At 44.4% G+C, this 103,945-nt stretch carries 99 protein-coding genes, 1 tRNA gene, 1 other RNA gene, 2 pseudogenes and 1 riboswitch (1 of these 104 only partly in view); of the genes and pseudogenes, 30 read left to right on the top strand and 73 right to left on the bottom strand.

Going from position 1 to position 103,945, the window contains the following annotated elements:
* Nucleotides 1–199 precede the first annotated feature (199 nt).
* The 29 genes and pseudogenes from dusB to pth all read right to left on the bottom strand — a co-directional run bounded on the left by dusB (nucleotide 200) and on the right by pth (nucleotide 27,930).
* Nucleotides 200–1,177 (bottom strand): tRNA dihydrouridine synthase DusB, encoded by a 978-nt coding sequence (dusB, locus tag A7D23_RS13315; protein WP_025204995.1) that lies wholly within the window; start codon nucleotides 1,175–1,177, stop codon nucleotides 200–202.
* A gap of 20 nt (nucleotides 1,178–1,197) precedes the next feature.
* Complete coding sequence (locus tag A7D23_RS13310) at nucleotides 1,198–1,965, bottom strand: type III pantothenate kinase (RefSeq protein ID WP_019224803.1); 768 nt, start codon at nucleotides 1,963–1,965, stop codon at nucleotides 1,198–1,200.
* Nucleotides 1,966–2,002: 37 nt separating this feature from the next.
* Nucleotides 2,003–2,881 carry a carboxylating nicotinate-nucleotide diphosphorylase gene (gene nadC / locus A7D23_RS13305; RefSeq protein ID WP_019224804.1) on the bottom strand — a complete coding sequence of 293 codons (879 nt, stop codon included), beginning with the start codon at nucleotides 2,879–2,881 and terminating at the stop codon, nucleotides 2,003–2,005.
* Nucleotides 2,859–4,472: an L-aspartate oxidase gene (gene nadB, locus A7D23_RS13300; protein WP_019224805.1), complete on the bottom strand. Its 1,614-nt coding sequence runs from the start codon at nucleotides 4,470–4,472 to the stop codon at nucleotides 2,859–2,861. The genes nadC and nadB overlap by 23 nt, the downstream gene beginning before the upstream one ends.
* A 32-nt stretch (nucleotides 4,473–4,504) precedes the next feature.
* Nucleotides 4,505–5,443, bottom strand: a pseudogene (gene nadA / locus A7D23_RS13295) (quinolinate synthase NadA); the annotation flags it as partial.
* Nucleotides 5,444–5,486: 43 nt separating this feature from the next.
* A complete protein-coding gene (gene panD / locus A7D23_RS13290) occupies nucleotides 5,487–5,870 on the bottom strand; it encodes an aspartate 1-decarboxylase (RefSeq protein WP_015042360.1) in 384 nt (127 codons plus the stop codon).
* A 6-nt stretch (nucleotides 5,871–5,876) separates the two neighbouring features.
* A complete protein-coding gene (panC, locus tag A7D23_RS13285) occupies nucleotides 5,877–6,740 on the bottom strand; it encodes a pantoate--beta-alanine ligase (RefSeq protein WP_025204992.1) in 864 nt (287 codons plus the stop codon).
* Nucleotides 6,737–7,642 (bottom strand): DUF2520 domain-containing protein, encoded by a 906-nt coding sequence (locus A7D23_RS13280; RefSeq protein ID WP_019224808.1) that lies wholly within the window; start codon nucleotides 7,640–7,642, stop codon nucleotides 6,737–6,739. Before A7D23_RS13280 ends, panC begins: the two co-directional genes overlap by 4 nt.
* A gap of 281 nt (nucleotides 7,643–7,923) precedes the next feature.
* Nucleotides 7,924–8,397 (bottom strand): 2-amino-4-hydroxy-6-hydroxymethyldihydropteridine diphosphokinase, encoded by a 474-nt coding sequence (gene folK, locus A7D23_RS13275; protein WP_019224809.1) that lies wholly within the window; start codon nucleotides 8,395–8,397, stop codon nucleotides 7,924–7,926.
* On the bottom strand, nucleotides 8,366–8,761 hold the full coding sequence (folB, locus tag A7D23_RS13270; RefSeq protein WP_025204988.1) for a dihydroneopterin aldolase: 396 nt from the start codon (nucleotides 8,759–8,761) through the stop codon (nucleotides 8,366–8,368). The genes folK and folB overlap by 32 nt, the downstream gene beginning before the upstream one ends.
* Nucleotides 8,748–9,971, bottom strand: coding sequence for a dihydropteroate synthase (gene folP, locus A7D23_RS13265; RefSeq protein ID WP_083221926.1), 1,224 nt, complete (start codon nucleotides 9,969–9,971; stop codon nucleotides 8,748–8,750). The genes folB and folP overlap by 14 nt, the downstream gene beginning before the upstream one ends.
* A 62-nt stretch (nucleotides 9,972–10,033) precedes the next feature.
* Complete coding sequence (locus A7D23_RS13260; protein WP_019224812.1) at nucleotides 10,034–10,738, bottom strand: DUF881 domain-containing protein; 705 nt, start codon at nucleotides 10,736–10,738, stop codon at nucleotides 10,034–10,036.
* Between the two features lie 2 nt (nucleotides 10,739–10,740).
* On the bottom strand, nucleotides 10,741–11,454 hold the full coding sequence (locus A7D23_RS13255) for a DUF881 domain-containing protein (RefSeq protein WP_019224813.1): 714 nt from the start codon (nucleotides 11,452–11,454) through the stop codon (nucleotides 10,741–10,743).
* Nucleotides 11,455–11,563: 109 nt separating this feature from the next.
* Complete coding sequence (gene ndk / locus A7D23_RS13250; protein ID WP_019224814.1) at nucleotides 11,564–12,013, bottom strand: nucleoside-diphosphate kinase; 450 nt, start codon at nucleotides 12,011–12,013, stop codon at nucleotides 11,564–11,566.
* Between the two features lie 66 nt (nucleotides 12,014–12,079).
* On the bottom strand, nucleotides 12,080–13,972 hold the full coding sequence (ftsH, locus tag A7D23_RS13245; RefSeq protein ID WP_025204982.1) for an ATP-dependent zinc metalloprotease FtsH: 1,893 nt from the start codon (nucleotides 13,970–13,972) through the stop codon (nucleotides 12,080–12,082).
* Nucleotides 13,973–14,107: 135 nt separating this feature from the next.
* Complete coding sequence (gene tilS / locus A7D23_RS13240; RefSeq protein WP_025204979.1) at nucleotides 14,108–15,517, bottom strand: tRNA lysidine(34) synthetase TilS; 1,410 nt, start codon at nucleotides 15,515–15,517, stop codon at nucleotides 14,108–14,110.
* 135 nt (nucleotides 15,518–15,652) lie between these two features.
* Nucleotides 15,653–17,776, bottom strand: coding sequence for a SpoIIE family protein phosphatase (locus A7D23_RS13235; RefSeq protein ID WP_025204978.1), 2,124 nt, complete (start codon nucleotides 17,774–17,776; stop codon nucleotides 15,653–15,655).
* Between the two features lie 245 nt (nucleotides 17,777–18,021).
* A complete protein-coding gene (locus tag A7D23_RS13230; protein ID WP_019224818.1) occupies nucleotides 18,022–18,333 on the bottom strand; it encodes a septum formation initiator family protein in 312 nt (103 codons plus the stop codon).
* Nucleotides 18,323–18,562: a sigma factor-like helix-turn-helix DNA-binding protein gene (locus A7D23_RS13225; protein WP_025204977.1), complete on the bottom strand. Its 240-nt coding sequence runs from the start codon at nucleotides 18,560–18,562 to the stop codon at nucleotides 18,323–18,325. The genes A7D23_RS13230 and A7D23_RS13225 overlap by 11 nt, the downstream gene beginning before the upstream one ends.
* Nucleotides 18,563–18,699: 137 nt before the next feature.
* On the bottom strand, nucleotides 18,700–19,152 hold the full coding sequence (yabQ, locus tag A7D23_RS16600) for a spore cortex biosynthesis protein YabQ (protein ID WP_019224820.1): 453 nt from the start codon (nucleotides 19,150–19,152) through the stop codon (nucleotides 18,700–18,702).
* Nucleotides 19,153–19,194: 42 nt separating this feature from the next.
* Nucleotides 19,195–19,473, bottom strand: coding sequence for a sporulation protein YabP (yabP, locus tag A7D23_RS13215; protein WP_025204976.1), 279 nt, complete (start codon nucleotides 19,471–19,473; stop codon nucleotides 19,195–19,197).
* A 65-nt stretch (nucleotides 19,474–19,538) separates the two neighbouring features.
* Nucleotides 19,539–19,793, bottom strand: coding sequence for an RNA-binding S4 domain-containing protein (locus A7D23_RS13210; protein ID WP_015045101.1), 255 nt, complete (start codon nucleotides 19,791–19,793; stop codon nucleotides 19,539–19,541).
* Nucleotides 19,794–19,892: 99 nt separating this feature from the next.
* Nucleotides 19,893–20,165 (bottom strand): HU family DNA-binding protein, encoded by a 273-nt coding sequence (locus tag A7D23_RS13205; protein ID WP_015042343.1) that lies wholly within the window; start codon nucleotides 20,163–20,165, stop codon nucleotides 19,893–19,895.
* Nucleotides 20,166–20,252: 87 nt separating this feature from the next.
* Nucleotides 20,253–21,422, bottom strand: a complete 1,170-nt coding sequence (gene mazG / locus A7D23_RS13200) for a nucleoside triphosphate pyrophosphohydrolase (RefSeq protein ID WP_025204973.1) — start codon at nucleotides 21,420–21,422, stop codon at nucleotides 20,253–20,255.
* Nucleotides 21,423–21,654: 232 nt separating this feature from the next.
* Nucleotides 21,655–22,203, bottom strand: a complete 549-nt coding sequence (gene spoVT, locus A7D23_RS13195; protein WP_015042341.1) for a stage V sporulation protein T — start codon at nucleotides 22,201–22,203, stop codon at nucleotides 21,655–21,657.
* Nucleotides 22,204–22,440: 237 nt separating this feature from the next.
* A complete protein-coding gene (locus A7D23_RS13190) occupies nucleotides 22,441–23,385 on the bottom strand; it encodes a peptidylprolyl isomerase (protein ID WP_025204972.1) in 945 nt (314 codons plus the stop codon).
* A gap of 61 nt (nucleotides 23,386–23,446) precedes the next feature.
* Nucleotides 23,447–27,016, bottom strand: coding sequence for a transcription-repair coupling factor (gene mfd, locus A7D23_RS13185; RefSeq protein WP_025204971.1), 3,570 nt, complete (start codon nucleotides 27,014–27,016; stop codon nucleotides 23,447–23,449).
* Nucleotides 27,017–27,114: 98 nt separating this feature from the next.
* Nucleotides 27,115–27,291, bottom strand: a complete 177-nt coding sequence (locus A7D23_RS16165) for a hypothetical protein (protein WP_167539421.1) — start codon at nucleotides 27,289–27,291, stop codon at nucleotides 27,115–27,117.
* 66 nt (nucleotides 27,292–27,357) lie between these two features.
* A complete protein-coding gene (gene pth / locus A7D23_RS13180) occupies nucleotides 27,358–27,930 on the bottom strand; it encodes an aminoacyl-tRNA hydrolase (RefSeq protein ID WP_025204970.1) in 573 nt (190 codons plus the stop codon).
* Nucleotides 27,931–28,132: 202 nt separating this feature from the next.
* On the opposite strand from pth, the gene A7D23_RS13175 reads away from it, so the two are divergent.
* On the top strand, nucleotides 28,133–28,894 hold the full coding sequence (locus A7D23_RS13175; RefSeq protein WP_025204968.1) for a PRC-barrel domain-containing protein: 762 nt from the start codon (nucleotides 28,133–28,135) through the stop codon (nucleotides 28,892–28,894).
* A gap of 13 nt (nucleotides 28,895–28,907) precedes the next feature.
* On the opposite strand, the gene A7D23_RS13170 is transcribed toward A7D23_RS13175, so the two are convergent.
* The 13 genes from A7D23_RS13170 to A7D23_RS13110 all read right to left on the bottom strand — a co-directional run bounded on the left by A7D23_RS13170 (nucleotide 28,908) and on the right by A7D23_RS13110 (nucleotide 42,290).
* Nucleotides 28,908–29,849, bottom strand: a complete 942-nt coding sequence (locus A7D23_RS13170) for a ribose-phosphate pyrophosphokinase (RefSeq protein WP_019224828.1) — start codon at nucleotides 29,847–29,849, stop codon at nucleotides 28,908–28,910.
* A 10-nt stretch (nucleotides 29,850–29,859) separates the two neighbouring features.
* The gene (gene glmU / locus A7D23_RS13165) at nucleotides 29,860–31,221 is read right to left on the bottom strand and encodes a bifunctional UDP-N-acetylglucosamine diphosphorylase/glucosamine-1-phosphate N-acetyltransferase GlmU (RefSeq protein ID WP_025204967.1); all 1,362 of its coding nucleotides are present in this window, start codon (nucleotides 31,219–31,221) and stop codon (nucleotides 29,860–29,862) included.
* A gap of 230 nt (nucleotides 31,222–31,451) precedes the next feature.
* Nucleotides 31,452–31,709 carry a septation regulator SpoVG gene (gene spoVG / locus A7D23_RS13160; RefSeq protein ID WP_015042333.1) on the bottom strand — a complete coding sequence of 86 codons (258 nt, stop codon included), beginning with the start codon at nucleotides 31,707–31,709 and terminating at the stop codon, nucleotides 31,452–31,454.
* A 112-nt stretch (nucleotides 31,710–31,821) separates the two neighbouring features.
* On the bottom strand, nucleotides 31,822–32,634 hold the full coding sequence (gene purR / locus A7D23_RS13155) for a pur operon repressor (RefSeq protein ID WP_019224831.1): 813 nt from the start codon (nucleotides 32,632–32,634) through the stop codon (nucleotides 31,822–31,824).
* Between the two features lie 47 nt (nucleotides 32,635–32,681).
* Nucleotides 32,682–33,368 (bottom strand): GntR family transcriptional regulator, encoded by a 687-nt coding sequence (locus tag A7D23_RS13150; RefSeq protein WP_015042331.1) that lies wholly within the window; start codon nucleotides 33,366–33,368, stop codon nucleotides 32,682–32,684.
* A gap of 6 nt (nucleotides 33,369–33,374) precedes the next feature.
* Nucleotides 33,375–34,274, bottom strand: coding sequence for a 4-(cytidine 5'-diphospho)-2-C-methyl-D-erythritol kinase (ispE, locus tag A7D23_RS13145; protein WP_025204964.1), 900 nt, complete (start codon nucleotides 34,272–34,274; stop codon nucleotides 33,375–33,377).
* A gap of 88 nt (nucleotides 34,275–34,362) precedes the next feature.
* Nucleotides 34,363–36,993, bottom strand: a complete 2,631-nt coding sequence (cphA, locus tag A7D23_RS13140) for a cyanophycin synthetase (protein WP_025204963.1) — start codon at nucleotides 36,991–36,993, stop codon at nucleotides 34,363–34,365.
* Entirely contained in the window at nucleotides 36,990–37,865 is an 876-nt protein-coding gene (locus tag A7D23_RS13135) for a cyanophycinase (protein ID WP_025204962.1), read from the bottom strand. The genes cphA and A7D23_RS13135 overlap by 4 nt, the downstream gene beginning before the upstream one ends.
* Before the next feature lie 69 nt (nucleotides 37,866–37,934).
* On the bottom strand, nucleotides 37,935–38,762 hold the full coding sequence (gene yabG / locus A7D23_RS13130) for a sporulation peptidase YabG (protein ID WP_019224834.1): 828 nt from the start codon (nucleotides 38,760–38,762) through the stop codon (nucleotides 37,935–37,937).
* A gap of 115 nt (nucleotides 38,763–38,877) precedes the next feature.
* A complete protein-coding gene (gene rsmA / locus A7D23_RS13125; RefSeq protein ID WP_025204961.1) occupies nucleotides 38,878–39,732 on the bottom strand; it encodes a 16S rRNA (adenine(1518)-N(6)/adenine(1519)-N(6))-dimethyltransferase RsmA in 855 nt (284 codons plus the stop codon).
* Nucleotides 39,733–40,356: a DUF4093 domain-containing protein gene (locus tag A7D23_RS13120; RefSeq protein ID WP_025204960.1), complete on the bottom strand. Its 624-nt coding sequence runs from the start codon at nucleotides 40,354–40,356 to the stop codon at nucleotides 39,733–39,735.
* Between the two features lies 1 nt (nucleotide 40,357).
* A complete protein-coding gene (locus A7D23_RS13115) occupies nucleotides 40,358–41,029 on the bottom strand; it encodes an ATP-binding protein (RefSeq protein WP_025204959.1) in 672 nt (223 codons plus the stop codon).
* A 139-nt stretch (nucleotides 41,030–41,168) separates the two neighbouring features.
* Nucleotides 41,169–42,290, bottom strand: coding sequence for a PRK06851 family protein (locus A7D23_RS13110; protein ID WP_025204958.1), 1,122 nt, complete (start codon nucleotides 42,288–42,290; stop codon nucleotides 41,169–41,171).
* Nucleotides 42,291–42,597: 307 nt separating this feature from the next.
* Here A7D23_RS13110 and A7D23_RS13105 point away from each other — a divergent pair, with 307 nt between their 5' ends.
* The 3 genes from A7D23_RS13105 (at nucleotide 42,598) to A7D23_RS13095 (ending at nucleotide 45,506) form a co-directional block, all read left to right on the top strand.
* The gene (locus A7D23_RS13105) at nucleotides 42,598–42,948 is read left to right on the top strand and encodes a type II toxin-antitoxin system Phd/YefM family antitoxin (RefSeq protein WP_019224840.1); all 351 of its coding nucleotides are present in this window, start codon (nucleotides 42,598–42,600) and stop codon (nucleotides 42,946–42,948) included.
* A 217-nt stretch (nucleotides 42,949–43,165) separates the two neighbouring features.
* A complete protein-coding gene (iorA, locus tag A7D23_RS13100; protein ID WP_025204957.1) occupies nucleotides 43,166–44,929 on the top strand; it encodes an indolepyruvate ferredoxin oxidoreductase subunit alpha in 1,764 nt (587 codons plus the stop codon).
* Nucleotides 44,922–45,506, top strand: coding sequence for an indolepyruvate oxidoreductase subunit beta (locus tag A7D23_RS13095; RefSeq protein ID WP_025204956.1), 585 nt, complete (start codon nucleotides 44,922–44,924; stop codon nucleotides 45,504–45,506). The genes iorA and A7D23_RS13095 overlap by 8 nt, the downstream gene beginning before the upstream one ends.
* Before the next feature lie 153 nt (nucleotides 45,507–45,659).
* Here A7D23_RS13095 and A7D23_RS13090 read toward each other — a convergent pair whose 3' ends face one another.
* Nucleotides 45,660–46,475: a transposase gene (locus A7D23_RS13090; protein WP_025204955.1), complete on the bottom strand. Its 816-nt coding sequence runs from the start codon at nucleotides 46,473–46,475 to the stop codon at nucleotides 45,660–45,662.
* Between the two features lie 632 nt (nucleotides 46,476–47,107).
* Between A7D23_RS13090 and A7D23_RS15730 the strand changes: the two genes are divergently transcribed.
* The 3 genes from A7D23_RS15730 (at nucleotide 47,108) to A7D23_RS16595 (ending at nucleotide 48,819) form a co-directional block, all read left to right on the top strand.
* On the top strand, nucleotides 47,108–47,701 hold the full coding sequence (locus A7D23_RS15730) for a matrixin family metalloprotease (RefSeq protein ID WP_176714426.1): 594 nt from the start codon (nucleotides 47,108–47,110) through the stop codon (nucleotides 47,699–47,701).
* 20 nt (nucleotides 47,702–47,721) lie between these two features.
* Nucleotides 47,722–48,486 carry a hypothetical protein gene (locus tag A7D23_RS13080; RefSeq protein ID WP_025204954.1) on the top strand — a complete coding sequence of 255 codons (765 nt, stop codon included), beginning with the start codon at nucleotides 47,722–47,724 and terminating at the stop codon, nucleotides 48,484–48,486.
* 204 nt (nucleotides 48,487–48,690) lie between these two features.
* A complete protein-coding gene (locus A7D23_RS16595; RefSeq protein ID WP_282432022.1) occupies nucleotides 48,691–48,819 on the top strand; it encodes a hypothetical protein in 129 nt (42 codons plus the stop codon).
* Between the two features lie 64 nt (nucleotides 48,820–48,883).
* On the opposite strand, the gene A7D23_RS13075 is transcribed toward A7D23_RS16595, so the two are convergent.
* Together A7D23_RS13075 and A7D23_RS13070 are read right to left on the bottom strand one after the other, a co-directional pair.
* Complete coding sequence (locus tag A7D23_RS13075; RefSeq protein ID WP_025204953.1) at nucleotides 48,884–49,117, bottom strand: DUF2922 domain-containing protein; 234 nt, start codon at nucleotides 49,115–49,117, stop codon at nucleotides 48,884–48,886.
* A 37-nt stretch (nucleotides 49,118–49,154) separates the two neighbouring features.
* A complete protein-coding gene (locus tag A7D23_RS13070) occupies nucleotides 49,155–49,385 on the bottom strand; it encodes a DUF1659 domain-containing protein (RefSeq protein ID WP_025204952.1) in 231 nt (76 codons plus the stop codon).
* A 125-nt stretch (nucleotides 49,386–49,510) separates the two neighbouring features.
* Between A7D23_RS13070 and A7D23_RS13065 the strand changes: the two genes are divergently transcribed.
* The gene (locus tag A7D23_RS13065; protein WP_051408081.1) at nucleotides 49,511–50,335 is read left to right on the top strand and encodes a DUF3102 domain-containing protein; all 825 of its coding nucleotides are present in this window, start codon (nucleotides 49,511–49,513) and stop codon (nucleotides 50,333–50,335) included.
* Nucleotides 50,336–50,636: 301 nt separating this feature from the next.
* Here A7D23_RS13065 and thiE read toward each other — a convergent pair whose 3' ends face one another.
* From thiE to thiD, 4 genes are read right to left on the bottom strand one after another with little or no spacing between them, the layout of a single operon-like run.
* The gene (thiE, locus tag A7D23_RS13060; RefSeq protein WP_025204950.1) at nucleotides 50,637–51,305 is read right to left on the bottom strand and encodes a thiamine phosphate synthase; all 669 of its coding nucleotides are present in this window, start codon (nucleotides 51,303–51,305) and stop codon (nucleotides 50,637–50,639) included.
* Nucleotides 51,298–52,113, bottom strand: a complete 816-nt coding sequence (thiM, locus tag A7D23_RS13055; protein WP_025204949.1) for a hydroxyethylthiazole kinase — start codon at nucleotides 52,111–52,113, stop codon at nucleotides 51,298–51,300. The genes thiE and thiM overlap by 8 nt, the downstream gene beginning before the upstream one ends.
* Nucleotides 52,089–53,321 carry a putative hydroxymethylpyrimidine transporter CytX gene (gene cytX / locus A7D23_RS13050; protein WP_025204948.1) on the bottom strand — a complete coding sequence of 411 codons (1,233 nt, stop codon included), beginning with the start codon at nucleotides 53,319–53,321 and terminating at the stop codon, nucleotides 52,089–52,091. Before cytX ends, thiM begins: the two co-directional genes overlap by 25 nt.
* Nucleotides 53,314–54,120 carry a bifunctional hydroxymethylpyrimidine kinase/phosphomethylpyrimidine kinase gene (thiD, locus tag A7D23_RS13045; RefSeq protein ID WP_025204947.1) on the bottom strand — a complete coding sequence of 269 codons (807 nt, stop codon included), beginning with the start codon at nucleotides 54,118–54,120 and terminating at the stop codon, nucleotides 53,314–53,316. The genes cytX and thiD overlap by 8 nt, the downstream gene beginning before the upstream one ends.
* A 118-nt stretch (nucleotides 54,121–54,238) precedes the next feature.
* Nucleotides 54,239–54,354, bottom strand: a riboswitch (TPP riboswitch).
* Between the two features lie 193 nt (nucleotides 54,355–54,547).
* Here thiD and A7D23_RS13040 point away from each other — a divergent pair.
* Nucleotides 54,548–55,780: a putative DNA modification/repair radical SAM protein gene (locus A7D23_RS13040; protein WP_051408078.1), complete on the top strand. Its 1,233-nt coding sequence runs from the start codon at nucleotides 54,548–54,550 to the stop codon at nucleotides 55,778–55,780.
* A 79-nt stretch (nucleotides 55,781–55,859) separates the two neighbouring features.
* Nucleotides 55,860–56,603, top strand: coding sequence for a TIGR03915 family putative DNA repair protein (locus A7D23_RS13035; RefSeq protein ID WP_242836999.1), 744 nt, complete (start codon nucleotides 55,860–55,862; stop codon nucleotides 56,601–56,603).
* Between the two features lie 2 nt (nucleotides 56,604–56,605).
* On the opposite strand, the gene A7D23_RS13030 is transcribed toward A7D23_RS13035, so the two are convergent.
* On the bottom strand, nucleotides 56,606–57,334 hold the full coding sequence (locus tag A7D23_RS13030) for a SprT family zinc-dependent metalloprotease (RefSeq protein ID WP_242836998.1): 729 nt from the start codon (nucleotides 57,332–57,334) through the stop codon (nucleotides 56,606–56,608).
* Nucleotides 57,335–57,490: 156 nt separating this feature from the next.
* Nucleotides 57,491–58,984: a glycerol kinase GlpK gene (gene glpK, locus A7D23_RS13025; RefSeq protein WP_025204943.1), complete on the bottom strand. Its 1,494-nt coding sequence runs from the start codon at nucleotides 58,982–58,984 to the stop codon at nucleotides 57,491–57,493.
* 174 nt (nucleotides 58,985–59,158) lie between these two features.
* Here glpK and A7D23_RS16470 point away from each other — a divergent pair, with 174 nt between their 5' ends.
* Complete coding sequence (locus tag A7D23_RS16470) at nucleotides 59,159–59,326, top strand: hypothetical protein (RefSeq protein ID WP_242871532.1); 168 nt, start codon at nucleotides 59,159–59,161, stop codon at nucleotides 59,324–59,326.
* Nucleotides 59,323–59,658: a hypothetical protein gene (locus tag A7D23_RS16465; RefSeq protein ID WP_345787669.1), complete on the top strand. Its 336-nt coding sequence runs from the start codon at nucleotides 59,323–59,325 to the stop codon at nucleotides 59,656–59,658. The genes A7D23_RS16470 and A7D23_RS16465 overlap by 4 nt, the downstream gene beginning before the upstream one ends.
* On the opposite strand, the gene queF is transcribed toward A7D23_RS16465, so the two are convergent.
* The 4 genes from queF to A7D23_RS13000 form a co-directional block, all read right to left on the bottom strand.
* Entirely contained in the window at nucleotides 59,642–60,106 is a 465-nt protein-coding gene (gene queF / locus A7D23_RS13015) for a preQ(1) synthase (protein ID WP_015042314.1), read from the bottom strand. The genes A7D23_RS16465 and queF overlap by 17 nt on opposite strands.
* Nucleotides 60,087–60,635, bottom strand: coding sequence for a VUT family protein (locus A7D23_RS13010; protein ID WP_019224848.1), 549 nt, complete (start codon nucleotides 60,633–60,635; stop codon nucleotides 60,087–60,089). The genes queF and A7D23_RS13010 overlap by 20 nt, the downstream gene beginning before the upstream one ends.
* 169 nt (nucleotides 60,636–60,804) lie before the next feature.
* Entirely contained in the window at nucleotides 60,805–61,518 is a 714-nt protein-coding gene (locus tag A7D23_RS13005; protein ID WP_019224849.1) for a GntR family transcriptional regulator, read from the bottom strand.
* 101 nt (nucleotides 61,519–61,619) lie between these two features.
* Nucleotides 61,620–63,413, bottom strand: a complete 1,794-nt coding sequence (locus tag A7D23_RS13000) for an ASKHA domain-containing protein (RefSeq protein WP_026071824.1) — start codon at nucleotides 63,411–63,413, stop codon at nucleotides 61,620–61,622.
* A 344-nt stretch (nucleotides 63,414–63,757) separates the two neighbouring features.
* Here A7D23_RS13000 and A7D23_RS12995 point away from each other — a divergent pair.
* The 17 genes and pseudogenes from A7D23_RS12995 (at nucleotide 63,758) to A7D23_RS12915 (ending at nucleotide 84,234) form a co-directional block, all read left to right on the top strand.
* Nucleotides 63,758–65,289, top strand: a pseudogene (locus tag A7D23_RS12995) (methylenetetrahydrofolate reductase C-terminal domain-containing protein).
* Between the two features lie 100 nt (nucleotides 65,290–65,389).
* Entirely contained in the window at nucleotides 65,390–66,295 is a 906-nt protein-coding gene (locus A7D23_RS12990) for a formate/nitrite transporter family protein (protein WP_019224852.1), read from the top strand.
* Between the two features lie 46 nt (nucleotides 66,296–66,341).
* A complete protein-coding gene (locus A7D23_RS12985; RefSeq protein ID WP_019224853.1) occupies nucleotides 66,342–68,018 on the top strand; it encodes a formate--tetrahydrofolate ligase in 1,677 nt (558 codons plus the stop codon).
* Nucleotides 68,019–68,289: 271 nt separating this feature from the next.
* The gene (locus tag A7D23_RS12980) at nucleotides 68,290–68,922 is read left to right on the top strand and encodes a cyclodeaminase/cyclohydrolase family protein (RefSeq protein ID WP_019224854.1); all 633 of its coding nucleotides are present in this window, start codon (nucleotides 68,290–68,292) and stop codon (nucleotides 68,920–68,922) included.
* Between the two features lie 5 nt (nucleotides 68,923–68,927).
* Nucleotides 68,928–69,779, top strand: coding sequence for a bifunctional 5,10-methylenetetrahydrofolate dehydrogenase/5,10-methenyltetrahydrofolate cyclohydrolase (locus tag A7D23_RS12975; RefSeq protein WP_019224855.1), 852 nt, complete (start codon nucleotides 68,928–68,930; stop codon nucleotides 69,777–69,779).
* 192 nt (nucleotides 69,780–69,971) lie between these two features.
* Nucleotides 69,972–70,775, top strand: coding sequence for a methyltetrahydrofolate cobalamin methyltransferase (locus A7D23_RS12970; protein ID WP_019224856.1), 804 nt, complete (start codon nucleotides 69,972–69,974; stop codon nucleotides 70,773–70,775).
* Nucleotides 70,776–70,865: 90 nt separating this feature from the next.
* Nucleotides 70,866–71,831 carry an amidohydrolase family protein gene (locus tag A7D23_RS12965; protein ID WP_019224857.1) on the top strand — a complete coding sequence of 322 codons (966 nt, stop codon included), beginning with the start codon at nucleotides 70,866–70,868 and terminating at the stop codon, nucleotides 71,829–71,831.
* A 545-nt stretch (nucleotides 71,832–72,376) separates the two neighbouring features.
* On the top strand, nucleotides 72,377–74,341 hold the full coding sequence (gene cooS, locus A7D23_RS12960; RefSeq protein ID WP_038603024.1) for an anaerobic carbon-monoxide dehydrogenase catalytic subunit: 1,965 nt from the start codon (nucleotides 72,377–72,379) through the stop codon (nucleotides 74,339–74,341).
* Between the two features lie 87 nt (nucleotides 74,342–74,428).
* Nucleotides 74,429–75,202 (top strand): carbon monoxide dehydrogenase accessory protein CooC, encoded by a 774-nt coding sequence (locus A7D23_RS12955; RefSeq protein ID WP_025204939.1) that lies wholly within the window; start codon nucleotides 74,429–74,431, stop codon nucleotides 75,200–75,202.
* A 5-nt stretch (nucleotides 75,203–75,207) separates the two neighbouring features.
* On the top strand, nucleotides 75,208–75,975 hold the full coding sequence (locus A7D23_RS12950) for an AAA family ATPase (protein ID WP_038603022.1): 768 nt from the start codon (nucleotides 75,208–75,210) through the stop codon (nucleotides 75,973–75,975).
* A gap of 19 nt (nucleotides 75,976–75,994) precedes the next feature.
* The gene (acsD, locus tag A7D23_RS12945) at nucleotides 75,995–76,939 is read left to right on the top strand and encodes an acetyl-CoA decarbonylase/synthase complex subunit delta (protein WP_025204938.1); all 945 of its coding nucleotides are present in this window, start codon (nucleotides 75,995–75,997) and stop codon (nucleotides 76,937–76,939) included.
* A 50-nt stretch (nucleotides 76,940–76,989) separates the two neighbouring features.
* On the top strand, nucleotides 76,990–78,345 hold the full coding sequence (gene acsC, locus A7D23_RS12940) for an acetyl-CoA decarbonylase/synthase complex subunit gamma (protein WP_025204937.1): 1,356 nt from the start codon (nucleotides 76,990–76,992) through the stop codon (nucleotides 78,343–78,345).
* Between the two features lie 81 nt (nucleotides 78,346–78,426).
* Complete coding sequence (gene acsE / locus A7D23_RS12935; protein WP_025204936.1) at nucleotides 78,427–79,212, top strand: carbon monoxide dehydrogenase/acetyl-CoA synthase methytransferase subunit; 786 nt, start codon at nucleotides 78,427–78,429, stop codon at nucleotides 79,210–79,212.
* A gap of 55 nt (nucleotides 79,213–79,267) precedes the next feature.
* Entirely contained in the window at nucleotides 79,268–81,394 is a 2,127-nt protein-coding gene (acsB, locus tag A7D23_RS12930; protein WP_025204935.1) for an acetyl-CoA decarbonylase/synthase complex subunit alpha/beta, read from the top strand.
* A gap of 51 nt (nucleotides 81,395–81,445) precedes the next feature.
* On the top strand, nucleotides 81,446–83,380 hold the full coding sequence (gene acsV / locus A7D23_RS12925) for a corrinoid activation/regeneration protein AcsV (RefSeq protein ID WP_019224860.1): 1,935 nt from the start codon (nucleotides 81,446–81,448) through the stop codon (nucleotides 83,378–83,380).
* 44 nt (nucleotides 83,381–83,424) lie between these two features.
* The gene (locus A7D23_RS12920) at nucleotides 83,425–83,616 is read left to right on the top strand and encodes a CooT family nickel-binding protein (RefSeq protein ID WP_019224861.1); all 192 of its coding nucleotides are present in this window, start codon (nucleotides 83,425–83,427) and stop codon (nucleotides 83,614–83,616) included.
* Nucleotides 83,617–83,628: 12 nt separating this feature from the next.
* The gene (locus A7D23_RS12915) at nucleotides 83,629–84,234 is read left to right on the top strand and encodes a DUF3786 domain-containing protein (RefSeq protein WP_019224862.1); all 606 of its coding nucleotides are present in this window, start codon (nucleotides 83,629–83,631) and stop codon (nucleotides 84,232–84,234) included.
* Between the two features lie 188 nt (nucleotides 84,235–84,422).
* Here the strand turns inward: A7D23_RS12915 and A7D23_RS12910 are convergent, their stop codons facing one another.
* The 3 genes from A7D23_RS12910 to metG form a co-directional block, all read right to left on the bottom strand.
* A complete protein-coding gene (locus tag A7D23_RS12910; RefSeq protein ID WP_019224863.1) occupies nucleotides 84,423–85,061 on the bottom strand; it encodes a cobalamin-dependent protein in 639 nt (212 codons plus the stop codon).
* A gap of 409 nt (nucleotides 85,062–85,470) precedes the next feature.
* Entirely contained in the window at nucleotides 85,471–86,268 is a 798-nt protein-coding gene (locus tag A7D23_RS12905) for a TatD family hydrolase (RefSeq protein WP_019224864.1), read from the bottom strand.
* The gene (metG, locus tag A7D23_RS12900) at nucleotides 86,265–88,262 is read right to left on the bottom strand and encodes a methionine--tRNA ligase (RefSeq protein WP_019224865.1); all 1,998 of its coding nucleotides are present in this window, start codon (nucleotides 88,260–88,262) and stop codon (nucleotides 86,265–86,267) included. The genes A7D23_RS12905 and metG overlap by 4 nt, the downstream gene beginning before the upstream one ends.
* Nucleotides 88,263–88,556: 294 nt before the next feature.
* Here metG and A7D23_RS12895 point away from each other — a divergent pair, with 294 nt between their 5' ends.
* Complete coding sequence (locus A7D23_RS12895) at nucleotides 88,557–88,823, top strand: AbrB/MazE/SpoVT family DNA-binding domain-containing protein (protein ID WP_015042289.1); 267 nt, start codon at nucleotides 88,557–88,559, stop codon at nucleotides 88,821–88,823.
* A 59-nt stretch (nucleotides 88,824–88,882) separates the two neighbouring features.
* On the opposite strand, the gene rsmI is transcribed toward A7D23_RS12895, so the two are convergent.
* The 15 genes from rsmI to A7D23_RS12820 all read right to left on the bottom strand — a co-directional run.
* Nucleotides 88,883–89,716 carry a 16S rRNA (cytidine(1402)-2'-O)-methyltransferase gene (rsmI, locus tag A7D23_RS12890; protein WP_019224866.1) on the bottom strand — a complete coding sequence of 278 codons (834 nt, stop codon included), beginning with the start codon at nucleotides 89,714–89,716 and terminating at the stop codon, nucleotides 88,883–88,885.
* Nucleotides 89,717–89,731: 15 nt separating this feature from the next.
* Complete coding sequence (locus tag A7D23_RS12885) at nucleotides 89,732–90,040, bottom strand: initiation control protein YabA (protein ID WP_015042287.1); 309 nt, start codon at nucleotides 90,038–90,040, stop codon at nucleotides 89,732–89,734.
* Nucleotides 90,041–90,042: 2 nt separating this feature from the next.
* The gene (locus A7D23_RS12880) at nucleotides 90,043–90,795 is read right to left on the bottom strand and encodes a stage 0 sporulation family protein (RefSeq protein WP_019224867.1); all 753 of its coding nucleotides are present in this window, start codon (nucleotides 90,793–90,795) and stop codon (nucleotides 90,043–90,045) included.
* Nucleotides 90,788–91,633 (bottom strand): DNA polymerase III subunit delta', encoded by an 846-nt coding sequence (locus tag A7D23_RS12875; RefSeq protein ID WP_019224868.1) that lies wholly within the window; start codon nucleotides 91,631–91,633, stop codon nucleotides 90,788–90,790. The genes A7D23_RS12880 and A7D23_RS12875 overlap by 8 nt, the downstream gene beginning before the upstream one ends.
* A 13-nt stretch (nucleotides 91,634–91,646) precedes the next feature.
* Entirely contained in the window at nucleotides 91,647–93,092 is a 1,446-nt protein-coding gene (locus A7D23_RS12870; protein ID WP_019224869.1) for an arginine/lysine/ornithine decarboxylase, read from the bottom strand.
* A 464-nt stretch (nucleotides 93,093–93,556) separates the two neighbouring features.
* Nucleotides 93,557–97,093: a pyruvate:ferredoxin (flavodoxin) oxidoreductase gene (gene nifJ / locus A7D23_RS12865; RefSeq protein ID WP_019224870.1), complete on the bottom strand. Its 3,537-nt coding sequence runs from the start codon at nucleotides 97,091–97,093 to the stop codon at nucleotides 93,557–93,559.
* Between the two features lie 294 nt (nucleotides 97,094–97,387).
* Nucleotides 97,388–97,642, bottom strand: a complete 255-nt coding sequence (locus A7D23_RS12860; RefSeq protein ID WP_019224871.1) for a pro-sigmaK processing inhibitor BofA family protein — start codon at nucleotides 97,640–97,642, stop codon at nucleotides 97,388–97,390.
* A gap of 145 nt (nucleotides 97,643–97,787) precedes the next feature.
* Nucleotides 97,788–98,384, bottom strand: coding sequence for a recombination mediator RecR (recR, locus tag A7D23_RS12855; protein ID WP_015042279.1), 597 nt, complete (start codon nucleotides 98,382–98,384; stop codon nucleotides 97,788–97,790).
* 81 nt (nucleotides 98,385–98,465) lie between these two features.
* Nucleotides 98,466–98,804, bottom strand: coding sequence for a YbaB/EbfC family nucleoid-associated protein (locus tag A7D23_RS12850; protein WP_015042278.1), 339 nt, complete (start codon nucleotides 98,802–98,804; stop codon nucleotides 98,466–98,468).
* 108 nt (nucleotides 98,805–98,912) lie between these two features.
* Nucleotides 98,913–100,589, bottom strand: a complete 1,677-nt coding sequence (dnaX, locus tag A7D23_RS12845) for a DNA polymerase III subunit gamma/tau (protein WP_019224872.1) — start codon at nucleotides 100,587–100,589, stop codon at nucleotides 98,913–98,915.
* Nucleotides 100,590–100,773: 184 nt separating this feature from the next.
* An RNA gene (gene ffs / locus A7D23_RS12840) (signal recognition particle sRNA large type) lies at nucleotides 100,774–101,040 on the bottom strand.
* A 77-nt stretch (nucleotides 101,041–101,117) separates the two neighbouring features.
* Nucleotides 101,118–101,211 (bottom strand) — tRNA-Ser (locus tag A7D23_RS12835).
* A 127-nt stretch (nucleotides 101,212–101,338) separates the two neighbouring features.
* Nucleotides 101,339–101,965 carry a TetR/AcrR family transcriptional regulator gene (locus tag A7D23_RS12830; protein WP_019224873.1) on the bottom strand — a complete coding sequence of 209 codons (627 nt, stop codon included), beginning with the start codon at nucleotides 101,963–101,965 and terminating at the stop codon, nucleotides 101,339–101,341.
* A 17-nt stretch (nucleotides 101,966–101,982) separates the two neighbouring features.
* Nucleotides 101,983–103,098, bottom strand: coding sequence for an ABC transporter permease (locus tag A7D23_RS12825; protein ID WP_019224874.1), 1,116 nt, complete (start codon nucleotides 103,096–103,098; stop codon nucleotides 101,983–101,985).
* Nucleotides 103,099–103,113: 15 nt separating this feature from the next.
* A protein-coding gene (locus tag A7D23_RS12820) for an ABC transporter ATP-binding protein (RefSeq protein WP_019224875.1) crosses the window boundary here: on the bottom strand, nucleotides 103,114–103,945 show its 3' portion. 92 nt of this gene lie beyond the right edge of the window; the window shows 832 of its 924 coding nt (coding positions 93–924); the start codon falls outside the window, past its right edge; its stop codon occupies nucleotides 103,114–103,116.

Raw genomic sequence — 103,945 nt, 5'->3', positions numbered from 1 at the left:
GTACCAGTCAGATGAAAAAAATTCTCAAAAGTACAAAGTCATAAAAACATTACTCACTTTTTTAAAAATGTAAAAGCCCGGATTTCCCTTGTTTGCAAGGGGTTCCAGGCTTTTTTGCTCTTTAAAGTGTCAAAGATGAGATTATAAGGAACCTCCATTTTATTGTCAAGCAAATTTACTTAATATTTTGATAGCCGGATTAATGGTCCGGGCATTCCATCGAGTAAATGCCTGAAAACAACGTCTTCATTTCTTGGTAACTTTTGATTTTCATGATCTGGTTCCGGTACTCTGCTGCTTTCCTCATACCCTTGATATACCAGGAAGCGTGTTTGCGGATCTCCTGTACACCGGTTCTTTCGCCTTTATATTCAATAATCTTTTCAAAATGCTGAATAAGTATTCTAAGTTTTTCTCTATTGTCAGGTTCCTGTGGAAGTGTTTCCGTATCGAGATAATATTGGGATCTGCCAATCAGCCACGGATTTCCTAAAGCTCCCCTCGCTATCATGACTCCATCGCATCCGGTAAGCTGAACCATTTTCAGCGCATCTTCCGGAGATAGAATATCCCCATTCCCAATCACAGGTATGCCAATTCTTGCTTTAATTTTACTGATCCATTCCCAGTCAGCCTTGCCGGAATAATATTGTTCTCTGGTCCGGGCATGAACTGTCAGCATGCTGACTCCTGCCTGCTCTAACATTGGCGCCAGTTCAAGCGCAACGATAGTGGAACTATCCCATCCCAGGCGGATTTTAACGGTAACAGGAACCCTCACAGCCTTTACCACTTCGGAGACAATTTCTATCGCTAACGGAATGTTTCGAAGAAGGGATGCTCCTTCACCATTTTTCACAATCTTTGGTGTCGGACATCCCATATTAATGTCTATGATATCAGCTCCATATGTTTCAGCTATTTCAGCTGCTCTGGCCATTGGGACAGGTTCAGATCCAAAAAGCTGAACAATTCGGGGTTCTTCTTCTCCTTTAAGATCAAGCATTTTAAATGTCTTGGCGTTATGATGCAGCAGGGCTTTATCGCTGATCATTTCCGTTATGACGTATTTGCCGCCTGTAAGCCGGATGATTTCCCGAAAGGCCTTATCCGTTATCCCTGCCATCGGGGCCATAAAAACAGGCTTTTCTGACAAATGATACTTCCCTAATTTCATTTTTACCTCAACATATACAATTACCGCAGATTTCTTTCATAAATATACAAAAGTCCTTCCAACGTTAAAAAAGGATCAATAATATCGATCATTTTGGAATCCCCGACAATCAGTTCAGCCAGACCCCCGGTTGCAATGACTTTAGTTTTTCCGCCAAGTTCTTTTTTCATCAGCTCGACAATACGGTCAATCTGTCCGCAAAATCCATGATATATTCCCGCTTGCATACCGCTGACTGTATTTTTGCCGATAACGTTTTTGGTCTTAACAATCTCTACTTTAGGCAATTTCGAGGCTTTCTGGTAGAGTGCCTCAGTAGAAATCCCGATTCCAGGCGCAATCGCTCCCCCTAAGTACTCTCCCTTTTCACTGACAGCGCAAAAAGTTGTTGCCGTGCCAAAATCAACAATAATTATTAACCCGCCGTATTTGGCATAGGCAGCTACAGCGTTTACAATCCTATCAGCCCCAAGTTCCCTTGGATTATCAATATTAATGGAAATACCGGTCTTAACGCCTGGACCAACAATAATCGGGGTTACGCTGAAATACTTTTTGATCATCCGTTCCAGCGCAGGCGTCACAGGTGGTACAACCGAAGAAATAATAGCCCCGGATATATTGCTGAAAGACAAATCGTGAAAACTGAATAAATTCTTAATTGTCGACGCATATTCATCCGATGTATTGTTTTTTTCCGTGGAAATTCTCCAGTAATGAATAAGCTCACGGTCTTGGTAAACACCAAGTACAATATTCGTATTCCCGATATCGATGACCAAAATCATTGTACCCGCCTCCCTTTAGAACCGGATAAGTGCCAGATTATATTTTTTCAGCAGAATGAAGGTGCTTCTGAATAGATGGTTTGAAATCATCAACGACCATTGAAAAATCAATCGCTTCGACCGAATGCGTAAGCCTGCCTACTGAAATAATGTCCACTCCCGTCTCAGCAATTTGACGCACTGTGTCTTCCCTAACTCCTCCGGACGCCTCTACGACAACCCGGTGGTTAATATACTGAACCGCTGTTTTCATATCCTGCAGGGACATATTATCGAGCATAATCACGTCAACGCCGCTCAGAACGGCTTCCCGTACCTGTTCCAGCGTTTCACATTCAACCTCTATTTTAACCATATGGCCAACTTTTGTTTTGATTTTTTGAACAGCCTCAGCCAGATTTCCGATTGCGTCCAGATGATTATCCTTAAGCATAACGGCATCATACAAACCAAAACGGTGGTTCGTTCCTCCGCCGACCCTGACAGCGTATTTCTGCAGGTTTCTCATACCCGGCATCGTTTTGCGCGTATCTGTGACCTTAACGCCTAAATCAGATACAAGTTCGACAAATCTTTTGGTAATACTAGATATTCCTGAAAGATGCTGAATGAAATTAAGTACAGTTCTTTCAGCTTGAAGGATTCCTGCCAGTGAACCATTAATTTTCATGATCAGGGTCCCTGGTCCGATACTGTCTCCGTCTTCAACCTGCATCTGAACGTCTATGTACGGATCTATCTTCTTAAAGGTCATCTCAGCAATAAAAAGGCCGCAGATAATCCCATGTGCTTTGGCATAGATTCTGGCTTCACTCTGGTAATCTTTAGGAATGATCAGCGTACTGAGATCTCCGGTACCAATATCTTCTTTTAAAGCACGTTCAATCAATTCTTCATATTGAAACGTAGCGAACATGATAATCCCCCCTCATATAGACAGAATGCTTTTGCCAGTGTTCCTCCGCATTCGGGAAATCCCGTCGGAAATGGCCCCCTCTGCTTTCTTCACGTGCCAAAGCAGCCTTGATAATCACCATTCCAATCGCAAGCATATTGCCAAGCTCGAGTTCCGATACTTCAGAATGGGGGTTAAACCGTTCCATCAATTGATTTAATTCCGCCTGGGCCTGCCGCAAATGTTCTTCATCCCGAATGATTCCGACTTTATCCCATAAAATATTCTGCAGTTCTTCTTTCAGATTAGCCGGGTCTGCAGCGGAATCCCGGACATCACATTCATCGGGGCAGCCTTCATACGGCAAAACATCTTCCGGGTTGGGCATTTCGCCAATCTTCTGATTGATTGTATCAGAAATGGTTGAAGCAAATACTAATCCGTCCAACAAGGAGTTGCTGGCGAGCCTGTTGGCACCATGAACGCCATTACAGGCACATTCACCACAAGCAAAAAGATTTGGCAAATTCGTTTCACCAAATTCATTGATGCGGACTCCGCCCATTAAGTAATGCGCAGCAGGGCCAACCGGTACCGGATCTGTAGAAATATCAACGCCATAATTCAGACAGGTTTTATGGATTCCTGGAAACCTTTGTTCGACTTTGGAGTGTCCCATCGGGCTGAAATCGAGATAGACCTGTCCTGTCTGCATCTGCTTCCATATCTCCCTTGATACAACATCCCTCGGAGCAAGCTCTTTACCGGGAACACCCTCCATAAAACGTTCTCCGCGTGAGTTTACCAGTACAGCTCCCTCTCCTCTGGCTGCCTCCGAAATTAAAAAATTGGGCGCTCCCGGCAGCAGCAGGGCCGTAGGATGGAATTGAATAAATTCCATATCCATAAGTTCGGCTCCTGCCCGATAAGCAGCAGCTATTCCATCTCCTGTCGCAACCGCAGGATTGGTCGTATGCTTATACATCTGACCTGCACCGCCCGTGGCCAGGATAATGGCTTTAGCCAGCCATATTTCCATTGCCAAGGTAATATTGTTAAGCACCAGAGCTCCGCAAACCTCTGCTTTACTGTTCTTAACAAAATCAATTAAATAATAGTTTTCTTTAACGGTAATCGGGCTGGAATGCACAACTTCTACCAGGGCACGTTCTATTTCTCCGCCGGTGGCATCACCGTGAGCATGCAGTACCCTGCTTTTACTGTGGGCACCTTCCCGCGTAAAATCCAGTTTATTATTGCTTTCATCAAATTTGGTGCCAAAATCAATCAGCTTACTGACACACTCCGGTCCTTTCTCAGCCAGGATCTTGACTGCTTTCAGGTTGCATAGCCCTGCTCCGGCTTTAATGGTATCGCCATAGTGAAATTCAGGAGAGTCATCCTCATTAAGAGCAACGGCAATACCTCCCTGAGCATGCTCAGTGTTGCTTGCCATCACATCTTTCTTGGTCAGAACGGTTACTTCATATTTGGGACAAAGTTTGATTGCTGCAAACAATCCCGCAATTCCGCTTCCGAGAATAAGCACTTCTGTCTGGAAGATCTCAAGCTTATCCTTGTCCCAGGGAATCAGATAGTCATTCTCATTCATATCTCTTACTCATCCTCAATATCATATGTTCATTATTGGACGGCCAGCATTCTTTCCAGCGCGCAGACCGCCTTCTCTCTGATTTCTTTTGACACAGTAACGACCGGTGCCATGTTTGAAAGGGTATCCTTGACCTTTTGCAAGCTGATCTTTTTCATATTCGGGCAGATCATATGCGCTGAAGCCATATAAAATTGTTTTCCAGGACAGCGTTTAGTAAGTTCATGCAAAATGCCGCATTCCGTTCCAATAATAAATTCGGTGTCCGTTGAATTTTCTGCATACTTAATAATTCCGGCAGTAGAGCCAACATAATCGGCTTCCCGCCAGACTTCCTCGCGGCATTCAGGATGAACCAGAACTTTTGCTCCCTGATGTTCCTCCCGCGCCTTTAAGATATCTTCCCTGGCGAGTCTGTGATGGGTCGGACAAAATCCCGGCCACAGGTTAATCTTTCTGTTCGTTTTGGCTGCAATATATCCGCCGAGGTTGCCGTCAGGCACAAACAGGATCTCCTCTTTTCCAAGAGATTGAACAATTTTCTCTGCATTGGATGATGTACAACAAATATCGCTTACGGCTTTCACCTCTGCGGATGAATTAACATAACAGACCACCTTTGCACCGGGCAATTTGGTCTTCGCTTCTTTGAGCCGGTTTGCTTCGACCATGTCAGCCATTGGGCAGCCGGCCGAAGGTTCTGGAAGCAGGACAGTCTTTTCCGGGGATAGGATTGCAGCACTTTCTGCCATAAAATGGACCCCGCAGAATACGATGACATCCGCATCTGTCCGGGCAGCCTGCTGGGCGAGCTGAAGTGAATCTCCGACAAAATCCGCAATATCCTGAATGTCCCTCGGCTGGTAATAATGGGCAAGAATTACCGCTTTTCTTTGCTTGCGCAGAGCATTTATATCATTGATCAGCTGATCTTTGCGTTCGTCATTATCCATTATCAGCCGCTCCTTTCGCTCGTAGACCTTTTTCTAATTCTATTCTTCGACATAAAATGTGTCAAGCCTGTACGCCGTGCACTTCAACATCATCGATTCTGACCGGCTGGTTCTTTTCGTCGACAAAAACAATTTTCGGTGTATATCCTTTGCTTTCTTCATCGGAAAACAGCCCATAGGAAATAATAATCACCTGATCCCCGACCTGAACCAGCCTGGCTGCTGCTCCATTTAGACAGATCATTCCGGAATTCTCCTCTCCTGGAATAACATACGTTTCCAGCCTTGCTCCATTATTCAGGTTAACGACCTGAACTTTCTCATTTTCCAGAATATCGGCCTGCTCCATCAGGCTGCGGTCTATCGTTATGCTTCCCACATAATTCAGGTTGGCTTCAGTAACCCTAGCTTTATGGATCTTTGATTTCATCATATTTCTGAACATTTTTTCTCACACCTCCACGACAATATTATCAATCAAGCGCGTTGTGCCAAAACGTACGGCAAGAGCAATCACAACAGGGCAGTCAATACTGTCGACAGCTGCAAGATTGTCCGCTTTTCTTATTTCTACATAATCAATTTTCCCGTTTGATTCACTGCTTATTCTCTGTCTGATCTCTTCTCTGACAACTTCAGTGCAGGTCTCACCTTCAATAATTCGTGCCTCCGCTTCCTGCAATGAACGGAATAACACCGGGGCTTGCCGCCGGTCTTCACTGCTCAAATAAGCGTTTCTAGAACTCTTGGCTAGTCCGTCGCTTTCTCGAACCGTCGGGAAGGCCACGATTTTAACAGGGCTATTTAAATCTTTTGTCATTTGTTTGATGACAGCAACCTGCTGGTAATCTTTTAAGCCAAAATAGGCTTCATCAGGTTGAATAATATTAAAAAGTTTCGTCACAACAGTTGCTACTCCCTGAAAGTGTCCCTGACGGCTGGCTCCGCAGAGGACCTCGGTGATCTGGGATACCTGAACTGCCGTAAGGCTTTTTCCGTCCGGATACATTTCCGCGACCGAAGGAGCAAATAACAAGTCTACTCCTGCCTGTTCGGCGAGTCCCGAATCCCTGGCAAGATCACGCGGATATTTCTCATAATCCTCATTCGGACCAAACTGTAAGGGATTCACAAATATACTCATCACAATATAGATTTTTTTGTGATTCGGATCTTGATTTCTGGCTATTTTGACCATGGACTGATGGCCTTCATGCAAGAAGCCCATCGTGGGTATAAGGACAACAGCTTTTCCCAGCTGTTTGGCTGATGCTATTTTTTCTCTTGTTTCAGTTATTTTTTTGGCAATGATCATTGCTTTGTTTCCTTTCCTAAGTCATTCAAAAGTTCTTCCAGGTCGTTTAAATCTTCTGGGCGATAGGATGCCCTATCCCATAGTTTTTTTTCTAATCCCAATTCCAAGGCCAGCTTTCCAAGCTCTCTATAGACTGTTCTTATCTCTTCAGGCATGCTTTGTAAATGTCTTGCGACGACTTCGGCATCTCCCCTGGCAATTGGCCCTGTAAGCGCCCCAGGAAGCCCCAGTTTGCCAATATTCCGACAGGATCCGGCTAACAGCGGAAGTAAGGCAGCCAGAGCGTCTTTACGCTCTATTCCGGCCTGTTCAAATAGTTTGACTGCCAGCAGGACCAGCGAAACAAGATAATTTGAGACGACAACCGCTCCAGCATGATAAAGGCTTTTTTTAGCCGGATTAATTTTAAGTGGAATTCCGCCTAATAACATAACCAGTTCCTCCCCTTGGCGCTCAACCTCCGGACTGCTGCCTTCTATGCCAAAATAGGTTCCCTTCATGACGGAAACCGCGACATCAATATTTGCAAAGGCCTGCAGTGGATGCAGAGACAGGTAGCCGACAGGCAGTACAGGATCCTGACACATGACTCCCGAAGGCAAAGACCCTGAGCAGTGAATCCAGATTTGACCTGGTTTAATATCCTTCTCCTGAGAAAGTCTGGCCGCTGCGTCTTCAATGTTGCAATCCTGAGTCGTAATAAAAATCAGATCTGACTCCATCACAAGCTGCTTCAATCCAAGCTGCTCTTTTGGCAAGTATCTGCGAAAATGATCATATGACCTTTTGCCGCGGGTATGGACTCCGATACACTCCAGCCCTGCTTTCTCCAACAGAATCGCCAGAGATGTCCCGACCACGCCAGTTCCGATGATTCCAAATTTTATTGTATTTTCTGACAAAAAAATACACCTCACATGGTGAAGGTGTATTGTTATAAACGAATTCAACATATACCCTGCCTTCACCGTCCCAGTAGTAATAATCCAAGCGGTTGATGCACGATCCGATCAGTCATAAAAAATAGTAGAACTGCTACGGTACAACTCTATACAGATATCGTCTGCAGCTTACTCTTTAGTATATGATAAAGAAGAGAAATAATAAAGAAAAATCTTAAAGAACCATCCATATTTTATGATTTTTTATAATTTTACTTAAAACGTATTGATCTTATTTATACCTATATTTTAGTAATTTTTTTAATAAGTCCTTCGCCTTGAACAGTTCCGATTACTCTTCCTGACTGCAGAATATAATCCGGTGATATTTCTCTTAGCGGAGCCAGTACGAACTCTCTTTGTTCCATAAAGGGATGCGGAATTGTCAGTTTTTCAGTCTGAATTACGTAATCCTGATAGGAAAGAATATCGATATCAATGGTGCGCGGCCCCCAATGAGTCAGTCGTTTTCTTCCTAGAGACGTTTCAATTTGCTGGCAGACCTCAAGCAGTTCGTAAGGATCCAGCTCCGTTTCAATGCCAATGGCCATATTCAGGAAAGGTGACTGGTCAACATTGCCCCAGGGTTCAGTCTCATAGAGGCTGGAAATACGCTGAATCATGATCCCTGAAGTATCCATCAGCATATTGAGTGCCCGATCCAAATATTCCTTGCGGTCTCCTTCATTGCTCCCCAAACTTAAAAATGCTCTCATCTTTTTTCTCCCGTATGATTTCTACGGATATATCCTTAAGAATTCCGGAAACCGGGGCATTCGGCTTATGTACCTCTACCCGGACGCCTGAACAGCGAAATCCGGTTGTAATTTCCAAGGCTATTTTTTCGGCAAGCGTTTCGATCAGCTGATAACGCTGATCAAGGACACAATTTTTGATTACTTGATAGACTTCAGCATAATTGACAGTTTCCGCTAGATTGTCCTGCATACTGACCGGTTTTTTCAGGAAGATGTCCACGTCAATCAGAAATCTTTGGCCAAGAACCTGCTCCTCCTCCATCACCCCATGGTAAGCATAAAACTCCATACCACGCAGGTGAATGACATCACTTTCCTTCATAATCTTCTCCTCTTTTTCGACGTATCACCAGGTCAGTGATAAGCGCAGCCTTTTTGTTTTCGGGAACATCATGCACACGCAGAATATCTGCTCCGGCGACAATTCCGAGCGTCCCCAGGGCAATCGTCGGTTCCAGCCTTTGATCAACCGGAAGGTTCAAGGTCCGTCCAATCACGGATTTGCGGGATACTCCCAGAAGAAGAGGACACCCTAGCGATTTAAATTCTTCCATCCGGCTTAAGACTTCCATATTCTGTTCCGGTGTTTTTCCAAACCCGATTCCGGGATCGACAATAATTTGATTCTGCGTCAATCCGCAGTCTAGAGCCATTTCAATGCTACGCTCCAGGAATGACAATATTTCACCCATCATATTCTTATATTCTGTATGATCCTGATTATGCATTATCACGACCGGAGCTTGATATTCTGCAATAACGCCGGCCATTTCAGGATCTTTCTGCAAACCCCAGATATCATTAATGATATGGGCCCCCAACCGCAAAGACTTGGCTGCAACAGCTGCTTTTTGGGTATCAATCGATATTGGAACCGAACAGACCGGGATAAGTGCTTTAAGTACCGGTTCAAGTCTGGACCACTCTTCTTCGGCACTGACGCCGCCATATCCCGGGCGGGTGGACTCCCCGCCAATATCAAGCATATCAGCACCGTCGGCAACCATTTTTTCCGCCTGCTTTAAAGCATTCTCGATGTTGTCAAATTTTCCGCCGTCGGAAAAGGAATCCGGCGTTACGTTTAATATTCCCATGATCAAAGTCTTTTGACCCCAAATGAGACTCTTTCCCCTGCAATCAATGATTCCGGCCGGAGGTTCCTCCAAATAGGTCATCAGCTCGCATAAGGACTGAGCGAGGGATTGGAACTCCGCGGACATCGTCGCCAGTCTGTCCGCAAGTTTGGTTAACTGCTTATAGGTACCTATAAGCAACACATCGCTTTCCGGTGCTCCGTTGTCGAGCAAATCTTTATGGACAGCTGCATCTCCACCGGAGGAGAGCATTTCCTGTTTCAGAACCAAGGCTACCGGAGCCGGTACATTCTCCAGCTTGATCGGTTTGGTCAAAGCCTTGCCGTTCATATATGGAAGACCACCAGGGTCAACGCCAACCTGGCTTAGGGCTCTTTCAGCCTGCAGCAGGCTGTCTATTTTTAGCCATCGCATATTGTACGCCTTCAAATCCTTCACTCCTTTTCCGCCTTAATCAATGAATTCATTTTCTCCAATTCAGGCGCTCACCTGTTATCAGGTTATCCTTTCTTTACCTCCGAAGCGTACTCGAAGGTATAGCTTCCTTTAAAGGATGGAATTGTCACCGTTTCGCGGGTTATTTCAACTTTTCTGCCAAATTGTTTCAAGTCAATCGCGATCATATTCGTCAAATAGTCGAGTAGATCATCCTGTTTGCCAATAGCCAGGATTTCATACGTGGTTCCGCCAATCCTGCTGATCGGGACTGAATTCACCAGGATTGTCGCTGTCCCGCTGATAACAATGGAAGTCGAAGCAACAATCCGCTGACCATTGATGCTGATCGCTTCTGCTCCTGCCAATCGCAGGACATTCACGATCTCGCGCAGCTCATCCGTACTCAGCGGGATAACTGCATCAGTATCCGGACCGCTGTCTTTGACAATCATCTTAACCCCAGGTCCGGTAACAGCGATGGTTCCGTCAGCGATTTTAAGCTGATCCAGTCTTGCCCTAAGATAGGGATTCTCACTGTTTTGGTTCCTGTATCTTTCCAATTCTGCAGATATTCGATTATATTCTTCCTGCAAAGAATTGTTTTCATCCTGCAAGGTTTTCATCACCGTATCGGTCTGCTCAACTCTTTGCTGCTGAATTTTTTCTGCACTGTCCACTTCTCTTTGCGCCTGAAATTGAAGGGAAATCAAAAAGCCAATCGCTACGGCGGCAATCGTCGCAACCGTTATGACATGTTTGTTTATCAAGTCTAACCCTCCTTGACAGGCTGTGCATACTTATAACTGTACTGATTGGCGGCAGGTACTGTGACAGATTCCTTAGGTATTTCCAGTTTACGGGTTATGCCGTATTGTTGCTGATATTCCCCGAGCATGTCCCATACGTAAAACTGAAGAGCCGATTTTAAGTTATCCTGATTGCCAATCGCCACGATGTTATACGGTGGCATCTGTCTTGTGTTGTTGATCTTAATATAAGAACCGCTGCAGAATATTTCTGTATTAGAAGTAATCCGCTGGTCATTAATCGAAATGGCCTCAGCTCCGCCATTCCACAGTGCATTGACGATTGCCCTCAAGTATTCCTCATGGATATAATAATTCCCAATGTTCCCATTACTTGTGCTTCGCTTCTGATCAGAATCATCCAGAACGATCACAATGCCCGGGCCACTGAGGGACACAAGCCCTGCACTGATCTTCGCCTGCTCCAACTGCTCGGAAGCCAGGGCCGCAGCGCTTTCCCCCGCCTGATACTTCGTCAATTCTTCCAGCAGTTTGTCATTTTCTCCAGCCAATTGTTCATTCTCCATCTCCAGCTGAAGAAGGCTCGGGAGATTTTTCTCCTGCGAAGAAGCATTTTGATCAGCCATATAGGATTTAATAATAATTACAAGAAAAACACCGATCAGCAGCATACCCACACTGATCATCATCCATGCCATTTTCTTTTTATCCTGCATCTGATTCACCCCGGCTTATTCTGACATATAAAACAAAACTTGGTTCAGAAAGTACTTTGAGTTTTTCTGACAGACTGTAAAAAGGACACCCGAATGGGTGTCCTTGTATTTACTCGCTAAGCCACTCTTCACCGGCTTTTGCATAATGAAGAATCTCCGCCGGTTTGAAGTACAAGGAAATTTCCCTCTCGGCACTTTCCACAGAATCTGAGCCATGGATGACGTTTCTGCTGATGTCCATCGCATAGGCGCCTCTGATAGAACCAGGGTTGGCATTGGCAGGATTGGTCGCCCCCATCATTTCTCTAGCTATAGCGACTACATTCTTGCCTTCCCAGACCATCGCCACAACCGGCGAGGACATAATATACTGAACGGTAGGTTCAAAAAAACCTTTACCCTTATGTTCCTTATAGTGTTCTTCCGCCAAGGCTCTGTCTACCTGGATCAACTTTAAGCCAACAAGCTTAAATCCTTTCTTTTCAAATCTGCCAATCACTTCACCAACCAGACCTCTTTGAATGGCGTCCGGCTTAAGCATAAGAAAAGTTCTTTCCACGGGAATCCTCCTTAAATGTCTATTATAAGATATTTTGAGCTCATCTGAGCAAGTATCTTGTCAACCTTAAGCATTTTCACTTTCTTCTTTTGGTTCATTATCTTCCGTACTGTTGCCGTTTGTGGACAGAGGCGTGTCATAAGGATCACCTATGCGTGACTCGTCATATTTGGCAATAATATCCTGGAAAGAGTCTGCCTCCAGCGTTTCATTGACCATCAGTGCCTGGGCAATCGCATGCAGAATCTCAATTTTCTCTGAAATGATATCCTGCGCCTTTTGATAAGATTCATCAATGATACGGCGCACCTCATGATCAATCGCCTGGGCTACAGATTCACTGTAATTACGGTCACGCGCAATATCACGTCCCAGGAAAACCTGTTCTTCTTTATGGCCGAAAGTTACCGGTCCGAGCTCTTCCGACATCCCGAGTTCGGTAATCATTTTTCTTACGATGCCTGTCGCACGTTCCAGGTCGTTGGAAGCGCCGGTACTGATCTCATGCAAAACCAGAGCTTCAGCTACTCTGCCGCCCAAAAGCATGGTGACCTGGTCAAGCAGCTGGGACTTCGTCATATAGTTGCGGTCCTCTTTCGGCAGCAGCAGCGTATAGCCTCCTGCCCGGCCTCTTGGTATAATCGAAACCTTATGCAGGGGATCCGTATGCGGAAGGTATTCTCCCAGAAGCGCATGGCCGGCTTCATGGTAAGAAACCAGTTTCTTTTCAAAATCACTGATCACCCGGCTTTTCTTTTCCGGACCGGCAATGACTCTTTCAATCGAATCTTCCAGCGCCTTCATATCGACTTTTTTCTCATTACGCCGGGCTGAAAGCAAAGCAGCTTCATTGACCAGATTGGCAAGATCAGCCCCTGTAAAGCCGGGGGTTCTGCGCGCTAAAACTTCAAGGTTAACATCTGAAGCTAACGGTTTACCCTTGACATGGACCATCAGAATTTCCTCTCTTCCTTTGATATCCGGGAGAGTGACAACAATCTGTCTGTCAAAACGCCCAGGACGGAGAAGAGCCGGATCCAGGATATCCGAACGGTTGGTCGCAGCAATGACGATGACACCTTCGTTACCGTTAAATCCGTCCATTTCGACCAGAAGCTGATTCAGGGTCTGCTCGCGCTCATCATGGCCGCCGCCCAAGCCGGCACCGCGCTGACGTCCCACAGCATCAATTTCATCGATAAAAACGATACAGGGGGAATTCTTTTTAGCCTGTTCAAAAAGATCCCTCACCCTTGAGGCTCCAACACCAACAAACATTTCCACAAAATCCGAACCGCTGATGCTGAAGAACGGAACTCCGGCTTCTCCGGAAACGGCTTTCGCCAGCAAAGTTTTTCCGGTTCCGGGAGGGCCAAAAAGGAGTACCCCTTTCGGAATCTTAGCTCCAATCTCATTGAATTTTTTCGGTGATTTCAGAAATTCTACGATTTCTTCCAATTCTTCCTTAACTTCATCTGCACCTGCAACATCTTTAAACGTATATTTGTGTTCATCTGATACCAACCGTGCCCTGCTTTTGCCAAATTGCATTACCTTGCTTCCGCCGCCTTGGGTTTGCTGCATCATGTAGAAGAACAACCCAAAAATAAACAGGAACATCAGGAGAGTTGGCAGGACAGAAACCCACCACGGTACAGTGGCCGGAGGCTCAAATGTAAGGTTGATATTCTGTTTTTCCATCTCATCCAGAAGGGTTTGATCTCCCGAGGGACCGGCGACTTCGTAGATCTTGCTGTCTTTCATGGTAACGGTATAGACGTAGTATTTATCATTGACCTGAACGGAAACATCACTGACGCCGCCCGAAGCAATAGCCTGCTTAAAAGCATTATATTTTAGACTGGTATCCTTTGCTTCAGGAGGATTTACCCATTTGATAAGCAAAACTGCAAGAAGAATAATCAACAAATAGATCGCGACATTTTTTAGTATTTTCAATCCGGAGATCCTCCTCTCATTGATGGAAACATATTGTCAATACTTAAAGTACATTTATTCGAACGTTTGAAAAACTATGAGATATTATATCATGTGGTTTCCTATTTTACAATCAATCCAAAATAGTAGAAAACCTTATATTTCAGCCGCAACCAAATACAGTCTGGAAGATTGCGGACCAGCCGGCAAAAGGCTATCTCCCCTGCATACACCTGGGATCCAGACGACGAGATCGCCAAAAGCAAAAAACAGAATCTTATCACGTTCCCCAGCAGAAATATCTTTGTCCTGAAAAACCTTTTTAATTGCTTTATGCCCTAAATTCTTAAAATAAATACGGTCTCCGGCCTGTCTCGTCCTACATACCAAAGGCTCAGTCTGAACAGACATTTGGACCGGATCAAGTTCGGTACTCCACAAAACATGCTGTTCTTCCGGATAGAAATCAAAAATTCCCACCTGTACTTTTAACTCCGTAATTTTATTCCAAACGTTCAAAGCAAGAGGTAACTTGACAAAAAGCCGGAACTCTTCAATTCTATCTTTCCCGGAAATATACTCTTTTGATTCTCGCTCTACGTTAAAAAAGAAAAGGCCTTGCTTGACAACTTCTACCTTAAAACCTTGAAGATCCTGACGCCATCCGGTCTGTTTCCCCTTTTGCATCCAAAGCTTAACAAATTTAAACGCTGGCCCTCTTGTTTCTCCCGATACCTGCGAAGCCGCTTTCCGGAGCAGGCGGGAAAGGATTGCCTCCGGTTCTTTCCAGGCTTCGTGCGAAAGCAGGACTCTGGTATGATCTGCCCGGAGACAGTACCTGGGCCACAAAGCTTCCGTCTGGGCACAAATATATTCTTCGTCCCAGCGCAGCAGTTCCGCTGTTCGTCCCAAAGCATCCGTAATCCTCTGATTATATTTGCTTTCCAGTCCAGGAATTAGCTCGAGTCTGATCTTATTCCTGTAATAGTCCGTTTCCAGATTGCTCTTGTCAATTGAATAGGGAAGACTTTGAACTTTGCAGTATTCCAGGATTTCTTCTTTTGTTACCGAAAGGAGCGGACGGATGATTTTGTCTTTAACAGGATAAATGCCTGCAAGTCCTGTTGTTCCGCTCCCTCTTAAGAGACGGTAGAGAACAGTTTCCGCCTGATCTCCCAAATGGTGGGCAGTGGCCAGTAAATCACAGCCCCACGCTTCCATGTCTTCCTTCCAGCGGGCATAGCGCCATTCCCTTGATGCTTCCTGAAAACTTTGGCGGCAAGCTGAAGCGTTACGTTTCGCATCAAATTCATGCAAAATAAATCCTGCTTTCCATTCCCCAGCAAGATTCTTAACAAGCTCCGCTTCCTTGTCGGCTTCTCTCCTGACCTTATGATTGACATGCGTAATAACAAAAGAAATATTCTTATCTTGATTTTCGCACGAATAGCGGTAAATGACATGAGCCAGGGCCACCGAGTCCGGTCCTCCCGAAACAGCTACAAGCACCTTGGACTGAGACGGAATTTGTTGCGGCAATACCTCCGAGCTCAAGCTTTCATACATTATTTTCTCCGCAGCCTTCCTAAAATCGTATTAATACTATTCTCTCCAGATTTTGCCGATTTGTCAAAGCATTTAAAACAAATATTTTTATTTTTAATATAAAGGTTAAATCTTAACAACAGCTTAAAACTGGGTTTAATTTCTGGCATCGTTTCCAGCCAAGTCCTTCCTCTTGACAACCAGGACAACCCCGTCATCCTCCAGGCAGGCCCCGGACAGTCTTCGTGCTTCTTTGACAATACTGTCGGCCAGATCCTGCGAAGACAAACTTCTGTTGTTCTTCAGATATTCTTTGAGCCAATCGTCCTTTCTTTTAGCCACATCCAAGATTCCGTCTGTTACGATGACAAGCGTCTCGTCTTTAAAAGGAATATCAATCGCCGGGATATCAATATCGTTCAGTATACCAGCCGGCAGACTTGATGTTTTTACTGCATCTACTTTGTTTCTGCTGATGATATAGGTCGGTGCTGCTCCAATTTTAATCAGCCTGGCTTGATCTGCCTCGATATTCAACACGGCCATATCGACGGTGACAAAGCTCTCTTCCGGAGAACGTAAAACCAGGATTGAATTAAGCGCTTTGATGGCACTCTCCGGTTCAAATCCAGTACTCAGAAGCTGTTCCAGTATTGTAAGTGCCGCTGAGCTCATCCTGGCCGCCTCTTCCCCTGCGCCCATACCGTCACAGATAATCAGCGCGTTTTTGGATGAAGATAACGAAACCGAACTAAAGTTATCGCCGCTTATGCCATTACCGGTTTTAATAAAAGAGCCGATACCCAGATCTAAAACCAGTTTATGCTTGCGGGACCAGACCAGTGGTTTTCCGTCTTCGTGATTATGCTGAGAATGAAGCTCCTGGGCGAGGTGCCCGATCACCTGAGATACACTTCTGTACTGGCCGGCTAAGGCTTCTCTGTTTATGGCCAGACGTTTTTGCCAAACCTCTTTGTCTTTTTCCTGCTCCAGAATAAATTGAGCCGCCAGCATGACTTCTTCAAGTTTACTGCATTTTCCCCATTCGACAGGCACTTTCTCCTGATTGATTTGGTCTGAAGCTTCACCGGTTTGGTTTCTTTGAATTCTTTTCTCTTCATAGGCAAACAAGTCATACATAAAATGATAGGTTTGGTGAAAATCCTGCTGCCAGCAATAATTCGAATCCGGGCAATGCCGACATATCTTATCGACCAGGGTATTCATCATTTCCGGTACTTCCGGCTGCAGCCTGGATTCAAGTCCTGCCGCCTGGAAACCATAAGCAAGCTGATCAAATAGGTCACCAACAGTTTTGACTTTGCTTACTGTTGTTTCGATTTCTGGCATTACTTTATTCTTCAGAAAAAATTTTTCATGTTTTCCGGGTAATAAGAAAAACATAAGAAGCGCAAGCGCGGACGAATAAAGATGAGAAGTCAAAAATGTCTCATTGACAAAAAAAGAGGCCATCAAAATAGAAGCGCTGTAGGCAGCCGCAACTCCCATCTTGCCAAAACGGGTAAACCCTCCGCACATAAACCCGAGTAAGCTGTAGAGTCCCGCATCAATCAGGTTATCGATTCCAAGATTCCATTTTAACAAAAAGCCTAAAATTGCTCCGACACCTGCAGCTGAACCAGCTCCGTATTTATAGGCCACAAAAAGCAGAAAGAACCCCAGAAATGTGATCTGTAAATTGATTTTCCCAAAAGCGAGCCCTTGTAAGCCGCTTAAGCAGACTGCCAGAACTAAAATCCATACCATACCTTGTTCGCCCTTGAAATTGCCCTTCATAAGGCTTTCCTTATGAAGAAACGCAAAGAAAAAAATAATTGAAAAGCCTGCCGCAATAATGCTTTGGACCATTACCAGCAAGATAGACTCCACTCCGAAGCCATTGGTAAACCATGATACGCCTAATCCGGGCAGTAAGGTTCCAAGTGCCGTAAGCCCAGCGAGAAGAAGTATTTTTCCCTTGCTCTCTTTGATCATCTGAACTGCCAGAACACCTAGAACCGCGCTCGGCATAACTTCCAGAAACACTGAAAAATCCTGGACAGATACCAGACCGACCGTAATTCCGGTAAGACCCGGCAGAATCCATTTTTTCATATTCATGCCGAGAACTGCAAGATAGGCAATAGCAAATGGATAAATACCCAATAGGTTTGCCCGGGCTGTTAAAAAACCTCCGATAACAATCAGACATTGTATTCCCAGCGAGTCAGAAAATCGGTTAATGATTTTTTCCGCTTTGAGTGTTGCCCATTCAGCCATAATGCCACCTCTTCCACTTAATGGAATTATTATAGCTGATGGCTGCCGCGAAGCTTGTCTAATTCGGGAATCTCCGTCGGCAATCATTTTTCTTGCTTCAGCAAAAAAACTATTGGCATTGTATCATATACGAATATCACCGCCCAATTGACATGATATTACCTGATCAAAAAGCGCTGCCGTTAACAAATTAAAAATAATTCGTTGTGCGGCAGCGCTTATCAAATACACTTATCATTTATAGATTAATTTTCCGACTCTTTGGGAGCTATTAAAATTTCTCCTTTACGAACCAGTCCAAGTTTTTCTCTGGCTAATTGTTCCACATAACTCGGGGTATTTAATTTCTCTATTTCCTCATGCAATTGACCATTTTGAGCAATAATCTGAAGCTTTTTACTCTCGAGCTCTGCTTTTTGCTGCTCAATGGAACGATCCAACTGAAGCAGCTGATAGGACCAGCTTCCGCCTAACATCAAAGCAATCCCCAAAACAATTACGAATATTGGGTTTATCTTTTTTATTCTCTTTTTTGTATGCTTTTTGCTATTTCTCATTTTCCTCATCATCCTCCAGTGGATAATTCAGCCCTAATTCATGATCCTGGATGATTCCGATGATCTGATATCCTTTGGTCTTGGCCCTTGCGAGCATGGTTGAAACAGAACTGCCGCTTATCCCCAAAACCTTGGCGATATCCTCGCTGGAACGCCCGCTTTCTTTAAGCATGACAGCTTGTCTCTCCCGGAAACTTAGTTTTTCCAACCCTCGTATTTCCCAGTGCAAAATCTTCTTTTCCTTATTGTCAATTTACCAACAAAGACAAAAATCCGTCTACATACCAGCTACATATTCCGTACAAATCAACTACAAAAATATTATAAGTATAGTTATTATATAATTAAAGCTAGTCAAAATCAATACTATTTGCTTTTTTTGATCAAAGTATTCCGGCTTATCGCTTCACCGATCCGATACAGAAGCATCCCCAGCCAGCGCAGAATGCCATAGGGAATCCGCATCATTCCGGCAATTCCGATGTAAACGCCCCGCAAAAACGCCTGGATAAGCTTTCTGATGAATTGGCTAACGTAACGGATCAAGCGAAATAATACATCAAAAATTTTTTTAACATATCGGCTAAAAATCGCAATATAGAGCAAAAGACCTAACAAACTTCCCAAAAAAAGATAAAAACGAAATTCAAGGTAATTTGCTTTTTGCGCTAAGCAAAAAATAATTCCAAGCGCAGCAATAGAGAAAAGTAAATCCCCCAAAAACGTCTGTATCTTTGTCAGGCCCAAATGCCAGCGTAACATTCGGTAAAAATCAAAACATATCCCAACAAGTAATCCACTTAGGACAATGCTAATCAAAACAGCAAACTCGCTAATCCCGATTTCGCCCCCTTCAAAAAGCTATTTGAAAATTTTTTCCCATACTCCTTTGGAGGTTTCTCCAGATCCACTCGCAGCATAAGTCAGCATGTCAATTTGGCCTTCAATCTCCAGCTCTGATTGTTCGAGGTTGAGATTGTTTACACCCAGGTCCCGCCCCTTAATCGTCACCCTACCTTTTGTGGTATCCAGCGTAATCTCTTTGGGGTCGAACGATTTTACCTTTTTTACCCCTGAAACCGTAAGTAGTCTTCTGTCTTTGATAACAATCTTATGCTCAATTTCCTGTTGGCCTGTCATTTCCATCCCCCCCAAAGCCCTTTCTGAATAAATACTTATTCAGAAAGTCGGGGGTTTAGACATCATTATTTTTTTTCATCTTTAATCAACTGATAGAGTGTCTCAGCTTCTTCCGCCTTGGCACTTGGTGGCGTCGACAGCACCTTGACCTCAAGGATATGATTCCGCATATCAATGCAAATAATGTCTCCAGGCTTTACTTCTGCCGAAGGTTTGGCAACTCTGCCATTTACACTGACTTTTTCGCCTCCACAGACATCCTTGGCCACAGTTCTCCTTTTGATAAGCCTTGATACCTTAAGATATTTGTCCAGTCTCAAACAAAACAACTCCTTATTTTGAAATGCATCTTAAAAAACCAGGCTCAAAAAGAACCTGGTTTTTCGCAATCAAGCTATGAACTTAAAAAATTCAAGAACTTACTGTACTGACTCTTTTAAAGCTTTTCCTGCCTTAAAGCCAGGTACTTTGCATGCGGGAATGACAATTTCCTCTTTGGTCTGAGGATTTCTACCAACACGCTCTTCTCTTTTCTTAACCTCAAATGTACCAAAACCAACTAATTGGACTTTCTCACCACTTGCCATTGCTTGACTGATTGTGTCAAAGACTGCGGCTACCGCTTTTTCGGCATCCTTCTTGGTGAATTCGGTCTTTTCTGCTACTGCAGCAACGAGTTCCGCTTTATTCAAAAGTCTCCCTCCCAATAATAATAAACTAATAGCCTCTATATTCGCTATGAAACTGCATTCTCCTTCTTGGAAATGCTAAAATAAACCTCAAACCCCAGTTTTTTCTTCACTTTTTACCACTTCCCAGAAAAAATTCATGTTTTCCATGCTCATTCCTCCTCTGTTAGGTCCTTCCAAATCTATTTTGTGCACCATTTTATAAAATCTTTGTTGAAATTTCTTCGTCCCCTGCCGCAGGGCTTCTTCAGCGTTTATTCCGAGAAAACGCGACAGATTAACAATAGAAAAGAGCAAATCGCCTAGTTCTTCTTCTATTCTTGGACTTTTTCCCACTTCCTTTTCAAGCTCAGCGAGCTCTTCATAGATTTTAGAAAGGGGGCCCCGGTGATCCTCCCAGTCAAAACCGGCTTTGGAAGCCTTTTTTTGAGTCTTTTCAGCGAATTGCAGCGCTGGAAGCCCTCCTGGAATATCAAAGAAATTCCTTTCCGTTTCTTTTTCCGGACTTTGGGATGTCAGCTTTTCCATTTTTTTAATTTCATCCCAGTTTACCAGAACCTCCTGGCTTGATGCTACTTCAACTGACCCAAAAACATGAGGATGCCGGCGTATCAGTTTATCCGAAATGCCCTTTATGACATCGTTCAGGCTGAATCGCCCGGATTCCTCTGCAATGCGGGAATGGAACACGACTTGTAATAATAAGTCTCCCAATTCCTCACATAAATTATTCATATTTTTGGAATCAATTGCATCCAACACTTCATAGGTCTCTTCAATCAGATATTTCTTCAGCGACTCATGGTCCTGCTCCTTATCCCAAGGACACCCCCGAGCAGAACGCAATTCGGCCATAATTGCAGTGAGCCTTTCCAGCGGGTCACTATTTTCCCTGATCATTGTCGCCTTCAGAGTAAAAGAGGTTCCAAGCCTTCGGTAAAGTCCGGCTGTGATCCTGCCTTCCGCGATTGGGAAACCCGGCAAAGCGAGCGTTATTTGCTTCTTACCGGACACCGTCATAACCTTTTCTGCAATCAAATCGAGTCCTGTGTCTAGGTCTAAAAGAATATTTTCCGTTTTTTCCGCTGCTGCGAATATTTCCTGGCACGGAAAACCCTCCCGAATCAGATCTGAAGCTGCCGGATGTTCGGCATTCCACAGGAATATCAGATCTGAACCTTTCAATAATTTATAGGCGGCAAGAGACAAAGAATCAAGTCCTTGGTCTCCGAGGCCCAGAATATTTAATATCGGGTTCACTTGCTTTCCTCCTGTTTGATATTAAGGTTGATAAGGCACTCGTTGCTTGTCCAATAATACTATAAATGGTAGGAAGATCTTTGGCAAGCATCTCGGGACGCCTTGGTACTTACCCCAACTGGACTTTCACCAATTAGGTAATACGCGCTTATCTGAGCACGCACCATTAAGAAAAGGACTGTCAACATGCTGTTAACAGTCCTTTTTGATTTTTATTCTTTGCATTTAAACATTACTGTTCCATTTGTTTGGCTAAAAAGCCCGCTGCAGTTTCAGCAAGTTTGATTTCCAAATCTCCCATCTTGATGTTCGGTTCTTTGGACATGAGTACGACTACCCCAATGGGATCGCCTTCAGCAATAATCGGTGCAATGACCTGATTTGTTGCTTTGACTTTCTCCTCTCCTTCTGTTTCTTTCAAAACAGAAGATTCTCCCGTATTGTAAATGGTCCTCCTTTCTTCCATGGCCTGCTCGGCTACAGCGCCAAGAGATTTGTTTAGGTAGTCTTTCTTGGAAGCCCCTGACACCGCGATGATGACATCTCTATCTCCGATACAGGCAATATGTCCTGTTGATTCAAATAAAGAATCCGCATATTCTTTGGCGAAGTCTCCCAACTCACCAATGGGCGAATACTTCTTTAGTATCACTTCCCCTTCTCTGTCCACAAAAATCTCCAGTGGATCTCCTTCTCTTATCCGTAAAGTCCGCCGGATTTCCTTGGGAATAACTACTCGGCCAAGATCATCTATTCTTCTGACAATTCCGGTTGCTTTCATTAAGTTCTCCCTCCTTTTTCCAAAGCGACTAATTCAATCTTAGTATATATCTTGAACTGCTTTATTATTCATATTTTTCCATACACGCAAAAAAGAATAATCCAAGATGACCGATCTGTCTTGTACCAAAATATTCTTGGTCTATTGCAGACTCACGAATAAATAAATAGAGGAGTAACAAAAACTGAAGTTTTGTTACTCCTCTTATGGTTTGATCAGATTAAACAATCCTATTGCTTATTTAGCAGTTGTATCTGCCGGTTTTAATTCTTCGGCGTATTCGACTTCAGCTGCTTGTCTGAGTTCCGAATAATAGCTTGATACTTTCAGATTTTTGGCATTTGCCAAAGCAGCTTCCTGAACGCTTGTTTTAACCTTTTCAAAGTCAGGCACAACAGCCTCTTTATGGTCTTCAACCAAAATGACATGGTAGCCATATTCCGTCTTCACCGGTTTTTCCGAGATGGTTCCTACCTTCTGGCTGAAAGCAGCCTCTTCAAATTCAGTCACCATTTCTCCGTGGGAAAAATAATCGAGATTCCCGCCTGAATCCTTACTGCCGGTGTCTGTAGAATATTCCTTGGCCAGTTCGGAAAAATCTTTACCAGCCTTATACTCCTGGATTACTTTATTGGCTTCCGCTTCAGTTGCAACCAAAACGTGGCTGGCCTTGACCTGTTCATCCTGTCCGCCAAAATCCGAGTAATGCGATTCAAAATACTGCTGGACTTCCTGATCCGAAACTGTCACATCTTTACCAACGTAATACGAAAAAGCATAAAAATTGGCCACTTCTTCTTCGGTCATCGCCTGTTCTTTCAGAAAACTTGCATAATCCTGATTGGTCAGCGTACTTTTGAGCTCATCTATTTTCTTTGTAACATCTGGATTGGTTGTATCCCATTTATTCTTCTCAACTTCCTGTCGAATTAATTCTGTCATAATAATATTTTCGAGGACGGAACTCTTGATGCTTTCCAGACTGGCCTTGCCCTCATCCGTGCTAAAGTCCATACCCTGCTTCTCATAATAGGTTTTGCTGGCATTTAACTTTTCTTCATAAGTCGTCATGGGGATACTTTGCTTATTCACTTTAACTGCAAATTCCTGTTTGGCGCAGCCATTGAGCATAAGCAGCGAAGCAAGCAGCATGATGATCATTGTTATTGTTATTTTTTTCATTAATCCTATCTCCCTTTCGCTGGATGAAGTCATTATACCAAGTTACGATTTATTAAGCAATTTAAACTGTACCGGATACGGTCCTGGCAGCTGCTGCCGGATGCATCACATATTCCTCTAAAATATCAAATAATTTGAATATGGCTTTAAAGATATCTTCTATACTCGAAACCCTAAGCCGCAGATTCAATTCAAGATTACCTTGTTCCCCAGCTGCAAATGACAACGGGTAAGGAAATTTTGCGGCAATACTCATCAGCTGTTCTCCGGATATTCCGGGATCAGCGGCAAACCGCAGGGAGATATTCTGTTTATGCTGAGCAACCTGTTCGAGACCCAGTTGTTTGGCTTTCATTCTTATCCTGATAATTTTAGCCAGGTTTTCAACTTCATCGGGCGGGTTTCCAAATCTGTCCACCAGTTCATCCAGAAAGTCACTTAAGTGTTCTTCACTAGAAATGCCGAGCATTCTCTGGTAAAGCGTAGCCTTAATCTGCTTATCCACGATATATTCATCAGGAAGGAGCGCCTTGACCTGAATATCTATGACTGGCTCAGCGACTTCTTCCACTGTTTCACCACGTAATTGCTGAACTGCCTCTTTCAGCATCTTGACATAAAGGCTGAAGCCAATGCTTGCAAGATGCCCATGCTGCTCCCCCCCGATAAAATTACCTGCTCCTCTTATTTCCAAATCACGCATGGCAATCTTGAAACCGGAACCAAATTCAGTGAATTCCCTGATTGTAGTCAGCCTCTTTTCTGCCTCTTCTGTCAGAATTTTTTGCGGTTGGTATAAAAAGTAGGCATACGCTTTCCGGTTTGACCTGCCCACCCTGCCCCTGAGCTGATAAAGCTGGCTCAGGCCAAATTTATCCGCTCCATCGACAATAAGTGTATTGACGTTCGGCATATCCAAACCTGTTTCGATGATGGTAGTGCAAATTAGAATATCTTTCTCTTTTTCCAAAAAGGAAATCATTTCTTTCTCAAGCTGGCTTTCGCTCATCTGCCCATGTACAACCCCACAACGGGCTTCCGGGATAATCAAATTCAGCAGTCTGACCACTCTATCCAGTGTCTCGACCCGGTTATGGACAAAAAACACCTGGCCCCCTCTGTATAATTCCCTGCGTATTGCATCTCTTACTAGATCCGCATTAAATTCGGCAACAAATGTCTGAACAGGGAACCTATCTTCCGGAGGCGTCATGATAACGCTCATATCTCTTAAGCCAACTAGAGACATATGCAGGGTTCTGGGAATCGGCGTAGCTGAAAGGGTTAAAACATCGACATTGGTCTTCAGGGTTTTGAGCTTCTCTTTGTGAGCAACACCAAAACGCTGCTCTTCATCGACAACAAGCAGACCCAGGTCCTTGAAGCTAACACCTTCCGATAGGAGACGGTGGGTACCGACCACGATATCAAGCGACCCGTCCTTCAGACTCTGAATGATCTGCTTCTGTTCCTTGGCTGTGCGAAAACGGCTTAGCATTTCGATTTTTACAGGATAATCCATAAAGCGTTCTCTAAACGTATTATAATGCTGCTGGGCGAGGATGGTCGTCGGTACCATGACTGCAACCTGCTTGCCGCTGATTATCGCCTTAAATGCGGCTCTCAGGGCAACTTCAGTTTTACCGTACCCCACATCCCCACAAAGAAGCCGGTCCATCGGCCGGGACTTCATCATATCTTTCTTGACTTCCATAATACTCTGCAACTGGTCTGGTGTTTCTTCATATGGGAAGCGGTCTTCAAACTCTTTCTGCCAATGGCTGTCTTCCGGATAAGCAAATCCCACAGCCCCTTCCCTTTTCGCATAAAGCTCAAGTAAATTGATGGCCATCTCTTTAACAGCACTCTGTGCCCTGGCTTTCGCCTTGTTCCATTCATTGCCGTTCAGTTTGTTCAGCTTGGGCGTGCTTGATTCTTCTGTCCCGAGGTATTTCTGCAGCAGCTGCAGCTGATCAAGCGGCACATACAGCTTATCTTCACCGGCATAACGAATCGCAAAATAATCCTTTTCAATACCATCGACCTCAATGGTTTCAATTCCGGTAAACTTGCCGATTCCATGGTAAAAGTGCACAACGTAATCACCTGGTTTAAGGTCGCTGAAAGAAAGAATATCTGTTTCTTTTGGGCCTTTTTTGGGCTTTGCCTGGTGTTTTCGTTCTCTTCGGTATATTTCCGATTCTGAAAAAATAACCATTTTGCTTACAGGCAGTTCAAAGCCTTGGTTGATCGAAAGCGGATAAATATAAACGCCGCCCTGTATGATTGGATCTTCCATCCTGACCAGACTGGCATTAATGCTTCTGTCCTTTAACCCTTGCCCAAGTCGCTGAGATTGTTCCTCGTTCCCTGCAAAAAGTGCAATCACGTATCCGATGGACTTCCACCGCTGAATCTCTTCCACCAGGATTGAAGTCTTACCATACCCGGCTAAAGGGCGGGCAATCATGTTCGTCACTCTTTTAGGGTCAAACCCGGGTATTTCCCGCAATAAATTCGACAGGCCCAGCAAAGGACGCTTTCCGCTAGCGAGCAAATCTTCAAAGCTGATAAATAAATGATCGGGATTAACAAACTCTTCTCCCTTTTCTAGGTTGTCCGTAAATTCAGTAAGACGCTGATTGGACTGAAAATCCAGCTGCTCCTTAAGCCGGAGCGGTTCATCGAGAAATACAAGACAATCCTGATCGAGCCATTCAAAGAAAGGAACATACTCTTCGGACAGCAGACTAAGGTAAGGATAAATGCTTTCATCAAGAATTCCCGTGTTCAGCCGGTTTTCAAGATATTCTACTTTTTTATGAAGTCTCTTAACCGCTTCTACCCGATCCAGCCGCTGTAAACGACCGACGGCTTTGCGGGCCCTGGCTTTGATTTCCCCTTTCAGATCCTGCTGCCTTTTGGTATCAATAACATACTCCTGAACAGGAACAATAAGGACCTCAGAAATACTTTCCAGTGATTTTTGGGTCTCCAAATCAAATATCCGGATAGAATCTACTTCCTCATCAAAAAATTCTATCCTGACAGGATCTCTGTCATGTGGTGCAATATCGAGAATCCCACCGCGCAAAGCAAACTGTCCTCTGCCCTCAATGGTTTCTTCACGTTCATAACCGGCCTCTACCAATAAGCGCATAAGGTCAGAAACTGCATACTGTTCCCCGACCTTAAAAAGGATACAATGTATCAGCCACTTTTCCGGGCGAATTAGTTTCTTCATGATCGCCTGGACGGGCGCAACGACAATTGTTTCGCTGTCTGTTTCCCGGTTGAATGGGAGCAGGCTGCTCAGGACCCGGATTCTCTCTGCCGTAATTTCGTGACTTCTGCTGAAAACTTCAAACGGAAGCCACTCTGTTGTCGGGAAAAGCATAATATTTTTTCCGGGAAGCCATGCCTCCAGATCTCTTGCCCATTTTTGGGCTTGTTCATCTGTATAGGTGATGATCAGAGCCTGCTGCTTCAGCAAGGAGACCTGGGCTGCAAACGCAGCTTTTTCGCTGCCGGTCATTTGGTAAATCATTTGTGGGGACTCTTTTCTGCTTAAGGCAGCGCTTATTTCCCCAATATCCAAACCTTTGTACAAAAAATCATTAATCGTAGGCATGTGCTGCCCTCCTGCAAAAAGTGGCTCATTCCTTATCATATCTCTGGTCAGGATAGAAAATACCTGTTCTCCGAGTATTCGGGTTGAGCAAACCATATTTACTGATAGTACGTCACTCGGCTGATATCCAGTTCCCTCATGCATTTTGAGCAAAGTGTATAGGCAACATTACCTTTAATTTCAACAGAAAAATCCATCCTGAGTGGCCTGGCGTCATCCATCTCCAGTTCACCAACGATGGTATCACAGCAACGGCATATTTTAAGCATATACATAGGATAAAACACCTCCTAAGTAATATGCTTGCCTATCCAATCTAAGGTTATACGCTTCAGCTTCATTTAAAGTGACTGTTTTTCCTGGTTAAATAGATTCATGGCCTCGTCCCCACGGCCCTCTATCCACAATCCTACAGCGCGCTGTGCCCTGTCCAGAGTACCATCCAACACTGCTTTTTCCTCTTTGGGAAACGTTGAGAGTACATGATTAACCACATCAAATTCTGTCTTTGGTCTTCCAACGCCGATTTTAAGACGCCAGAAATCCTGTGACCCCAATTCCGAAATTATGGATTTCAGTCCGTTATGTCCCCCGGCACTCCCTTTGGCCCTCAATCGTATCCTGCCGAGGGGGAGATCCATATCATCATGGACCACCAATATATTCTGCGTATTTATTTTATAATAGCTTATCAGTTCCCCAACGGCTAAACCGCTTAGATTCATATAAGTAATTGGCTTCAGAAAGAATATCCGCTCATCTTTGTTTCTCATTTCAACCACTTTACCGCGAAAATCATTACGAAAAGACAATCCTTCCTGAGCCGCAATTCTGTCCAGTAGCATGAATCCTGCATTATGTTTTGTCTCGCTATATTTAACTCCCGGATTCCCGAGACCGATTACAGCCCTCATAAATTCTCCTTATCGGCATATCGTTTAAGTCCTAAGCATAAATTGAATAGACAGAACAGCATTAATCAAGGATTAATTTTATAAAGATTATTTTTTAGAAAACTTGGCTGGCGCCAAGCTTTGGCGGTAGCCTTAGTTGCACTTTGATCTGTCGGAAAGCTGTTAGCGTTTTCTTGATAGACTTAAAAAAGGAGGGAATCCTATGCTGCCCAGTAAAAAAATTTTATCCCTGCCGATTATTTCTCTAAAAGAAGGCCAACAAATCGGGCTTGTGCGCAATATCGTCATTGACCCGAAAGCCAAAGCTGTTGCCGCATTGATGGTCGACCCCAAGGGGTTCTTCAAAGAACAGCGTATTATTCCTTATAACAGGGTTGTCAGCATTGGTGAAAACGTCATCACCGTCAGCACTGAGAATCAGGCGGAAAAAGCGACAAATTTACCTGATATTTTAGAACTTCTCAAAGAAAAAACGGCGATCATTGGAACAAAAGTCATTACTGCCAGCGGCAAAACCCTCGGTATCATTGAAGAGTTCTATATCGATACCGAAAATGGCATGATATCAAGTCTTGATATCTCCGGAGGTAAAATAGAGGGGCTTTTCAAGGGAAAAGCCAGCCTGAAAGCCGACGATATTCTTACCATCGGTTCCGATGTCGTCGTTGTGGTTAAAGACTGTGAAGAGAGACTTGAACTTTTTACGAAAGGCATCAATGATAATGTCAAATCCATGATCCAGGTTGCTTCCCAAAAGGCAAGCCGAAAAAGTCAGGATCTGAACAGATTCTGGAAAAAGAACAAGGACGCTGAAACAAGCGAAGATTTCCCGGATGATACAGACAAACCAATCCAGCCTGTCTCAGCAGAAATCAGCACGTCTGTTACGGATAATTTCTGCGAGGGGCAAGATGAAGAAGCCACCACCAATGCAGACAAAGGTCCCAAAGACGGCCTTATCTAAGTGCTCCGAAGAACTAACTGAATAATTTACTGACGGATAAATCCTCATGGATTCTAACGATAGCTTCGCCCAATAAAGGAGCAACAGAAAGCACTTTAATCTTATCAATCTTCTTTTCCGGGGTTAAAGGAATGGTATTTGTTACGACAAATTCTTTAATAACGGATTTTTCGAGAATGCCGATAGCAGGGCCAGATAATACCGGGTGCGTACAACAGGCATAGACCTCTTTGGCTCCTTTTTCCATCAGTACAGCTGCAGCCTGGGTAATCGTACCACCGGTATCTGTGATATCGTCAATAAGTACTGCTATTTTTCCCTGCAGGTCACCGATGACATGCATTATTTTTGATACATTCGGTTCAGGCCGACGTTTATCCACAATTGCGAGCGATGCCCCGATTCGTTCCGCAAAATTCCTGGCCCTGCCGACTCCTCCGATATCAGGTGATACAACGCAAATATCTTCGAGTTTCTTCTCCATAAAATATTCCGCGAGGATCGGTACTCCGGGGAGATGATCAACTGGAATGTCGAAAAATCCCTGAATTGCAGGTGCATGAAGATCCATGGCCACCAGACGATCCGCTCCAGCAGTCGTTATGAGATTGGCCATGAGTTTCGCCGTAATCGGTTCTCTGGCCTTTGTCTTCCTTTCCTGTCTGGCATAGCCGTAATAGGGAACCACTGCCGTAATCCGATAGGCTGACGCTCTCCGCAAGGCATCAATAAGGATTAACAGCTCCATAATACTATCGTTGGTTGGCGCGCAGGTCGGCTGAACAACAAACACATCGGCACCCCTTACGCTTTCATCAATTCCGATGTTGATTTCGCCGTCCATAAATGTTTTGACATTGGCAACCCCCATGGAAATGCCAAGATAATCGGCAATCTCCTGCGCGAGTTCCCTATTTGCGTTTCCGCAAAAAATTTTAAGTTCTTTCGTAGCCATAATTTTCCCCCTACTTTTTCTTGGACAAGTGCCAATTTTCAATAATTCGCTGTTGTGATCTTTCGATCGCCAGAGCCTGATCAGGAACATCTTTCGTAATTGTTGACCCGGCGCCGATGACTGCTTCTTTGCCGATAGATACCGGAGCAACAAAGTTTGTATTGCTGCCGACAAAAACACGGTCTTCAATAATGGTCTGATGCTTATTCTCGCCATCATAGTTGCAGGTAATCGTTCCTGCACCTATGTTCACATTTTTGCCCAACCTGGAATCGCCAATATAGCTCAGGTGAGGGACTTTGGTTCCCTCTTCAATGATGCTGTTTTTAATTTCTACGAAATCACCAACTTTAACCTCTTTACCCAAAACCGTTCCGGGTCTCAGGTAAGCATACGGTCCCACAAGGCAATTCTCTCCGATCACCGCGTCTCGCGCAACAGAGTGTTCGATCTGACATCCCTTCTGACAAACACAGTTGATCAGTGTTGTCGAGGGGCCAATGTTTGCGCCTTCTTCAATCCTGGTATTTCCTTTAATCATTGTAAAAGGATTAAGGATGACGTCCTTCCCAAGAACAACTTCCGCATCTATAAAAACCGATGGAGGATTGATGATCGTTACTCCCTCCATCATCCAGTATTTTCTGATTCGATCATACAAGATATCCTCAGCTTCAGCCAGCTGAACCCGATTATTAATGCCTAAAGCTTCTGACGGGTCGTCCGTACAAAAGATCTCAATTTTTTGACCGTACGAAAGTAGGATATCAAAGACATCAGTGAGATAATACTCGCCCTGGGCATTTTTAGGTGTAATCTTCTGAAGCGCAAATTTTAAGGCTGCTCCGTTGAAACAATAGGTGCCTGTATTGATCTCCTTAATCCCTTTTTGCAAAACATCTGCATCTTTTTCTTCGATAATGCCTTGAAAAACATTGTCCTCTTTCAATATCCTTCCATAACCAGAAGGATTCTCCATGACCGCCGTGAGTACTGTAGCTGAAGAGCCCGTCTTTTGGTGAATCTCCATTAATGACTGAAGCGTATGCCCGGCTAAAAGCGGCTGATCCCCGCTTAAGACCAGAATGCTACTGTCTTCATCGATCAATGGCAATACCTGCATCACGGCGTGACCTGTGCCCAATTGTTCTTCTTGAACAACCACCCTGGTTCGTTCCCCAAGGTGTTCCCACAACATTTCGCGGCCATGACCGACAATCGTAATAACATCATTAATTCCCGGTTTTGCAACCTTCTCCAGAACGTGGTCGATCAGCGGACGGCCAGCCAACGTGTGCATCACTTTTGGTAATTCCGATTTCATACGGGTACCTTTTCCCGCAGCCAAAATGACTGCTGTAAAATGAGACATTTCCTTATTTACCCTCCAAAGTGATCAAGTACCTTATCAACCTTAAAATATCCTATGATTGATGAGCAGATACTCGCATAGTTGTACTTCATTATTATAACGAATTATTGCCAAGAATAAAAAGAAATTACAGATATTTTTTTGTATTCCGCCTATATTATTGCAGATTTATTTAATATGATAAAAAAGAGACCTCTCAAATGATGGTCTCTCCTCAGCTGAATCAAATATTATTCAATGCCCTTTCCGTATTCTTCCAGTACCTTAGTCTGGATTTTTTCTCTTGCCGCAGATGAAATCGGGTGGGCAATATCGCGAAAATCGCCTTCCGGGGTCTTTCGACTGGGCATCGCCACAAATAAACCATTCGTCCCTTCAACCACTTTTACATCGTGAACAACAAATTCGTTGTCAAATGTAACCGATACGACTGCTTTCATCTTGCCTTCGGCATTTACCTTTCGGACTCTGACGTCAGTAATCTCCATGCTGAGAATCACCACCCTTCTCTTTCGCCTCCAGAAAAATCTTCTTTTTTTATTCTCTATTTGGCAAAAAACTCCTTCTTTTTAACAAAAAAAATTTCCAATTCAAAATATTCTACATCATTTTTGGGTCATTTGCCTTGACAAACGTCCTGCCTTTTGAAGAATCGATTTCCAGCTGCAGAAGAGCAAGGTAGTCTTCGACTAGCCTTGAGTTATTCCAGAGTGTGTCTTCCATCAAAATGCCAAGGCCTACGACTTTGGCATCAAATTCCTGCATAAGGTCGATCAGCCCTTTGGCTGTGCCCCCGGCTTTAATGAAATCATCAATGATCAGTACTTTTTTCCCGGTACCCAAAGCCTTGCGGGTTAAAGACATGGTCTGAATTCTTTTGGAGGAACCGGATATGTAATTGATACTAACCGAAGAACCTTCCGTCACTTTATTGCCATGCTGCACCACAACAGCAGGTACACCCAGCGCATCAGCAGTCATCAGGGCCAGCGGAATCCCTTTTGTTTCAATCGTTATCACGGCTTCAGGACTTCTTTTCCGAAAAACGCTCGCAAAAATAAGCCCTAATTTCCTGGCAATGATAGGATTATAGAGAATATCAGACATATAAAGAAATCCGCCAGGAAGCGTTCTGTCGCCCGCATTTAAGTTTCCGGCAAGAGATGTCAGGAAGTCTTTTGCTTCTTCTCTGCCGATTCCGGGCAAATACTTGACACCTCCGGCCGCTCCTGAGATTGTATCCAAATTTCCCTTGTCCGTGAGCGTTAAACTTTCTTTAATCGCGACCAGGTCTTCACTGATGGTCGATCTCGCAGTATCAAAACGGTCGGCAAAAAAACCTAAAGTCAAAAGCTCATTCGGGTGGGAAATCAGGATTTCTGTTAACGCAATCATTCTTTCAATTCTTTTCATGCAATCATCTCTTTTATTTTATCTCATAAAACACTATGCAGGAACTGTTATTCGCTTTTACGGCTCGATGACATGCCCCTTAAAGCTTCAAACATGACATTCCCGGCATTTTCAATATGCGCCGCTGCAAGCTTTTGCGCTTCTTCCACATCATGCCTTGCCACAGCATCAATGATCGCCCGGTGTTCCTGAATCGTATTTTTAACCCTTCCCGGAACTGCCAAAGATGTTGTCCGGAACCGCTGTGTCTGCTCTTTCAGGTTTGCAAGAATTTGAATCAGCCTTTCATTCCGGCTTGCCTTATACAAAAGAGCGTGGAAGTCTATATCGGACTGGACAATAACATCCAGAGAATCAGGCATTTTTTCATAATATAAAATCCGCTCCATCTCGTCAATTTCTTCTTCTGTAATCTTCTCGGCGGCGAGTCCTGCTGCCAGTCCTTCCAGGGCTGCGCGGATTTCAAATACGTCTTTAACATCCTTATGAGAGACTCCTGCCACATAAGCGCCCCTTCGCGGAACCATGACCACAAAGCCCTCCAGTTCAAGTTTACGGATCGCTTCTCTTACAGGTGTACGGCTTACGCCCATTTCTTCCGCCAGCTGGATTTCCATCAAGCGTTCTCCCGGCTCCAGGACTCCACTGACGATAGCCTCCCGTAGAGCCTCAAGCACAATTTCCCTCAGAGGTTTATAACTGTCAAGTTTTACCGGTACTAAACGTCTTTCCACCAAAAATCACTCCTTTTCTCCAGATTTAATATTTCGAGAACCGATCGTTTTTACTAACCAGGTTTGATGATAACCCTTCTCAGCCAGAACCTTGCGCATCTTTTCTCCCTGACCATGATCCTTTACGACTCCGAACAGTGTAGACCCGCTTCCGGACATCAGAGCTCCAAGGCAGCCTCCTTCCAGCAGCCACCGTTTTAAGACAGAAATCTCAGGGACAAGATCAAAAACAACATTCTCCAGATCATTGGAAAGCATTCTGCCAATCATATCAATCCTGGCAGCACTTAGAACACTCACCCATTTTTTTTGATTGAGCTTCGAAAATTCAGCGCGTTTATCAAACAATCGATATGCATCTGCAGTGCTTACTCCCTGTTCCGGTTTAACCAGGATGATATCCATCTCGGGCGCCCGGGGAAGTTCTTTGAGTTCAGAACCGGTCCCTTCCCCCCATGCTGTTCCTCCAAGCAGACAAAATGCCGTATCCGAACCACACTGTTTAGCCAGTCCCACTAAATGTTCATAAGAGAAAGGATTTGACAGTAGCCTGTTCAGTCCTATAAGAACAGCTGCGGCATCACTGCTTCCCCCGGCAAGCCCCGCCTGCAACGGAATATGCTTTTCGATATTAATCTCAGCTCCGGGAGTTACACCTGATGTCCTGGCCTTATATTCATCCAGAAAAAGCCCGGCAGCCTGATAAGCGAGATTTTTTTCGCCGCTTAATTCGCCGCAAAGGCAAGATATCCCGTCACCTTGAAGTGTGATTTCAACCCGGTCAAATAGAGACACAGATTGGAAGACCGTTTCAAGACTATGATATCCGTCAGTCCTGATATCATTGACAGCCAGCGCGAGGTTTATCTTGGCCGGTGCCAAAACAACCACAGAATTTTCTTTCATATTTACCAAGTTCTTTTACCTTTGATACGATAGAATTATTTTCCTAATATTATAGCGTATTACACCCTCATCCTGCCAGAAAAATATTCTAATCCGCCAAATTTCTTATTTCCGGCAGGATTAAATTGAGGTGGTCATTAATGATTTTTCTTAACGGCTCTGCTTTTTCATAAAAGATCACAACAATATCTCCTTCTCTGGCTTTTGCCAGAGCTTCGCGCAGTGCTTCCTCTTCCTTAAGAATGATCTTCATTGAACTTGCCTTTTTCCCTTCACTTAAAGCCTCTTCATAGATCATATGCGCAATTTCTCCTGATTTTCTGCCTCGCAGATCTGCATCTTCCTTAATATACAGCAGATCAAATCCTGCGGCAGCTTCCCTGGCAAATTGTTTTACTGTGGCGTCGCTTCTGTCACCGGGCAAGCCGATACACCCCACAATCCTCTTGTGCCCAATCATCTGAAGTGTTTGGACAACCTCTTTAATACCGGCAGGGTTATGACCGTAATCCAGAACTACCTTAAAGCCATCCATTTCATAATATTCGAGCCTTCCCTGATTATCTTCAGGATTTTGCCCGAAGCCGCTTACCGCCCTCCTGATTTGCTGAGCATTATATCCCAACGCATAGCAAGCTGCAACAGCTGCCAGGACATTTTGAACATTATGCCTCGCTTTTCCTCCCCAGGTAATCGGGATTTTGTTCAGGTTACAAACAGTTGAGCCGCAGGTCCCCTGATAAATCCATATCTTCTTCTGATCTGCGACCACGGCAACCCCTCCAAACGCCAGGTGTTTACAGATTCTTCTGTTCTGGATTTCGGTACTAAAATAAATAACATGTCCACTGGTTTTTTGGTCCAGGTTCACAACCTGAGGATCATCCGCATTCAGAATGGCAAAACCATGCTTTTGTACTCTTTCAGCAACCAGACTCTTCACCTTGCTCAAATCCTCAATATTGTCAATACCGTATTGACCGAGATGATCCTCAGAAATATTTGTGATAATCGCAACATCCGCATAATCATAACCGAGACCTGCCCGTAAAATCCCCCCTCTGGCTGTTTCCAGGACTGCAACTTGGACATCGGGGTGTCTCAGAACAGTCCGGGCGCTGGCAGGTCCGCTGTGATCACCCTTGCTGAGCAGCCTGTCATTAATATAGATTCCTTCCGTGGATGTCATCCCTACCGTTAACTGCTGTTTCCGGAGCATCTTACTTAAAAGACGGACGACAGTTGTCTTGCCATTGGTTCCTGTCACCGAGACAATAGGGATTCTGCCGTTTCCATGCGGAAGGAGCATATTGACAATATCCCTGCCGATATTCCTGCTTTGGCCGGCACTGGGCAGCAAATGCATTCTTAAACCCGGAGCTGCATTGACCTCAATAATTCTGCCATCCTGCTCCCGGTAAGAATGCCTGATATCTCCCAGAATAAAGTCTATCCCGGCAATATCAAGTCCCAGTACGCTTGCTGCGTAAACAGCCAGCTCAGCATTATCCCTGTGCACCAAACCCGTCACGTCCACTGCCGTTGATCCGGTACTGAGGTTCGCACTTTGCCGGAGTACGACTTTTTCTCCAAGATGTGGAACAGATTTCAGCGAAAATCCCTGCCGGCTGAGATCCAAAATAAGAATGGGATCAACCGCAATTTTTGATAAATACTTTTCATGCCCCGTTCCCCTTAGAGGATTGTTATTTTCCTGTTCGATCAGTTCTTCAATGCTCGATTTGCCGTTTCCGGCAACCATCGGCGGTCTTCTCCTGGCCGCCGCCACCAATTTGCCCCCAACAACAAGAAGCCGGTAGTTGTTTCCTTTGATGTATTCTTCGATAATCACCTTTGTGCTGTAGACCTGCGCCAGGCGGCAGGCTTTAACAATCTCACTTTCCTTCGTTAAATTGAGAGATACACCTTTCCCTTGATTTCCCAGACATGGCTTTATAACCACACTGCTGGCAAATTGTCGGAACAGCTTCAGAATCTCCTCTTCCGAAGAAGCAATCTTTCCGCGTGGAACCGGTATGGCAGACTCACTGAGTATTAGCCGCGTAAGCTGTTTGTCTGATGCAATATCTGTTCCGATGCAGCTCGTTCCACTTGTCATCGCCGCCTGTATTCTTTTTTGCAGACGGCCATAGCCAAGCTGATAAAGATTTCCATCCCCGAGCTTATCGTAAGGAATACCTCTGTCAAGGCAAGCCTGAAGAATGGCTTGCGTGGACGGCCCGGGCATATACGCTGAACGAAGTTTTTTTAATTGAGCAACCAACGGCTCAGCATTCGGCTCTTCCCCATAGCGCAGCTGGTTGAGAAAACCGGCTGCAGCATAAAGTGCCTCAATCGCTGCTTCCTTGCATTCATATTCATAGATCACCTCATATTCTTCCATTTCTTCAACCAGAACACGCGTTTTGCCGTAACGGCTTTTTTCTCCGGCTAACGTCAGCAATTCTATACTGACATGCTCCAGTACATGTCCAGGCAATGTTCCTTCTTCCAGTCTTTCAACAAACCCTCCGGGTTTTCCACGGGAACAGGTATGGTCGGCAAGTGAAGGTAGCGCCTTTAACAATCTTTGATTGAAATCGCCAAGCTCATGGGTCATTTTCCCCTGCCATTCGGCAATACTGACGATTCCACGGATCACGGGCCTGTAACTGAAAAAGTTTGCACCTTCAATTGCTTTCACCTGATGTATCCTCATGAAGATGTAGCCTCCTGTTTCATTTCCTTTTTAGACAGCTCCGAATGATTCATACTGAATCCTTCAGCCTCACTCAGAAAGCTGGTCCGTTCAGTAATATTAAATCTCCAGCCTTCACTCAAAATGTGTACTTTGACCGGGGCAAGGGCCAGAGGCTTTCCATTATTTAAGTCATCCACATTACTGATTACTGCACATGAAGCATCGGTAATAAGTACTGTTCCGCGCCCGATCACCCGAAAGTTCCCGTCATTTCTGATATGGACAGATGTATCTTCATCAATTCCGATTCCTAAGAAGTACGGATTTAAGGAGACAGCCGTCATTAGCCGTCCAATCCTTCCTCTTTGGGCAAAATGTTGGTCAATAATGATACCCTTCAAAAGTCCTAGTCCGGGGGCCATCTGAATTAAGTCTTCACCAGGCGTATCTCCCTGTCCGCCGATGATCATTGTATCAGACATTACGGATGCTCCGGCACTGGTCCCTCCGATAATAACCCCTTGCTCATACAGATGCTGCAAGGCCATACCCATTGCAGTTCCGCCGATCATCGCTGTGATCCTGAGCTGGTCCCCCCCTGTAAAGAAAATACCGCTGGCTTGAACGATCTTTTCAATATTTTCACCTACATTGGCAGACGCTCTGTCTTGAATGGCAATCACGTCTATATTTGAGCAGCCAAACTTCATAAAAAGGTCTCTATAAATGATCCCCGCCTGCTCCCCGTCCTCTGAAGCTGCAGTAATAACACATATCCTGGATCTTTTTTCTCCTGCCTCGCGATAATAATATTTTAAAATTTTACAGTCTTTTTCCTTGTCTTCTGCTCCGCCGATAATAAGCAGATTTCCCATAATATGCTCGGTCATAGCATCCCTCCGAGCTTAATTTGTGGAAATCTGCGTAAATTATTCCTAAACTTGTATTTTATTCATGAATTAATGCTCTACTTTGGGGTAACCTCTTCTGAGCTGTCCTCTTGTTTCAATTCCGCCTACACCGTCTACGCCCGTAACTGTATGCCGAATAATATCTTTGAGAGAAACGGTACGGTCAATTGGCGTATAGGCAATGCTCTCCACCAGAAACACAGGGTCTAAGGCATGAATCATCATTCGTCTTGGCGAAGAGGCAAAGTTTGCACCGGCTTCAATGATTGCTTCGAAATTAGACTGGCATCCGCCTGCAAAGATAACCAACTGATCTTTATTCGGCTGAATTCTCCTTGCTTCCGTAACGGACTGCACAAAATGACCCGAGCTCCGGTAGCTGTCCAGACTTTTCAAATTGCTTTTCCCTTTAAGCAAAGAATCATGGCCTGTCAAAACCAGAATATCCGCCGGATAATCTCGCAAAGACCCGGCAATTGCCTTGGGCTGTTCCGCTTCCGATTTGCAAATTCCTTTGGCCTGAAGTCCCAATTGTCTATACGTTTTTAGACAATGATCCAAATATTCCTGATCTCCGTCCAAATGAAGAATTTTGCCCGGTATTTCAAAGTACTCTTCTTCAACCTTGAATTTGCGATCGTAGACAACCTTACGGAATTTTTTATAAACTTCCTGAGAATCGGCCAGCTGATAATGGACAATTTGCTTATCATCCTTGAAAATAAGGTCATCGACATCGGCGTCGGCGATTAATCGGTAATTGAGCCCACCGAGTACTGCCGTTACTTTCTTGCGCCTTTTATTCAGGGCCAGTATTTTTAGAAATAAATCCTGGTTATAAGAAAGGCGGGCCACAATATCTCCTGTCTTAAACATGTCTAACCCTCCTGCTCTTCGCAAACTCCTTTAAAAATAGCTGCATCTATATTTTCTGATTTACTCTATTTTATGACATAAAAAAATACCGGTTCCCAAACCGGTATCCTTAGAATCAATTTCTTTGCGCCTCCCAGACGGCTACAATCTTCTGATAATCAAGTATCCCGACATCTTCAGCCCTGAGCTTCGGGTCTACTCCCGCAGCCTTGAGTATCTCCGCAGTTAGCTCTTTGGGTAAAGAGAGTCCGCTGGAAAGCGTATTCAGCAGCATCTTCCTTCGCTGCGCAAAAGCCGCCCGCACAACCTTGAAAAAGACGTCTCTCTTTTCCAATGAGAATCCTGGATATGGCCGGATATCCAGTCTTAGCACCGTCGATGTGACCTTCGGCTGAGGCCAGAAGGCCGAAGGTGGAACATCGAACAGCCTTTTAACCTCGGCTGATAACTGAACGGCAATCGATAATATCCCATAATCCCTTCCCCCGGGCAGGGCACACATTCGGTCGGCAACTTCTTTCTGAACCATTACGGTCATGCCCAGCAGCGATTCCGCTTGGTTAAGGAAATGCATTAGTAGCGGATTTGTGATGTAGTACGGGAGATTGCCAATCAGCCAGCCTTTTTCCTGTCCCCAAAGATTGGCTAGTTTAAGCTTTAGGGCATCCATATGCAACAGAACAAACGGGTAGGCGTTTAATTCTCTTTGGAGTAACTCAACTTTTTCCTTATCAAGTTCTACCGCCCACAATCTGGGGAATTTGGGGGCAAGCATCCTCGTTAGAGCACCCGGCCCCGGTCCAATCTCAACCAGCGGCAGATCATTTAAGGGCATACCCTCCCGAACGATCCTTTCGATAATACTGTCATTAACTAAAAAATTTTGACCCAAAGATTTTTTGGCCCGGACCCCATGGCGTACAACTCTGCGGACATAGGACGCCGTATCTTCCCATCCTGCTTTCGTCACTTACTTCCCATTCCCTTCCATCTGCTTTACTGCGGAATAAAATTCGTCTTTAGTTATCCCAAAACGGTTGACGCGAAATAAAAATTGCTTGGCGTTGGTATCCCCAATCCCCAAAATTTTCCCGAGCCGGACCCGTTTTGCAGCCGAACAGCATTGCCCAACCAGGCCGCTTTGCCGCAAATCAGCCATTACTACCGCCTCAGCATTTATCTTCTCAGCAATTTTCACTCCGTCGTTGCTGTCCATATTCGAAATCTTTACTTCGAGTATTTTGGAAAACGCTTTCCTGATCTCCTCCGAAGAAACGTTTTCCAGGCCAATATCATAATCTTTCGGATTGCGCGCTACCTCGACGGAAAGATAAACGTGCCTGGCTTTCGGGATCCGTTTATTGATTCGCTCCCGAATCTGTTTTCCAGCAAAATCAGGATCCGTACAGACAATAACGCCACGTCTCTCTGCCATCTCCGCAATATACTCCAGCTTTTGCTCGGTCAATCCAAACCCCTCCGTCCAGATGACGTCAACTTTGCCCAGGGCGCGTCTGACCGCATGCGCATCGTTTTTCCCTTCGACCACGATCAGCGGTTCATAATCAAGATCCGTATTTGTGTTGAAATTCATTTCATTCTCCTTTAGCTTGCAGCGACAAAAGCTTATCTATTTTTTTATCAATAGCCTCTATTTTTTCCAGGCTGTTTTGATTGCTCCCAATGGCAGATTCAATCTGCAGCACTTTGCGTCTGAGCTCGTTTAAGGCATTTTGAAGCAGTGTATCCGAAGCCAGAATATCTTTCCCCAGTTCTTTCGTTGCTTCGCGAAAGCGGTTAAAAAATGTTTCGCTTTGTTTTTCGATGTAAAGGGTCAGCAGCCTTCCGGGAAGCAGGGTGTTGGTCCGGCCGTCCCCTCTGATCTTGTATGTGCCCCCGGCCGTACAGTACGGCTTTTCTTTACCGGAGGGAATCTCAATTCGGTAGATTGGTTTTCTGGCATAGTTTTCTATTATTATAGCGACTTCAACAGGCGGAACACAACTCTCAGCTTTACTTAAAATAAAGAGTCTCTCCTTGTCACCAACAGGACAGCCGATGATTCTACCTTTCTGCATGCTGTTTTTATCTTCAACTTCACCCACGCCAGCTAAAATGGTTCCTCCATTTTCTGAATTCGCAAATGCTACTAAATCTGTGGCTTGAATGCCTTTAACTGTCATCTTGAAATCCGCATCGAAACCTTCCTGTTTGACCAGCAGCTGTTTTGTTTTGCTGGAAATTGTCATATATAGATCTTTTTCCATAAAAACCTCATGATAGGATATTTTCCTATTCTATCATAACCAATCATCAAACAAAAAATCACTTCAAAGGATCGCTCAGGGAGATAGAAAACCAAGGGAGGGAGGGACACATCTTTTGTCCCCCCCTCCGCGGTATGTCTTAATGCAGTTGTTTTTCTGCTGCGCAGGCCTCACTGCCCGCAATATCCAAAATCCTGCTCAAGATCTCCTCGTATTTTTCTTCGACAGCCTTGAAATTCATATACGGGACATAATATTGCTCCAGAGCATCGTGCTCCTGTTTGGCCTGGTGAATGCAGTCCATTCCGCTGTGCATAAGATGACCAAACAAATCCAGGTCACTGTTCAGTTCCTGTGTCAGTGATGAAGAAAGCTCTGTATGGACATGCCTGTTCAGGTTAACGGACTCTTGATGATTGTTTCGGAAAGATTCGCTCGACGTCAGGGCAACCTGCAGTTCTTTGATCACAATCGTTCCGATCTTGGAAGGGATCAGCGGTAAGTGATAGATTTCTACATCAAAACCTTTTTCCATGGCCTTGGTGGCAATTTTCTCCATAAAAACGGATCTTCCTGTGCCCATCTCGCCTTCCAGATAAACGATTTCCCGGATTTCCTGAAGAATAGAATCTGTAAAATCAACAAAACCTTCCGGTGTATACGCACAGGAAAACAGATGTCTGGCCACGCCGGTCCTACCGGAGCTTTCCACCATGTACACACCCTCAAATATTTTCTTTGCCAAACGCGATGTTTCCATATTCAACGCGGAAAAATCCATAGACTGCCTGGTTATTGCCATCATATTCTCCGCGACCGCTCTGGCTGCACTTAACAAACGGTAAGCCCTGGCAAACAGACGGCTGACTTCATTCGTTGACGCGATAATATGTTTTACATTGTGCTGTATGGCATCCGTATCCCAGAATTCTCCCAGATTTATGATCTCATCCAGACCTCCAGGATACTTCGGATCCACAATATGCGGTGCAGTTCCATCAACCATCACAATCCCGGCATCCACAACCGCTATTCCGTCGAGGGAATGATGATCGGAAGAGCAGTGGTGGAATTCCACATCATAACCCATTTCTACCATTCTGTTCCCAATTTTTTTCATCAACGTTGATTTTCCGACGCCAGGTCCCCCTTTGACCACAAAAATTCGTTTCGTACCTTTTTCCAGCAGAAACGAATAGTACGAAAAAAATCCCTCTGAGGTATTTCCGCCCGGAAATACATGTTTCATGTTTCCTTTCATTTTACCGACACTCCTCAATGAATAATATGTTCACGCTTCATTTTATTGCCTGTTGCCTTAAAAGGTTCAATTGATGGTTCAGGGCAGTTCAGGAAAAAAGTTTTGACAAATCTCATTGATTTATTTCTCTTATTAATAAGGATTGTCGTTTCTTCGACTATTTTCATGCAGATATGCATGTTAATTACCACTAAAATCATTCAGCCGCTTGTTGCATTATTCCAGTTTCCAGCTTATAATCAAAATGTCTTTGGACGTTTGTCTGAGCATGACATTTGTGATCTGCTGAGGGAGGGGAGTTTCTCGCATGGATTTGCGCCGGGTATTTGACTGTATGATTTCCGTTTCGGAGTTAGGCCGTGGACAAGCTTCAAAAGTTATTCAGGCCGTTGAAGATGAAGGCAATCCCTATATCATCGTCAAAAATAACAAACCCCAGGCTGTCATCATCTCCATCCATGAATATTCGGAACTAATGCGCATCCGAGATATGGTCGCCTCTGGTCAGAATATCAGTTCTCCGCTCTATTCGCCCCATTTCCAGGATAATTATGCCTCCCTGAAAACAAATAATGTTCTTTCTGACGATGAAATCAATATTTTCCTTGAAAGTGAAGACCCCGAAGGCCTGGACCTTGAAAGCGAATCAAATGACTAAATGACGAACCACTAAATTGATTCCTATATATAAATTGAACAGTTATATAAATTATAACAGTTTGGCAATCATCCAGATATTTTCAAAAAATAGCTTGGATTTTGCTTGAACTGTTTTCTTTATTCATACTATAATGAATCTTATATCACCGAAAACAACCTATAACATTTGATGATATCTTATAAATGCAGATCTAAAATTTGAGAGGATGGGGACAATGAAAAAGCTTCTGACAGGCAACGAAGCGATTGCAAGAGGTGCCTGGGAAGCCGGAGTTGTAGTATGCACGGCTTATCCAGGAACCCCCAGTACGGAAATTACAGAAAACGCAGCAAAATATGATGAGATGTATGCGGAATGGTCCCCGAACGAAAAAGTAGCACTCGAAGTTGGTTTGGGTGCTGCGATCGCCGGCGGAAGAGCGCTTGTCTCCATGAAACATGTCGGGGTAAACGTAGCAGCAGATCCCTTGTTTACACTTTCGTATACCGGTGTTAACGGTGGACTGGTACTTGTATCTGCTGACGATCCGGGCATGCATAGTTCTCAAAATGAACAGGATAACCGTCATTTTGGACGGGCAGCAAAAATTCCGGTACTAGAGCCGGCCAACAGCCAGGAGGCCAAAGTTTTTACCAAATTGGCTTTTGACATCAGCGAGATGTTTGATACGCCGGTTATGCTTAGAACGACAACACGGGTGGCACATTCCCAGTCCCTGGTCGAACTTGCTGACCGCAAAGAGAAAGGAATTAAGGAATATCAGAAAAATCCTTCCAAATATGTGATGATTCCCGCAAATGCCCGTCACCGCCATGTGGTTGTTGAGGATAGGCTAATAAAACTAAAAGACTACGCTGAAAGTACCGATCTAAACCGCGTTGAATGGAACGATACGAAGATTGGAGTAATTACCAGCGGCGTAACCTACCAGTATGTCAAAGAAGTTTTACCGGAAGTTTCAATCTTAAAACTTGGCATGACCTTCCCGCTGCCCCAAAAAATGATTATGGACTTTGCGAACAAAGTAGATCAGTTATATATTGTCGAAGAGTTGGAACCTTTTATCGAAGAGTATGTGAGGTCCTGGGGTCTTGATGTTCATGGCAAGGATACTTTTCCGCTGATCGGGGAACTACTGCCGGAAACGATTGCCGCCAAAATCATGCAGACGCTTGGGGACTGTTCTCCCCGTGAGACGACCGAACCAGATCAACTGCAATATGAAATTCCTCCGCGTCCTCCTGTCCTATGTCCCGGCTGTCCGCACAGAGGTCTTTTCTATGTACTTAATAAGCTTAAAGTCACCGTCGCCGGTGATATTGGTTGTTATACGCTTGGCTGCCTTGCTCCGCTTAAAGCCATTGACACGACCATCTGTATGGGAGCAAGTATCGGTACTGCCATGGGCATGGAGAAAGCCAGAGGTAAGGATTTCGCCCGCAATCTGGTAGCGGTGATTGGGGATTCCACTTTCATTCATTCCGGGATAACTGCACTTGTTGACGTCGTATACAATAAAGCAACAACAACGACCATTATTCTGGATAACCGCATCACGGCAATGACCGGCCACCAGCATAATCCGACGACCGGTTTTACTGTTAAAGGAGAACCTACCAAAGAAATTGATCTCGTCCTTCTGGCCAAGGCCGTCGGCGTAGAAAGGGTCCGGGCTGTTGACCCGTTTAAGCTGGACGAACTGGAGAAAATCATCAAAGAAGAGCTGGCTGCTGAAGAGCCTTCCGTAATTATTACCCAGCGGATTTGCGCCTTAATCGATAAAAGCAAGAATAACCCTTATCGCATATCCACAGAAGCTTGTACCGGCTGTCTACGCTGTCTTAAATTAGGCTGTCCCTGTATCGCCAAGGAAGGAAAAGAAGTCAGGATCAACCTTGCTCAGTGTGTAGGTTGCGGGCTATGTGCAACTGTCTGCCCCAGCGAAGCAATCAAGAAAGAAGGTGGCGCCAATGATTGATATCACGAATATTCTTATTGTTGGTGTAGGTGGACAAGGGACAATCCTTGCGAGCCGAGTGATGGCGGGCGCCGTCCAAATGACCGGCCAGGACGTTAAGGTCTCGGAGATTCACGGGATGGCTCAGCGGGGCGGGAGTGTGGTTACCCAGGTAAGATACGGCAAAGAAGTCGCCTCCCCGATCATTCCTGAAGGTGAAGCGGATATTATACTCGCTTTTGAGAAGCTGGAGGCTCTCCGCTGGCTGCCCTATCTGAAAAAGGATGGCAGCATCTTAATTAATGACCAAAGAATCGATCCTATGCCGGTAGTCGTCGGAGCTGCGCAATATCCTTCCGATGTGTTGGATATTATTGAAAAAGAACGTAAAGAAGTTTTTATCATCAACGGGCTCGAAAAGGCTGTCGAAGCTGGCAACGCCAAAGCAGTCAACGTTGTTTTGCTGGGATTGCTGGCCAGATGCCTGAAGATCGACAAGCAGATTTGGCTTGATGTTATCCGGGAAACAGTCCCGTCTAAACTACTGGCAGTTAATCTGAAAGCTTTTGAAGCTGGTTGGAACGGTTACCTAAGTTAAGCATTTATGATGATTACAACATAACTGATTACGAAAGAGGCTGTGCTGAAACTTAAATAGTTTCACACAGCTTCTTTGCTATTTTGATATAATATTGACCATTTATGCCGCATTGCAGTAACAGCAAAGCAGAAGAATAAAAAAAGGGGCATATTACCCCTTACAGACCACCATTTTTCGCATATTATGTGCTATGCAATGTAATCCCCATTTCAGTTTGACCTTGCTCAATTCTTTTTCTATTATTCGTTTGGCTTTTTTGAGTTTTTTATCTTTCGGGATTTGGGACAGCCTTTCATCGATACGTTTTACTGCTGCTTCGATTGCTGTAGAATCGATAGGTTTGTCGGTTTCAAGTTCTTCCAGGTTTCGCTCCCCGTATTCTGCGTTCTCTTCGTCATTTTCTTGTTCGGCATATTGAATAAGTTCCTGACACTTTTGACGCAGGTTTTCTTTGTAGCGTTTGGATGATTTCCCCCATACCCAGCTGTATTTGTTGGCATTGGCTTCGATTTTTGTGCCATCCATAAAGTAGTTTTCGAGTTTGATATATCCTTCTTCTATAAGCAGTTCTACAACTTCACTGAAAACGTCGAGAATCACATCCTTCATCCCTTCCCCGCGAAAGGTATTGATAGTCTTGTAATCAGGGACATTGCCTCCGCAGATCCACATATACATAATATTTTCTCTGGCAGCTTTTTCGATCCTGCGGCTGGAATATGTTTTATCGAAATAGGCATAAACAACGAGTTTTGTCATCATTATCGGATGAAAACTGGATCTTCCTTTGCCGGGATACTGGGCATAGAGTGGTTCCAGGTTCATTTTTTTTATGGCCGTGTTGATTACTCTAACCATATGATTCGGGGGAATCAGGCTCTCTAGGTCGATGGGCAGACTCAGCTGATTTTGGTTATATTCTTTAAAAATGACTTTGTTATGTACCTTTTGCTCGGGTTTTGACAACTTTTTTCACCTGCTTTTACTATATATCTATGTTTATATTTTACCATTTTTTGCTTTCTATATGGTATGAAAAGCCGCCTAAAACTTGCGTTCTAGACGGCTTCTTCGGGCTAGTTTTCACACAGCCCCTTCTATATTTATTATTGTCTGACGAAAACCACCTTTAGGGGTTTATTTCTCTCTTTATAAGTCAATTTTACCAAAAATAGAACAAGCGTTTTTTCTATCTCTGTCCGTAGCTTGGACAATGGACCTTTATTTTTTATTTGAATTCTATAAAAATGTGTTGCGAAAAGTCATTGTGATTGTCTTTATGTAATGAGAAAGCAATATTGGAAATTTACGCTTTTATTGAAAGTAGCAAAAAAATATCCAAAGTGAGGTGATTTATTATTAGGACATTTAAGAGTGAGGCAATAGAAATATTACAATAAAGAAACCCCCAATAAACAGGACTTCCAAGGGTACTGTTTATCAAGGGCGACGTCCATAACTTTGCTTAATAAAGTTCAGGTCTGGTTTAATTTAACTAAATTAAATTGAAGAGGCAGTTCTCATGAAAAATGAACGTTGGAATTGAAAACCTATCAAGAATTATTGGTAAAAAATATCTGATGAAGGGATGTTTATTCATGAACATGAAACCAAAAAAATATCTGTGTTCTATAATTTTATCAACATTATTTACTATTCTTTTGGCGACACCCGTATTTGCAATAACACCTACATTTACTTATTCATGCTCTAGAGGAGTTAATGTATATTATTATATAGAGAATGGTTCAAGTAATCCTCTATATACTCCGATTAGAGATGCCGCATATAACTGGGAACATACAGGCTATGGATCTAATCCAATATATTTATATATTAAAAGTACAAATAGTGGAACCGCAATTGATTTCTATGCTAAGACTAGCTCCTATTGGGGTCCAGATGGAGATAATATAGGAGGACAAACTCGCCCAATGAATGCGTCTGGTTATGAAATAGACCCAAATTTAAGTAATTGGTTGTATTCAGAAATTTATTTAAATAATACTGCACTATCAACTTTGTCTTCTTCATTAAGGCAAGGAGTAACGGCACATGAAATGGGACACGCATTCGGGTTGGCACATTATAATAGTAACCCCACAGGTAGTATTATGTGCCAAACTGCCTATGGTAGGACAGTACAAACTGTACAACAAGAAGATAATGATGCAATAAATGCAAAATATTAATAATACAAGGAGGGATTTTCATGAAAAAGAAAACCGTTATAATTTTTAGTAGTATATTTTTTATACTATTATTGAGTGGAATTACTATATTATCTAAGACAAGCAACAATTCCGTATTAGCATCTGCAAACATTAAAAACACAATAGATAAAAATGTAAATAGCTTAAGTTCAACTACGGAGAATAAAGATGTAGTATTAGACTTAAGATCTGAATTAGATTATTTAATCAATACTACTGATAAAAAAGTTAGAAATGAAAATTCGGATTTTATAATTATCGGGACAGTCCAATCAGTAGATGGAAGTATAAACTATAATCCTAAAGAAGAATTATATACAGATATTCAAACTATTGGCAAAATAAAAGTTGAAAAAGTTATCAAAGGAAATGTTGAGGATAATATTATTCCATTTATAAGACTTGGCGGAGTAATTAGTTTTAGTGAATATGAAAAAGGACTAACTGAAAGTCAAAAAACAAAAGTAGAATTAACCAAGACGCTTACAAATGAAGAGAAAAAGACAAAGTATGTTTCATCCTATACAATGGGCAACATAAATATAGAACAAGGTAAAACATATTTAATGTATTTAAAATATGATCCTGATTATGATAGATACGGCATTGTATTTTTGCAGGATGGTTTGAGAGAAATTGATAAAAGCACAATGGCAAAATCAGAATCTAAAAAATTAATTAAAGACGAAATGTCAACGATAAAAGTAAAGAATAACGAAAGTGGAAAATTTGAAACTATTAATGACGTCTTAGGTGATTTGTAAACTTCAAGGAATGGCACGGGTGTATGGGGTGTATCCCGAACTCTATATAAACTCAAAATTGATGTAAAATTAGGCGAATATTTTATGGGAGCAATAGCAGGAAGAAGCTATCGCTCCTTTTGTCTTTTTGTGGGAGAGTTCGGGGCATCTTTTCACGCGATTTTTTCTCCGAACTTTTACTTCGACGATAGGAGGTTAAACAGAATGTCAGAGGGAAACAAAAAAAGATTTCCATTATGGATGTACCCTGAAACACAGAAAAGGGTTCAGGATATAGCAAAACAACACTGCACAACCACGGTGATCATCTCTGACGCTTACATTCTTACTTAAATGTACTGGAGGGAAAAGGGCTGAAGCTGTTGCCAAAACAACAGCTCCAGAGCGCTAGGCACGCTTATCCTTCGGGAGGATCATAGAGATCCTCCACGTTGTTGTCGTAGACCTTAACGTCCCGCATTAATTGTAACTCCCCACTGGAAGTGAGGAAAATATTCCGCTCGATAACCGTATCCATGACGGCTTCGCACTGAGCCTTCGTCAGGCCTTCGATCGGATCCGGCACGTTAATGCCGAAAGTTTTGCCACCTGTGGTGGCAAACGTCAGGCGAACATATCTGGTATTTGCCATATGATCACCTCCTTTCCCGCCCAAACCGGCAGAAACCTTATCCCTCTTCGAACTCAAGCCGGTAATTCTTCTGCAACAGGATATCCTGCAGTTCATGTTGACTCAAACTGTATAAGGCTGAAATGACATCATAAAGGGCTTGCTCCGTGGCGTCAGGCTTAACATAATTCAGTCCTTTTTTCCTGAGGATCGGACCGCCGGCCGGCGTCGTACCGATCTGATAGCGTCCGGCCAGAACCGAACTTAACGGGATCATGGTGACAGGCATGGCTGTGCACCTCCTTTCTCTTTGACAGGCTGACTTGTCTCGCCTGTCCTCATTAACTACTTTATGAATATTTTGTCCCGGGGGTTACAGGTTGTCCTTAAAAATATCCGGAGTCGCCGCAGTTAATCGCGTCGGAAATTAACCTGATCAAAAGACAGACCCATCGGATCGTGCTCAGCAGCGCCATCGAGATCGGGCGGCGGCTGACGGAGATCAAGGAACAGGTCAAGTATGGGGAATGGGGCCGTTGGCTGAAAGAGGAGGTCAGCTACTCCCAGGATACGGCCGAAAAAATGATGCGCCTCTACCAGGAGTACGGCGTCAAACAGCTTTCTATCTTCACCGACGGCGAACCGGACCAGGAAATACCCGAACTGAGCTTTTCACAGGCCTACATCCTCTTAGGCGTACCGGAAGAGGAAAGAGCCGCTTTCATCACGGACACGGATGTCGCGAGAACGTCTACCCGCGAGCTGCAAAAGGCGATTGACGACTGGAATCAGGCCCGGCGGAAGAAGGAACAGGCCGAACAGGAAAAAGCGGTCCTGCAGCAAGCCCTGGAGGAGGAAAAGGAAAAGTCCGCCCGGCTGGCCCAAGCGAACGCCGTATTAGATAAAAACGCCCAGGAATTGTTTACGGCCAAGAGCCGGCTAGAACGAAAAGCCGAAAACCTGCAGAACGAGGTAACCTCCATCAAAAAAACAACCGCTTATAAATCCCTGAACTCCCTGCGCAAGAACTTGAGCAGTGCGTCGACCAAGGTACGCGCCAACAATATCGCCTTTCTCTACGGGGAACTGGACCGGGTGATCAAAGAACTGTGGTTCCAGCTCGATAAGATCAAACAAAGCGACCCGGACACCTTCGTTGCCTATAAGGATAAAGTCTATGAGTTTCTGATTCAGCGGGCGCGGGATGAGATATGGGCAAAGGATATTCCGGAACTGTAAATAAAAATCCTGTTGTGAAGAATCCCGTTGTCACGACCGAACAGCGGGATTCTTCTCTAATTGAATACTACTTTTGTTGGTGGCTTTAGTACTGATTGAAACGCGACGTAAAAAGTCATCAAGCTGATGTGCATCTCAGGTCAAACTGGAATGGGGATTACATTGCATAGCACATAATATGCGAAAAATGGTGGTATGTAAGGGGTAATATGCCCCTTTTTTTATTCTTCTGCTTTGCTGTTACTGCAATGCGGCATAAATGGTCAATATTATATCAAAATAGCAAAGAAGCTGTGTGAAACTATTTAAGTTTCAGCACAGCCCCTTTCGTATAATTAGTCTGTTTTTGATATGATTTTTTTAATTCCCGTGCTGCCTGTTCAATGTCTTGCGCCGCTAGGATAGCAGAAACTACGGATATTCCGTCAATCCCGGTTTCCATCGTACGCACAGCATTTTCCTTCTTAATCCCGCCAATCGCTACGACAGGGATTGAGACGGCTTTTTTTATCTTCTCCAGCACTGCCAGCGAAACAAGTTTGGCATCGATCTTCGTTCCTGTTGCATACATTGCCCCTACTCCAAGATAGTCCGCTCCCTCTTTTTCCGCTTGAATGGCTTCTGCAACATTACTGACTGATATCCCAATGATTTTATCTTGTCCAATGTGTTTTCTGGCTACCGCAATCGGCAGATCTTCCTGTCCCAGATGCAGACCATCAGCATCGATGGCTAAGGCAATATCCAGACGATCGTTAATAATCAACGGAACATTGTAACGGGAAGTCAGGCTTTTCAATTTCTCGGCCATTTCATAAAATTCCCGGGACGGGGCGATTTTCTCCCGAAGCTGAACAAGAGAGACACCACCTTCAATTGCTTCCCGAACACAAACGATCAAATCCCGAACTCCGATATAGCTTCTATCAGTAACAAGATAAAGAGAGTAGTCCCATTTTAAGCTAGGCAAGCAATTTTATCCTCCCTTCTTTCCTTATCGTATCTTCACCCAGATTATAGACACTATCGAAAAGTCTCACCCTAAAAGTGCCTATTCCTTCCTTATCTTGCAATGTTCTTTGGGCTAGCTCTCCGGCAAGCCCCATCGTCATTACTCCCGCTGCGGCCGCTATAAAGGAATCTGCAACCACGCCGCAGTAGGTTCCGACCAGCGCTGTCGCCATACAGCCGGTACCTGTAACATGCGCCAGGATCGGATGACCATTTGCGATACTGCATACTGCTTTTCCATTTGTAATAATATCCGTTTTACCGGTAACAGCTGCTACACAGTTCATTCTAGCCGCTAAGTCTTTGGCAACTTCTACCCCGCCCGTTTCGTCCGTTACGGAATCGACTCCCTTGGTTTGAACGTTCAAGCCGTTTAAACACTTGATTTCGGACATATTTCCTCTGATTACGGCAAAATGAATTTCATTTAGCAGTGTTTGGGCAACCTTATTGCGATAGGGCGTAGCGCCTACACCTACAGGATCAAAAATAACAGGTATGTGTAATTGGTTGGCTCTCTTTCCTGCCTTGATCATGGAACCAACCGTTCTTTCACTCAAAGTGCCCATATTAATCACAAGGCTTGAAGCGATCGCCACCATATCTTCAACTTCACTGATATCGTCAGCCATCACCGGTGAGCCCCCGAGCGCGAGAATGATATTCGCGCAATCATTGACCGTAACATAATTGGTGATGTTGTGAACCAGCGGTCTTCGCTCTTTTAATTCTTTCAGAGCTTCTACACATTCTTTGATGATATCCATTTTCCGACAACCCCTTTACCTAAAATACAAAATATTGCTGTTATCACCATTACAGGCAGGGTACTTCCTAAGAAAAAACCGCTCGCCGCAAACTGCTGATAAAGTACAACGCCTATAACCCAGATCAGCATGTTTAGCCAATTGATAGCCTGATCTTCCTTGATCTCCTTTTTTCTGAAGATATAATACTCCGTTAAAAGAATTGCGAAAAGCGGAGCAAAAACGGAACCTATGGCATAAAGAAAGTTCTCATACTGTTCCATGGGCACAATGACGGCAAGTACAGTTCCGATAAATGTCATGACCAGACCAGCTATTTTATCATTTGCTTTCGGCCAGATATTCAGATAACTGACTCCCGCTGAATAAGCATCAAGAAAGGTCGTCGTCACCGTAGATAAAACCACAATTCCCATTGCTGCAATTCCAAGATTGGCAGATAGGAGAATTGCCGAAATATCAGAATTCCCGGCAACAATAGCCGCTCCCAGTCCGATGACATACATCCAGCTGCTCCCGACAAAATAGCCGCCGGCACTCCCCCAAAAAGCTCCCTTGCGGCTCTTTGAATAACGGGTATAATCTGAAATCAGTGGTAACCAGGATAGCGGCATAATTACGCTAAGTTCTACTGCTGCACCAAAGGAAAGCTCTCCATCTGGAATCTGGACAGCTAAACCAGGATTTTTGAAGACAATCGTGCTTAAGACAATTGTCAGAATGAATAGCAGTCCTACGGCCAGAGCATTCACTTTGTTAAGCTTTTTTATCCCGACCCCAATCCAGAGACAAATTAGTAAACCGATAAAAATGCTCCATAATAGCTGGTTATTAAAGCCCCAGAGAATCTTGCTGATTTCATTGACTGAACGAGCGCCCACAATAATCATCACAGCCGTCCAGCCAAGAAGCTGCAAAATATTTAGAACTGAAAAACCATAAGACCCGTATTTTCCAAAAGAAATTCGGGTAGATTCTATGGCCGAAATTCTTTTTTCTGCACCGATTATTCCGGTGAGACCTAGAATAACAACGCCAAGCAAATGCCCCAGCAGAATAGCCTGAACACCTTTGCTGAAACCAAGGGGAGCAATTAATGCCCCGGTATAGATTTCAGCAATAGAAACTGCTGCCCCAAACCAGAGGATAAAATGGCTGAAAGAAGGAACCCCTTGTGTTTTATTATCAGGTATTTTAGAATCACTCATCCATCATTCCCGCTTTCTTATAAATTTCGTAAAAATGGTGCGTTGGGCCTACCCCTTTACCTATTTCCAACGAATGCTCTATCGCCATCGTAATATATTTTTTACTTGCTTCTACGGCCCTGGTCATTTCCATGTCCTTGGCCAGGTTTGCAGCAATAGAAGCCGAAAGGGTACAACCGGTGCCATGGGTATTTTTCGTATTCAGCCTTGGCGCTTTAAATTCAGAAAATACTTTTCCATCAAACAGAATATCCGTCGCCGTTCCCTCCAAGTGTCCACCTTTTAGCAAGACACAGGCGGGTCCCAAGGATAAAATTATTTTTGCTGCTTCCTTCACATCCCGAAGATTTAGGATCGGCCTTCCTGTAATTGTCTCAGCCTCAGGAATATTCGGAGTAACGATGGTCGCAAGCGGCAGTAGGTTTGTAATCAAAGCCTTTCTGGCATCTTCCTTCAGTAAAGGATATCCGCTTTTCGAAATCATCACCGGATCAAGTACAATCCTTTTGACGTTATGCTCAATTAATCTATCCCGAATCGTTTCTATAGTCTCGCTTACCGATACCATCCCGATTTTCAATGCATCTACTTCAATGTCTTCAAAAATTGCATCGATTTGTTTCCCGATAATCTCCGGCTTAATATCCTGCACAGCAATAACCCCTTGGGTATTCTGTGCTGTCACAGCAGTTATCACACTCATTCCATAAACCCCATGTGCAGCAAAAGTCTTCAAATCAGCCTGAATTCCTGCTCCACCACAAGTGTCACTGCCTGCAATTGTTAATACTTTTTTCATAGGATACCTTCTTTCTCGATTTCTGAGCAGAAAAACGAAAAACACAAATCGGAAAAAGATTTGTGTTTTGTCTGCTTAAAAACATTGCAGTACGTACTATACGTACGTCTAACATCTCATGTATTCCAAAACTTCTTCCCTCCGCCAGCATTACCTGGATCAGGTTATAGGAGTCAAAGACATCATTGGGTCTTTATCTCAGCCGGCCTCGATCCGGCACCCCTGAAATTAAGTTATTTAATTTTGAGCTGGTAAGATTAGAATAATTGAACCTAGTATAGTATTTTCTGAAATAGATTTCAAGTCGATCTTTTTTTTTATTTTTTGTTCTTATTTTTGTCTTATCTATCTCCGAACCCGTATTATGCAGAATTATCGAACATATGTTTGCATTTCTGTTCTGTTTCTGCTAAAATTTATTGGGGTGATGAGCATGAGTACCCTGGAAAGACTTGCAGTCCTCGCCGATGGAGCCAAGTATGATGTTTCCTGTGCTTCAAGCGGGGTAAATAAACAAAATAAAGGCGGTATCGGCAATTCCAAATCATTTGGCATCTGCCATACCTGGTCTGCCGACGGCCGCTGTGTTTCACTCTTAAAACTTCTTCTGACCAACTACTGTATTTATAACTGTCATTATTGCATTAACCGTAATCAAAATGATATCCCGCGAGCCAGTTTCACGCCAAGGGAAGTTGCCGACCTGACGATTCAATTCTACAGGCGAAATTATATTGAAGGTCTTTTTTTGAGCTCGGGGATTGAGCGCAGTCCAAATCATACCATGGAAAGGATTTATCAGGTTCTTGACATTCTGAGGCATGAATATCACTTTTACGGATATATACACGTCAAAGTGATTCCCGGCGCCGATCCGGCGCTGGTCAACAAGACCGGATTACTCGCCGACAGGATGAGCATTAATATTGAACAGCCTACAGAGCAGAGCCTCAAACTCCTGGCGCCGCAAAAGACACTGCCCGTCCTATTTGCGCCGATGAATCAAATTAATAATCAAATGACGCAAAACGCTTCCGAAAGAAAGATCTTCCGACACGTCCAAAAATTTGTTCCGGCAGGACAGTCGACCCAGATGATTGTCGGGGCAAGCAAAGACAGTGACCTTTCCATTATTAAAGCCACAGAAACCCTTTACAACCGTTTTCAGTTGAAAAGAGTCTATTACTCGGCCTATGTTCCCGTTAATGAGGGCCCAAATCTTCCTGCTCTTTCCACTTCTCCGCCTTTGCTTAGAGAACACCGGCTCTATCAGGCGGACTGGCTGCTGAGATTTTACAGCTTTAAAGCGGATGAAATCGTCAATGAACAAAGTCCGTTTTTGGATACCGATTTTGATCCCAAAATTTCCTGGGCGCTTCGAAACATGCAGTTATTTCCTCTAGAAATCAACCAAGCCTCTTATGAAGAGCTGCTTCGAATTCCTGGCGTAGGCGTGACTTCCGCCCAGAGAATCATCCTGCAGCGCAGGCTGGGTAATATTTCTTATAATCATCTTAAAAAAATGGGTGTGGTTCTTAAGCGCGCTAAATATTTTATTACGTGTCAGGGCTGTTATTACGGAGGCATCCCTGCAGAAAGTGCCTTGGTGCGCCAGGCCCTGGCACCTGTAGCCAAACCCGTTCAGCTATGTTTGTTCTGATTTATCCTGTAAACATAGATGATCATTTTAGGGTTGACAAGGTTCTAGGAATCTTCCGAAGAATGAGGGACTGTTGAAAATGGATTATTTATATGACGGAAGCTTTGACGGTCTGCTGACTTCAATATATTACAGCTATTATGAACAAAGAGCCCAGGGAATCTATCCTGAGGCTTCGTATCAGTTCAATATGTTCACGCCATCTACCGTTATCCAAAGTGATCCTGTGCTTGCTGCCAGGGTTTATGATGCGATAGACAGAAAAATTTCTGTCTACTCCTTAATGCAGATCTATTATGTATACCTCTCGAACAATACCGCTAAAGAAAACCTTATCTTAAAATACCTTCAGCTGGGCTTTCAGTTAGGTCCGAAAATTGACAGCATTCATTCTCATCCCGAGGTATTGCCGATCCGGCAAACAGCCAAGAAAGTATCTTTTGAAGCAGAGCGCTTTTTGGGGCTACTTCGCTTTACGGATACCCGCAGTTATCTTTATTCGGCCCTGGAGCCGGATCATAATATATTAATTCTTCTGGCCGACCATTTTGCCGACAGGCTAGCAGGCGAACGTTTCATTATTCATGACAAAAAAAGAAGCCTTGCGATCATCTGCAATAAAAAAGACTGGTACCTTTCCGATTTTTCCGAGGAAGCAGCCATTCCTGATTCAGAGACAGAACAATTATACCAGGAGCTCTGGGCTAAATATTTTACCCGTATCAGCATTGAAAACCGCAAAAATAAAAAGCTCCAATCCCATTTTATCCCCCAGCGCTATCGTCATAACCTGGTGGAATTTCGAAAATCGGAGCTGCTTTAATCTCATCCGTCCATCAATTCATTACAATGTTCTTTCAGCCAGCTTTTCCACTTCTTATAGTCCGGCAGAATTTGTTCCACGAATGCCCAAAATTCCTTGGAATGGTTCATGTACTTAAGATGGGCCAATTCATGAATAATCACATAAGCCGCAACCTGGTTCGGTGCCATGATAATGCGCCAATTTAAGTTGATGTATCCTTTGCTTGAACAGCTTCCCCATTTTGTTTTTTGATCCTTAATTCTAAGTTTTTGGTAGGTAATATCCAGCTGTCTGGCATAATATTCGACCTGTTCAGGAAGAAGCTTTTGGGCCTGCCGGATATACCATTCTTCCAGTATCTTTTTGGTTGATTGACTTTTCTTCTCTTTTGATAACCCCGGTGGAATGGTTACAACGATCCTGCTTCCAATAAACGATGCTGAGGAGCTTCCGGGTCCGGCCTTTTCCTCGATCAGCAGAGGATAATGCCTGCCCCTGTACAGTAGTTTTTCACCTGAAACATATTCCTTCGCAGCAGTTTCACCTGCTGCTGAATTTTGTTTTTCGATGTGCTTTAATATCAGGTCTTTATTGTTTTCCAGATATCGTCTGGCCTGGGTAAAAGTAATTTCGGCAGGAACAGAAACCTTTAACTTCTGATGTTTGATGGTAACAATCAATCTTTTTGCTTTGCTGCTTTTTCGAAGCTCATATTCAATTTGCCTTTTGCCTATACGAAGGTATTCCATTTTGCCTTCCACTTTACTCCCGAAAATAATGATATTGCCCTGTGCAAAAAATCAAGCAAGACTATTTTACTACGACTAAGGGGAAAAAAGAAACCTTTACGCCAATAAATATTATCTGAACATATCTGTTATTTGTATTTTCCGTTCATAATCCCATCATACGGTCCGATAGGTTGCCTGACTGACTGCCGCTTTCCACCCACTGAGGTATTGCTGACGCTCAGATTCGGTGATGTTCGAATCAGAAATAAAACGCCCTTTACTGAGGCATTTCAGCTCTTCTTTGTCCTTCCAGTATCCGGCTGCCAAACCTGCCAGATATGCTGCTCCCAAAGCCGTAACCTCACAAATTTCTGACCGTTCAACCGGAATACCGCTGAGATCCGCCTGAAACTGCAGCAGGAAATTATTATCGGCTGCACCGCCGTCTACTTTCAAGGCCTTAAGACGGATACCGGTATCCTTAGCCATTAACGCAAGAACATCATTCGTCTGATAAGCAATGCTTTCCAGCGCGGCTCTTACAAGGTGGAAGCGGTTTGCTCCCCGGGTAAGTCCGGTCACTATGCCGCGGGCATGCATATCCCAGTATGGTGCGCCGAGTCCGACGAAGGCCGGAACAATATAGACACCGTTCGTATCTTTGACCTGAGTTGCATAATACTCGCTTTCGGCAGAAGTTTTCAGCAATCCAAGTTCATCACGAAGCCACTGAATGACTGCTCCACCAATAAATACACTGCCTTCCAGCGCATATTCCACCCCGTTGTCAATTCCCCAGGCAATTGTTGTCAGCAATTTATTTTGAGACCGGATCATATTTTTACCGGTATTCATTAGGATAAAACAACCCGTACCATAGGTATTTTTAACCATTCCTTCTGTAAAGCAGGCCTGCCCAAAAAGTGCGGCCTGCTGATCACCGGCTATACCAGCTATCGGTATTTCAGCGCCAAATATCGAAGAATCTGTTACCCCGCAGCAGAGGCTGCTCGGACAGACTTCCGGCAGCAGTGATCTGGGGATATTCAGATAAGATAATATTTTGTCATCCCACGCTAGTTCCCTGATATTATAGAGCATGGTCCGGGAGGCATTGCTATAATCCGTGATATGCAGCCGGCCTTTGGTAAGATTCCAGACGAGCCAGCTGTCAATTGTGCCAAAAAGCAAATCCCCTTTTTCAGCCATCGCCTGTCCATCCGGAATATGATCGAGGATCCAGCGGATTTTCGTTCCGGAAAAATAAGCATCCGCAACAAGGCCGGTCGCATCTGAAATATACTCGTTTAAGGTACTGTTCAATATCTGCTCGCAAAGTTCCGTCGTTCTGCGGCATTGCCAGACAATCGCATGATAGACAGGTTTGCCGGTAAAACGGTTCCAAACCACAGTCGTCTCCCTTTGATTTGCTATCCCTAGCCCAACAATATCATCCGGATTTATGTCCGTCTGATCCAGAACCTCTCTGATAGCAGCCAGCTGGGTGTCCCAGATTTCCAAAGGATCATGTTCAACCCACCCCGGGAACGGATAGATCTGAGCAAACTCTTTTTGGGCTTTGCCTACGATCATTCCTTCATGGTTAAAAATGACAGCCCGTGAGCTTGTCGTCCCCTGATCGAGCGCAATAATATATTTTTGGACCATCTATGTTCCTCCATTAACCAGTTCAATGAGCCAAAGCCCGAATACTTTCCGTAAATAATTTTATTATACTATAATTATGAGAAAACAGGCCAAAATAATTCCAATCAGTACCCGATTAAGCTGAATAGATGAACACGGCCACCGAAATTATCAGAGGAAAGAAGTGATCAGACTATGCAAAACTGGCAGGAAAAAGCAGCTATACTTGTTGATGAGTATGTAGCTCCTCAAGGAGTTCATGGCAAACGCATCCTGGACGCCATTAAAAAAATCCCCAGGCATTTGTTTATCCCTGAAGATTTATTGTCCTACAGTTATGATGATGAACCGCTTCCGAGCTGAACTATCCGATCTGCAGTATCATTGCTGACGGCCGAAACGGTTATGAACCAAATGCACCATACCGGGGAATCATCGTAACGGCAGCGGCACCGGTCATTGAACCTTGCTGGCTTGAGCAACTCGATGTCGGCGGAAGAATCGTTGTCCCACTTGAAGCCGGCGAAGGGCTAGCCTGTCAGCGTTTGCTGGTCAGACAAAAGACCAGTACAAATCTGGAAGGCTATATTGACAGCTGGGATGACTACTGCCGCTTTGTACCGCTGCTCTCTGGGACAGCAGCGGGGACAAAAGAAGCGCTCCCATGTCCTCACTCGTCTATTTCCCGTACTTAAGCAGCCTCTTCACGGCAAATTCTACCCATTTGCTGTCCGGCTGTCCATAATTGCTGTAAGGATGAATGGAAATCCCTCCTCTGGGGCTGAATTCTCCTATAACCTCGATGTATCTGGGTTCAAGCAGCCGGATCAGGTCTTTCATGATGATGTTGACAACATCTTCGTGAAAACCTCCATGGTTGCGGAAACTAAAAAGATATAGCTTCAACGATTTGCTTTCTACCAATTTCTGATCCGGGATATAATTGATAATCATCGTTCCAAAATCCGGTTGGCCGGTAATCGGACACAAGCTGGTAAATTCAGGGCAATTTAAGCGGACAAAATAATTATTATCGGGATACTTGTTTGCAAAACTCTCCAGTATGTCCGAATCATAATCAAAAACATAGCGTGTTTGTCCCGATCCCAGAAGTGACAGGCCCTCAGTTTCCTTGTTTTTCATTTACGGTAACCTCCCAGTGGTTCTTAATCATAAACAGAATGCTTATTCCGAGCACTTGCATCAGACTCTTAACAGCAAACTGCCCCAGTACTGCATTCGGCACAAAATCCCAGGTCAGAATGCCTGAAATAAGCGGGGACAGACCAATTAATATAAAGACTACACTATCGAGAAAACTGCTGACAATCCCGCTCGCAAACACTTTACGCAGGAAAGAGCCTTTAAGCCTCGTATAAATTTCCGTGTCTGCCGATTCCGAGATCAAAAAGGAAATGGCTGAAGCCAAAGTAATGGTCAAAGTATCTCCAAGAAGTTTGGAGGAAACAGCCGATAGGACAAGAGCCGTGGTAATCGCCAGATAAGCAGTTTTTCGCCCGTACTTGCGCTGGATAATGTCCCTAAGTACCAGCGTCACCCCTATCAGCCAGCTTCCGTAAGGAATTAAAAACGGTCCTACCTGCAAAGGTGCCAGCGCTGCAGTAATGATATTCGCAATAATGATGGCAGCTAAATAAAGAATAAGCAACATTATTTTTCTCCTAATAATAAATAATGATCCAAAAGTGTGCCACCCCTTGCCGTCCATGGATGTTAAAATAAAAAGGGCATGTAACTGCCCTAAAACTACCAGACGATAGCTTCCCTAGTTTTGTTTAGAGACAGGATGGATGACGAACTGTCTTATTATGTTAAATGGTCTATTCCATATCGGTAAACGGCCAGGATGCGGATAGCTTGCAGCTGTCTCCTCGATAATAAGTAATACCCAGCCCGATTGGCTTATCCTGTGTATTAAACAGTCTTTGCTCAACAACCAAAAGTGGGAGGGCATTGTACAGGGACAGGTATTTTGATATTTTTTCATCAGGCATTTGGGCAGAAATTGTTAATTCTTTCTTAATCGCAAACAGAGAAGTATACCGAGAAACAATTTCCGGGAAAGTACTGTATTTGATTTCTTTTTCAACGATAGGCATTCCCTTGTAGTAAATCAGGTATTTTTCATCATATGCGACTGCTTCTCCATTGCTGTAATGGATCCGTTTAACCATAATTATTTTTTTGCTTTGGGGTATATTCAGACTGTCAATGAGTCTTGGTGTCGGCAGGATAATTTTAACTTCAATCAGCTTGGTTGTATCGATGGTGTTAATCAGATTTGCCATCTCGTTGTAATATAAGATGTATTTCTTGGAATCCGGCTCATTCACAAAGCTACCCTTGCCAGGGATAGAGGTGATATATCCCTCATTCACTAAGATTGCCAGACCCTTACGGACCGTCATCCGGCTCACGCCATAGGTATCGCATAATGAATTTTCTGAAGGGATCGCATCTCCCGGTTTCAAAACACCCTCTTTAATTTTTTTCTTTATCTCTTCAATAATATGTTGATAGATTGGTAATTCCATCTTCTTACTCCTCGGCAATTATTTAGTTATCATATATTATACATAGGAACAGATTAATAAATCCATCAATATTTTTTAAGCAACTAATTTATTTACTTTCTTTAAAAACCTGTATTCTGCAGATATTCCTGTTGAAAAGCAGGATTTGCCGCCAGGTCAAAATGCGTTATCTTTGCCAATAATATCAAAGTATTTATCCGTATATTTCTGGACAGTAGAAAATTCGATGCTCCGGCTCCTGCCGCATTGCCTATGGACCGGATGGGTACATTCGAAAAATTGGGAAACAAACCGAGTACCTGAGCACTTGGAGCGTCAATATAGTTGCCGAAGGCCCCGGCAATCAGAATTTCCTCAAGATCTTCTCCTTCCAGCCCATATTCTTTCATTAATAGCATGCATCCTGTATAAATGGCGCTTTTGGCAAGCTGTACAGCACGAATATCCTTTTGGCTGATGTAAATTCGGTCGTTATCACCGGACTGTCCCTCATCCATCAGGTAGAAAACGCTGACCCCGTCAAGATTTGCCAGATAATTGGCAAATCTTTGATTTTCCGGCCGACAAACTTTTAAATATTTGCCGGGAGACAGCAATCTGCCTTCTTTACTGATCAGCTCGGCTTTCAGCATTTCTGCAACTGCATCAACAATACCGGAGCCACAAATCCCTCTGGGCTGTTCTCCGCCAATGACTTTTAATTCAATTTTACCTTCCGACAGTTTTACCCGTTCGATGGCTCCGTTTGTTCCACGCATTCCAAAGCGGATCGTTGCTCCTTCAAGGGCCGGTCCGGCAGCAGTTGATGTGGCCAGCCATTTCTTCTCGTTCCCCAATAAAATTTCGCCGTTTGTTCCAAGGTCAATAATCAATCTGTTCCCTTGACGTTCCCCTTCAGGCAAAGCCAGCAGGACAGCCAAAGTGTCCGCTCCGACGAAGCCCCCGATCAAAGGTAAAAAATCAATAATGGCATTGGGATGAATGTTAAGGCTCAACTCCCGTGCTGTTGTTAACACTTCACTTAAAATCGTATTGGTGTAAGGCGTCCTGCCAAGCGATCCAGGATGCAACCCTAAAAAGAGGTGCTGCATGGCACTGTTGCCGCAAATCACCATCGTATAGATATTTTCGGCGCTGATCTGGTTTTGCTGTATCGCTTCCAGAATCAGAGCGTTAATGGTCTCTGCCACTTTACGCTGAAGAATTTTTAGCCCTTCAGAATTCTTCATCGCCGCCATGATACGGGATATAACATCCGCGCCTTCCGTAATCTGACCGTTCAAGGCGGAATATACCCCTACTTTTTTGCCACTATTAAGGTCATATAAGTAGGCCACAACAGAGGTACTCCCAAGGTCAACGGCAAATCCATAATTGCTGGCTGAGGTGTCGCCCTGCTCAATATCAAGCAGCTGTTCGTCTCTTAAGACCAAAGTAATGCCGTCCATTTCCAGTTTCTGCATCAGCTGTGATAATTTTTGCAGAAGGCATAAAGCTGGCGTATTAATCCGGACCGGAACCTTGGCTTGAATATGTTCCCAGTCCCCGTAATAGAACGGTGTTTTTAGAAACTTCTTATCAATAAAAATCTTTTTAACCGGCGGATCGATGTTCAGCTCTGTTTCAATGCGGTCCGTTAAAATCGAGGCTTCATGTTTGTAGTCTCCATATTTAAGATAAACGATCAAGCCGTCGCTTACTGGTTCCTGACACGCCAATACTTCCTGCCGTATGCCGTCCCTTTCTATTTCAATTGTGCATTTTTTACATGTACCTTTTCCTCCGCATACAAGATCAAGCGGATATCCAAGACCTGAACAGGCAACAGCAACCGTATCATTCTCCTGGCATAAGATTTCTTTATTCTGGTTTGGAAATAGAACTTTTTTCATCATATTGTTTTCCTTTCTGTTATAATGAAACCTGCCATTTTCAGCGAAGGACAACCGTCTTTTTCCAAAAAATCATTCTAACATATCATATTATAAAACGTAACTTTCCTTCATTACAAGTCGGTAGTTTCAGGCTATTGTCGAAATAGAAATTATTTTCTAAAAAATCTCTTATTTTTTGTCTTTTAAATATATTGACTATTGAAAATTCGGATGATATATTAAAGTAAGCAAAACCCCTGTATATACAATAGTATACATTGTTTGGACGCAATTATCTCTTTTTATTTTCTTTATTTTTTATTTTCATGTTAGATTTTCGAGAATAATTGGAAAGGGGGATACTTATGGAGAACACTTTTCGTAAAGCAATACAGGACAACAATGAGTTTATTGTAACATGGGAACTCGTACCCGGCCGCGGCTCTAAAGAAGTTTCTCAGGAAAAAGCGCTTCAATTGGCGGAGTTAGTCTGACTGACAACCCGGGTGGAAGTGTCGGCATTAATCCTGAGGGCATTGGCAGGGAAATCAAAAGTTTAGGCATCGATGCAATTATTCACGTTGCCTGCAAGGACAAAAACCGCACGCAACTGGAAAGCCAGCTTTTTTCCCTGGAACGTTCGGGGCTCCATAACTTGTTGGTACTGACCGGCGACCATGATCCGGGTAATTTTTTCGGACGGCCCAAACCGGTTTTTGACCTTGATTCCACTCAGCTCTTGGCCTTTATCGCCAAGATGAATGACGGATTGGAACTCCCCACAGCTAAAGGTGTCAATAAACTTCAGCCAACCCATCTTTTTGCGGGTGCTGCTGTTTCACCTTTTAAAGCCACCGAAGCCGAACAGATGCTCCAGTACACCAAGCTCAGAAAGAAGATCGAGAACGGTGCTCAATTCATTATACCCCAAGTTGGCTACGATGTCAGGAAGTACCACGAACTCTATCAATTTGTGAAGCACAATAACCTGCGCGGATGCTTAATGGGAAATATTTACCTGCTGACTTATGGTGCTGCCAAAGCGATGAGTATGAATAAAGTCCCCGGATGTGTTATTACGGACAAGCTCGTTGCTGAACTGGAACAGGAAAAACAAAGCAGTGACAAGGGTGCCGCCGCCATGCTCGATAGGGCAGCGAAACTCTTTGCTATCTTGAAAGGTATGGGATACAAAGGCGTTCATCTCGGCGGGCATAATACGACGTACGAACAAGTTGAATATATTATTGACCGCGGAAACGAACTGGCCGCCAACTGGCAGGATTATGTCCGGGAGTTTGACTATCCTCAGAAAAACGGTTTCTATGTTTACGCCAAAGATGAAAAGACCGGCCTGAATACTGCTCAAAAATCCAATGACTACAACAATTATGAGAAGAGCTTTGATTTAAATTATAAGATGTCCAGAGTTGTTCACAAAATGATGTTTGAACCCAACAAAGGAATGTTCGGCTTTATGCGTGGATTTTGTCATGCCATAAAAGATTCTGCGTTGGAAAAACCTTTTCACGGCATTGAGCACTTTGCCAAATCCTGCATGTACAATTGCCAGGACTGTGGTGACTGTGCGCTGATTGATGTAGCCTACGTCTGTCCAATGGGCAACTGTCCCAAGAACCAACGGAACGGCCCATGTGAAGGAAGCTACAACGGCTGGTGTGAAGTGTATCCGGACAAGCAGAAGTGCATCTGGGTCAAAGCCTATTACCGCTTAAAAGGCTATTCTGAGGAAGAAAAGCTGAATTCCTATCATGTGAGCCCTTACAATTGGGAAAAACAGCATACTTCAGGCTGGATAAACTTTTTTGAAGGCCAGGACCACTCTGCGGAAAGACTTGGCATTAAACCTAGAACAAATTTCGAAGAAAAAGAATAAAGGTCATAAGGTTTAAAGGCCATTCAGTCTTTGTAACCGTCCTTTAAACTTTATGACCTTTTAAATCAGCCTAAATACACTTATAATAGGGGTAGGAGAAATGGAAAAAATGTTTAAGACTCCTTCAGAGATTACTGAGGGATTTGTAGAATATGGAAAGAATAAAACGAATTCTTCTATATTGAAATTGCTGCTGTTGGCAATCCTAGCAGGAGCCTTTATTGCCTTCGCGGCGGAAGGCTCTAATACTGCCATTCACACCATCACTTCTGTTGGCTTAGGCAAAGCACTCGCTGGTGCTTTATTTGCCACAGGACTGATGATGGTGGTTATCACCGGAGCTGAATTATTCACCGGAAACACCCTGATTGTGGTATCTTGTATGGAAAAAGAATCAAGATGGCTAAAGATGCTGCGGAATTGGACGATTGTCTATGTCGGGAACTTTATTGGTTCCATGCTTATCGTCCTGTTTATCCTTTACTCCGGCCAGTTTGACTTTTCCGCAGGTTTGCTCGGAGGGTTTACAATCAAAGTCGCCGCATACAAGACGGGCCTGACTTTCCCGAAAGCTTTCTTCATGGGGATCTTGTGCAACTGGCTGGTTTGTATGGCCGTTTGGATGGCGAATGCAGCCAAGGATATTACCGGTAAACTCCTCGCTATCTTTTTCCCGATCTGGCTGTTTATTACTTCCGGTTTTGAACACTGTGTAGCCAATATGTATTACATTCCTGCCGGCATTCTCGCCAAAGCCAACCCAACCTGGGTGGCCCAGGCTGCAACGCTCGGTGTAACACCTGAAAAACTTGCTCACCTTAACTGGGGAACGTTTGTTGTGAATAACCTTATTCCTGTTACGCTCGGAAATATTGTCGGCGGCAGCCTGTTTGTCGGGATTATTTACTGGATGAGTTTCATGTACAAAAAAAAACCTACTGCTGTTATGGATATAGACCATCTTGTCCAGAAAAAATTTGATAGTGCTTACGTAAAATCTAAATAAAGTTAAGCAAAGATGTCCATAATTAAAAAAAGGGGGAAAACAATTAATGGCTTTCAAAAGTGATATTGAAATTGCCCAGGAATCAACCATGCTGCCTGTATTAGATGTAGCAAAAGAACTCGGAATCCCCGAGGATTATCTGGAATCCTATGGCAAATACAAAGCCAAAGTCGACTACAACTTATTGAATCAAAAAGCGGACACACCGAATGGCAAACTGATTCTGGTTACTGCCATCAACCCGACTCCTGCCGGAGAAGGTAAAACTACGACATCTGTCGGGTTAGGAGATGCTCTCCATTATCTCGGCAAAAAAACTGTTATTGCACTACGCGAACCATCCTTAGGCCCTGTATTTGGTGTCAAAGGTGGCGCCGCTGGCGGCGGTTATGCTCAGGTCGTACCAATGGAAGATATCAACCTTCACTTCACAGGTGATTTTCATGCCATTGGTGCTGCTAACAACCTGATTGCAGCGATGCTCGACAACCATATCCAACAAGGCAACGCGCTGGATATCGATGTTCGCAGAATTACTTGGAAAAGATGCATGGACATGAATGACCGTCAGCTCCGCTCCATTGTCAACGGACTTGGTGGCAAAGCCAATGGTACTCCGAGAGAAGACGGCTTTGACATCACGGTTGCTTCTGAAATCATGGCGATCATGTGCCTGTCCAGCGATATTGACGACTTCAAAGCGAGAGTTGAGAGAATCATTGTCGCCTACAACAGAAGCGGTGAACCCATAACTGCCGGTCAACTGAAATGTCAAGGTGCTGTTGGTGCCCTGATGAAAGATGCTTTAAAACCGAACCTTGTACAAACTCTTGAACATACACCAGCTTTCATCCACGGCGGACCGTTCGCGAACATTGCTCACGGCTGCAATAGTGTTATGGCGACCAAGATGGCTTTAAAACTTGGCGACTATGTTGTAACTGAAGCTGGATTCGGTGCTGACCTCGGCGCTGAGAAATTTATTGATATCAAATGTCGTTTAAGTGGCCTGCGTCCGGAAGCCGTTGTTATCGTTGCAACCGTTCGTGCGCTCAAATCCCATGGCGGCGTAGCTAAAGCTGATCTCAACAAAGAAAACCTGGAGGCCCTCAAAAAAGGCTTGCCGAACCTCTTAAAACACGTTGAAAACGTCACCGTCAACTTTGGTCTGCCTGCCGTTGTTGCGATCAATAAATTCCCGACCGACAGCGAAGCTGAACTGGCAATGATTGAAGACGAGTGCAAGAAACTGGGCGTTAATGTAGCCCTTTCCGAAGTTTGGGAAAAAGGCGGCCCTGGCGGCGCGAAACTGGCTGAAGAAGTCCTTCGCATCATTGACAGCCCGAAAAGCTTTAACTTTGCTTATGACATCAACATGGGCCTCAAAGACAAGATTACCGCAATTGCCACCAAGATCTATGGTGCAGACGGTGTTGACTTCATTGGCAGCAGCTCCGCAGATATCGAGAACATCGAAAAGATCGGCTATCGTGATGTTCCGGTCTGTATGGCGAAGACCCAGTATTCCTTGTCTGATGACCAGAAGAAACTGGGACGTCCATCAGGCTTCAGAATCTCGATCCGTGGCGTGAAGATTTCTGCTGGTGCGGGCTTTGCCGTTGCACTTACCGGGGACATCATGACCATGCCCGGCCTGCCGAAAGTACCGTCCGCTGAAAACATTGACGTAGACAGCACCGGTAAGATTTCCGGCTTATTCTAAGATAAAGTTTGATATTGTTTCCAATAAGAATGAGATGGCAGCTTTGTACTACCATCTCATTCTATAAATGCTCTTAATCTTTATTCACTGACGTTGTCTATGTATTACACAGACTAGTTTCTAGAGCAAGATGCCAGAATTTAAGCTTTGAGTATTTTGTAGAATACTTGTCTTAAGATAACATAACTATGGGATCGCTATATATTGGTTGCTCATGCAATAATCAGTAGCTAAAAATTTAGAAAAAAATGAAGAACAGGAGATGGATATTATGTTGAAAAAGAGCTGTATCGAATTTGTAGATGCTCTGTCTTCCAAAGAGCCGGTTCCTGGCGGCGGCGGTGCTTCTGCATATGTTGGCTCCATCGGCATGGCGCTGGGTGTCATGGTAGGAAGTTTAACTGTCGGCAAGAAGAAATATGCTGATGTTGAAGCCGATGTACTCGTCCTGATGGAAAAAGGCCAGAAGATCATTGAAAAACTGCAGGTTCTGGTCAAGGAAGATGCTGATGCTTTCTATCCGCTTTCCCAGGCTTACGGACTGCCCAAAAATACTGAAGAAGAAATCCGGATCAAAGAAGAAACCCTGCAGGCTGCTTTGGTTAAAGCAACACTTGTACCGCTTGATATTGTTAGATGCTGCACTGACGGCATCAATCTTCAGGAAGAATTTGCTCAGAAAGGCACCCGTATTGCGATCAGCGACGTTGGTGTCGGCGTAACCTTCCTGAAAGCTGCGCTCGAAGGCGCCAAGCTGAATGTCTTAATCAACACCCAAATCATGAAAGATCAGGTTCTAAAACAAAAAATCGAGACCGAACTGAGCGAACTTGTCACCACATATACCGCCAAAGCCGACCGCATCTTTGCGGAAGTTCAGAATGCAATTACGGGAGGTAAATAAGCAGCATGACTCAGATTCTTAACGCTAAACCCGTTGTCCAGGCCATGAAAGAAAACCTCCAGCAGGAAGTTGCGGCTTTAAAAGCTGAAGGCATCAACCCGACCTTAGGCATCATTCGCGTCGGCAGCCGTCCGGACGACGTTTACTATGAAAACAGTATTATTAAAAACTGCGATAATCTTGGCATTGCAACCAAGACCTATCCTTTGGACTTAAATATCAGCATGGAAGAATTCACAAAAGTCATGACGGGGGTCAACAATGACAGTACCGTTCATGGCATCATGCTGTTCCGTCCACTACCGAAACAGCTGGACGAAGAAGTCATCAAGCACCTGATCTCGGCAGATAAAGACATTGACTGCATGAATCCACTGAACCTGGCCAAGGTATTTGAAGGCGATATGAGCGGACTCCTGCCCTGCACGCCCGCAGCATGTATGGAAACCTTGAGCCATTACGGCTACAATCTTAGCGGCGCGAATGTAGTGGTCATGGGAAGAAGCCTCGTTGTAGGAAAACCACTGGCCATGATGCTCTTAAAAGAGAATGCGACCGTAACGATGTGCCATTCCAAGACCAAAGACATGGCTGGAATTGCGAAGAAAGCGGACATCATCATTGCTGCAATGGGCAGAGCCAAAATGATCGATGACAAATACGTATCCGAAAACACTGTCGTCATCGACGTTGGCATCAACGATGCCGGTGACGGCAAGATGTGCGGGGATGTCGATTATGATGCAGTCGTGAACAAAGTCAGTGCGATCACCCCTGTACCGGGCGGCGTAGGTTCGATTACCACCGCGATTTTGATGAAAAACTGTCTGCGGGCAGCCAGAAAAAAACACTGGTAAACCTTGTTGACCCAGCAATTTAAATAGTCTATGAAAGATAGAATATGTAGGATACTTTTATTTTTTAAATCTAAATCTTTTTAGAATATAGGTATACTTTGTCGAAAAAGATATTGACCGTATGTAGAAACAATGTTAAACTCTAAGCGCATACCTGTATATACAAATTTCATAAAGGAGTGAATTTGATAAATGATTATTATTGGTGAAAAAATCAATGGTACAATCCCTATCGTGAAAAAAGCGATTGAAGAGAGAGATGCTAACTTTATCCGCCAGCGTGCGATTGACCAGACCAATGACGGCGCCCACTACCTAGATGTCAGTGCCAGTACATCACCTGATGTTGAAGTGGAAACACTGAAATGGTTAATGGATATTGTTCAGGATGCCGTTGACACTCCGCTCTGTATTGACAGCCCGAATCCGCGTGCAATTGAAGCTGTTTTTAAATATGCCAAGAGACCGGGGCTTATCAATTCCGTTTCCATGGAAGGCGACAAATGCGATGTCATTTTCCCGCTTATCAAGGGAACGACCTGGGAAGTCATTGCGCTGACTTGCGACAATGACGGAATTCCCAAAGACGTTGACACCAGAGTCAGAATTGCTAAGCAAATGGTTGAGGAAGCTGCTAAATATGATATTACTCCTGACAGGATGCATGTCGACCCCTTGGTCATTGCTTTGTCTACTGATAACAATTCTATGTACTCCTTTAATGAAAGCATGACAAGAATCAAAGAAATGTACCCGACAATCAAAATCACTTCCGGTTTGAGCAACATCTCTTTTGGAATGCCTTTAAGAAAAGTTGTCAACCAGAACTTCCTGGCCCTGGCTACTTTCTTTGGTATGGATTCCGCGATTATGGATCCCTGCAGCAGAGATATGATTGCAACCCTGCTTGCAACTGAAGCATTAATGGGTAAAGACAAGAACTGCAGAAAGTTCAGCACCGCTTTCAGACAAGGTAAAATTGGTCCTGTGAAATAAAGATCGACGAGAAAAATGAAATGTTGTGACCACTAGAAAGGCGGTCCCCTTCTGGTGGTCTGCAAAACCTTTTAAAGCCAGGTGAATAAAATGATTAAAAACATATTGGTTGACGCCCATGTTCATTTGGCTTTAGATGGAATAGCTTTTCAAGAGGCACGTCTGCAGCACAAAGATAACCCCAATCCAACTATAATTACCAATTTCCTTAGAAAATATAAAAAAATGGGGATTTGTGCACTGCGCGACGGAGGAGATAACTTAAATGTATCTCTTCTGGCCAGAGAACTGGCCCTTGAAGAAGGAATGATTCTCCGGACCCCTGGTTTTGCGATCTACAAACAAGGATGCTACGGCAGTTTCTTAGGCAAGCCGGTCGCCGATATGGCTGATTTCAAAAATGTTTTTAAAAAGCTGCTTGCGTCAAATCCTGATCATCTTAAGATACTACTGACCGGACTTGTAGATTTTAATCAATTCGGGAAAGTTGACGGCTCACATTTCAGTTATGATGAAATGTACTACATGATACAGACGGCAAAGGATCAAGACCTTCCCGTAATGGTCCACACTAATTCGGCAGAAGCAGTTGGTATCGCTGTGAAAGCCGGTGCAAATACAGTTGAGCATGGTTATTTTCTGACAGAAAATGAATTGCAGCTGATGCTGGAACACGATACCATCTGGATTCCTACGTTAGCACCTTTGGGAAACCTGATTACTTCAAAAGACAGCCGCTTTACAGACCAATTGCCGAATATTGCCCGGATTTATGATGCTCAGAAAGCTCAAGTCAAAAAAGCCTTTGAATTGGGCGTAAAAATCGCCGTTGGCAGCGATGCGGGTTCATACGGGGTATCCCATGGAAAAGGTTTTTATGATGAAGTCGATCACATGGTTATGACAGGAATAAGTAAACACGCCGTTTTGGAGCTGGCCACTGCAAACGGAATCGGCGCTTTAAATCTCAACAATAAAGAATTAGATTATATATTCCAAGCAAAAAAATCGATTGAGTTGAGGAATTATGATGAAGACAGTAGTGATTTGCTGTAAAATGTTGAAAAACGAGCTTTCTGCCATCATCGGAAAACTGGCATACACTATCCTGTCGTCTAGATCTCCTCAGAATATCATAACATCCCGAGATCCTAACCATACGTGCTAAGTTACTAAGTGAGATCGATAAGTAAGATCTTGTGAAAAAATTCTTTTAGTGCAATTATCCTTGTATATACAAAAATATACAGGCCTATACAGATAACTTTTTTAATTTTTATTTATATACAAGTATATATAAATTATGCTGTTAAGAATTGAATTATTGCTATTCAGCCCCCCATTTCGTTCATTAACAACGGATCAATATATTCCCAAAAAATTTCGTACTATAATAATCTTAAATATATAATGTCATTTTTATACCATTTTTACTGCCAGAGATAAAGCTTTGATCCTTTAAAAAAGTTTGTGAATTTACTCATAAATGGCCCGATTTGAGTTAAAACCTCAGTACACGACACTTTTTACTTTAAGTATTAGCCATCTGTAGCAGCTAAACGATTTAAAGACAACGTATGGTTATTGAAGGAGGAAACGCAATGGACGAAAAATTACTGGACGAAACAACACTGTCAGTAGATTTAGCTACTCAAGAACTTTACGTCAAGGCCCGAAATGACGGTTCTGAAACACTCTGGGACAGAAAAGCCGCTCTCAAAAACCAATGTGGTTTTGGTGAGCAAGGTGTATGCTGCCGGATTTGTACCATGGGTCCTTGCCGCGTCAGCCCGATTCCAGGAAAAGGCGTTCAAAAAGGTATTTGCGGCGCCACTGCGGATGTTATTGCTTCCAGGCATTATGCCCGAATGGTAGCAGGCGGTTCATCTGCACACTCCGATCACGGCAGACATATTGCCCATGTACTTCATATGGCAAGTCGGGACGGAGATTATCAAATCCGTGACGAGAAAAAACTGCTGAATGTTGCAGCCAGATGGGGTGTGGCTACAGAAGGCAAAGATATCTACCAGGTTGCCCATGACGTTGCTGAAGCAGCTCTGAATGACTTTGGCAAGCCTTTTGGTTCGATGGTTATTCCGCCAAGTATTACTAAACAAAGATTAAAAGTCTGGGAAGATAATGATATCCTCCCCGATGCTATTGACAAAGAAGTTGTATCGATTATGCATGCTACACATATGGGCTGTACCGCTGATGCTGAAAGCATGATCAATCTTTCCATGCGGACATCTTTGACCGACGGTTGGGGCGGTTCCTATATCGGTACCGAATTCAGCGATATTATCTTTGGAACCCCGATGCCGAGAGAAATTGAAGCCAACATGGGTGTTATTGAGAAAAACATGGTGAACATTGTCTTGCATGGTCATGAACCCAGTTTATCGGAAATGATCGTTGTTGCCGCTGATGACCCTGAGCTAAAAGCTCTTGCCAGGGGTGTCGGTGCAGAGGGAATCAACCTGGTCGGCATTTGCTGTACCGGCAATGAAGTCGCGATGCGTCACGGCATTAAAATTGCCGGGAATTTTAATCAGCAGGAGCTCGCGATTGTTACCGGTGCCGTTGAAGCCATGATTGTGGACGTTCAATGTATCTTCCCTTCCCTGGCCAACCTGGCTCAATGTTACCATACCAAATTTATCACCACCTCAAAACTTGCCAAAATTAAAGACGCCGTTCATATTGAATTTGATGAGAACAACGCCTATGAATGCGCAAAGGGAATAATTCGGAAAGCAGTAGAGAACTATACAAACAGAAAGCACGAAAAAGTTTCCATCCCAACACATAAATCAACCGGCATGATCGGTTACAGCAACCAGGCTATTATTGGCCAGTTGGACCGCGTTGTCAATTCTTATACGCATAAGCCAGGCACGTTTGAACCATTGGCGCAATGCTTGGTCTCTGGTGTATTAAGAGGCGCAGCCGGTGTCGTCGGCTGCAACAACCCGAAGGTGAAAGGTGACCACAGCCATATCGAAATTATTAAAAAGATGCTCGCCAATGACGTAATTGTTGTTGTTACCGGCTGTGCGGCTCAGGCTGCTGCCAAAGCTGGTCTCTTAAGCAAAGATGCCGTCAAGTATTGCGGAGTAGGATTACAAAAAGTATGCGAACTGGCCGATATTCCTCCTGTTCTGCATATGGGTTCCTGTGTTGACAACAGCCGTATCCTTGAGCTGGTTGGTGAAGTAGCCAAGATTCTGGGACTCGATATGAGCGAACTGCCGGTTGTCGGTGCAGCTCCGGAATGGATGTCCGAAAAAGCTGTCGCAATCGGTACCTACGTGGTAAGCTCCGGAATCGATACCTTTCTAGGCGTTGTTCCTCCGGTAACTGGAAGCCCGGAAGTTACGGATATCCTGACAAACAGACTGGAAGACTGGGTAGGGGCAAAATTCTACTTTGAAACAGATCCGGCTGTAGCCGCAGAAAAAATGCTGGCCAGAATTGAAGAAAAGAGAGCCAAAATCGAAGCGCTTAACGTTCAGAGAATGAATGTTACCGACTATGACGACTTAGCTCCTGCCGGCTTTTAAAAAACGCGGCCATGGTCGTTTTTTTGCCAGAAGAATTTCTTCAGGCAACAGATAACAAAAGATAAATGATGCGTCGGGGTGATTTAAATGAAGATAGCAATTACAGGTAAAGGTGGCGTCGGAAAAACAACTTTTGCAGCAATTCTAAGCAGGTTGTATGCAGCGGAAGGCTACCGGGTCCTGGCAGTTGATGCCGATCCTGATGCCAATCTGGCTTTAGCCCTTGGTTTTCCTGACGAGATTATTTCCAAGATCGTGCCGATTGCCGAAATGAAAGAACTGATTGCAGAAAGAACAAGTACCCCGACCGATTCCTTTAGTAAAATATTCAAATTAAATCCTCAGGTAGATGATATCCCGGACAAATACTGTACCTGCTGTAACGGTGTAAATCTGTTGACGATGGGTACCGTCGAAAGCGGCGGCAGCGGCTGCGTTTGCCCGGAACATGTCCTGTTGAAAAGACTTACTTCTCATTTAGTCCTGCAAAATAAAGATGTTGTCGTTATGGATATGGAAGCCGGGATTGAGCATCTCGGCAGAGGAACAGCCCAGGGTGTGAATACCTTTATTGTGGTCGTTGAGCCCGGAGCTAGGAGTCTCCAAACGTACCACAAGATTAAGAAATTAGCTTCCGATATTGGCATACCGAAAATTTATGCTGTGGGCAACAAGATCAAAAACGATTTGGATAAAGCGTATATCCTCGAAAATATCGATCCTGAAGCCTGCCTGGGCTTTATCTCTTACAACGTAGACGTCGTCAATTCTGACCGGCCAGATCAGTCTCCCTTCATGAACAGCAAGATTGTTGAGGAAGTCAAAGCAATTAAGCTCTGCTTTGATCTAGAAAAGAGGTAGTTTCGATGGGAAAAACGATTGCGGTAGCAGGTAAAGGCGGAACCGGAAAAACAACCATTACTGGACTTCTGATCGATTACCTTGTAAAAAACAAGCAAGGACCTGTACTTGCTGTCGATGCAGATGCCAATGCTAACTTGAACGAAGTGCTGGGAGAAACAATCGAAGTTACGCTTGGAGAAATCAGAGAAGAAGTCAATTTAAGAGAAACTATGCGTGACGGCTTTCCTGGAGGAATGACCAAGGCCCAGTACCTTCAGTACCAACTGAATACCGGTATTACTGAAGGAAATGGTTATGACCTCCTCGTCATGGGAAGATCCGAAGGCAAAGGCTGCTACTGTTTCGTCAACGGGATTTTACGGGAACAGCTGGACAAAGTCTCTGATAAGTACAACTATGTCATAATTGACAATGAAGCCGGCATGGAGCACCTCAGCCGCGGAACAGCAAGAAACATTGATATTTTGATTCTCGTCAGTGACTGTTCGCGCCGCGGTGTCCAGGCGGTAGGCCGTATTAACAAGCTGGTCAAAGAACTAGGTTTAAAAGTAGCTCAACAATATTTAATTATCAATAAAGCCCCGGATGGGAAATTAAACGAGGGAATTATTGAAGAAATTTCCTTGCAGGGATTGGGACTGCTGGGAATCATTGCCCTGGATCCATTGATATATGCGTATGATTCTCAGGGAAAAGCCTTGGTTAATTTGCCTGATGACAGTTTATCAAAACGGGCAATTAAAGATATCTGCCAAATAATTGGTTTATAAGAAGAAGGAGGAGATTCTAGTGGCTTTTAAAACCTCAGTCCAAAAGTATAGTGGAAGCATTTACAACTTGGAATTAGGGACAGGGGAAAACACCTTAGCGCTCGGTGGACAGAATGTGTTTCCGTTTTACAGTTTTGACGGTGATACCGGTAGTGGTACAAAGATCGGTTTAGAAATTCTTGATGTTTACCCGGAAAATTGGGTAAAAGGCCTTAAAGAGCTTTATGGTTCGGTTGTTGGAAATACTGTAGAATGGGCCAAATATGTGGAAGAAAAATTTGCACCTGATTTCATTTGCTTACGGTTTGAAGGCGCAGATCCGAACGGCCTAAATAAATCCTTTGAAGAATGTGCCACTCTGGCTAAGGAAGTTGCTAATGCTGTTAAACTGCCTCTTGTTATTGCCGGGACACAAAATTATGAGAAAGACCTTAAATTATTTGAGAAAGTAGCCCAAGAGCTGGAAGGTAAAAATGTCCTTCTGTTATCCGCTGTTGAAGATAACTATAAGAATGTTGCCGCAGCCGGCGTAACAGCTTATAAACATAAAGTAGCGGCTGAGTCCTCGGTTGACATCAACCTGGCTAAGCAATTAAACATTTTAATCAACCAACTGGAAGTCAAAAACGAAAATATCGTAATGAATGTCGGGACCGCACCTGTCGGTTATGGTTTTGAGTATGTCGCTTCAACCATTGACAGAATCAGACTGGCTGCTTTGGGTCAAAATGATAAAACCTTACAGATGCCGATTATTACACCGGTTGCTTTTGATACCTGGGACGTTAAAGAGTCTGCCTCTACAGAGGAAGATTCTCCGGAATGGGGCTGCCAGGAAGAGCGTGGAATTGCCATGGAGGTTTCCACCGCCGCCAGTGTTATCGCCGTCGGTTCCGATGCTGTTGTTCTGCGTCATCCGCGTTCCGCAGAGACGATCCGTGCTTTGGTGAATAACCTGAAATAATTAATATTTGAAGACTTTGATAGTAATTTGATTCAAGGAGGAAAATGAAAATGGCAATGTCCGGATTGGATATCTATAAACTGACTCCCAAAACCAACTGTAAAGAATGTGGCTTTCCTACCTGTATGGCTTTTGCGATGAAGGTAGCAGCCGGCGGTGTAGAAATAAGCAAGTGTTCGCACATGAGTGATGATGCGATGGCAAAGCTCTCTGAGTCCACGGCTCCCCTGATGAAGATCGTGACTTTCGGCAAAGGAGAAGCCGAATGTAAACTTGGCGGTGAAACTGTTCTTTTCCGTCACGAGAAAACCTTTGTCAACCGCAACAGATTTGCTGTACTGCTTTCCGATGCGATGTCCCAGGAACAAATTGATGCGAAAATCGCCAATATGAAAAACGTCGACTATGTCCGAATCGGCGAAGAAATGAAAGCTGAAATTGCTGCCCTACAGTATGTTGGAAACAAAGACGCTTATCTGGCTTTAATCAACAAAGTCAAAGCTTCCGGTTTAAAAGTAGCCTATATGCTGGTATGCGCCGATGTTTCCGTGCTGAAAGATGCTTTGGAACTGGTCAAAGATGAACTCCCGATCGTATTCGGTGCTAACAGCAACAACTATCAGGAAATGGTTGCTTTGGTCAAGGAGCTCAAACTGCCTCTCGGCTTAAAAGCCCCCTCACTTTCTGAATTGTATGATCTGGTTGAAAATGTCCAGAAACTTGATTACAAAGAATTACTGCTGGATATCAGCAACGCTTCCGCACGTGAAGCTTTTACCAACGCTGTGCAGATCCGCAGAACAGCTTTAAAAGAACAAGACAGAACCTTTGGTTATCCTTCCGTAGTCTTTGTCAACGAGCTGGCCAAAGGCGACAAATTTATGGAAGTTGCTCTGGCCTCCCTGTTCACCATGAAATATGGTTCCCTTATTGTTATGGACGATATGGATTACACCCGCGCTCTCCCGCTCTTCGGTTTAAGACAGAATATCTATACTGACCCGCAGAAACCGATGAGAGTTGAACCGGAATTCTATCCGATCAATAACCCTGGCGACAACTCACCTGTTTTGATTACGGTCGACTTTGCCCTGACTTACTTTGTTGTTTCCGGTGAAGTGGAAAGATCCAAAGTACCGGCCTGGATGGGAATCCCTGATGCCGGCGGTTACTCTGTACTGACAGCATGGGCCGCAGGCAAGTTTAGCGGCTCGGTCATTGCCAAATTCATTAAAGAGTCTGGCATTGAAAGCAAAACGAAATGCAGAAAGCTTATTATCCCTGGAAAAGTTGCCGTTCTGAAAGGTGACATCCAGGACAGTCTTCCTGACTGGGAAGTTATCATTGGTCCTGATGAAGCCATGCATCTTCCTAAATTCTTAAGGACGATGGAAGGCATTAACTGAACTGAAAAAGATACGAATTAACCTGAAGTATTAACTCGAAGTATTCTGTTCTCAATAAAAAATTTCGGAGGTGCTCCTAACATGGATAGATTTTTAATAATTGGTGAAAGAATCCACTGTATTTCTCCAGTCATTCGGCAGGCCATCGCTGACCGTAATCCTGCCCCGATTCTCCAGAGAGCTAAAGAACAGCTTGATGCCGGTGCTGTTTACCTCGACCTGAATATTGGACCTGCCGAAAGAGACGGCGAAGAAGTCATGGCCTGGGCCGTTCAGCTTCTGCAGAATGAATTTGATAATGTTCCGATTTGTTTGGATACAGCCAATAAAAAAGCAATTGAAGCCGGTATCAGAGTCTACAACCGTTCCAAAGGCAAACCGATTATCAATTCTGCCGATGCCGGTCCAAGACTGGGGCTCTTAGAAGTCGCCGCCGCCAACGATGCCATGGCTATTGCCCTGTGTGCTAAAGACGGCATTCCTTCTGACGTTGAAGAACGCATCACCTACTGCACCGAAATGCTGGAAAAAGCAATGATGCTCGGTATCGACCCGATGGATCTCTTATTTGACCCGCTGTTTCTGGTCATCAAGGGCATGCAGGAAAAAGCACCGGAAGTCCTTGAGACCATTCGCCAGATCACGGAAATGGGCCTCAGAACCAATGCTGGATTAAGCAATGTCTCCAATGGTGCTCCAAAACATGTCCGTCCGATCATTGACGCCACCTATTGTGCAATGGCCATGCAATGCGGTCTGACTGCAGCCATTGTAAACCCTTGCGACCACAGGCTTATGGAGACAATCAAAACCTGTGACATGATTAAAGGCAATATGTTATATGCCGATTCCTACCTGGAGCTATGATTGATAGTCTTGTCTTGCAACGGCCTGGGGGAATTCTACGGAAAGGGGAATATACATGAATTTATATAGCACCATATTTGCAGGCGCCAAGCAAGCTCTCGATACTGCTGCCGGATATGTTGAAAAAGCAATCTCCTTAAAAGGAAGAGAGCATAAAGTTGCTTTTCCGGATACCGCTTACTCCCTGTCCCTTATTTATGCCATTACCGGCAAAAAAATAGGCACCCTGGGAGAACTTGAAGGTGCTTTAGACCTTGTCAGAAGCCTTATTGTGGAAAAAGAACAGCTTCGAGAAGCAGAGAATGCCGGCATGGCAGCTGCTGTCTCTTCCGAAATTATTGAAGCTTTAAAGTATGTCGTGGACGAAAAGCCCTATGAAGCTCCGTGCATGGGTTTTTTGACGGATGCGATTATCCGCGGTTGGGGTGTTGGTCTCGTAATGGACGATATCCCGGGGCAAGCGGTTATCATTGGTGAGTTTCCGGACCCCGAATCAGCCGCCAAAGTCATCAAAGAATACCAAGCTAAAGGGCTTTTAACCTTCCTTGTCGGTAAAGTCATCGATCAGGCCATTGAAGGCGGGGTCAAAGTAGGACTTGAGTTCAGGGTCATGCCTTTAGGTTATAACATGACCTCTGTAATCCACGTCGTTACGGTAACCATCCGCGCTGCTTTAATCTTTGGAGCCTTGACCCCTGGCGACTGGGAAGAATTCAAGCGTTATACCTATAAAAGATTGAAAGCTTTTGTCAATGCAGTAGGACCTTTAAGCAATTACAAAGTTGCTGCAGGCGCAGCTGCGATTAACCTCGGCTTCCCGGTTGTAACCGACCAGGATGTTGCCGAAGTCCCGATGAAGCTTATCACCCAAAAAGATTACGATAAAATGGCTGCAACTTCCCTTGAGATCAGAGGCATTAAGATAAAGATCACAGAAATTCCGATTCCGGTTGCTTTTGCTGCTGCTTTTGAAGGAGAGAGAATCAGAAAAGATGCTATGTTTGTTGAATTCGGCGGCAGCAAAACAGAGTCCTGGGAGCTTGTTACGCAAAGAGAAGCCAGTGAGATTGAGGATCATAAGATTGTGATCATTGGTGACGATATTGACACCGTGCAGCAGGTCCCCGGAAGAATGCCTCTGGCAGTACTCGTCGAAGTAGCCGGCAAGAGCATGCATTCAGATTTTGAGCCGGTTCTGGAAAGAAGAATCCACTATTTTATGAACTATATTGAAGGCATCATGCACGTCGGCCAGAGAGACGCCACCTGGATCCGTATCAGCAAGGATGCTTACGAAAAAGGCTTCAGACTACGCCATTTTGGTGAAGTGCTGTATGCCAAGATGCTGGACGAGTTTGGCGCAGTCGTCGACAAATGTCAGGTCACGATTATTACTGATCCTGACAAAGTCAAAGAAGTGAAAACCCAGCAGGTTGTTCCCAAATATGCAGCAAGAGACGAGCGTATTGCCAGTCTGACTGATGAAAGTGTCGACACTTTTTATACCTGTATTCTTTGCCAGTCCTTTGCCCCTTCCCATGTGTGCATTGTTACACCGGAAAGACTAGGATTATGCGGCGCCGTAAGCTGGCTTGATTCCAAAGCTACTTTTGAGCTCGATCCAACCGGTCCTTGTCAGCCAATTAACAAAGGTCCTGTTGATGATCCTGTCAAAGGTATCTGGCAAGAAGTCAACAAAACCGTGGAACGGCACTCCCAAGGCGCTTTGAGCCAGATTACGCTGTACAGTTTACTGGAAGATCCGATGACTTCCTGCGGCTGCTTTGAATGTATTGCTGGCATTATGCCGGAAGCCAACGGCATTGTCATCGTGAACAGAGAGTTCTCCGGCGTATCTCCGGTGGGCATGACGTTCGGCGAACTGGCTTCCATGACAGGTGGCGGCGTTCAGACTCCTGGATTTATGGGACACGGCAGACAGTTCATCTCCTCCAAAAAATTCATCTCAGCTGAAGGTGGTCCTGGGCGTATTGTCTGGATGCCAAAAGAGCTTAAAGAATTTGTTGCTGACAAACTGAATGCAACCGCCAAAGAGATGTATGGAATAGACAATTTTGTCGATATGATCTGCGATGAAACAATTGCTTCAGAATCCGAAGCAGTCTTAGAGTATTTAAGTGAAAAAGGTCACCCTGCCTTAACAATGGATCCGCTGATGTAATTTAAGCAGTACTGTTATAGGACTGTCCTATCAGAAGGGGTGTGGTGCAACATGTTTAAAGTAAAATTTATCCCTGAAAACACCGTTGTGATTGCTAAATTAGGTGAGACACTGTTCGATGCGGCCCGCAAAGCTGGTATCTTCCTTGATGCGCCTTGCAATGGACTCGGATCATGCGGCAAATGCAAGCTAAAGGTTCTTAAAGGCAGTGTAAATTTTCGTAAAAGCCATCACATTACTGAATCTGAACTAGCACAGGGTTTTGTCTTAGCATGTAATTCCAAAATTAATGGCGATATTACTGTTGAAGTGCCGGCTATCCAGACATCCGCACTAAGCGGAATGAAAGTTGAGGACTTGGCTGGAACGAAAGATCAACAGATTATCGACACGGTCATTAACCTGGCTGCCGAGAACCATATTCTATTTAACTCCCCGATGCAAAAGGCCTATATGGAGTTAGACCTACCAAGCCTTGATGACTGCATCTCTGACTGGGACAGAATTAAAAGACATCTGCTTAAAAATATTTCTTACAGTGAAGCCCTTTGTCGACTACCAATCCTAAAAAAGATCCCTCATGTTCTAAGAGAAAATGATTTTCACGCGACTGTTACGTATTTTGCAGAAAACAGCGAAAGAATCAGAGTTATCAATATTGAACCTGATGATACTTCCGACAGGCTATATGGAGCAGCTATAGATGTAGGAACTACATCTGTAGCTGCCTTCCTGGTCGATCTTTATAACGGAAAGATTATAGCCAAAGCCTCTGCCGGAAACGCTCAGATTAAATATGGTGCTGATGTAATCAATCGAATTATTCATGCAACCAAGAAAAATGGCTTGCAGGAATTAACTCATGCCATTATCAAAGAAACGATTAATCCCTTGCTTAAGAAAATGAGACAGGAAACCCATATTTCCAAAGACGACATCAGTGTGATGGTTGCCTCCGGGAATACAACCATGATGCACCTTATGCTAGGCGTTTATCCGGACTATTTGCGGAAAGAACCCTATATTCCCGCTTTCCTAAGTTCTGAATACCTTAAAGCTGCCGACCTTGGGTTAGAAGCCTACTCAGAGAGCCTTTTATATATTTTGCCTTCAGTTTCAAGCTATGTCGGCGGAGACATTACTGCTGGCATCCTGGCTTCCGGCCTGTGGTCAGAAGATCAGAATATTCTTTTTATGGACCTGGGTACCAATGGCGAGATTGTCTTTGGCAATAAAGACTTTTTACTCACCTGTGCCTGTTCCGCCGGGCCTGCGTTTGAAGGCGGAGAAATAAGTTCCGGGATGCGTGCGGCACCAGGCGCAATTGAAAATGTCAGGATTGACAGAAAAACTTTTGAGCCTACAATAGATACGATTGACAACCAACTTCCACTTGGCTTATGCGGCTCGGGAATCATTGATGCTATTGCCGAAATGTTCCGAGCAGGCATTATTGACAGCCGGGGACGTCTGAACCGAAATCTAAAAACTCGCCGTATCCGTTTTGACGAATATGGAATCGGTGAATACGTGTTCGCTTTCAGAGGAGAATATTATATCCCCAAAGATATTACGATTACGGAAATTGATCTGGAAAATTTTATCCGGGCCAAAGGCGCTGTCTACGCTGCTGTAGCAGTATTATTAAACAGCATGGGTATGGATTATTCCGGAATAGACAAAATATATATTGCCGGCGGAATCGGCACAAATATTAGTATGAACAACTCGATAACCATTGGGCTTTTCCCGGACCTTCCAGTCGAAAAGTTTAAATATCTCGGCAATAGTTCCTTAATGGGCAGTTATCTGACCCTGCGAAGCACTGACGCCAGAAAAAAAGCCGAGGATATTGCCTCTCATATGACTTACCTGGAACTCAGTACCGACAGCTCCTACATGGGAGAATTCATATCCGCCTGTTTCCTTCCCCACACCGAAATAGAAAGATTTCCAACGGTCAAGGATCCGCGCAAAATCATCTGAATGAAATAAAACCATAGAATAACTGTTAAGAAAGGTGATATAGTATGTGTGAATCGAATGCTTATGTTCTGACTCCTGACGGAGAAAAAATGGTTATGGAAAATGTTGCGAACATGAAGGTTGACTCTGGTAAAATCTTTTTAACAGGTTTATTGGGAGACGAAAAAACGATTAACGGTATAATTCAGGAAATTAAGCTTTTGGAACATAAAATCCTGATTACCGAAAAAGCGTAAAGGAATAAAACCGTGTCCGATACACCGATGCATTATGAATTTATCCGCACAAAGCTCATAGACTGTGACCCTGTGGAAATATCCCGGAAATCCGGAACAGCGTATGACAGCCAAAAGCAAGAGTTTTGTGTTTTTCTAATGGGCAGAACTTATTTTGTCTCCTACCCCTCAGGGAAAATCTACGATTCAAACCGCTCCGAAATTACAAACTTTCCGGTTATGACGTTAATCCTGCGTTACCTGGTCCACGCCAAGGGTACACCTCCTACACAAAGGAACATCACCTATCAGGAAGTCTCCGGCGGACAGGTGTACTACCGGAATTTTTACGGCCGTTGTATCATGCGGCTGGCCAGAATGTTTGGTAAGGATTTTTCTGCGCTCGAACGCGCGATGCAAAAGCTGAATGCAGTGAAAACAACGCACGGAGACCTCAGCTACCGTTTTCAGTTTATAAACAACATTTATGTCACCTTTATTCTCTGGAACGGCGACGAGGAATTTGCCACGGGAGCCAATATTCTTTTTGATGCCAATACACTGGATTACTTCAACGCTGAAGATCATGCTGTTGTCTGCGATATTGCGCTAAGCTTTTTGAAGGAGCTCGCGAAGTAAATAGATTATTATAACATGAATCCAAGCAAGCTTAACAAGGACGCTTCATTATATTGAGGCGTTTTTGCAGCTCCAAACAGCACAATAAGGGAAACAGTCCCAGTGGACTATTTCCCTTATCTCCTCGCTAACATCCAAAACGCCTTAGTTCTGCTGAACATGGTCGCTTCGGCTTTTACATCAGATATTTACTTTACCCAGCTCTGGCAAATCTTAACGCCTTCGGCTGCATTCGTGGTAAATGCATCTGCACCGATCTGTCTGCAGGCTTCTTCTGTTACAGGGTTTCCGCCAATAATGATTTTGAGGCTGTCACGCACGCCAGCAGCTTTCAATTCATCTACCGTCTTTTTCATCGCTTCCAGGGCCAACGTCAGTACACCGCTCATCCCTACGATATCCGGCTGTACTTCTTTGACTTTTTCAATGAATGCGCTTGGGCCTTGGTCGATCCCCAAATCAAAGACTTCAAATCCGGCTGCTTCAGACATGCTTCTGAAAATGTTCTTGCCGATATCGTGCAAATCACCTTCGACAGTGTCCAGTACGATCTTGCCTACTTTGGCGGATTTGTCACTGCCGATTACCGGTTTCAAGATATCGATGGACTGGGTTAAGAGCTCACCGGCAAAGATCAAATCGCCTACAAAGTACTCGCCGCTTTCAAACAGTTCCCCTACTTTTGCCATTCCCTGCTGGCAGGCACCAACGACGGACTGAGCCTCTTCTTCGGTAGGCTTCGATGCAACAAAGTCATTCAGCATCCCCATCAGTTTATCTTCGTCCAGGTCACCTACGGCATCTGTTAACACTTTCAGATCAATCATTTTATTTCCTCCTTAAAATTAATAATGCAAAGCAATTGTTAAAAGTTCGCATCTGCTTAATGCTAATATCTTGTTTCTACAACTGAAATAATATCCTCAGGTAACTGAGAAATATTGCACTCCTCCTGTCTGGTATGTGTTTTCTTAATCGAAGGCTCCAGTTCCAAAACACATTTTGCCGCTAGAAGTGTATAACTGTATCTACAAGATAGTGAAAAAAATTATTAGCCCTTTCGAAACTTGAACGAGTCTAATCTGATTTGGCATTTACATTTTTCCTATACACTGTACATTTTACCATTAGACCGGGAGTATTCACAATAGAAAAAATGACCATTTTGACAAGAAACCGCCAAAATTTTCAGAATAATAATACGTCTCTCCGTCTCTCCGTTTGGTTTGCAGCAGATCACTGAAGATTACTTCCTATCTCACACTGAAACTGATCAATTCTGAACAATCTGCGAGCATTTTCACTGCTCAGACGGGCTGCTTCCCTGACCTCCATTCCCCTGATTGCCGCAATTTTCGCCAATACTTCACATATATAAGCAGGCTCATTTCGTTTACCGCGGTAGGGCTCCGGGGTAAGATACGGACAGTCCGTCTCAATTAAGAACCTGTCTTCCGGCACTTTCTCCGCAACTTCAGGGGCATGGCGGGCATTTTTGAAAGTAAGCGGCCCCGAAAAAGACAAATAAAAACCCATGGCCAAAAGTTCTTTTGCCATTTCCCAGGAACCCGAATAAGAATGAAAAACGCCGCCTGCCTCAGGAGGATGATTTTTTATAATTTGGAGAATATCCCCGTGTGCATCCCGGTTATGGATGATCACCGGCAAACCAACTTCATTGGCCAGTTTTAATTGATGAATAAACCACTTGCGCTGGTCATCCCGGGGAGAAATGTCCCTGAAATAATCCAGGCCAATTTCTCCCCAGGCAACAACTTTCGGGTTCTGCGCCAATCTGAGCAGCGTCTCCCAGGTTTTATCCGTACAAGCTTCAACATCGTGCGGATGAATGCCTACTGCTGCATAAATAAACGGGTATTCTTCAGCCAGCCTCACCGAATTCTGACTTGTCGCTTCGGTAGATCCGACGTTTACAATCGTCGTTACGCCAGCTGCGGTAGCTCGGGCTATGGTCTCACCCCTGTCCGGGCTAAACTGGCTGTCTTCCAGATGCGCATGCGTATCCCAAATCATTTGACCTGAGCCCCTGTCGGAAGATCTTTCTGAACTGTAAGTACTTCCAGCTCTCCGTCCTGCGAAGCTGCCAGAATCATCCCCTGGGACATGATTCCGCGGAGCTTGGCAGGCTTAAGATTCGCAACCAGAATGACCTTTTTGCCGACAAGCGCTTCTGGGCTGTAATGCTGAGCAATACCGGATACAATTGTTCTACGCTCCCCACCCATTTCAACTTCCAGTTTTAACAGTTTGTCAGCTTTTTCTACTTTTTCTGCCTGCAGCACTTTAACAACCCTAAAATCCATTTTGGCAAACTCTTCAATGCTGATTTCTTCCTTGAGCGGAACCATCTCCGCCATTTGCTGCAAATTTCCCAGTTGCGAAGGACTGACTTCTAGATTTACTTCTTGTTGATGGCCTGTATTACCCTGCACCTGTGTGACACACCTTTCCATTTCAGAATTGACCTGCTCAAGGTATGCGGAGACATCGATTCTCGGGAAAATGGCTTCTCCCTTTCGGATGGCCGTGCCCGGCTGAATAACATTCCAGCTGTCTGCCTGTTCCCAGTCCTTGAAGAAATCTGTATCTCCCAGGAGGGGTTTGATTTTTCTCGGTACTCCCGGCATAAAGGGGGCACATAAAATGCCAAGGATCCTGATGCACTCCATAAATGTATAAAGCACCGTATCCAGCCTGTCCTGATTATCCTCACTTTTTGCCAGATTCCAGGGAGCTGTCTCATCGACATATTTATTGCACCTGCTGACAAACTGCCAGATAACCTCAAGCGCCGCCGCCGTATCACAGGCCAGCATTTTTTCTTCCGTCCCTTGTTTTACCTTGCTGCTTAAATCTCTGATCTCCCTCTCCAAATCGGTATCTTCTCCGGGTTCCGGGACAATTCCATTCCGGTATTTTACGACCATGGCCAAGGTGCGAGACACAAAATTTCCGAGATCATTCGCCAGATCACTGTTTAATTTTTCGACCAGATCATCCTCAGAGAAAGTACCGTCCATCCCATACTGTAGTTCTCTTAACAGGAAATACCGAATGGGATCAGCGCCATATCTCTGAATCAACTGAAACGAATCCTGAACGTTTCCTCTTGACTTGGATATTTTTCCACCTTCTTTGCTTAAGAACCATCCGTGGCCAAAAACCTTCTCGGGCAAAGGAAGATCAAGCGCCATCAAAATAATTGGCCAGATAATGGTATGGAAACGGACAATATCTTTGCCAACAAGATGAACACTGGCCGGCCAGTAAGTTTTGTATTTTTCGCCGTCGGGATAGCCCAGCGCAGAGATATAGTTAATCAGAGCATCGAGCCAGACATAGACCACATGTTTCGGATCAAAAGGAACCTTGATGCCCCACTGGAAGGTCGTACGCGATACGCAGAGATCTTCAAGCCCGCCTTCAATAAACCGGATCATTTCATTTCTTCTCGAAGTAGGCTGAATAAAATCGGGATGGTCCTGAATATATTGCAGCAGTCTGCCACTGTATTTGGACATCCTGAAAAAATAACTTTCTTCTTTCAGAAGTTCCACATTTCTTCCACAATCTGGATTCGGACATTTTCCGTCAACAAGTTTGTTTTCTGTCCAGAAAGTTTCACATGGTGTACAGTACCAACCTTCGTACTCGGATTTGTAAATATCGCTCTTTTCATAGAGCATTGTAAATATTTGCTGTACGACTTTGGCATGCCGCTCTTCTGTTGTCCGGACAAAATCATCATTGGAAATGTCGAGCAGTCTCCAGAATTCCTTAAATTTATCGACGATCCCGTCAACATATGTAAGCGGATCCATCCCGGCATTTTCAGCAGTCCGTACAATTTTTTGCGCATTCTCATCCGTCCCGGTCAAAAAATAGACATCATCGCCCTTCATTCTTCGCAGACGAGCCATCGCATCGGCAGCAATAGTCGTGTACGCAGTCCCGATATGAGGACTGGAATTGGGATAATAAATAGGTGTGGTAATATAATATTTCACAGGAATAGACCTCCTTTTATTTACGGTAGACAATTCGTTATCATCAGTAGTTTCAAGGTTTGCTATGTTTGCATTCTCTTCAATAAATATAGGAAATTTCAGCAAATACTGTCAAGGCCCAACGAGACTATTTCGGTAAACTAAATATTATAATTTTGGATATCATGAATACACTATATATTTTTTCTGATAAAAAAGCGTTTTTAAAACTTTTCGCCTATTGACTTTTTCAGACATGATTGGTAACATTAGGATGATATATGTCGAAACTTGTTGAGAAAGGGGATGAAAATTATGAAATCTACAGGAATTGTGAGAAAAGTTGATGAATTGGGTCGGGTCGTATTACCAATCGAACTTCGCAGAACATTAGGAATTGATGAAAGAGACGCTTTGGAAATATATGTTGACGAAGAAAAAATCATACTTAAAAAGTATGAGCCAGCTTGCGTCTTCTGTGGCAATGCTTCCAATGTTCAAGTATTCCGCGGGAAGAATGTCTGTCGTGAATGTGCCGCGGCAATGGGGGAAGCTGCTGCTTCAGAAAATAAAGCCGGTTGAACATCTGGCTTTCCAGACAGGAGGTAAATAGTTACTTCCTGTTTTTTTTGTCCATTTTGTCACTTCTGATCCAGAAAAGCCTTATAAATCATACTTTTACTCATACCATATTTTTTAGCAACCATTTTCATTGCTTCCTTGCGATCTTTGCCGTCTTTTTCAAATTTTCGGAGGTCCTCCATCCAAAGGGAAGGGTCCCCGGGATCAATGTTTTTTTCTGCAGGTGCCAGAATAATACAGCATTCACCTTTTACTGGTGCAAGCCGGAATTCCTGCAGAAGTTCATTTATGAGACCCCTGTGTACCGTTTGGTGCAGTTTAGTCAGCTCCCTGGCAACTGCGGTCTGACGGTTCCCAAGAATCTCCAGAATGTCTTCCAGCGTTGCTTTGATCCGGTGAGGTGCCTCATAGAGAATAATGGTGTAAGGAATCTCGGTCATTTCTCTAAGAATTTTCTTGCGCTCTGTTTTTGTCGAAGGCAAAAATCCCAGAAAAAGAAAATTCTCCGCCGGCATTCCCGACAGAACAAGTGCTGTTAAAGCAGCATTGGCGCCAGGCAAAACGTCAACACAGATTTTTTCTTCCTGACAGCGGGCAATAAGTATATGACCGGGATCAGATATCCCGGGCATTCCCGCATCAGAGACCAACGCACCGCTTTTTCCTTCTTTTAAGAAGCGAACAATCTCCTCGGCACGCGATTTTTCATTATGGTCATGGTAACTTAAAAGAGGGGTCTTAATATGATAATGATCAAGAAGTTTTCTCGAATGCCTCGTATCTTCCGCGGCTATAAAATCGACTGCTTTCAGTGTTTCGAGCACCCGAAGCGTAATATCTCCTAAATTGCCGATTGGGGTGGCACAGACATACAAAGTCCCTATTTGCGGCATGATATCCTCCGGTCGTCAGTCTTTACGAAGAAAAGCATTGCAGAAAAGGCAGCTTCCTTCAACGGGTTCCCCGAAATAAATATGGCAAACATGAAAACCTTCCTGATAGAGCTTTTCGAGATTTTCCTGTGCTTCCTTTTGGATTTTGGCTGCATTTTTCTGTACCCTGACCGTATCTGCCTCTGAGACGGCACAAAGCTGCCTTTTTAGTTTGACGTTTTCTTCTTCCAGATACTCAACATATTGCCTAAGGCTTTTTACTTCACTTAAAAGCGTTGAGATATTTTCTTCAACTTCCGTAATTGCCTGATATAGCTGGCCCAACTCTATTCCTCCGCTTCTTCGGCAACAAGTTTGCGCAATTCTTCTTGGCTCTCCTTATCATATACCTCAGAGAAAATCCGATTCTCTTTGGGTCCCTTATTTAATGTGTTGTGGCATTCATAGCAGCTATTCTCATATTTAAGACAGCACATCAGCCTTCCGCAGATGCCGGAAATTTTTGTCGGGTTAAGCGAAAGATTCTGATCTTTGGCCATCCGGATCGATACCGGTTCGAAATCTCCCAGGAAAGAGCTGCAGCACAGTTCCCTGCCACAGGAACCGAGTCCTCCGAGCATCTTCGCCTCATCCCGCACCCCGATCTGTCGAAGTTCTATGCGGGTACGGAATACGGAGGCCAGATCTTTCACCAGTTCCCTGAAATCCACCCGGCCTTCGGCTGTAAAAGAAAAAATAATCTTATTGCCATCAAAAGTATATTCTACATCAATCAGTTTCATCGGAAGCTGATGGGCATGAATCTTTTTGAGGCATATCTGAAAAGCCTCTTTTTCTTTCTTCTCATTGTTTTGATAGATTTCCTCATCTTCGGGTGTTGCTAAGCGCAGCACCTCTTTGAGCGGCGATACCACTTCCTCTTCGGAAATCTCTTTTAACGAAATGACCGCTTTACCGTATTCCATTCCCCGTACCGTCTCCACAATAACACCGTCGTTCGGCTTTATATCGAGGCTGCCGGGAAGAAAATAATAGATCTTGCCGGCTTTTTTGAAACGAATACCAACAACTTTAGCCAATATCGGTTCCTCCCAATTTCAAATGTTTTAGGGCCAGTACTTCCAGCGCCAGCCTGTGATTAACCTGTCTGCGGACGGCTTCTGTCATTTGTGTAATTTCTTTGAGAACTTGAGGTGACTGCTGCCCTTTAATCACCATTTCTTTCAGGACAACAGCCAGGACCTGCAGAAGAAGCTGGCCTTCTTCTCTTTCCATCGGAAAAAGCGCAAACATTTTGAGGAAATCTTTTTTATCAATGGCCTCCAGATAATTTCCTGACAGGCTCTTGATCCGGCTTAGACCAACTTCCTGGATTTTCCTTGCCAGATCTGGATCTCCGCCGCTAAGCCGGAAAGCATCCGTCTCCTCCAGCCAATCGCTTTCTGCCGGCGAAGAGAAATAGACTTCCTGAGCGCGGCTCCTTAAGGTATTAATAATTCCCTCGGCATTTCCTGCACTTAAGACAATTAACGTATGATCTGGTGGCTCCTCGGCCAATTTAAGCAGCGCATTCGCAGCAGGGAGTGTAAGCTTGTCTGCCTGGTCAATCAAACATATCCGGAATTTCCCTTCATAGGTCTTACGATATAGTTTCCCCTGAATCTGAATAATCTGTTCGATGCCAATCGATGTCTTTTGCGGCTTGATCATATGAAAATCAGGGTGATTGCCGGATAACATCTTTTTGCAATCCGGACACTCCCTGCAGGGTTTATTTTCTTTTCTACAGTTTAACATGAGAGCAAGATCTCGAACAGCCCTTTCTCTTTCGATCATCCCGCTGCCGTGAAATAAGAGAAAATGGGCCAGTTTTCCTTCAAGTGCTGCTTTTGTTAATAATGTATAATTGATCCCCATGATCGTATCCACCTTAAATATTCACTGCGAGAATTTCTCCGCGTTCCGAACCATCCCATCCCTGCCAATTATACTCTCTGGCCCTGTTCAGATATTCCAGTACATAAGAGGTGATTTCTTCTCCTCCTGCAATAAGCGGGATGCCGGGGGGATAAATCGAAATAGTTTCTCCGGAAATTAAACCAAGGGCATCCTTTAGTTTCACCGGTCTCTTGGCTGCCAGCCATGCTTCCCTCGGTGTCAAATGCATCGGAGGGATAAGCAGAGTGGAGCCTGATCCGGCAGAATTCTGAGATTGATCCGTTCTTCGCTCCTTTTGCTGTCCTGCCAGCCCACGGTACTTGCCCACCAGGTATTCCAGCGCCTTCGTCAAATGACGTACGTCCTCAGGCCTGCTGCCTGCGCCGAGCATAAAAAGAATATTTTCTTTGTCCCATAATTCAGGCTCAATCTGGAATACCTTTCTTAAAAAATCTACAGCTTCAAACGCAGTCAAGCCCAAACCCGAAACATTGATCAGAATTTTGGACCAATCAACATCATAAATGCCATATTTCCCGGAGTCCTTACCTGTAAGTATCCGAAGAGGTCCCTCCAGTTTTTGGTGCAGCAGACATACTTCCACGTAAAGATCCTGCCAGATCTGTGTCTGTGTTAATCCTTCAAGCGCCGTTTCCAGAGAAGCCATCAGAAGATAGCTCGGACTGGAAGTCTGCAGAAATTCCAATGATTTTTTCAGGGCCGTACGGTCAACTCTGCTGCCCTGTACATGGAGCATTCCGGCCTGAGTAAGCGCCGCGAGGGTCTTATGGGAACTATGGAGCACCAGGTCTGCTCCTTCGACTACAGCACCGGCAGGGAACAGCCCTCCCTGCAAATGGGAGCCATGGGCCTGATCCACCAGGATCGGAATAAACGGAGCATTCCCGTCCCTTTGCTTGATGATTGTTTTGAGATCTGTGACTGTTCCGTAATAACTTGGACTCGTCAGATGCAGGGCCCCAATTCCTGCCAGATCGTCGGAATATTCTACCGCATCCATTCCTAGCGCCAAATGAAAATCCGGATGAATAATCGGAGCAATATATTCGGGAACAACTCCCGACAGGATCAAGGCACCAAAAACTGACCGGTGCGCCCTGCGGTCAATTCGGACTTTTCTGTCTGTCAGCCGCATACCGGCCATCAGCGCGGCAAACATAGACTGGTTACCCGCAGTACCTCCGTTAATCAAAAAAAAGGTCTCTTCCGATCCATAAGCTTCCGCAGCTTTTTTCTGTGCTTTAGCGATAATCCCATGTGGATGGTGGAGCATATCCAACCCTGGAAGTTCCGTCAAATCATAATCCGGAAACATTATTCCGGACAGTAGTTCCTTACTGCCTTTATGACCAGGCGTATGAAACGAAACCATACCCTGCCCACAGTAGTCATCAAGTCCTTTTCTCAGTGAATCCACCGGGTTCCTCCCCACAATAGGTATCATTTTATTTTAGCATATTTTCACTTGTATTTCACCTTTGTTTTAGCGATTTGACTGTCCACTTATGTAATCAGCAGACTGTCCGTATAGGACTTTCCGTATAAGCAGTAAATTCTCCTGATACGTTGGGGTCCGGACATCGGCTGTCATAATTTGTTCTTCACAAGCTGAGCAAATAAACTTTCCGGCAAGGCGAAACCCGTCATACAGACCATTTAAGGGAGTATTCCGGCACAGTGAACAACGTGGATAAATATTATGCATTGAGACTCATTCCTTTCGGTTAACCAGAATGCTTACTGTTCATAGTATATTCTTCCCTTAAAAAAGAGTTATTAGTACCCTTTTGCCGGATATGGAAACTAAAAAAAAGAGGCTGCTGCGGCAAATGTTCATCATCTGCCTGCAGCAGCTTCCGTTAGTTCTCCAATTTTGCAGTGTTAGTTCCAATCCTGATCATTCAGGCGCTTGTATGATTTGTAGCGTTCTCCGGCAAATTTTTCGGCTCCTTTAAAAAGGTCTTCCGCCGTATCCGGGAAAGTACGAAGCAAGGAGCTGTATCTTACTTCAGACATGATAAAATCTCTGAAGGACGCTGATGGCTCTTTCGAATCGAGGGTAAACGGTTTTTCTCCTTTTTCGAGAAGATCCGGATTGTAACGGTACAGATGCCAATACCCGGCTTCAACAGCTTTCTTGGCCTGTGTGACACTGGTCGCCATACCGGAATGAATGCCATGGTTGATACAGGGTGCATACGCAATAACCAGAGAAGGTCCTTTGTACGCCTCTGCTTCCTGAATGGCCTTTAAGGTCTGAGTCATGCTGGATCCCAGAGCAACCTGGGCAACGTAAACATAGCCGTAGCTCATGGCCATCATGCCGAGATCCTTTTTGCGGATTTTCTTGCCGGCTGCAGCAAATTTAGCAATGGCAGCACGTGGTGTTGCCTTGGAAGCCTGACCGCCTGTATTCGAATAGACTTCTGTGTCGAGAACCAGAATATTGACATCATCGCCCGAAGCCAGGACATGGTCCAGTCCGCCGTAGCCGATATCATAAGCCCAGCCGTCTCCACCGATGATCCACTGTGATTTTTTGACCAAGTGATCTTTCTTCTCCCAAATCTTTTGTAGAAGTTCATTGGACTTCACATCGACGGAAGCAAAAGCGTCAAGCACTTTTTTGGCAGCGGCCTTGGAGGTATCTCCATCATTCATATTCTCTGTCCATTCCTGGAAAGCTGCTTTCATTTCCGCAGGAATATCCAGACTGAGGGCCTGCTTCATTTCGTCAGCCAGTCTGCTGCGTATCTGCTGAACGCCAAGATACATACCATACCCGTATTCAGCATTGTCTTCAAACAAGGAGTTGGCCCAGGTAGGTCCTTTACCTTCTTTGTTGGTGGTATATGGAATGGAAGGAGCACTGCCGCCCCAGATTGACGTACAGCCTGTGGCATTTGCAACCATCATCCGATCCCCAAACAGCTGGGTTAAGAGTTTTACATAGGCAGTCTCTCCGCAGCCGGGGCAAGCGCCGCTGAATTCAAGCAGCGGTTTAACAAACTGGCTGTTCTTCACGGAATATTTATTGGCAATTTTGTCTTCTTTACCGCTTAAAGTCACCGCATACTCCCAGAGAGGAGCCTGGACAGCGGTCATCTCTTCGACTTCCCTCATAACTAGCGCTTTTTCTTTCGCAGGACAAATATCCGCGCAGTTGCCACAGCCTGTGCAATCGAGCGGGCTGACCTGCATGCGGTATTGAAGTCCGGCCAGATCTTTGCCGGCAGCCTTGACAGCAGCAAAAGTTTCCGGAGCCTGAGCCGCTTCCTGCTCATCCATCAGGAAAGGTCTGATTGCGCTATGTGGGCATACATAAGAACATTGGTTGCATTGGGTGCAGTTATCTTTGATCCATTCAGGAATCGCAGTACCAATCCCGCGTTTCTCGTAAGCCGAGGTCCCCAGAGGGAATGTTCCGTCCTCACGGCCTAAAAATGCACTTACCGGAAGTTTGTCACCTTCCTGGGCAGCCATAACACGCGCAACATCTTTGATAAAGGCAGGGTCTTTCTCATTTCCGAGGAAAATGCCCTTATTGGCATCGGCCTCAGCCCAGGATGCGGGAACTTCAACTTGCACAAGTGCATTACATCCGGCATCGATCGCCTTATTGTTCATGTCAACGACTTCCTGTCCCTTTTTGCCATAGGCCTTAACAACCGAATCCTTCAGGTACTGAAGCGCATCCTCCAGCGGAATGACTTTGGCCAGCTTGAAGAAGGCCGACTGCATAATCATATTGATCCTGCTGCCGAGTCCAATTTTCCTGGCAATCTTGCCGGCGTCAATAATATAGAACTTGGCATTCTTAGCCGCAATGGCTTTTTTGAGTGCATCAGGAAGCTTTTCGTCCAGTTCCTCCACTGGCCACTGACAGTTTAATACGAACGTACCTCCAGGTTTCAGTCCTTTCAGCAGATGATATTTATCCACATAGGACTGGTTATGACAGGCAATGTAGTTCGCGGTATTGACAAGATAAGGCGCTTTGATCGGGGTTTTGCCAAATCTCAGATGCGATACGGTCGTACCTCCTGATTTCTTGCTGTCATAGGCGAAATAAGCCTGAGCATAGAGTTCCGTGAAATCTCCGATAATCTTGATCGCCTGCTTATTGGCACCGACGGTTCCATCCGCACCAAGTCCCCAGAACTGGCAGCTGATGGTTCCTTCAGGGGTTGTATCAATAAATTGCTTCTCTTCCAAAGAAGTAAACGTAACATCATCAATAATGCCGATGGTGAAACCGTGCTTGGGACTTTCCGCTTTCAGGTTCTCATATACCGCGAGGATCTGAGAAGGTGTGGTATCCTTGGAACCCAGACCATAGCGTCCGCCGACAATTACCGGTTTTTCGGCCTGTTTGGAGAAAACATCTACAACATCAAGGTATAAAGGCTCGCCAAGGGAACCCGGCTCTTTGGTACGTTCCAATACAGCTATTTTCTTGACTGTCTTGGGCAAAGCTGCGATAAAGTGTTCCGCAGAGAAAGGCCGGAACAAACGAACCCTTAATACACCTACTTTTTCACCCCGGGCTGCGAGATAATCAATCGTTTCACTGATTGTATCCCCGACAGAACCCATAACAATAATAACCCGCTCAGCATCTGGCGCTCCATAATACTGAAAGAGCTTATATTCACGTCCCGTAAGACCCTTATATTTTTGCATATATTCTTCGACAATCCCAGGCACCGCCTGATAAAAACTATTACTGGCTTCACGGGCCTGAAAGTAGATATCGGGATTCTGGGCGGTCCCTCTGAGACAGGGATGTTCAGGATTCAAGGCATTGTCTCTGAACTGTTTCAATGCTTCCCAATCAAGCAGCGTTCCAACTTCTTCATACTCCGGCACGTTGATTTTGGAAATCTCATGAGAAGTCCTGAAGCCGTCAAAGAAATGAAGGAACGGCACTCTGGCTTTTATTGCAGAGAGGTGAGCGATGTAAGCAAGATCCATGGCTTCCTGCACACTTCCGGAACTTAACATTGCAAAGCCGGTCATCCGGACAGACATGACATCCTGATGATCGCCAAAGATGGACAAGGCATGTGCTGCAAGTGCTCTGGCACTGACATGAAAGACACCGGGCAGCTGCTCACCGGAGACTTTATACATATTCGGAATCATCAGAAGCAGACCTTGAGAAGCCGTATACGTCGTAGTAAGCGCTCCAGCCTGCAGCGAACCATGAAAAGCACCGGCGGCTCCGGCTTCCGATTGCATCTCAACTACCTTCATCGGTTGGCCAAAAATATTCTTACGGCCATACGCAGCCCATTCATCAACAAGCTCTGCCATGTCGGATGAAGGGGTAATCGGGAAAATAGTAGCTACTTCGGAAAACGCATATGAAGCATGCGCAGCAGCTTCGTTCCCTGACATTGTTTTCATTTTCGACATTTGTTTTCTCCTCCTCAATCTTCTTGTTTGTTTTTCTTTCGTAGAGATAACCCCTATCCGACCAACTAAATAAAAGAAACTAAAAAAATAACATTAACGGATTGAAAATGTTGCTTCGGCCAGTAGTATGCGATTAAGAGTAAACTACCTGGATTAGGCTACAAATACAGGGAACTATTTTTTTACGATAGTCCCCTGCTATTTTAGTATACTTTTTATTTCTTCTATTCGTCAAGCTTAATTTTGCTGCAAAAGGGCTTATTTAAAAAAGAATACTGTATTCAATCAGACAATTTATATTCCTATTAATTGCAGAACAGCAAGCACAATTACCCCAGGAAATCCAAGTATTGCGACAACACTCACGGTAAAAATATTAATCGGGATCTCAAATGAAAAAATGCTTAACAGCAAATCCACGACCCATAAACCAACAATTCCGCCAAGGATGTGAATGAAGAGGTTAATCAGTTTATTGGGTTTTCTTAATGAGGCCACGGTCACCAATATTAATAGGACAATAAACAACCCTAAAAAAACGAACGTCATGATGATGATTCCTCCCGCCGTATATCCTGTTATCAGGCTATGCCGACAGTGGACAAGTTAGAACCAAAATAGCAAAGGGAGTATCCCAAATTCAGATACTCCCACAATGATCAATATAATCTAAAAATACGGACCGACATCTGAATTACAGCTGACGTCTGCCTTCGAGCGCCCGGGCAATGGTGACTTCATCCGCGTATTCTAAATCTCCGCCTACCGGCAGGCCATGCGCGATCTTTGTCACTTTAATCTCGATGGGTTTTAGGAGCTTTGAAATATACAATGAGGTGGCTTCACCTTCAACCGTTGGATTCACTGCCAGTACAACTTCCTGAACCCCTTCCAGCCGGTGGAATAATGGAGATAGATTAAGCTGCTCCGGCCCGATCCCTTCCATTGGCGACAGTACACCGTGTAAGACATGATAAAGCCCTTTATATTCGCCGGTCTTCTCCAGCGCAATCACATCGCGGGGCTGTTCTACGACACAAAGAAGCGTTCTGTCCCTGCGCTCCCCTGAACAAATTTTACATGGATCAATATCGGTATAATTCCCGCAAACCGTGCATTGTTTGATATCCTGCAACGCTTTTGTCACTGCCTGCGTCAGTTCACCGGCTTGATCCGGATGCCTCAAAAGATAAAAGGCAAGGCGCCCTGCAGTCTTCGGCCCAACTCCAGGCAAGCGAGAAAATGCCGCAATCAAATCGGATACTGGCTGAGGATAATATAGATAATCCATAAAATGTATACTCTCCAGAATTTTTCTAGTCCCTTGTCAACCTTAAACTGATTAGATTTAGCGTTAAACGGTATCAATGTTTTAGAATAATCCGGGAATATTGAATCCTCCGGTTGCTTTGGCCATGCCGTTCTCGACCATCGCCTGGGCATTCCTAAGTCCCTGGTTGACTGCAGCTTTAATCATGTCCTCGAGTAGTTCAGCGTCATCCGGATCAATCGCTTCCGGCTTTATCTTGAGTTCCAGAACTTCCATTTTACCGCTGACAACGACTTCCACCATGCCGCCGCCTGAAGATGCCTGAATACTTTGACTTTCCAGTTCTTCCTTCGCTTTCATCATATTCTCTTGCATCTTCTGTGCCTGTTTCAGCATCTGGTTCATATTGCCCATTCCGCCGCCGCCTTGTTTAAATCCCATGAATAACACTCTCCTTATTCGACTATTCTTTTTTTGCTATTGCTTGATTCTTTTTTCTAACATTCGTTTGCCCGCTTATGGCTCGCTTAAAGCTGTCTATCATCTATATTACTTTTCTTTTCGCACCTGCACAAGCTGATCTCCAAATAATTCGCGGGCTTTTTGGACCAAATAGTCGTCTTCAGCTGGTCCCATCCGGTCCGTTACTCTTTTTTTTGACTCTGTAAAATCCGCAGCTTCAGCCGGCAGAGCCTGAACCTCACTTTCAATAAGGTTGTTCAGACTGAGTTTTCTACCAAATGTTTGCAGAAGTACTTCTTCCACAACATTTTTATTTTCTACCTGATTGAATTTGTCCCGGTGGAAAGAATAGCCGTCTTTAAAAACCAAATAGACCTGATCATCTTTTACGGCAAGCGGTTTTCCCTCCAGCAGGAAAGCATGAGTAGATCTTTTTCGTTTCCGGACTTCCTCGAGTATTTCCGGCCATTTATCCTGGACCGTCTGGAAGTTGACACTGCCTTGTTCAGCAGCAGGTAAGGTTTCAGCCATATTCTGGTCCTGTTCGGTGGTTTCAACTGCCTTCGTTGGAGCCTCATCCTTACTTTCAGCCGGATGTTTACTGGCCGTCTGCACAGCCTTTTGCGGCTGTTTAACGTGCGTTTCTTTAGGCCGGTTTTCGGTTGAATCAGTTGAACCCCCCGCTATATCTGCTCCAAAAATGGTCTGCACCAGAATCATTTCCGCTGCCAGACGGGCATTTGTCGCGTAGCGCAATTCCCCTTCACCCTTCAGAAGGACATTGATCCAGCAGAGAAGCCGGTTCAGACCGATTGCCTGACTCTGCGCAACAAGCCGCCGGGTCATCTCAGGTGCCATCAAAGGTTCCTGACCGCCGGCCAAATATAAAAGCGCCTGCCGCAGATAGTCCAACAGTTCGCGGATGATTTGCCGGGGATCCCGACCCAGAGAAATTCCTTCTCCGAGCTTAGCCAGGGTCAAAGCATAATCTTGATTCAGCAGGGAATCCGTCAGATCTGCACTGAAAGTTTCCCCAACCATGCCGATCACCTGATAAACATGCTCCATCCTAATAGGATCATCCTGCAGTAGACACTGGTCCAGGATGCTTAATGCATCGCGCAAACCACCTTCGGCCTTAGCCGCGATAACCCGCAGTGCTTTGGTCTCGATATCCCGCCCTAAAGCCTGACACACCTCCTGCAGTCTCATCGCAATGCCTTCCGCGGAAATGCGGTGGAACTCAAATCTCTGCACTCTGGATAAAATCGTCAGTGGCACTTTATGGGCCTCCGTCGTTGCCAAGACAAAGACAACATTGACCGGTGGCTCCTCCAATGTTTTGAGCAAAGCATTAAAAGCCTCAGGTGTGAGCATATGGACTTCATCGATAATATATACTTTATATTTGCCGCCAGACGACGCCAGCTTTACTTTCTCTCTTAAATCCCGGATTTCATCAATGCCTCTGTTGGAAGCGGCATCGATTTCCAGGACATCCATCGCATTTCCTTGCTCAATATCCAGACACGATGCACACCGGCTGCACGGTTCAGCGCCATCCCGGTCGGAGCAGTTCAGTGCTTTCGCCAAAATCTTCGCTGCCGAAGTCTTTCCTGTACCCCGGGGGCCGCTGAACATATAAGCATGCGCGACCTTATTCTGGTTCAGTGCATTAGTCAAGGTTATTTTGACATGTTCCTGGCCCACCATCTCACTGAACTTTTTGGGCCGCCACTCTCGATAAAGTGCAAGATATGCCATGTTATCACCCGTCACTTCCTAAATTCATAAAGAATACTTGGCCGACGCCAAGCCGTTGGCGGAAGCCTTAGTTGCACTTAGATATATCAAAAAGCAATATACTTTCGGATATACGACCAGAAACTTGAATTTTCTGATACACCAAAAAAGATGGTCTCCAAAAACCACCTTATATGAATAAAGACCGTGCACCTTTGATCGAACCAAAACCTCCGGACGTTAACCCTGCTCAAATGTTCATTCCCGGTCACCTCGCGGCACACAGAACTAACTCCTTAGTGCTGCTTCCGTCAGGATCTGACACGGTTCAAAGCGTTCCGTTGCGCAAGACCAGAAACTCATCACATTCAAACATGGACTGCTCCGACGACCAGATCCTCATCAAAGGAATTAAACCCCGCTATAGCGGATTGCGGGTTACAAGGAACCGCTGACTCCCCGTCTAGCACGGTCAAACTTTATTATACCATGAAAAAGAAAGTAAATAAATAAAAAGCCTTTAAATGTCAAGGCTTCGAATAATGTCAATGGCGGAGAGAGTGGGATTCGAACCCACGACACAGTTCATCACCATGTACCCGCTTTCCAGGCGAGCGCCTTCGACCAACTCAGCCATCTCTCCGGGTCTGAAACAGCAATTATTCATTAATATCAGTTTTTCGCAAAAGATTAACAAAGTCGCAAATGTTATTATACTGGCTCGGACAGCGAACGTCAACTCTAATTCAATATTAATGTTTCTACAGCTTTTACCCGTTCTGCTCATCAGCCAAATTTACTTTCAGTTCTGTCAAATTAGCTAAACTTGCTTCCTGCTTTGTATTGCTTAACGGTTCAACGGCCCCGAAAATGAACATATTCAGGAATTCCAATCCGACCTGTTCAAAAGACATGCCGCTCTTCAGGATAAACTCAGGACTGAGAATCTCTGACATCGCTGTTAACAGTGATGTCTTAAAAATCCCGGAATCTACTCGTAAACGCAGTTTACTGCTGACCAGAAGGTGATCGATCAGCCTGTCAATCTTTTTCTGACGGATCTGGTCAATTTTTTGCCAGAGCATCGGATAATGATGGCTTAAGTCAGCTAAAAACTGAGGATTGATCAGATAAGAAATATTCTGAAGAACCCCGGCAATGATCGTGTTGATATCTTTTGAATCGGAAAGTCTCAAATTCCTGGCAATAATTTCATCCGTTACCTTATCAATTGTTGCTTCAAACAAGTCTTCTTTGCTGGCAAAATGACGATAGATCGTTCTTTTACTTAATCCGGCCGCTTTGGCCAGTTCTTCCATGGAAAGACGGGAAAAACCCAGAGCATTCTTTATAGCAAGCTGTTCACAGGCCAGAATAATTTTTTCTCTCGTATCCACGATGTTAACTCCTCTTTTTAGGCTATTTTCTTCTTAAACTTCAGAATACTGATCGTAAGAAACAACACTGAAAATAAAATCAGGCAGATGACCTGGCTGACCAGGTAGGAAAAACCAATTCCTTTCAGAACGATTCCTCTGATGATGTCCAGGTAATATGTCAGCGGAATCACATCGCTGAGATAGTAAATGATCCTGGGCATGGCGTCTCGCGGGAAAAGAAAACCCGAAAGCATAATACTCGGAAGCATGATAAAAAAGGACATCTGGAAAGCCTGCATTTGATTTCTGGCAATATTGGATATCATGATACCCAGACCTAAGGACGCTGTGATAAAGAAAAGCGTCAAGCCATACAGTTCCAGCAGACTTCCTTTGATCGGAACTCCAAACACCAGGACCCCGACCAGCAGGGCAACGGTAATCTGGATATAACCCAGAAAGATATAAGGAATAATTTTTCCGATCATTAGCTCATACGACTTGATCGGCGTAACAATAAGCTGCTCGAGCGTTCCCTTTTCCCTCTCCCGGACCAGGGACATCGATGTCATCATCACCATAGAAAGTGTCACAACAATTCCCAGGATCCCGGGCACCATATAATAAGCGGTAATTCCGTCCGGATTATACCAGGCCCGTACTCGGATGTCGTACGGCGGATTAGTCAGATCGATATGCAGTTTCTGAGTGATGACTTCCTGTGATTTCAGCAGGCCGATGGAATTAGCTGTCGCCATGGCCTGGTTCGCTACCATATTGTCGCTCGCATCGACAATCACCTGGACAGGGGCAGATTCGCCTTTTTGCACGTTATTGGCAAAACCTGGCGGAAAAACGATCCCGACCTTCGCGTTACCGCTGTCAATCATATCATTGACTTCCTGAAAGCTATTGGCCGCATAAAGGACGTCATAATATCCGGAAGCACTGAAAGCCTCCAGTAGATCTCTGCTCTCCTCGCTAAGAGACTGATCAAATACTACCGTCGGGATATGTTTGACTTCCGTTTGGATCGCATAACCAAATAGAAGCAGCTGAATCAGAGGAAGCATAAACACCAGTCCCAGTGTCAGTCTGTCTCTGCGGATATGCAGAAACTCCTTATAAAGAACAGCCTGAATTCTTCCCATTCGTATCCTCCTCGTCTATTCGGCGTATCCCGAGGTTCTTTGCTGTTTGGCCAAAGCTACAAAAACATCTTCCAGAGAAGGCATAATAATTTGAGGTTCGCAGGCCAAGTCCTGCTCCAGCTGCGAAACATCATCCTCTCCTGTCAGCAGGACGTGAAGGAGCGCCCCGTGGATCGTACACTCCTTAACATAAGGCAGTTTTTCGATTTCCTTCACGCGTTGCATGCCATCCTTGAGCTTTAGCTCAACCATGCAACCTTGAATTGATTTTTTCTTGAGTTGGTCCGGACTATCCACCGCCATCAGTTTCCCGCCGGATATAAACGCGGCCCGATGACAGCGTTCTGCTTCATCCATAAAGTGGGTTGTTACCATGACCGTGGTTCCCTCATTCGTCATTTTTTTGATGATCTGAAAGAACATTCTGCGGCTGGTCGGACTAACTCCGCTGGTCGGCTCATCTAGGAAAAGCAGCGGTGGTTTGGCAATGATAGCGCAACCCAAGGCAAGCCGTTGTTTCCAGCCCCCGCTTAAGTTACCGGCAAGTTCATTTTCCCTTCCTGTCAGATCGGCCATCGCAATCATTTCATCCATTCTCCCGGATAAATTTTTGCGCGGAATTCCATACAGACCTGCATAGAATTTTAAATTCTCTTTCACTGTAAGGTCATCATAGAGGCTAAATTTTTGAGACATATAGCCGATACTTTGTTTAATTTTTTCAGCTTCCTTTCGGAGATCATAGCCCAGAACTACCGCAGAGCCCCCGGTTGGTTCCAAAATGCCGCAGAGCATTCGGATTGTCGTCGATTTACCCGCGCCATTCGGTCCTAAAAAACCAAAAATC

Origin of the sequence: Dehalobacter sp. TeCB1 (assembly GCF_001707455.1) — a bacterium.
Taxonomy (GTDB): domain Bacteria; phylum Bacillota; class Desulfitobacteriia; order Desulfitobacteriales; family Syntrophobotulaceae; genus Dehalobacter; species Dehalobacter restrictus.
Note: the sequence above shows the minus strand (reverse complement) of the source record. Positions and strands in the feature narration are given on the sequence as shown.

Coding starts and splice junctions, on each gene's coding strand:
- dusB (WP_025204995.1), bottom strand. CDS start 1,177: ATGAAATTAGGGAAGTATCATTTGTCAGAAAAGCCTGTTTTTATGGCC.
- A7D23_RS13310 (WP_019224803.1), bottom strand. CDS start 1,965: ATGATTTTGGTCATCGATATCGGGAATACGAATATTGTACTTGGTGTT.
- nadC (WP_019224804.1), bottom strand. CDS start 2,881: ATGTTCGCTACGTTTCAATATGAAGAATTGATTGAACGTGCTTTAAAA.
- nadB (WP_019224805.1), bottom strand. CDS start 4,472: ATGAATGAGAATGACTATCTGATTCCCTGGGACAAGGATAAGCTTGAG.
- panD (WP_015042360.1), bottom strand. CDS start 5,870: ATGTTCAGAAATATGATGAAATCAAAGATCCATAAAGCTAGGGTTACT.
- panC (WP_025204992.1), bottom strand. CDS start 6,740: ATGATCATTGCCAAAAAAATAACTGAAACAAGAGAAAAAATAGCATCA.
- folK (WP_019224809.1), bottom strand. CDS start 8,397: ATGAGAGCATTTTTAAGTTTGGGGAGCAATGAAGGAGACCGCAAGGAA.
- folB (WP_025204988.1), bottom strand. CDS start 8,761: ATGAAGGAAAGTGATGTCATTCACCTGCGTGGTATGGAGTTTTATGCT.
- A7D23_RS13255 (WP_019224813.1), bottom strand. CDS start 11,454: ATGCAGGATAAAAAGAAAATGGCATGGATGATGATCAGTGTGGGTATG.
- tilS (WP_025204979.1), bottom strand. CDS start 15,517: ATGTATGAAAGCTTGAGCTCGGAGGTATTGCCGCAACAAATTCCGTCT.
- A7D23_RS13235 (WP_025204978.1), bottom strand. CDS start 17,776: ATGGCTGAATGGGCAACACTCAAAGCGGAAAAAATCATTAACCGATTT.
- A7D23_RS13230 (WP_019224818.1), bottom strand. CDS start 18,333: ATGAGAAATAGCAAAAAGCATACAAAAAAGAGAATAAAAAAGATAAAC.
- yabP (WP_025204976.1), bottom strand. CDS start 19,473: ATGACAGGCCAACAGGAAATTGAGCATAAGATTGTTATCAAAGACAGA.
- spoVT (WP_015042341.1), bottom strand. CDS start 22,203: ATGAAAGCAACCGGAATTGTCAGAAGAATAGATGATCTTGGCCGAGTA.
- A7D23_RS13190 (WP_025204972.1), bottom strand. CDS start 23,385: ATGAAAAAAATAACAATAACAATGATCATCATGCTGCTTGCTTCGCTG.
- mfd (WP_025204971.1), bottom strand. CDS start 27,016: ATGCCTACGATTAATGATTTTTTGTACAAAGGTTTGGATATTGGGGAA.
- A7D23_RS16165 (WP_167539421.1), bottom strand. CDS start 27,291: ATGTATATGCTTAAAATATGCCGTTGCTGTGATACCATCGTTGGTGAA.
- pth (WP_025204970.1), bottom strand. CDS start 27,930: ATGAGGGCTGTAATCGGTCTCGGGAATCCGGGAGTTAAATATAGCGAG.
- A7D23_RS13175 (WP_025204968.1), top strand. CDS start 28,133: ATGCTGCCCAGTAAAAAAATTTTATCCCTGCCGATTATTTCTCTAAAA.
- A7D23_RS13170 (WP_019224828.1), bottom strand. CDS start 29,849: ATGGCTACGAAAGAACTTAAAATTTTTTGCGGAAACGCAAATAGGGAA.
- glmU (WP_025204967.1), bottom strand. CDS start 31,221: ATGTCTCATTTTACAGCAGTCATTTTGGCTGCGGGAAAAGGTACCCGT.
- spoVG (WP_015042333.1), bottom strand. CDS start 31,709: ATGGAGATTACTGACGTCAGAGTCCGAAAGGTAAATGCCGAAGGCAAG.
- purR (WP_019224831.1), bottom strand. CDS start 32,634: ATGAAAAGAATTGAAAGAATGATTGCGTTAACAGAAATCCTGATTTCC.
- ispE (WP_025204964.1), bottom strand. CDS start 34,274: ATGAAAGAAAATTCTGTGGTTGTTTTGGCACCGGCCAAGATAAACCTC.
- cphA (WP_025204963.1), bottom strand. CDS start 36,993: ATGAGGATACATCAGGTGAAAGCAATTGAAGGTGCAAACTTTTTCAGT.
- A7D23_RS13135 (WP_025204962.1), bottom strand. CDS start 37,865: ATGACCGAGCATATTATGGGAAATCTGCTTATTATCGGCGGAGCAGAA.
- yabG (WP_019224834.1), bottom strand. CDS start 38,762: ATGTTTAAGACAGGAGATATTGTGGCCCGCCTTTCTTATAACCAGGAT.
- A7D23_RS13120 (WP_025204960.1), bottom strand. CDS start 40,356: ATGAATTTCAACACAAATACGGATCTTGATTATGAACCGCTGATCGTG.
- A7D23_RS13115 (WP_025204959.1), bottom strand. CDS start 41,029: ATGGAAAAAGATCTATATATGACAATTTCCAGCAAAACAAAACAGCTG.
- A7D23_RS13110 (WP_025204958.1), bottom strand. CDS start 42,290: ATGAAAGGAAACATGAAACATGTATTTCCGGGCGGAAATACCTCAGAG.
- A7D23_RS13105 (WP_019224840.1), top strand. CDS start 42,598: ATGGATTTGCGCCGGGTATTTGACTGTATGATTTCCGTTTCGGAGTTA.
- iorA (WP_025204957.1), top strand. CDS start 43,166: ATGAAAAAGCTTCTGACAGGCAACGAAGCGATTGCAAGAGGTGCCTGG.
- A7D23_RS13095 (WP_025204956.1), top strand. CDS start 44,922: ATGATTGATATCACGAATATTCTTATTGTTGGTGTAGGTGGACAAGGG.
- A7D23_RS15730 (WP_176714426.1), top strand. CDS start 47,108: ATGAACATGAAACCAAAAAAATATCTGTGTTCTATAATTTTATCAACA.
- A7D23_RS13080 (WP_025204954.1), top strand. CDS start 47,722: ATGAAAAAGAAAACCGTTATAATTTTTAGTAGTATATTTTTTATACTA.
- A7D23_RS16595 (WP_282432022.1), top strand. CDS start 48,691: ATGTCAGAGGGAAACAAAAAAAGATTTCCATTATGGATGTACCCTGAA.
- A7D23_RS13075 (WP_025204953.1), bottom strand. CDS start 49,117: ATGGCAAATACCAGATATGTTCGCCTGACGTTTGCCACCACAGGTGGC.
- A7D23_RS13070 (WP_025204952.1), bottom strand. CDS start 49,385: ATGCCTGTCACCATGATCCCGTTAAGTTCGGTTCTGGCCGGACGCTAT.
- thiM (WP_025204949.1), bottom strand. CDS start 52,113: ATGGATATCATCAAAGAATGTGTAGAAGCTCTGAAAGAATTAAAAGAG.
- cytX (WP_025204948.1), bottom strand. CDS start 53,321: ATGAGTGATTCTAAAATACCTGATAATAAAACACAAGGGGTTCCTTCT.
- thiD (WP_025204947.1), bottom strand. CDS start 54,120: ATGAAAAAAGTATTAACAATTGCAGGCAGTGACACTTGTGGTGGAGCA.
- A7D23_RS13040 (WP_051408078.1), top strand. CDS start 54,548: ATGAGCATGAGTACCCTGGAAAGACTTGCAGTCCTCGCCGATGGAGCC.
- A7D23_RS13035 (WP_242836999.1), top strand. CDS start 55,860: ATGGATTATTTATATGACGGAAGCTTTGACGGTCTGCTGACTTCAATA.
- A7D23_RS13030 (WP_242836998.1), bottom strand. CDS start 57,334: ATGGAATACCTTCGTATAGGCAAAAGGCAAATTGAATATGAGCTTCGA.
- glpK (WP_025204943.1), bottom strand. CDS start 58,984: ATGGTCCAAAAATATATTATTGCGCTCGATCAGGGGACGACAAGCTCA.
- A7D23_RS16470 (WP_242871532.1), top strand. CDS start 59,159: ATGCAAAACTGGCAGGAAAAAGCAGCTATACTTGTTGATGAGTATGTA.
- queF (WP_015042314.1), bottom strand. CDS start 60,106: ATGAAAAACAAGGAAACTGAGGGCCTGTCACTTCTGGGATCGGGACAA.
- A7D23_RS13010 (WP_019224848.1), bottom strand. CDS start 60,635: ATGTTGCTTATTCTTTATTTAGCTGCCATCATTATTGCGAATATCATT.
- A7D23_RS13005 (WP_019224849.1), bottom strand. CDS start 61,518: ATGGAATTACCAATCTATCAACATATTATTGAAGAGATAAAGAAAAAA.
- A7D23_RS13000 (WP_026071824.1), bottom strand. CDS start 63,413: ATGATGAAAAAAGTTCTATTTCCAAACCAGAATAAAGAAATCTTATGC.
- A7D23_RS12990 (WP_019224852.1), top strand. CDS start 65,390: ATGGAAAAAATGTTTAAGACTCCTTCAGAGATTACTGAGGGATTTGTA.
- A7D23_RS12985 (WP_019224853.1), top strand. CDS start 66,342: ATGGCTTTCAAAAGTGATATTGAAATTGCCCAGGAATCAACCATGCTG.
- A7D23_RS12980 (WP_019224854.1), top strand. CDS start 68,290: ATGTTGAAAAAGAGCTGTATCGAATTTGTAGATGCTCTGTCTTCCAAA.
- A7D23_RS12975 (WP_019224855.1), top strand. CDS start 68,928: ATGACTCAGATTCTTAACGCTAAACCCGTTGTCCAGGCCATGAAAGAA.
- A7D23_RS12970 (WP_019224856.1), top strand. CDS start 69,972: ATGATTATTATTGGTGAAAAAATCAATGGTACAATCCCTATCGTGAAA.
- A7D23_RS12965 (WP_019224857.1), top strand. CDS start 70,866: ATGATTAAAAACATATTGGTTGACGCCCATGTTCATTTGGCTTTAGAT.
- cooS (WP_038603024.1), top strand. CDS start 72,377: ATGGACGAAAAATTACTGGACGAAACAACACTGTCAGTAGATTTAGCT.
- A7D23_RS12955 (WP_025204939.1), top strand. CDS start 74,429: ATGAAGATAGCAATTACAGGTAAAGGTGGCGTCGGAAAAACAACTTTT.
- A7D23_RS12950 (WP_038603022.1), top strand. CDS start 75,208: ATGGGAAAAACGATTGCGGTAGCAGGTAAAGGCGGAACCGGAAAAACA.
- acsC (WP_025204937.1), top strand. CDS start 76,990: ATGGCAATGTCCGGATTGGATATCTATAAACTGACTCCCAAAACCAAC.
- acsE (WP_025204936.1), top strand. CDS start 78,427: ATGGATAGATTTTTAATAATTGGTGAAAGAATCCACTGTATTTCTCCA.
- acsB (WP_025204935.1), top strand. CDS start 79,268: ATGAATTTATATAGCACCATATTTGCAGGCGCCAAGCAAGCTCTCGAT.
- acsV (WP_019224860.1), top strand. CDS start 81,446: ATGTTTAAAGTAAAATTTATCCCTGAAAACACCGTTGTGATTGCTAAA.
- A7D23_RS12920 (WP_019224861.1), top strand. CDS start 83,425: ATGTGTGAATCGAATGCTTATGTTCTGACTCCTGACGGAGAAAAAATG.
- A7D23_RS12910 (WP_019224863.1), bottom strand. CDS start 85,061: ATGATTGATCTGAAAGTGTTAACAGATGCCGTAGGTGACCTGGACGAA.
- A7D23_RS12905 (WP_019224864.1), bottom strand. CDS start 86,268: ATGATTTGGGATACGCATGCGCATCTGGAAGACAGCCAGTTTAGCCCG.
- A7D23_RS12895 (WP_015042289.1), top strand. CDS start 88,557: ATGAAATCTACAGGAATTGTGAGAAAAGTTGATGAATTGGGTCGGGTC.
- rsmI (WP_019224866.1), bottom strand. CDS start 89,716: ATGCCGCAAATAGGGACTTTGTATGTCTGTGCCACCCCAATCGGCAAT.
- A7D23_RS12875 (WP_019224868.1), bottom strand. CDS start 91,633: ATGGGGATCAATTATACATTATTAACAAAAGCAGCACTTGAAGGAAAA.
- nifJ (WP_019224870.1), bottom strand. CDS start 97,093: ATGTCGAAAATGAAAACAATGTCAGGGAACGAAGCTGCTGCGCATGCT.
- A7D23_RS12860 (WP_019224871.1), bottom strand. CDS start 97,642: ATGACGTTCGTTTTTTTAGGGTTGTTTATTGTCCTATTAATATTGGTG.
- recR (WP_015042279.1), bottom strand. CDS start 98,384: ATGGATTATCTATATTATCCTCAGCCAGTATCCGATTTGATTGCGGCA.
- A7D23_RS12850 (WP_015042278.1), bottom strand. CDS start 98,804: ATGGGATTTAAACAAGGCGGCGGCGGAATGGGCAATATGAACCAGATG.
- dnaX (WP_019224872.1), bottom strand. CDS start 100,589: ATGGCATATCTTGCACTTTATCGAGAGTGGCGGCCCAAAAAGTTCAGT.
- A7D23_RS12825 (WP_019224874.1), bottom strand. CDS start 103,098: ATGGGAAGAATTCAGGCTGTTCTTTATAAGGAGTTTCTGCATATCCGC.